The organism is Streptacidiphilus anmyonensis (genome assembly GCF_000787855.1).
In the GTDB taxonomy this organism is placed as follows: Bacteria; Actinomycetota; Actinomycetes; order Streptomycetales; family Streptomycetaceae; genus Streptacidiphilus; species Streptacidiphilus anmyonensis.
Window position 1 is genome coordinate 474996 of the sequence record NZ_BBPQ01000001.1, and the last position, 111602, is coordinate 586597.

Genomic DNA, 111602 nt, shown 5'->3' on the forward strand with positions numbered 1-111602 from the left:
ACCCCGCGCCGCGAGGTGTCGGGCAGGAACAGGCGGTCCGGCGCGCCCGGGGCGCCCGGGGCGCCCGGGGCGACCGGGGCGACCGGGGCGACCGGGGCGACCGCCGGATCCGAGCCGCGCAGCGTGACGTGACGGCACCACCGCACCGACACGGGGACGACGTCGAGGAGCGACGCGAGGGACGTCGAGGGCGCGGCGCAGGCTCGCGGCCGAAGGCATGGCAGAGCCGTGGCCGGTCAGCGCCGCCGGCGCACGGGCCGACGGCCCCGCGCGGGGTGGAGCCGCGGAGCCGCGGGGCGCCTACGCCTCCAGCGCCGCCAGGAGATGCGGCCAGGCGATGGAGCCCGGGTCGATGACGCCGAAGTGCTCGACGCCCTCCAGCTCCACCAGGTGGGCCCGGTCGCCGGCCGTGCGTGCGGCGTGGGCGTAGGTGCGGGACATCGTCGGCGGGACGTCCTCGTCGTCCGCGCCGTGGATCAGGGTGACCGGGACGCCCAGCGGCAGCAGCGCCGCCGGATCGCAGTCCGCGTAGCGGGACGGGAGGGCGTCGACGTCGCCGCCCATCATCGCGCGGGCCGCGCCGCTGCCCAGGTTCCACTCGTCGGCGAGGCGCAGCGACGCGCAGCCGGCGAGGGAGACGACGGCGTCGGGGCGGCCCTCGGAGTGCCACGGCGACCCCGCCGGAAGGCGGCGCCGCGCCGCCGCCCACAGGGCCAGGTGCCCGCCGGCCGAGTGGCCCACGTAGACCGTCCGCGACGGACGCACGCCCTCGGCGGCGGCCATCGTCGCGAGGGCCTCGGTGCAGACCGCCACGTCGTCGAAGATCTCCGGCCAGCCGGGCGTGCGGCGGTACTCGGGGACGGCGACCAGGAAGCCCTCCGCGGCCAGCGCCTTCGCGAGCGGCGCGGTGTGGTGGCGGTCCCACCGGGGACGCCAGAAGCCGCCGTGGAAGAGGACCACCAGCGTCTTGCCCTCACCGCCCGGGCCGCCGCCCTGCGGCAGCAGGAAGTCGACCACCTGCTCGGGGTGGCCCCCGTAGGCGTGGGTCCGGTCGGCCTCCAGCCGCAGCGCCCGCAGTGCGTCCTCGTCCGGCATCCTGCTCACTCCCCCTCGGTCGGCTCCGAGGCCGACTCCGACTCCGACATCCTCACACCGGCTCGACCGGCCGCCAGCGCAGCGGGGTCGACAGGATCATCGTGCTCGACGGCTGGCCGTACTCGGCGAGCCGGTCGATCAGCTCCTCGAACTCCGCCATGGTGGCGACCGCCACCATCAGCACGCAACAGGCGCCGCCGGTGACCCGGTGCAGTTGCAGCACCTCCGGCCACTTCGCGACCGACGGGTCCCGCAGGACGCAGCGCGGCCCGTAGCACTGGACCTGCACCAGCGCGGAGACCACCCGGCCGGCCCGGGTGAGGTCGACCTCGGCGTGGTAACCCGTCAGCACGCCGGACGCCTCCAGGCGGCGGACACGCTCGGCCACCGCCGGGGCGGAGAGGTTCACCCGCCGGGACAGCTCGTTGAAGGACAGCCGGGCGTCCTCCTGCAGCTCCGCCAGCAGGCGCCGGTCGACCGCATCCAGCACGCCTCTCACCTCACACTTTCCGAACACTAAGCCAATCGGCTCATCACCTTGTCCAGGCTAAGCCGTTCGCCGCCGGGGCAGCCCGTCGCCCATTCAACGAGGCGGCGAACCGCAGCAGAATGAAAGCGACCACCGCGCCTGGAGGACCACCCATGCCTGCGACGCCCGCATCCACGCTCGCCGAGCCGACCACACCCAAGGTCGACTTCGCCGCCGCGACCACGCCCTACGCCGCCTACGCGGGGATCGACACCCTGCACTCGCTGCTGCACCCGCTCAGCGAGGAGCCGGCCGAGACCAGCTTCATCGTCGCCACGCAGGTGATGGAGCTGCTCTTCGGCCTGATCCGGCACGAGTGGACCCGCGCGCAGCAGGCCCTGCGCGTCGACGACCTGCCGACCGCGATGTCCGCGCTGCGCCGCGGCCTGGACGCGCAGGACGTGCTGGTGACCTCCTGGGACCTGCTGGCGTCGATGACCCCGGTGGAGTTCAACTCCTTCCGGCCGGTCCTCGGAGAGGCCAGCGGCTTCCAGTCGTACACCTACCTGCACCTGGAGTTCCTGCTCGGCAACAAGCACGAGCGGCTGCTGCGCCTGTACGCCGGGCACCCGGAGGTCCACGCGGACCTGCGCCGCACGCTGGAGGCGCCGAGCCTCTACGACGACGCCCTCGCCTACGTGGAGCGGCGCGGCCTGGACGTCTCCTCCCCCGTCGGCGCCTGGCTGGCCGCCAACGCCGACCCCAAGCAGGGCGAGGTGTGCGCCCTCGCCGAGCTGCTGATGGACGTCGCCGAGCGGGTCACCCGATGGCGGCAGCGCCACCTGGCCTCGGTCAAGCGCTGCATGGGCGCCAAGCCCGGCACCGGCGGGTCCAGCGGCCTGAGCTGGCTGCGGCACGCCGCCGAGCAGGACGTCTTCCCCGACCTCTGGGCTGTGAGGGACGCGCTGTGACCACTGCTGAAGACGTGACCACGCGTGAGGACGCCCTCGCGCTGGACGCCGCCGACCCGCTGCGCGGGTTCCGGGACCGCTTCACGCTGCCCAAGGACGTCCTCTACCTCGACGGCAACTCCCTCGGCGCGCTCCCGTCGCACACGCCGGAGCGGCTGCGGCGCATGGTCGAGGAGGAGTGGGGCCGGGGTCTGATCCGCAGCTGGAACGAGGCCGGCTGGTACGACCTGCCGCGCGGCCTCGGCAACCGCCTCGCCCCGCTGGTCGGCGCCGCGCCGGACCAGGTGGTCGTCTGCGACTCGACGTCGGTGAACCTGTTCAAGGTCCTCAGCGCGGCGCTTCGGCTGCGCCCCGGCCGGTCGACCCTCGTCAGCGAGGTCGGCAGCTTCCCGACGGACCTCTACATGACGGAGGGCCTCGCCCCCGCCCGCCGACGGCTGATCGGACGCGACGGGCCGACGCTCGCCGAGCTGCTCGACGAGGACACCGCCGTGGTGCTCCTCTCCCACGTCGACTACCGCACCGGCCGGCTCCAGGACATGGCCGCGGTCACCGAGCAGGTGCACGCCGCGGGCGCGCTGATGGTCTGGGACCTGTGCCACTCCGTCGGCGCGCTCCCGGTCGAGCTGGACGCCTGCGGCGCGGACTTCGCCGTCGGCTGCGGCTACAAGTACCTCAACGGCGGCCCCGGCGCGCCCGCGTTCCTGTACGCGGCGCAGCGTCACCACGCCGCCGCGCGGCAGCCGCTCAGCGGCTGGTTCGGGCACGCGGAGCCGTTCGCGATGTCCCCCGACTACCGTCCGGCGGACGGCATCGGCCGGTTCCTGACCGGCACGCCGCCGCTGCTGAGCCTCGCCGGCCTGGACGCGGCCCTCGACGTCTGGGCGGACGTGGACCTCGCGCAGGTCCGCGCGAAGAGCCTGAGCCTCACCTCCTTCTTCCTGACGCTGACGGACGCGCTCGGGCTGGAGTCCGTCACGCCGCGCACACCCGAGGAACGCGGCAGCCAGATCTCGCTGCGCCACCCGTCCGCGTACGCGGTGGTCCAGGCCCTGATCGCGCGGGGCGTCATCGGCGACTTCCGCGAGCCGGACATCATGCGCTTCGGCTTCACCCCGCTGTACGTCTCCCACGCGGACGTCTGGGACGCGGCGGACGCGCTCCGCGACGTGCTCGCCACGCGCGAGTGGGCGCAGCCGCGCTTCGCGGAGCGCGGCGCGGTCACGTAGTCGCGCCGGGGCGCGCACACAGGGGCGCGCCCGCAGGGGCGTGGGGAACCGCGCGAGAGACCACGTGGGGCGGTCGATCCCACGGGGACGGGACCGGCAGCCACCAGGGTCTCTCGCGCGGTTCCCCACGCCCCTGCGGGTCGTCAGCACCATCAACATGAGACGCCACTGTCGAAACACCGGGCCCCCTGCCACAATGCGGGCATGCACACCTGCTCCGCCCGCTCCAGCCTCGGGCTGCCCCTCGCACTGGTCAGCGCCTTCGCCTTCGGCGGCTCCGGAGTCGCCGCGAAACCGCTGATCGAGGCCGGGCTCAGCCCGCTTCAGGTGGTGTGGGTCCGGATGGCGGGCTCCGCCCTCGTGCTGCTGCCCGTCACCGTCCGGCACCGGGGCCTGCTGCGCCGACAGCCGTGGCTGCTGCTGGGGTTCGGGCTGCTCGGGGTGACGCTCGTCCAGGTGTCGTACTTCTTCGCCATCTCCCGCGTGCCCGTGGCGATCGCCATGCTGCTGGAGTACCTCGGCCCGTCCCTGCTGCTCGCGTACGTGCGCTTCGTGCAGCGCCGGCCGATCACCCGGGCGGCGGCCCTGGGCGCGCTGACCGCGACCCTCGGGCTGGCCCTCGTGGTCGAGGTGTGGACCGGTCTCGGCGGACTGGACCCGGTCGGAGTCCTCTTCGGGCTCGGCGCGGCCTGTGCCCAGGTCGGGTACTTCGTGATCTCGGAGAAGGCCGGGCGCTCGGCCGTGGCGAACCCCGCCGAACGGATCGACCCGGTCGCGCTCAGCGGGTTCGGGCTGCTGATCGGCGCGCTGGTGGTGACGCCGCTGGCGCAGCCGTGGACGCTGCCGTGGCACGTGCTGGGCGGCGAGGCCGCCATGGGTTCACGGCACGTCCCGGCGCTCGCGCTCGCGCTGTGGATGGTGCTGGTCTCGACCGTCGTCGCCTATCTCTGCGGTGTCGCCTCCGTCAGCAGGCTCTCCGCGCCGGTCGCGTCGGTGATCGCCTTCCTGGAGGCGGTCGTGGCGACGCTGCTCTCCTGGTTCCTGCTCGGCGAGCACCTGTCGACGCCCCAGTTGCTGGGCGGCGGGCTGGTGCTGGTCGGCGCGTTCGTCGCGCAGACCAGCCGCAAGGTGGAGACCACCACGGTGGTCGCCTCCGGTGCGGAGCCCGTGCCGGGCCCGGCCCCGGCCGACGAGGCCAGGGGCGAGACCACGGACGAGACCACGGACGAGACCGCCGGGGAGACCGCCGGGGAGGCGGCGTCCCACTGACGCCGCACCCGACATGCGGGACGGGACGGGTGCGCGCATCGTTGTCCCATGAGCACGATGCAGATGTCGAACAGCAGCAGCAACCCGGGCTTCCGCCCCAACACCCAGTTGCTCGCGGCCGGAGCCGCCATGACCGGCTTCGGTGCGCTGGTCGTCGCGGCCGGAGCCGCGATGGTCGGCTTCTCGCTGGCCATGGCCGGACGCCGCTGGGTCCAGAGCTGGGAGACCGCGCCGACGGAGATGGCCCAGCGGACCTTCAACCAGGCCCGAGTCGCCTCCCAGGCCGGTCTGGACGCCTGGCGCGGCGCCAGCCCGTCGCTGAACTGAACCGGACTGGACTGATCCGAGCCTGAACCGCTTGCGCGGGCTCCTGTTGCGGCGTAATCATGATTACAACAGGAGCCACGCAAGAGGAGCACCCTCGTGAGCGAGCACCCCCCGTCGATCCTCGAATGGGCCGGCGGCCTGGAGGCGTTGCAGCGTCTGACCGCCACGTTCTACGGCAAGCACGTCCTGAACGACCCGCTGCTCGCGCCCCTCTTCGCCGGGATGGACGCCGAGCACCCGCAGCACGTCGCACTCTGGCTCGCCGAGGTCTTCGGCGGCGAGGACGGCCCGCAGGGCTACTCCGAGGAGCGCGGCGGCCACGCCCACATGGCCGGCCGCCATCTGGGCCGCCACATCACCGAGGCGCAGCGGCGGCGCTGGGTCGCGCTGCTGATGGACTCCGCGGACGAGGTCGGCCTGCCGACGGACCCCGAGTTCCGCGCCGTGTTCACCTACTACATCGAGTGGGGCAGCCGGATGGCGCTGATCTACTCCGGCGAGAACCCGCCCCCGATCGACGCCGCCCCGATGCCGCGGTGGTCCTGGAACCAGACGCCGCCCTGGCAGCCGTCCGCCTGAGCCGGAAATACCCGCGGCCGTCCCCCTGTTGTCGCCAGGGGGTGCAACAGGATCGCGGGCAGCCGCGCGGCTGGGCGGGAGGGCGGACAGGATGCGGATCCTCGTCGTCGGGGCGGGAGCGACCGGGGGCTTCTTCGGCGGGCGGCTGGCGCTGGCCGGACGGGACGTCACCTTCCTGGTGCGCCCCGGGCGCGCCGCCGCGCTGCGCGAACGCGGCCTGCGGATCGTCGGGGCAGGCCTCGGCGGGCCGGAGCAGGAGCTCCGGCCGCGGCTGGTGCTGCCGGGCGAGGTCGACGGCCCCTACGACGTGGTGCTGCTGTCGGTGAAGGCGGGCGCGCTGGCCCAGTCCCTGGAGGACGTGGCACCGGCGGTCGGTCCGGGCACGGTGATCGTCCCCTTCCTCAACGGCATGGCCCATCTCGCGGCGATCGAGCGCCGGTTCGGCCCGGACGTCGCGCTCGGCGGCATGGTCCGCGTCGCCGGCACGCTCGACGACGACGGCGACGTCCGGGTCCTCTCCCGCGTCAGCGAGTCCGTCATCGCGGACATGACCCTCGGCGAGCTCGCCGGCGGGACGAGCGCGCGGATCGAGCGCATCGGCAAGGAGCTGTCCGATGCCGGATTCGGTGTCGTCGTCTCCCCCGACATCCTCGGCGTGATGTGGGGCAAGTGGGCCTTCATCAGCGCGCTCGGCGCGCTGACGACGCTGATGCGCGGTTCGGTCGGCGAGGTCGTGCGGGCGGGCGGCGGCTGGCTGGGCCCCGCGCTCCTCACCGAGGCCGCGGCGGTGGCCGCGGCGGCGGGCCATCCCCTGACGGACACCCTGCGGGAGCGCATCGCGGCGAGCCTCACCCGCGCGGACTCGCCGGACACCGCGTCCCTCTACCGCGACACGGCAGCGGGGCGGCCGACGGAGGGCGAGCACATCCTCGGCGACCTCACCGCACGCGCGCGCGAACTGGGCGTCGACACCCCGCTGTTGGACCTGGCGGCCCTCCAGCTCCGGGTGCACGGGCTGCGCCTGGCGGCAGGCTAGGGGCGCTGGGCTCCACCGGCCTGCGGATCCACCGGTCTGCGGCTCCGCCGCGCGCGGCCCGGGCGACCAACCACGGGCCCCGGCCGGAGGCAGAGCCCCGCGCCCCTGAACGGCGCTACCGCGCCACGGAGACCAGGTACCGCGCGTACTCGTCCAGCGCCGCGGCCGCGGCGGCGTCGTCGCGGTCGATGAGCCAGTTGAGCGTCAGCCCGTCCAGGACCGCGAGGCCGTAGCGGGCGAGGACGGGCAGCGGGACGGACCACTCGAAGCCCGCCAGGCGGGCCATCGTCCCGAGGGACTCGCGGTTGACCTCCAGGTAGCGGCCGTACTGGTGGCGGGCCAGCTCCGCGAGGCCCTGCTGGCGCAGGGCGTACTGGGTCAGCTCGTACGTCAGCAGGTGCTCCTCGGGCGTCGCGCGGATGCGGTCCCAGTAGGCGTGGAGCGTGTCCCGGACGACCTCGGCGACGGGCGCGCCCTCGACGCCCGCCGCGACGGCGGGCGCGAGCGCGCCCTGCATGATGCGTTCGACGACGCTCTGCAGCAGCTCCTCCTTGGAGCGGAAGCAGTAGTGGAACGCACCCAGCGGCAGTCCCGCCTCGGCGACGATCGCGCGGGTCGTCGCCTTCGCGACGCCGTCGCGGATCATCACCTTGATCGCCGCCTCGATCAGCTCCTCGCGGCGCTCGTCGGCCGACCGGCGGACCATGGTGACTCCAGGTGCAGAAGGGACAAGTGAGACGGGCACGTTCCCGGCACGCTACCTCAGCACGCGTCCGGCACAGGCCGCGTGGCCGGTCCGCAGGGCCGCCGGCCTGCGGACCGCCGGTCCACGGGCCGCCGGGCTACAGGAAGGCGTGGCCCTCACCCCGGTACGTCGGGGCCTCGCCCACGACGCGGTCGCCCTCGACGAGGTGGAGCCGGTCCACGCGCTCGCACAGCTCCCCCGCCTTGGCGTGCCGGAACCAGACCCGGTCGCCCAGGCGCAGCCCGTCCGCGGCGTCGCCGACGAGCGGGGTCTGCACCTCGCCCGCGCCCTCCGTGCCGACCAGGCGCAGACCGGGCGGGAAGACGGGGGTCGGCAGCCGGTCCGGGCCCGCCGGGCCGGAGGCGATCCAGCCGCCGCCGAGGACGGTGACGTGCCGGGGCGCGGGGCGGCGGGTGACGGTCAGGGCGAAGTACGCGGCAGGGTACGGGGTGAAGGCCCGGTAGTGGTCGAACAGGCGCGGCGCGTACAGGCCGGAGCCTGCGCCGAGCTCGGTGACCGCGGCCTCGGACGAGGTGGCTTCGAGACTGCCGGTGCCGCCGCCGTTGACGAACTCCAGCGGCGCGACGTCCTGGACGGCGCGCACCGCGGCGGCGCGGCGGATGCGCAGATCCTGCGTCGACAGGCGCTGCATCAGCCGCACCCCGGCGCGCATCAGCGGCGAGCCGGGCTGGTTGTCGGCGAGGCCGGCGATCTGGCCCTCGTAGGACATGACGCCGACCAGCCGCAGCCGCGGCCTGGCCACGACCGCGCGGGCCAGGGCGCCGGCGGCGGCCGGGTCGTGCAGGGGCGAGCGCCGCATGCCGAGGTGGATCCGGCCACCGAGCAGCCGCAGCGACGCGTCGAGGTCCAGGCAGACGCGCACCTGCGGGCCGTTCGCGCCTGCCGTCTCGGCAGCGGCGGTGATCAGGTCCAGGTGTTCCACGGAGTCGGCCATGACCGCGATCCGCGCGGCGGCGCGCTCGTCGGCGGCGAGTTCGCGCAGCGTGGCGGCGTCGGCGCAGGGGTAGGCGACGAGGATGTCGCCGAGCGAGTCGTCCGTGGTGCGGGCCAGCCACAGGGCCTCGGGCAGGGTGAACGCCAGGATCCCCTGGTAGCCGGGGGTGCGCAGCACGTCCTCGATCAGCGGCCGGCAGCGCAGCGACTTGCTGGCGAGCCGGATCGGCTTGCCTCCGGCGCGGGCGACCATCCGCTCCGAGTTGGCGCGCAGCGCGCCGAGGTCGACGACGGCGAAGGGCGGCCGCAGCCCGGCGGTGGCCCGCTCCAGCTGGTCGAAGGTGGCGGGCGACGTGGTCTTCCTGGGCGTTTCGGTCGTCATCGAAGGGCCTCTCGCTGGACCTGCCGGGGGCTGGTACGAGCCCGCGCTTGTCCGGCAGCGTGACTTGTTCAGTTGTCCAAGTCAAGGCTGCTGGACTCTTGACTTGGACAACTGAACAAGTTCACTCTTCCGTCTCATGACGAACGCGTGGCGCAACTGGGCAGGGAACGAGCAGGCGCACCCGGTGCGGGTCGCGCGGCCGGCCGACGCGGGCGAGGTGGCCGCCGAGGTCGCGGCCGCGATCCGCGACGGGCACCTGGTCAAGGCGGTCGGCTCCGGGCACTCGTTCAGCCCCGCCGCCGTCGCGCCCGGCGTCCAGCTCCAGCTGGACCGGATGAACCAGCTGCACTCCGTCGACGCGGCCTCCGGGCTGGTCACCGTCGGCGCGGGCATGCCGCTGTGGCAGCTCAACCCGCTGCTGGCCGAGCACGGCCTGGCCATGGAGATCCTCGGCGACATCGACCGGCAGACGATCTCCGGCGCGATCTCCACCGGCACGCACGGCTCCAGCACCCGCTTCGGCGGCATCGCCACGCAGGTGCGCGCGCTCGAACTCGTCCTCGCCGACGGCTCGGTGACGCGCTGTTCGGCCACCGAGCAGCCCGAGCTGTTCGCCGCCGCCCGCGTCGGCCTCGGCGCGCTCGGCGTCCTCACCAGGGTCACACTGCAGTGCGTCCCGCTGTTCGCGATGCGCGCGCAGGACACCCAGCAGCCCGTCGCCGAGGTGCTGGAGCACATGCAGGAACTCGCCGACGCCCACGACCACTTCGAGTTCTTCTGGTTCCCGCACAGCGAGGTCTCGTTGACCCGCCGCTTCACCCGGCTCCCGGCCACCACCGCGCTCACCCCCGTCGGCGCGCTGAGCGCACGGCTGGACGAGATCCTCAACGGGCCCGGCTTCGAGACCCTGTGTCGGGTCGGCACGCGCTTCCCCGCCACGATCCGACCGATCGCCCGCTTCGCGGCGAAGGCGATGTCGGCGCGGGAGTGGACCGACCTCTCCTACAAGATCTTCGCCTCGTCCCGCCCGGTCCGCTTCCTGGAGGGCGAGTTCGCGATCCCCCGCGAGCACGCGGCGGACGCGCTGCGGGAGATCAAGCAGTGGATCGACCGCAACGACGAGCGGGTGTCCTTCCCGCTGGAGATCCGTTTCGTGGCCGCGGACGACATCTGGCTCTCCACCGCCCAGGGGCGGGAGAACTGCTACATCGCCTTCCACCAGTACCACCGCATGCCGCACGAGCGGTACTTCCGGGCCTGCCAGGACATCCTCTCCTCCTACGGCGGCCGTCCCCACTGGGGCAAGATGCACGACCTCGACGCCGCCGCCCTGCGCCCGCGCTACGCGCACTTCGACGACTTCGTCGCCCTGCGCGACAAGCTCGACCCGACGGGCCTGTTCGCCAACCCGTACCTGGACCGGGTCCTCGGCAAGGCACCGCAGGCGCGCTGAGGGGACCGGCCCCGACCCCGGGCCCGGCGGGCTAGCGTGGTGCCACTGCCCCCGGTCCCAGGAGGAACGCACGTGAGCAACGGTCCGCTCTTTCCCGCCGTCGCGGCCGGCGGTTCCGCGCCCGCGGTGAGCTTCGGCGCGCGCGGGCTCGACTACGCACGGCTGCGCGCTGCCGTGCTGGCCACGGCGGCTCGCCTCGGCGGGGCGCGCCGGGTCGCGCTGTGGGCGACGCCGACGCTGGAGACCGCCGTCGGCGTGGTCGCCGCGCTCGCCGCCGGGGTGACCGTGGTGCCGCTGAACCCGAAGAGCGGGGAGCGCGAGCTCGCCCACGTCGTCGGCGACAGCGCGCCCGAGCTGGTCCTCGCCGCCGCGGACGACGAACTGCCCGGCGTGCTCGCGGGTCTGCGGGTGGTCACGCCGCAGCTCTCGGCCGACGGTCCGGACTCGGAGGCCCCGTGGCCGGCCGAGCCGGACGACGAGTCGCCCGCGTTGATCATCTACACCTCCGGGACCACCGGCCCGCCGAAGGGCGCGATCGTCCCGCGCCGCGCGGTCCGCACGACCCTGGACGCCCTGGCCGAGGCGTGGGCGTGGACCGGCGGCGACGTGCTCGTGCACGCGCTGCCCCTGTTCCACGTGCACGGGCTGGTGCTCGGGATCCTCGGGCCGCTGCGGCGCGGCGGCAGCGTGCGGCACCTCGGGCGGTTCTCCCCCGAGGGCGTGCGGGACGAGCTCGCCAACGGGGCGACCATGCTGTTCGGCGTGCCGACGATGTACCACCGGATCGCGCAGGACCTGGACGCGGGCGACGCGGGGCTGGCGAAGGCGCTGGCCGGCGCCCGCCTGCTGGTCTCCGGTTCGGCCGCGCTGGCGACGCGCGACCAGCGCGCGATCGAGGCGGCCACCGGCCGCCGCGTCGTCGAGCGGTACGGCATGACGGAGACGCTGATGAACACCAGCGTCCGTCCGGGCGCGGACCACCGGCCGGGCACCGTCGGGACGCCGCTCGACGGCGTGGAACTGCGGCTGGTCGACGAGGCCGGCATGCCGTTCGACGCGGCGGACGTCCGGGCCGGGGGCATCCGCGACGGGGAGACCGTCGGCGAGATCCAGGTGCGCGGCGCGAACCTGTTCAGCGGCTACCTGAACCGCCCGGACGCGACGGCGGACGCCTTCGCCGAGGACGGCTGGTTCCGCACCGGCGACATGGCCGTGCTCGACCCGGACGGCGCGGTGCGCATCGTGGGACGCAAGTCCACCGACCTGATCAAGAGCGGCGGATACAAGATCGGCGCGGGCGAGATCGAGAACGTGCTCCAGGAGCACCCGGCCGTGGCCGAGGCCGCGGTGACCGGCGAGCCCGACCCGGACCTCGGCGAACGCGTCGTCGCCTGGATCGTCCCGGCCGATCCGGCCGCGCCGCCGTCCGCCGACGAGCTGGCAGTGCACGTCGCGGCCCACCTCGCACCGCACAAGCGCCCGCGCGAGGTCCGCCACGTCCCGGCGCTGCCGCGCAACGACATGGGCAAGGTGATGAAGCGCGCCCTCGGCGCGTGACGTCCGCGGGCGCTGCCGATGTCAAGAACCGGGCGGCGGCTCCGACCACCTGTCGACAGGCCCCGCGAGGGGCCGGTGGACGACAAGGAGGACGAGATGAAGTTCCTGATCAGCCTGCACATCAACCCGGCGGTGCTGGACGCGCTGACCGACGAGGAGAAGGCCGCGATCGGCGAGGGCCACGGGCGGTTCATCGCGGCGCTGAAGGAGTCCGGTGAGCTGATCACCACGCAGGCGCTGGTCGACCCGTCGCAGGCCGCCGTGGTGTCCGTCCGCAACGGACAGCCGGTGGTGACCGACGGGCCGTTCCTGGAGTCCAAGGAGTTCCTCGGCGGCTTCTACCTGATCGACTGCGAGAACAAGGAACGGGCGGTCGAGCTGGCCGCCCGGATCCCGGACAGCGCGATCGAGGGCCTGGGCGTCGAGGTGCGTCAGGTGATGTTCTCCGACGGACACTTGGAGGCGTGACGGCCCCGCCCGCCCTGGAGGACCTGCTGCGTGAGCTCACGCCGCAGGTCCTCGGCGCGCTGGTGCGCCGCTACGGGCGGTTCGAGGGCTGCGAAGACGCCGTCCAGGAGGCCGTGCTCGCCGCCGCCGTGCAGTGGCCGTCCGAGGGCCTGCCGGACAACCCGCGCGGCTGGCTGACCACGGTCGCCTCCCGGCGCCTCGTCGACCAGCTGCGCAGCGACCACGCCCGCCGCGAACGCGAGACCGCACTGGCAGCCGGCTTCGACGCGGAGGCGGCGCCGCAGGACGTCCCGGACACCGACGACACCCTGGTGCTGCTGTTCCTGTGCTGCCACCCGACGTTGACACCCGCCTCGCAGACGGCCCTGACGCTGCGCGCGGTCGGCGGCCTCACCACGGCCGAGATCGCCCGCGCGTTCCTGGTGCCGGAGGCCACGATGGCCGCCCGGATCAGCCGGGCCAAGCAGCGCATCAAGGCCGCCGGCAGCACGTTCGCCCTGCCGCAGGGCCCGGAGCGCGAGGAGCGGCTGCGCGTCGTCCTGCACGTGCTCTACCTCATCTTCAACGAGGGCTACACCGCCTCCTCCGGCGACACACTGCACCGCGCCGACCTGGCCCGCGAGGCCATCCGGCTGACCCGCACAGTGCACGCGCAGCTGCCCGAGGACACCGAGGTCACCGGCCTGCTCGCGCTGATGCTGCTCACCCACGCCCGGCGCGACGCCCGCACCACGGCCTCGGGCGACCTGGTGCCGCTGGCCGAACAGGACCGGACCCGGTGGGACCGCGCCCTGATCGACGAGGGCACCGCCCTCGCCCGGACCTCCCTGGCCGGCCCGTCGCTGGGCCCCTACCAGCTCCAGGCCGCCATCGCCGCCACCCACGACGACGCGGCCACGGCCGAGGAGACCGACTGGGCGCAGGTGCACGCCCTCTACCTGATCCTGGAACGCATCGCGCCCAACCCCATGGTCACCCTCAACCGGGCCATCGCCCTCGCCGAGGCGCACCGCCCCGAGGCCGGTCTGGAGCTGCTGGCGACACTGGACGGCGACGAGCGGATGGCGCGTCACCACCGGCTGCTGTCGGTCCGCGCCCACCTGCTGGAGCGGACCGGCGATCCGGCCGCCGCCTACGACCTCTACCGCCGCGCCGCGAAGGCCACCGCGAGCCTCGCCGAACGCCGCTACCTGGAGTCCCGCGCCGCCCGGGTCCGGCCCAAGGGCCCGTTCTAGACGCTTCCAGCCCGTTCCAGACCGTTCCCAGACCGGTTCGAGGTCGTCCCGGTCGTGCGTCCACAGTGCAGCGGGTACGCTGACCCGTCGCTGTCGCTGTGTGTACGGGGGAGGAAGCGGGAGTTGGCCACCGTCAGAGCTGGGTCGCAGGAGTCCGCGCCGTACGGGGACGACACGTGGACGCGGACGATGGAGGAGGTGTCCCACAGCGGCCGGCGGCTGCGGCGCGAGGAGCTGGACGCGCTGCGCGCCTACGGCGACCACGCCGCCGAGGAGGGACGCGGACTCGCGGAGCTGATCGACGAACGACTGGCCGCGACCGGCCGGGTGTGGGAGGACCGCCCGGTGGACGCCGCCTCGATGGCGGCCCTGCGCGCCGCCGTCGCGGCGCTCGCCGCCGGGCACGGCCTGGCCTACCGCGAGCGGCTGCGCCGCGAGGAGGCGGGACGCCGGCAGTTCGTGGCGGACCTGCTGAGCAGCCGCAGCGACCTCGGGCGGCTGGCCGAGCACGCCGAGCGGTTCGGCCTCAACCTGGCCTGCGCGCACGTGGTCGCGGTCGCCGAGGGCGACGGCTACGGCCTGGACGACCCGCTCGTCCGCGGCCTGGAGCGGCAACTGCTGGGCCGCTTCGGCGACCAGGAGGTGCTGCTCGCGGTCAAGCACGGACGGCTGGTGTGCATCGTGCCGTCCGGGCCGGGCGAGGAAGCGGTGATCAAGGCGTTCGCCGAGCTGACGAAGGGCCGCCGGGTGGTCGTCGGCCGCCCGCACGGCGGGCCCGGCGGCGTGGTGCACTCCTACGAGGAGGCGCGCTCGGCCCTGGAGCAGGCCGACCAGCTGGATCTGCCGGGGCAGTTGCTGCGCGCGGCCGACCTGCTGGTGCTGCCGGTCCTGCTGCGGGACCGCGACGCGCTGGAGGAGCTCGTGCGCAGCGTGCTCGGGCCGCTCCACAAGGCCCGCGGCGGGCCGCGGCCCCTGCTGGAGACGCTGACCGCGTACGCCGACTCCCGCTACGTCACGGCGGAGGCGGCCCGCCGTCTGGGCCTGAGCGTCCGCGCGCTGGCCTACCGGATCGCGCACATCGTGCGCCTCACGGGCCTGGACCCGGACGACGCCCTCCAGCGCTACACCCTGGAGACGGCCGTCTTCGGCGCGAGACTTCTCGGCTGGCCGGACCAGCCCTCCGAGGCGTGACGCCCCGAGGCGTGGCCTTCCGGACGTGACCGGCTGAGGGCTGATCGTCGTGTGCCCTGGTCGCTCGACGCTCGCGGGTCGCCGAGGCCTCGGCCCTTGGGGAGCTGCCCGTCGTCCGGAACGGCCCGTTCGTGCCGGCCCCCGGGAGCCTGGCTGCACGGCAGCCGGGCGTCCGGTGTTCGACTCCCCGCGAGGCGCCCCCGCCCAGGCAGGCCCGCTGCGCCGCGCCCAGCCGGCTCGTGCCCCACTGCCGTGTGCCCGGCTGCCGCGTGGCGGTTCAGCGTAGGGGTTCCGCTTGCGGGACGGCGGAGTCGTAGGCCGCGCACAGGGCTTGCCAGCGGGCGGTCTGTGCCGGGGTCGCCCGGCCGCGCAGGCGGGCGAGGGCCAGCAGGTTGGCCTCGGCGGCGTTGCCGAGAGTGCGGGCCTCGGCGAGGTAGTGGTCGTCGAGGAGCGCCTCGACCTCGGCGTCGCTCTGGACCGGATCGATCCGGGCGGCGAGCTGCGCCATGGTGCGGTAGGAGCCCTGGAGCAGGAACGGCGGCTCGGTCCGCGAGCTCTCCTCCTGGGCGGCGGAGGCGATGTACGCGCTGTTCACGGCGAGGACGGTGCGCTGCACCCGCCGCAGCCGGGTGAGCGTCGCGACGGCCCGGTCCAGGTCCGGCACGGCTCGGCCGAGCTGGTCCGCCTGAGCCGCCGGGTCGCCGTCGGCGAGGGCGACCAGCAGGCGCAGATCGGCCGGGTCCGCGCCGACCAGCGGGGTCAGCACCGGGTTCGCGCCGAGGGCGTTCTCCAGGAAGGACAACGCGAACAGGTTCTGGTGTCCCGTCAGCACCTCGCCGAGGTTCCACACGTCGGCGCGGTTGGCGAGCATGTCGGGGATCTCGAAGCGCTGCCCGCTCGCGGTGTAGGGGTTCCCCGCGAGGCAGACCGCGAACCTGCGACCGCGCAGGTCGAAGCTGCGGGCGACGCCGTCGCTGACGGCCTCCACGCGGCGCTGGGTGTCGCAGAGCGGGATGAACTTCTGCAGCAGCTCGGCGGAGACGTGCTGGATGTCGTCGACGTGCAGCAGCACGTTGCTGCCCGCCTCCAGGGCGAACACGATCTTCTCGACCTCGCGGCGCGCCGCGGCGTCGGGCGCGCGCTCGGGGTCGAGCGAGGTCGTACCGGAGCCGAGCGCGGGCCCGTCGACGCGGACCATGAGCAGGCCGAGTCGGTCCGCGACGTACTCCAGCAGCGTGGTCTTGCCGTATCCGGGCGGGGAGAGGAGCAGCAGCAGGCCGCTGCGGTCGGTGGTGCCGGTGGTGCCGGTGGCGTCGAGCGTGCCGAGCTGCTTGGCGAGGTTGTCGCCGACCAGCGGCAGGTAGACCTGGTCGATGAGCTGGTTGCGGACGAAACCCGCCAGCGGGCGCGGCCGGTAGTCGTCCAGGCGCAACCGGGCCCGCTCGGCGGAGAGGACCTCCGCGCGCTGTCGCTGGAAGGCGCGGAAGGCCGGTGCCCGCTCCTCGCGGAACACCCGGGCCCGGTACGGCAGTTCGTCGATGCGGACGGTCAACCGGCCGTCCTTGATCCGGGGGTGGGCGCCGAGCAGCCCGGTGACGGTCTCGCTGACGGCCGCGCCGATCTCGTAGCGCGGCAGTTCGGGCGCACACAGGTGGGCGACGGCCTCCGCCAGCCCCGCGCGGTCCCCGCCGTCCGCGGCGTCCGAATCACTCGCGTCGTCCGTGGCTCCTTCGCGCCCGCCGGCGCCTGCGGTCGTTCCTGCCGCCTCGCCCGCACGGGCAGCCGCGTACGCGCCGAGCCAGGCGGCGGCGAGCTGGTGGCGGGCGGCCAGGTCCCGGTCGAGGGCTTTGAGGTCCGCGTCGAGAGCGGGTGCGGCGTCGGTGTGCCGGAAGCCGTCGAGGAGCGTGCGGGCGGCGAGACCGGTGGCGAAGCCGTCACGCGGGTCGGCGAGTTCGGCGACCAGGTATTCGCCCGCCCGCCGCGACGACGACGGCAGGCCGAGCGAGCCCGTGAAACCTGCGGCCGCTTCGGAGAGTTCGGCCGCGAGGTCGGACAGCGCGGTCGCGGTGCCCGCCGCGCCGAAGTGGGTCCGGGCGAGCACGAGGGAGCGGGCGCGGCGCTGCCATGCGGCGCGCTGCGCGTCGTTCGCGCCGTACGCCCAGAACAGCTGCGCGGCCGCGCGGACTTCGGCGGGATGCTCCAGCAGTCCGGCCCCGGCGCGCAGCCGCAGCAGCGCGTCGAGGATGAGCGAGGCGTCGTGGTCGTGGACGCCGCGCTCGTAGCCCTCGTCGTAGGCGCGCTCGGCGGCCCGGCGGACCCGGGCGAGCAGGCCCTCCCGACCGCCGGCGTCGAAGGCCGCCACGGGACCGACTCCCCCACCGATCGCCGGCCTGACCCCCGCACCGGTCGTCGAACCGGTCACCGAACCGATCGACAGGCCGACGTCCGGGCCGATGTCCGCACCGCCCGTCGAACCGGTCCCCGTCACGGCGGCGGCCCCCGGACCGAACCCGGCGCCCGCGCCCGCGTCCACCTCCGCGCCCGGCAGCAGCGCGGCGGCGAGGTACTCGGCCCGGTACAGCACCGGCGACTCGCTGACCAGCGGCTGGGTCCAGAACTCGCGGCCCTCCAGCAGCTGCGGCACCCGGGCGGGGCGCCGATAGCCGGTGCCGGTGACGAGGAAGGCGAGGCCCTCGCCGTCGGGCTGAAGGGTCAGCTCGACCGGCTCACGGCGGACCGCGAAGCGGTGGCGGCCCAGGCGGACGCTCGCGCCGCCGTCCCCGGAGAGGTCGGCGCGGTCGCGCAGCTCGCGCAGGGCGGTGCGGACGGCGCCGCTCAGGCCGTCCTCCAACTCCTGGGAGCGCACCTGGTCGTCGAGTGCCCGCAGTTCCAGAGCGGCCGCGCGCACGCGCACCGCCATCGGGTCGGCGGCCTGCGCGCCGTGGATGTCGGCCGCTGAGCCCAGCCCGGCGAGGCGGCGGCGCAGCGCCTCCAGGGCGCGCTGCGCGGAGGCGGCGACCCGGTCGGCGCGCGCGGCGGCCTCGTCGAGCAGCGTCTGCCGCCGCGCGGCGAAGGCCTGCCGGATCTCCTCGCGGCGCAGGGCGAGGTCCGCGGCGAGGTCCTCGGCCTCCGCGAACCGGGCCTCCAACCCGTCCACCCGCAGCAGCAGCCGGGCCAGTTGGTCGTCGCAGGCGGCCGGGGTGTCGGCGGCGGCGAGCGCGGCGGTGGTCGCCTGGGCCAGCAGCGCGGACTCGGCCGCGTGGGCGGCGCGGTGTTCGGCGTCGAGCAGGGCGCGGCGCCGGTTCGACAGCACTGCGCGGGCCCGGTTGACGGCCGCGAGCACCTCGCCGATGGCCAGCAGGACGGCGGTCCCGGCCGCCGGGTCGGCGGCGACCGCACCGGTCACCAGGTCGGTGACGGTCACCAGGGCGTCGGCCTGCTCCGTCAGGCGGTCGGCGAGCTGCGCGGCCTCGGCCGCGGTGGTCACCGACTCGGCCTCCTCGGCGGCGTGCCGGGCGGCGGCGAGGACGGCGTCGAACGCGTCCGGGCCGGCGAAGAAGGCGAAGGCGCGCTCGGTCGCGCCCGTCAACTCGGCCGCCAGATCCGCCTCGACGCGGTCGAGCGCGGCCAGGTCGAGCTGCGGCAGCTCCCGCAGCAGCCGGGTGCGCCCATGAGCCTGACGCAGCTCGGCGAGCAGACGGGTCCAGGCGTCGGCGTCGGTCGGGGGCTCGCCGTGCGAGCGGCGGATCAGCGAGGCGGCCTCCTCCCCGGCCTCCTCCAGCGCCTTCGCGGCGCGCGCGGCGAGCCCCCTGACGCGCGCCTGTTCGGCCGCCAACTGCTCGGCAGCGTCGCGCAGTTCGCTGAGCGGTTCGAGCAGGCCGGTGTCGGCGAGCCAGTAGTGGCGGTCCGCCGCCTTGGCGCAGACGTCCAGGATCAGCTCCGCGGAGACCGCGGGGACCGCGGATGCTGCGGCCTGGTTGCCCTCCTGGGCGGCGACCGTCGCCGTCCGGACCACGTCGAGGCAGTCGGCGATGCCGCGCACCAGGTCGGCGTTGCCGATCCGGGCGAGTGGGCCGTCGCCGACCTCCTGGGCGGCGGCGTGGTCGGCGGACTGGAACGGGGTCTGCCACAGCTGGAGTTCGTGCGTGCGCACCGGCTCGCGGTCCGGCTTGAGCAGCACCAGGGTGCCGTCCGGCAGCAGGGCGTGCGCCGCGCCGTGCAGCGCCGCGCCGGCCTCACGGCGGACGGTGTTCCACGGCAGCAGCAGCACCTGGGCCCGGCCCGGCCGGCGCAGCACGTAGAGCAGGTCCTCGCCGTTGGGTGCGGGGAGCACGGCGTCGAAACGCAGCCCGTCCGCGCCGTCCGCACCGGCGGGGCCGCCCTCCCCGCCGTCGATGCCGTCGATCCGGAAGGCGCGGTGGGTTCCGTCGGCCAGCTCGTAGCCGCCCGGGAAGAGCAGGCCCTGCTCGGCCGGGAGCAGCCGGGCGCCGAGGCCGAGCGAGTCCTGCCGGCGCACCGACCCGGTGCGGATGTTGACGACGAGGTAGCGGTCGGCGGGCTCGTTGTAGGGGCGGATCCGCAGGAGCAGCAGCGGTCCCGTCTCCGCGTAGGCGACGGCGGCGTCCGCCAGGCTCTGCAACGGCTCGTCGACGGGCTCCTCGAAGAGGGTCCGGTCACCGGGCACCGTCCGCACGGTGAGGCTGCCGGCGGTGGTGGCGACGGAGACCGCGCCACCACCGCCGTCGATCCGGATCCGGCCGCGGTCGTGGTGCTCCCGGCCGGTCGTCGTCCAGGGCAGTTCGTAGACGGGCGGCTGCGGCAGGTCCCGCTCGCCGTGGTTGCCCAGGTACTCGACCCGGTCCTCGCCCAGCTGCCAGCAAAGGACGCGCTGGTCGCCGTCGTACCCGCCGGTGCGGAAGACGGCCAGCAGCCGCCCCGACGCCGTCCGCAGCAGGTCGGCGAGGCGGGCGTCGCGGTAGTAGCGCAGCAGCTCGGCCAGGTCGCGGTGGAACCGCTCGTCGTCCAGCAGGCCGGGGACGGCGCCCGGGTCCAACGCCGTCCCGTCCAGGGCGTGCAGGGAGAGCAGCCCGGCGTCGAGGGTCGGCGCCGTCGTGCCCAGCAGCAGGACGTCGGGCCGGACGGCGACGACGCCGCATGCCGTGCCGTCACCGGCGGTGCGCGGCCGCGCGGAGGCCGCGAGCTCCAGAGCGCGGGAGCCGAACGCCTCCTGCCGCCGGGAGTTCAGCTCGGCCGCCCGCCGCCCCAACTCCTCCGCGCGCTCGGCGAGCCGTGCCCGCAGGATCTGGTAGGTGCCGTCCTCGACGCCCATGACTGCTTCCCGTGTCCCTTTGCCCTGTTCCGTACCCGACGATTCCGCACGCCGCTCGGCGCGTGCTGGAGTCACTTACCCGTGCCGCCCGTGGTGGCCGCGCCGTTGACGCCGCTCGTCGCGCCCACCGCGCTGACGAGCCGCGCCGGATCCACGGGGATCGAGCCGTCGGCCGCGCCGCCGCTCAGCAGATTCATCAGCAGGGCCAGGTTCCACGGACCGCCGGCCGCGAGCGAGCGCAGCACCTCGGTCGCGTCGTCGCCGAAGCTCCGCTCGCCGTTCAGCCAGTCGGCGCCGAGGGCCTTGACGACCTCGGAGCCCTGCACCGCGCCGTCGATGGACTTGCCGAAGGACACCGCGCCCACCAGCCGCTCCAGGAAGACGCTGTCCCCGCCGACGATGTCGATGTCCGCGCTCTCCAGGCCGGCGGCCAGCACCGACGCCTGCGCCTCGGCGACCTTGGCCTGGACCTCCAGCGCGGCGAGCCGCACGTCCTTGTCGGCGGCCAGACGCAGCCGGAACTCCTCGTGCGCCCGGGACACCTCGTCCAGCGCGGCCATCGCCGCGGCCTTCTTCTCCAGGCCTGCCGCCTCGCCGAGCAGCTTCTCCCGGATGGCGGCGGCCTCGGCTTCGGCCTTGCGCTCCGCGACGGCGGCCTCGGCCAGGCCGACCTTCTCGATCGCCGCGGCCTTCTCCTTCATACCGGCCGCCTCGCCCTCCAGCCGGGCGCGGACACCGGCCGCCTCGGCCAGGGCCTGACGCTCCGCCACCTCGGCCTCGGCCAGACCGGCGGCTCCGGCGAGCGCCCGCTCGCCCTCGGCCCGGCGCACGTTGGCGGCGGCCTCCAGCTCGGCGCTCTTCTGCCCGGCCTCGGCGAGCACCAACTGCTCCTTGGCCTTCAGGTGCGCGGCCTGCTCGGCGGCCTCGGCCGCCTTGATGTCCTTGACCAGCTGCTCCTGCGCCTCCGCCTCGGCGGCGATGATCACGCTCTGCCGGGTGCGCTCGGCCTCCTGCACCACGCGGACGCGCTTGATCTCCTCCTCCTGCTCGGCGACCGTGCGCTCCACCGCGATCCGCTCGCGCACCACCTCGGCCACACCGCGCCGCTCCGCCTCGACCTCCTTGTCCATCTCGGCCTTGGCGAGCTGCACCTCCTTGTCGCGGTTGACGACCTCCAGCAGCCGGTCCTTCTCGATCCGCTCGGACTCCACCGCGAGGACGCGCTCACGGTTCTTCTCCGCGACGGCGATCTCCCGCTGCTGGTTCTCCCGCTGGACGCCGAGCAGCTCCTCGGTGCGCAGCAGCGCGCTGTGCGCCTTGAGCCGCTCCTCCTCCTGGACCATCGCCGTGGCGGCCTCCTCCTGCGCCTTCAGGGTCTCGATGCCCTTGCGCTGCCGGATCTCCGCCTCGGCCCGACGCCGCTCCAGCTCCAGCACGGCCTCGCGGGCGTCCACGTCCTGCCGGGTGATCTCCATCTGCTCGTTGCGCTGGAAGTCGTTGGTGCGGATGTGCTCCAGCGCGGTCAGCTCGGTGATCTTCCGGATGCCCTGCGCGTCCAGGATGTTGGTCGGGTCGAGCTGCGCCATCGGCGTCTGCTCGAGGTGGTCGATCGCCGCGTCCTCGAGGTGGTAACCGTTCAGGTCGGTGCCGATGGCCGCGATGATCCGGTCCCGGAACTCCTCGCGGTGGGTGTAGAGGTCAGCGAAGTCGAGCTGCTTGCCGACGGTGCGCAGCGCCTCGGCGAACTTGGCGCTGAACAGGTTCTGCAGCGTCTCCTGGTGGCTCGCCCGGTCGGTGCCGATGGCCTGGGCCACCTTGACCACGTCCTCGACCGTCTTGTTGACCCGGACGAAGAACGTGATCTGGATGTCGGCGCGGATGTTGTCCTTGCAGATCATCCCCTCGCGGCCCTTGCGGGCGATCTCGATGGTCTTCACCGAGATGTCCATGACCTCCGCGCGGTGCACCATGGGCAGCACCAGCGCGCCGGTGAAGGTGACCCCGACGCCCTTGGGCCGGGAGATGATCAGGGCCTCGCCCTGCACGACCTTGCGGAACAGCCGGCCGAAGAGCAGCAGCGTGCCCAGACCGATGAGCAGAAGGACGGCGACGAGCACGCCGATACCGATGGTGACAACAGACATGGCTGTTCCCTTGGACTGACCTTGCCGCGAATGAAAGAAAGAGAGTTGGGAGACCCGACGTGACGCCGCGTCAGCCGGTGGGCGACGGCGCGGGCATGACCCAGAAGAACTCGCCGTCGGCGTCGTAGTCGTAGATGAGCGCGGACGCCCCCGCCCGCAGCGTCTCCCCCGGCCCGGCCGCGTCGTCGAGGCTCTGCCGGACCTGCACCACGGCGGAGGAGCCGTCCGCCGACCGGACCTCGGCCTGCCCGAAGTCGGGCCCCACCCGGCCGGTCCGGATCACACAGCCGAGCCCCACGAAGTCCCGCCGCGAGGGCGGCGGAGGCGGCTGCGGCATCATCCGCCGCACCGGCGCCACCAGCAGGCGGGCCCCGGCCCACCCGCCGAGCAGCGCCAACGGCAGCAGAAACCACCGGCCGCCGCCTCCACCGACCCACTCCCGGCCCACCAACGCGGAGAACCAGGCGAACGCGACCACCAGCGACACCGCCACCGTGATCGGTACCCCGCCCAGCCCCAACACCCGCGTCAGGCCGGCATGCCCGTGGCGTCCCCCACCGTGACCATGGCCGTGTCCCCCGTCATGCCCGCCATGTCCACCGTGGCCCCCGTGCCCGCCACGGGCCCCGTGCAGATGCGCTCCCCCGACGAGCACCAGCAGCCAGTAGCCCACCACCACGACCAGCGCGAACGTGAAGACCACGGTCGGATACCCCGTGACCGCCCCCAGAAAGCCCCGCACTGCGCTCGCCCGCCTCTGCACATCCCCCGGCGGCCACACTCCGTGAACCGCCCGAGCGTCAGAGTGGCAGCGCCACCACCCCGCGCACACTGCACGATCCCGGCAGTCTTAGCGCCCTCTTAGCGTCCTGGATCAGCTCACAACGAAGGGCCGGTTCGAGAGGCACACACCTCCCGAACCGGCCCTTCGCGGGGCGAATCCGCCCGTCACCACCGCGCGGGCCAACCACCGTCCGCGCCGGACGGGACGGTTGGCGTGAGCGTGGGCGCGGGCGCGGGCGTGGGCGCGAGCGTGGGGGTCGGCTGGGGCGTGAACGTCGGCGTGGGCGGACGGACGGGTGAGGTCGGCAGCGCACAACACGGCGACGGAGCCCCGAGGCCGTGCGGTCGGCCGTGGACCGGCCGGTCGGTCCACGGCGCGCTCGGCAGGCCGGTCCGTGGCGGCGCGGTCGGCGCCGGGGCCGAGCCGCTTCCGCCGGCGGGAGCCGAGGAGCCGAGGAGGTTGCCCGTCGCCTCGGCCGTGGCGCCGCAGCCGAGCAGCGCGACCGCCAGCACGGTCAGCCCCACGGAGGCGCGCAGGGTCCGGGAAGCCGCGAACCGCGGGTCGACGTCCGCCATCAGTCCACGTACTCCTGGGCCACCTGCACGTACTCGAAGCCCTTGACGTCGGTGGCAATCTGCATCTGTCCGGTCTTCGACGAGGCGATCAAAGTGTTGAGCAGGCCGGAGATCGCCGCGCTCAGCGCCGACTCGGTGTCCGACCCGTCGGCGATGAACAGCGCCTTGGTCGCCACCTTCTCCAGCACGTCGCGCTGCGCGCCACCGAACCCGTAGGCGATGACGTGCGGGTGACGCGGCCAACTCCGGTCCACCAGCGCGCGGAAGGATTTCTGCCAGTGCGCGTCGGTCGGACCGCCGTCGGTGAGGAAGAAGACCGTCGGGCGCAGCACGCTGAAGTTCTGCGCCCGCAGGTTGTCGACGTCCTGCTCGATGCACTGCCGGACCTGATCGAAGGTCTTGCCGTACTCCGTGCGCCCGCCGCAGATCACCTCGGGCATGGTCGGCACCTGTTCCATGTCGGACATCGGGATCACCACGTGCACGTCGGTGGAGAAGGCGACCACGCAGACCCGGGCGAACTCCGAGACGCGCGGGTTCGTCGCCAGGTTGTAGTGCAGGCGGGCGAGGGTCGCGTTGAGAACCGCCTCGTGCGGCTTCATCGACGAGGACGCGTCGATCACCACGTAGGTGGGCAGGCAGAGTGACACGGTGCACCTCTGAGCTAGTGGTTGGCGGCGATGAGGACGAGCAGGAGCGCGGCGACGACGAGCACGAGGATCCATCCGCCGTTCGGGGTGATCGCCGGCTTCTGCCTCGTCACGGTGGGCTTTGCGGACTCCCGGAGGGCCCTGGCGAACGCCGACTCGGGTTCCTCCTTGCCCGCGGGGGTGACGCCCTGAGGCTGCGGGAGCGGGCGCGGCGACGGAGGCAGCGCGGGCAGTGCACTGCGCGTGGGACGTGGCACGGCCCGGAGGTACGGCCCGCCGTTCAGCGCCTGGACCAACTGGGCGGCCGACGGCCGCCGCTCGCGGTCCGTGGCGAGCAGCATGTCCAGCAGCACGTCGCAGACCGCGGGCTGGTTCTGCCACGGGGACGCGGCGACGGTGTGGAAGGCGTGCGCGTCCCGCTGCCCCGTCAGGCACTTGGCGACGAGCAGTCCGATCCGGTAGCGGTCGGTGTACTCGTCGGCGTCGGTGCCCGGCGGCGTGAGCGGGTCGGCCCAGTTCGGCTGGTGGATGTCGGGCATCTTGTCGGGCTGGCAGCCGTCCACGTCGATGAGGTAGACGGAACGCCGGTCCGGGCTCCAGAACGCGTTGGAGAACGACCAGTCCGAATAGACCAGCCCCAGGCGCTCCAGGATGGCGGCGAGCTCGCCCAGTCGGCGGCAGGCGGCCAGTCGGCCGGCGAATCCGGGGCGCGGCAGGCCGACGCCGTGGATCGACTCGTCGGATTTCGCCAGCCAGTCGATCTCCACGAAGCGGCGCTCGCTGAACGTGCCGCGCCGCAGCTCGGACCGGTACTGGTCGGGCGCGACCGGGATCACGCAGCCGACGGCCGGGTTGCCGGGCCCGGTGATCCGGGCCGCGGGCCAGCACGTCCCGGCGTACAGGGCCGTACGGTCCGCCTCCGGCAGGGTGTCCGGCGCCGAGATCAGGAGGTCGAGACGGCGGGCGTCCTCCCGAGGCAGATCGGGCCGGTAGAGCTTGGCCAGCCAGCCCGGATGGTTCGTCAGCGGCCGCACGGCGACGGCCTGGCCGTTGTGTTCCGAGATCGGCTCGGCGAACGGTCCGAGATCGCCGAGGCTCACCGTGCGCGGCAGCGTCCAGCCTCTCGGATCGACCGCCGGGCGGCCGCCTCCGGTGCCGGGGCGGCTGCCTGCGTCGGCGTCCGCGTCCGCGTCCGCGGTGACCGTGCCCGTGCGCGTGCCCGTGCTCGCGCCTGCGCCTGCGCCTGCGTCCGGACCCGTGCCCTTGTCCGGACCTGCGCCTGCGTCCTTGTCTGCTGTGTCCGCCTCTGAGTCCGCGGTGTCGATGGCAGGGCGCTCCGTCATGCCCGGCCGCCGTTCCACACCACGACGGCGGTGCGGTCGTCGAGGCACTGCGGCGCGTCGAAGCCGACGTCGGCGGTGAACCGGGTGGCCGGGACCGGTGAGCGCCAGGCGTTCGCGAAGTACACATTGACCTGGCCCGCCGAGTCCGCCCACGCGTCGCCGATCCCGTCCGTGACCAGGGCGAGGGCAGCGCCGGGGGCCAGCGTGACGTAGTGGTCCCGGGCCAGCTGCGGCGTGTCCGGCAGCCGCCCGGCGACCTCGTTCGACACCACGGCGGCCGCACGGTCCTTGGCGTCGCCGGCGGACAGCATCCACAACGGGCTGCGCGGGTCGAGCCTCCAGGCCGAACTGTCGCCGAGCCACGCGACCCAGGCCTCCGCCACTCCGTCGGCGTCCGGTTCCGCCAGTACCGCGGTGATCAGCACGGTGGCCACGTGCGAGGTGCTGACGCCGCGTCCGGCCGCGTGTGCGGCGACCGACTCGGCGATCCGCCCGTACAGCTCCTTGACGTCCAGCCCGCCGAAGCCCACGGACTCGATCTGCTCCCGCAGCAGGGTGACGGCCTGGCTCGAGGCCGTGGTGGCTCCGGCGTCGGACCAGGCCGCGCTGGACAGGCCGTCGGCCACCGCCACGATCGCGTACCGGCTGTCGCGGCTTCGCCCGATCCGGTAGGAGTCCTGCCGCGGCTCGGCAGGCTGGCCGCAACGGTGACCGGGCCCGATGACCGAGGCAGCGCGGATGGTGAAGGCGCCGACCGCGGCCTCGTCCGCGGCGATGCCGTTCTGCACCGTGCGTTCCGGCAGCAGCCACGGGTAGCCCTGAGCCCGGGCGCCGTCGCCGAAGCGGGGCACGCTCAGGTCGGTCGGCCGCTCGCGCAGGAACGGCTGGGGCCTCGCGGCCTGGGCCTGGGCCTGCACTTGGGCCTGGGACAGGGCCTGGGCCCGGGACAGGGACGCCGAGGCGGCGGAGGCGGTCGTCGGAACCGCGGCGGTGACGTAGCGGCAGATCGGAGCCGTACCGTCGGGGCGCGGCTCCTGTGCGAGTCGCTCCCGCTGCCGGGCGAGCGTCCCGGCGGCCTCGGACCCCAGTACGGCGGCCGCGCCGGCGACGCCCACGGCCGCGAGCGCGAACACGTCCACCAGCAGGCCGTAGCGCCGATGTTCCGTACCCACCTCGACGAGGGCCCCGACGACGACGGCCGCCAGCAGCACCGCTCGCACCCACCCCTCCATGAGGCCGCCTCCCCGGCCCTCGTCCCGGCTCACGGCCGCTCCTCCGCATCGCGGGAGTCACGGCCGCGGGAGTCGCGGTCGTGGGAGTCGCGGTCGCGGGATTTCGGCCCGGAAGCGAAGTGCTGACTGCCGTGCAGCACAGCGAACACTTCTCCTGAATGCGTGGCGGAGTTGACCTGGATCGCCACACCCGGCTGTTCCGTGGCGCGCAGGGACGCCAGCGCCATGACGTCCTGGGCGAGAGCCGGATTCCGTTCGAGCAGCTGGGCCAGGGCCTCGGTCCAGTAGTGCAGGACCGAGGCGTCGACCGCTCCCCTCGTGGCGGTCGACGAACGGTCCAGCGCGACGGACAGCTCCTTGCGTCGGCTGCCGCGAGCCTGCGCGATCACGCCGCTCATCAGCCTCCTGGCCTCCTGCCAGAGATCGGTGCCCATCGCGGAGACCAGCGCGGTGGCGCCGCTGGCGGCCAGCTCGGCGAGTTCCTCGTTCATCGGCGCGTATCAACCCCGGTCGTTGTGGCGGATGTACTGGTCGCCCCGGTGGACGGCGAAGACCGTGCCGTTGCCCGTGGCCTGGACGAACTGCTCCGCACTCCGCGGCCCGGGTTCCGCACCCGTCCCGCCGGAGCCGGAGCCACTCCCGGACTCCCGCCCGGACCCCCGGACGGGGTCGACGCGCGGTCCGACGGGGCTGCCCGGGTACCAGAGCCAAGCCCGCGCCGCATACTCCTTGACCCGGACATCGGCCTCGGTGAAGGCGTCGGCCTCGAGCCCGTCGTAGCCGTGCCCGACCGTCTCCTCGTAGAGGTGCTGCGAAAGGATCGCGGCCACCGGGGTGCCGTTCGGCCCGGCCATCGCCGCCTGCCGCAGCGGTGCCGAGTCGAGCAGCCGGGCCAGCGCCTCGAAGGGCGCGCCGGAGACGGCTCCCCCGGGGTCGAGCCTGATCTCCCCCGCGTGCACCGCGACCCGCACCCGGAGCCGGGTGTCCGGGCCAGCGTGCCGGTTGTGCTCGCGGATCCGCGAACTCAGCTCCGGCAGCAGCGGGACCAGCAGTCCGGCCTTGGGCAACGACGCCGGCGCGACGAGCTGGCAGCCGTCGCCGGTGTCGACGTACGCGAAGTCCCGTGCGTCCAGACGCGCGGTGTCCAGGGCACCCGTCAGCGCGGCCCGCAGAACCCTGCGGATCTCCTGGAGTCGCTGCTCGCCGCGGCCCGCGGAACCCGCGATGTCGCACGCCAGCAGGGCTCGGTATTCGTACCTCGGATTCACAATCCCTCCTGCGATCACGACGGGGACCGGCTGTTCGAAGATCCGTGCCGCCTGCCCTGACATCCGTTGCCGTCACGATGATTGACGGGATCGTAGGGGAGGGGTCCTCGGGTAGAACGGCTACTAATACGGCTTGTGCGGCTTCGGCCGAACGGGAAGAGAGGTGTGGCCGATGAGCAGGACACGGGTGCGCGGGGCCTCGGCCTACTGGCCGCCGGCCGGACTGCTCGGGCGGGTCGACGAGGCCGACCGCGCGATCCTGCTGGGGCTCGGCCACGGCGTGGTCTACCCGGCCGGTCAGATCACCATCCGCGAGGCCGACACCTCGGACTTCGCGCTGCTCCTGGTCGGCGGCACGGTCAAGGTGACCGCGCACGCGCAGGACGGCCGCGAGGCGCTGCTGGCCGTGCGGATGGCCGGCGACCTGGTCGGGGAGCTCGCCGGGATCGACGGCCAGCCGCGCATCGGCACCGTGACCGCCTGCGGCCGGGTGCTGGCCCGGTACATCCTCCGGTCCGAACTGCTGGAGTGCACCAAGCAGCACCCGGCGATAGGGCTCGCGCTCAACGCCAGCGTGGTGGCCAAGCTGCGCACGGCCACCGGCCGGATCGTCGACTTCACCGGCTGCGACGTACTCGGGCGGCTGGCCAGGATCCTGCACCACCTGGCCGTCACCTACGGGCGGCCCGGCCGCAACGAGGCCCAACTGCCGCTGTCACAGCCTGAGATGGCGACCCTGGTCGGCGCGGCGGAGTCCTCGGTCCACAAGGCGCTCCGGGCGCTGCGCGCGTCGGGCGCGGTCGTGACCGGCTACCGCAGGATCACGATCCTCGACCTGGACCACCTCGCCCGGATCGCGGCCGCGGCCGGGCCGGCGGAGGGCACGGCGTCCGAGCCGCCGGTGCACGCGGTGGCCCGGCCGCACGCTGGCATCGGGGCCGGGCCCGCCCGATCACCGGCGATCTCGCCGAACACGTAAAAGAGCCGGGTTCGCACGACGGGTCGGCGTCAGCATGACCGAGTGCAGGGACCCGAGCGCTGGAGAGAACGGGGGAAGCACATGCCTGAGGAGAACGGCGCACCGGACGCTTCCGGGCGGATCCGGGTCGGCAACGTCTCCGGGACGATGGTCGTCGGCAGCCACAACACCGTGAACAACCTGAGGATCACCGCCGAGTACGGTTCGACCGTCACCGTGCACGGCGGGCCGTTACCGGATCCGGTCAGGCGTCAGCCGATCTCGCAGCTGCCGCGGCCCAGCGCCGACCGCCTGATCGGCCGGGAGCAGGACGTCCGGGTCGTGCGGGAGGCCATCGGGGCACGCCAGTTGGTGCAGGTCTGGGGCGCGTCCGGGGTCGGCAAGAGCGCCCTGCTGCGGCACCTCGCGTGCAGCCTGCCACGCGGGCCCGAGGGTGCGGCCTATGTCGAGGCCGGCGGGCGTACGGCCGACGACATCGCCCAGGCGATCTTCGACATCAGCTTCGACGCGCCGAACTACAAGCCGTCACTGGAGGTGCTGAGAGAGCACCTGAAGACCCTGCGTCTGCGGATCTACCTGGACGACGCGGGACTCGACGAGAAGGACCTGCGCCGACTCTTCGACATGGCCGGGCAGTCCACGTTCGTCTTCACCTCGCAGCAGCGGTCCGCGGTCGACGGCGTGCACGCGATCCGACTCGAAGGCCTGACGGCCCCGGCGGGAACACAGCTGGTGGAAGCCGTGCTGGCCCGCGCGCTGCGGCCCGACGAGGCGCGGACCGTGCGGGCGCTGTGCCACGCGGTGGACGGCAATCCGCTGAGGTTGCGCCGCATCGCCCTGTCGGCCGCGAACGGCAAGGGCCTGCCGGGTGTCGCCGATCTCCCCGAGCTGCTGCCCGCGCTGCTGAGGACGCTCCAGCCGCAGGAGCGCGACCTGCTGCACCTGCTCGGCTCGCTGTCCGGCGCCGAGTTGGCCGCCCGGCATCTGAACGATCTGCTCGGCCGACCGGACACCGACGTGCTCGCCGACGGCCTGGTACGACACGGCCTGCTGCTCGCCTCGGAGACCGGCTACAGCTGTCCGCCCGACGTCACCGCGTGCGTGCTGACGAGCCGGGCGACGGAGTTCCCCGCCGATCAGCTCTGCCGGACGCTCACCGCATGGGTCGAGGAGAAGAACACCACCCCCGACGACGTCGCCGCGCACTTCCAGGCCCTGGACCTCGCGGTGCTCCGAGCGGAGCGCAGCGGACAACCGCAGCTCGGCGTCACGCTGGCCCGTGCCGCCTCGCCGAAGCTGGCACTCTCCCGTCAGTTCGACGCGTGGGGCAGCCTGCTCGGGGCCGGTTGGGCGGTGGCGAAGAGCGCGGGGGACAAGCAGGGTGAGGAGTTCTTCCTGCGTGAGGCGCGCACCCGCAGGAAGGCGATCGGCCGGGCGGCGCAGACGACGGCCCTGGTCCTCGAGGCGGAGGTGCTGTGGCGGGAGCTCAACGCCCTTCGGCCGCACCCGGCGACCCAGCCGGTCGCCAACGCGGGGCCGGCCGGCACGCCCCCCGGCCAGACGCTCCCCCCGGGCCATGGCACGGTCCATCCGCCGACCGTCCCCCACACTCCCGTGGCCCACCCGCCCGTCACACAGCCGCCCGTCGTGCACCCGGCCGTCGTGCACCCGCCCATCACACAACCGCCCGCCGCACTGTCGCCCACGCATCCGCCCGTGCCCACGCACTCCCCCCTGCCCGTGCACGTGGCGAGGCCGGTGGTCGACTTGTCGCAGCACGCCCGACCGTCCGTGCAGCCCGCCACCCACCTGGCCGGCGCACACTCCACCGCGCCGCTCCCGCGGCCGCGGGTCGACCTGTCAGGGACGCACACCTCCACCGCCCAGTCGGCACACGCCCTGCACGCGCCCACCACCACGGGTGCGGCGAGCACCGGCCACACCGCGGTCACCGCCGTCGGCGCGGCGGGCGCGAAGGGTGGAATCTCGGCACTGGCCGTCGCCTGCACCCTCGGCTTCGTCGCCGTGGTCGGCGTCGGCGCCACTGTCTACGCGAACGAGCAGGCAAGCCCTGCACCGGTCGTCGCGTCAGCAGCTGTCGCCACGACGGACCCGGGCAACGACACGCCCTCCCCCGACCCGACGCCGACCCCGACGCCGACGCCGACGCCGACTGTCGATCCCGTGTGCGCGAGCGTGCTCCCGGAACTGTCGTCGGAGACCCAGCAGTTCAACACCGACCAGTCCACCCTGAACAGCGCGCTCGACGCGTACAACAACGCCATGGATGCCTACAACTCCGGTGCGACGTCCACCGCTCCCGACGACAGCATCTGGCACTCCGACGTCGACACCGTCCTCGGCGACCTGGACGCCGTCGAGTCCACCTTGCAGGGGGCCAGCTCACAGGCCCAGGACAGTTCCGTGGAAACCGACCTCACCGGCATGCTGACCGCCGCTCAGCAGGTGGGGGGCCTCTACCGGTCTTTCGAGGACGGTCCGGGCGGTTCCGAGGTGGACACGTCGAGTCAGGTCTCGGCCATGAACTCGGCCGGGAACAGCCTCCAGAGCGACTGCGGCGGTTGACCCTCCCTGTGAACGACGGAACGACGGAACGACCGAACGACCGAGAAAGGTCCGCCATGCCCACCGAACCCACATCCGGGGACATCCACGCCGGGGACGTCTCCGGCACCCTCGTCGTCGGCGACAACAACCACGTGACGAACACGACGCACGGTCCTGAACGGGGGCAGCCGCTGCCGGGTCAACGGAACACCGCGCAGGACCAGGCAGCCGTCTTCGCCGTCGAGCACGGCACCATGCACGTCACCTACAACGCCGCCGGACCCGAGCCCGAGCCCGCGCCCGAGCCCGCGCCCGAGCCCCAGCCCCAGCCCCGGCCGGACCGCTGAGAAACGCCGCGTGCCCCGGCCGACGATCGACCGGGGCACGCGCTCTGCCGGACGCTCAGTCCTTCTCCGAGAGCAGTTCCAGGTCCTGGGCGCTCAGCGTCGCCGTCTTCAGCAGTTCCCGGATCAGATTGACGCTGAGCGTCGATCCGACCGGCTCACCGACCTCGTCCCGCAGCAGCCCGCGCACGCCGCGCCGGTGCAGCCGTTCACGCACGTCCTCGACCGTGTTGGCCACCGACTTGTAGGTCCAGGACTTGGTCGCGTACGGCGAGGTGTTGACCAGTCGAGCCGTGTCCTCCCAGGGCAGCGGGAGCGGGAAGGCGTCGTGGCCCTCCAGGTAGCGCCGGGCGAGTGCGGTGAGCACCAGCCGCTCCTGCGGGGAGAGCTCGTAGATCGTCTCAGGGTCCACGGTCTCCGCACTGCTGGTGGAGCGGGGATGCCGGTCGTCCTCGTCCACGACGCGGACCTCCACCAGGTGGGAACGCTGCTTGGACGAGTTGATCACCAACGGGGTGTACCCGGACTCGATGATCCGCTTGTGGCCCGTCAGCATCAGCACCCCGTCCGGCAGTTCGATTGGCAGGTTGCCGGTGTTGACCAGCCACCAGTCGCCGTCCGTGCCGGTGCAGGTGAACACGCCGTGCCGGCGGCTGACAGTCGGGTCGTCGACGCCGACGGGTACGTGCACGTCCTCCCGGTCACGCCCGAACAGCAGCGTGTAGCGGCGCGGCGGGACCGCGTACCCGCCTTCGGGGCCCAATACGAAGATCGTCCCCGGCGGCGCCGGGGGCACCCGGCCGGACGGACTGCCCGGCGGCAGCACCTGGGGTGGGAAGTTTCCGTACGCCATTTCGCTTACCTCCGGCTCGGCTCGCGCCAGTGTAGGAGCGCGGCCCGAGGACCGGTCCTCCCCGCGGCAGGCGGCGCGCCGACCGCCGCAGACGTGCGGGACGGACGCCCCGGCACGTGTCCGCCCACGGCCAACTCGTATTGATCAGGCTGGATTTGCTCGATAGCCTGCCCGCCGTGAGCGCGAGCAGGCGGGGAACTGCCGATGATCGATAGCACGATCGCCGAACCACTCGGCCCGGACGATCCGCAGGAGATCGGCAGCTTCACCGTCATCGGCCTGCTCGGCACCGGCGGTATGGGCGAGGTCTACCTGGGGGCGTCGGACAAGGGCTACGCCGCCGTCAAACGCGTCCGGCCCCGGCTGGTCTCCAGCGAGCGCTTCGAACGCGAGGTCGGCATCCTCTACCGGGTGCCGGTCGGGGTCGCGCCGCGGGTGCTCGCGAGCGACAGCACCACCGAACGCCCTTGGTTCGCCGCCGAGTACGTCCCCGGACTCACCGTGGACGAGGCGATCAGGTTGCGCGGCCCCCTGCCCGCCGAGGCCCTGTGGCTGCTCCTGGCCGAGACGGCCGGACAGCTGCGGGCCGTGCACGCGTCCGGGATCGTGCACCGCGACATCAAGCCCGGCAACGTCATGCTGGTGCGCGACGGCGTGAAGCTGATCGACTTCGGCATCGCGCGCGCCGCGGACCAGGCCAGGCTCACCCGGAGCGGCGGCAGCTACGGAACGCAGGGATTCTCCGCGCCGGAACAGCAGGCCGGGGCCGACGACGTGGCCGCGCCCGCGGACGTCTACGCGCTCGGGGCGCTTCTGCTCTACGCGGCCTCGGGCCGCACGCCGGGCGTCGTCCCCGATGTCGAGCCGCTGCGCGCCGTGGACGCCGACCTCGCCACGGTCGTCGCGTCCTGCCTCGCGACCGGCCCACGATCCCGCCCCGACGTCGGCGCGGTGGAGGAGACGGCCCGCGCCCACCTGCCCGTCCCGTCGCCGTCCGATCCGCCCCGCCCATCCGGTCCGCCCCGTCCAGTCGACCTGTCCTGGCCGCCCGAGGTGATGTCACGCATCACCTCCCGACGCGCCTTCGCCGCGACGCCTGTCGGCAAGCTGGAGACCGTCCCTCCGCCGAGCCTCGATGCTGACCCGAAGCCCGCTGCCGCGTCGACGCCCGCGTCTCCCGCGTCTCCCCCGTCTCCCGCATCACCTCACCGCCCGCGCAGGCGCACCCTCCTGCTCGTGCTCCCGACGGCCACGGTGATCGCCCTCGGCGCCGTGGCGGCGTTCACCCTCATACCGCCCGCGTCCCCGCAGCACGGCACCGGGCAGTCGTCCGGCACCGCTTCGGTCACCGTCGCCCCGGTGGCCGGGACGACGCCGACCTCCTCCACGCGCCCGAGCTCTTCGGCCTCGTCCAGCGCCAAGTCCCCCACCGCGACGTCCGTACCAGGCCAGGGCCTCCCGGCCGGCACCCCGCCGCCCGGTGCGTCCCGCACAAGTCCGGCCGCTTCCACCACTGCCACCACGCCCTCGGCGCCCGCTCCCTCCGTCACCGCGTCCTCGATCGGCGGCATCAGCGGCAACAACGACTCGACGCAGGTCAAGGGCTCCGAGGCGGACACCAGTTGGCTCGGCAACGACGCCGCCTGCTCCGCCTGGCTGGACGACAACGGCTCCGGCCGGCTCGCGGGCGTCCTCAACACCTCCCTGAACCAGGTCTGCGACGCCGAGCTCTACCGCAGCGACGGCATCGCCTTCACCTTCCAGGCCTCCTGGGGTGCGGCGAAGACGAACTTCATCCCGGTCGCCGGCGACACCATGTGGATCTGCGTCTGGAACACGAGCAACCGTTCCGGCGAGCAGTGCTCCGCCCGCTTCACCATGAACGGCACCACCCCGGTCGAACGCTGACACCACGCGGGAGCGCCGGGCCCACCCGGCGTCCCCGCCGTCCACGGCTCCAGGAGCCGCCAGTTCTCGATCCTGCCGCGGACGCCGCCCTCGAGGTGGCCCGCGGACCTTCCGCTTCGCCCGCCGACCGATCAGCGCCGGGCAACTCCCGGCAACTGCCGGGCGGCCGCGCCACGTCAAGGACTAGGACGAGGACGAACGGGATACGGGGGAACGGGGAACGATGCGGACAGCGGACCGGCGCAGGCACACCGAGTTGCTCTTGCTTCTGGCAGCCGTGACGGTCTCGGCGGGGGCCTACGCCGCCGCCGAGCTCGCGTTGCACGGAGCTCTTCCGAGTTCTTTCGCGACGGTCTGCGGAGGGCTCGGCGGCCTGGCGCTGGGCGCCCACCTGGCGGTCCGCCGCTGGGCACGGCACGCCGACCCCCTGATCCTGCCCATCGTGGTGCTGCTGACCGGGCTCGGGCTGGCGATGATCCACCGACTGGACGTCACCTACGCGCTCGTCTCGGCCGACCCGGCCCAACGGGTCCCGGAGGCACCGCCACAAGTGCAGTGGACGGTCATGGCGGTGGTGCTCTTCGCCGTCGCGCTCGTGGTCGTGAAGCACCACCGCGTGCTCCAGCGCTACACCTACCTCACGATGGCCGGTTCGCTGGTGCTGCTCATGGCACCGGCCTTCTTCCCCGCCGTGAACGGCGCGAAGCGGTGGATCTCACTCGGGCCGGCCCACGTCGAGCCCGACGAATTCGCGAAGATCGGCATGATCGTGTTCTTCGCCGGCTACCTGATGGCCAACCGGGACGCCCTGGTGCTCGTCGGCCGCCGCGTGTGGGGCGTCAGCCTGCCCCGGATGCGCGACCTCGGACCGTTGCTGGCGGTGTGGGTGGTCTGCCTGCTGGTCCTCGTCGTCGAAGTCGACCTGGGCACCTCGCTCATCGTCTTCGGCATCTTCATCGTGATGCTCTACGTCGCCACCGAACGCGCGGGCTGGGTGATCGTCGGGCTCCTCCTCGCCGTCGTCGGCGGGGGCGCCGTCGGCGCGACCTCGTCGCACGTCGGCCAACGGGTCGCCGCCTGGCTGCACCCCATGGACGCCTTCCTGCCGAACCCGACCGTGACCGAGCAACCGGCTCAGGCGCTGTTCGCACTGGGCCACGGCGGCATCCTCGGCACCGGCCTCGGCCAGGGACAGCCCTGGCTGATCGGCTCGGCCGGACGCAGCGACTGGATCCTCGGGGCCTTCGCCGAGGAACTGGGCACGGCCGGCGTCATGGCCCTGCTCGCGCTGTACCTGCTCCTGGCCCACCGCGGCTGGCGCGCGGCGGTGGTGTTGACCGACCCGTTCGGCAAGCTGCTCGCTGCCGGGCTCGGGTGCGTCGTCATTCTGCAGGTCTTCGTCGTCGCGGGTGGCGTGGTCGGCCTCCTGCCGGAAACCGGCAAGGCCCTGCCGTACCTCTCCCAGGGCGGCTCCTCAGCCGTGGCCAACTGGCTTCTCGCCGCCCTGCTGATCAAACTCAGCGACGCCGCCGGCCGCACCGAGACCCAGCCCGCCCCGAACCCCGCGGAGACCCTGACGATCAGCGCCACCGAAATCCACGCCGCAGCCAGCCGCCCGCAACCCGCACGCCAAGCCTGGAAGGCGACTTCGGGGACGCCTGCCGCCAGCTCCACACGAACCGGCCCCTGAACCACCGCCAACCGGCCCGCCGAGAAGCGGTCGCTGTCACCCCTAGCGGTCAATGGCCCCGGACGCGGATGGCGGTTTCCGAGTGCCGCCACGGCTCTGAACTGCGCGTACGGTGACCGGAACAGGGGCCCGCCAGCGTCGCCGCTGAGGCCCGTGGCTCCCCGCTGGATACCGACCTGTCTGGCACGGCTGTGGCACGACCAACTCCAGGCCCACCCCGTTCGATCCGACGGGACTCCGATATCGGTTGCCTAGTGAATGGGAAAGTCGAGCGCCTTACCGGCGCGGTCGTAAGCCACTTCATCCGCTTGGCAGTCGAACAGGTCGGGCATGTCCCTGAAGCAACGAACGTCTGAGTGCTCCAGCCAGATGATCGGGCCCGGCGCGACGCGGCCTGTCGGGTTCGCCAAGAAGATCGCATTAGTCCCAGCCCCGCCAGCGATGGGGAACAGGTCTTCCGGCGCGTTGGCTATGGCCAGCTCGTCGAGCAGGTCCTCGTAGGCTTCCCGAACTCCGAGTGCTTCGCGGATCTTTGGGCCATCGGGCCAGTCCTGTGTGCTCAGGAGATGCATCGAGAAGTAAAAATCGTCGATGCCGTCGGACAGCAGCAGGAGTTCCCGGTAGTCGGCCGGCAGGGCGAACCCTGCGCGAGTCTCCAGGGCATCCACGTCTGCAACGGAAGCTCCCGGTCGGAGGCGAGGGACCCGAACACTGGAGCGCCTCGAGTGGTCAGTCTCCCGAGCGTTGATCAGCTTGGAGATCCAGTGGTCAAGCGGGGCATCGGGTCGACTGTCCACCATGGCGGACAGTATGCAGCCCCGGTCGCCTCTCGATACGAACTACCGGCAGTTCGGTCGCTGAGGTCTCCCGTCCAGGTCAACCACGTTACTGCGGTCGGGTCCGGTCGGCTGCGGTCGACACGGTTGCTGTACTTCCGTGCTGTACAGCAACCCAGACGTACTCATCGCTTCCGGAAGAGCTGCGGGTAGGGGCAGACCTCGATAGCCTCGGCCGGCCGGTCGGCCCACCGCCACCAGAAGTGATCCTCTGGGCACCTCCAGGCCTGGCGACACACCCGCCGGTTGTCGTCGTCGCGAAGTGAGAGGACAAGCCCGAGGTTCCTCAGCTCTCGCCCGCAGTCGGGGCAGCTCTGGGGCTCGGCGTCGTGGTCCATGACGGACAGGGTAGCGAGCGACTGATGCTCGACGGATTTACAGACCGCTTGACGATCGCTCTGCAGACAGGCGCTGAGCTGCACGTTCATCGGATGCCGGGGCGGGAACTGCCCGACTGGTCCGTCACTGGTCCGGATCTCCGGGCCATGCCACCCCGCTCAGGATTGCGTTGCCTGCCTCGCCCACCAGGAACATCGTGCTGGCCTCGTCAATCGACGCGGCAAGTTGCTCAAGCTCAGTCGCGAGAGCGGGGTTCAGCTCGCGCCGCGCTCGGCTGGCACCCTTGATGATCTCGGTGACGTAGCCAATCGCGTTAAGGGCATCCCGGTGCCGGCTGATCCCCTGCTGTCCGGACGGCCAGTCCGACTCCTGCCCCTGCTCCCGCTTGCGGTCCGCCCCGCCGGGCGGCGCGGGGCGGAGACAGGAGCGCGCCCGAGCGGGGGCGGACCGCGCCTCGCAAGCCGCGTGGTCCCTTGATTCAGTAGAGAAGGTCATCACCACACCCCACTCCACCCCCCAGTCCGGTCTCGGGTGATGCTTGACAGCTTGGCTTCAGCTGATGCTTGACGGTTGATTCCCTGACTCGGCTAGGGTCCCGTGCGCGGCATCGCTGCACCCGGGACAGGCGATCAGGAGAACGACGTGGACAACAAGCCGAAGAGCAAGTCATCCACGATTGAGATCGTCCGTGGGCTTCGGGCTCTGATCGCGCCGCCGACCAGTGGTGGCAACGTCATTGACTGGTCGCAGGTGGCCGTCGAGTACGACCACGGCTTCCCCGAGGACTACCGGGCCTTCATGGAGGTGTACGGCGAGGGGACATTCGACAACTTCCTGCATGTGGTCCCTCCGGTCTCCGAGGTCTATTCCAACCCGTCCGCCCTGGTGAGCGGTAGCACCGATACCGCACGCTTCACGGCCGAGATGGAGGACTTCGAGGAGCCCGATCTGCTAATCGCATGGGGCGGCTCGGCGGACGCCGACCTGCTGTGCTGGTACGCCTCGGATCCCGACCCCAACCAATGGACGACGGTCATCTGGCGCCGCCACTGGGCAGAACCGGAGTGCTGGATGCGCTTCGACTGCGGGATGGTCGAGCTGCTTCGCCGCTACCTGCAACACGAGATCCCGCAGTTTTGGATCAGTGACCTGAGGTACGAGGCTGCACGGTTCGTCCACGGGAGGGACGAACGCCGCTGGCGCCTCATGGGCCTCGACCCGTGGGGAGCGGAACCTCTCGGCGTGTAGTGGCACATCGCTGGCCACGTCCTCAATCGGCGTCGCTCTTCTGCTCAGCCCTCGTCATCGGCGGAACGAATCCAGGCCAACTGGGCCTCGCTCAGCGGCGGGTCGAAGCCCTCGGGGAACGTCATGAAGCGCTGCCCTAGCCACCTATTCAGGGGTCCGTGCCCTTCGCAGTGCCAGGCGAGGAGGTGCGGACCTTCCCCGCATTGCTCGTGCATGTAGCCACGTTCGTGGGCCTGACAGAAGTACCAATACGTCGAGCACTCGTGGTCGTCGACGTCAGGCGGCTAGTGCCAGACAGGAAGAAGAACCCAAACGGTACCGGCAGCATCTGGCGCCGCAAGGACGGACGCTACGAAGCCCGCGTCTACGTTCCCCAGCCCGACGGCACCCGCGCACGCAAGATCGTCTATGGCGCCACATGGGAGGAGTGCGACAGCAAGCGGATTGACCTGGTCACCCGCGACCGGCAGGCCAGCCACCCCGACTCGCTCGGCGAAGCTGTCGGAGTGGCTGCCCTACTGGCTGGAGCACCACGTGAAGCCGAAACCGGAAGCGCAGCACACACGACAAGTACGAGATGCGCGTCAGGCTGCACCTGGCGCCCATCCTCGGGACCAAGAGCTTGGAGAAGCTGGCCCCAGCGGATGTCCGCCGCCTCATCGCCGTGGTGACGAAGCAGGTGTCCGTCGCGACTGCGCGCGAATCGCATCTGGTGCTGCGGTCGGCGCTGTCCGCCGCGATGCGGGATGAACTGGTGGCCCGCAACGTCGCCAAACTGGTCCAGGCCCCGCGGGTCCAGTACCGCGAGACGAAGCCCTGGACGCTGGACGAGACGCTCATCTTCCTGGAAGGCGCGCGCCGCGATCCGCTGTATGCCGGGTTCGCGGTGGCGATTGCGCTCGGCCTGCGGCGCGGCGAGATCGCCGGACTGCACTGGGGCGACATCGACCTGGACAACCGCACGCTGACGGTTCGCCACCAGCTCCAGCGCCGCGATGGCGAGTTGTACGGGGACTCCCCCAAGTCTCGTCGGTTGCGAGTGATCCCGCTGCCCGCGATGTGTGTGCCGCCGCTGCGCTGGCAGCGGATGCGGCGGGCGGAGCAGCACCGCACGGCCGGCGACAAGTGGGAGGTGAGCGGCTACGTCTTTACCACCCGGACGGGTCGCCCGGTCGAGCCACGCAACCTGCTCCGTTCCTTCGAGCGGATCACGGCTGACGATTCGCTGCCGAAGATCCGGCTGCACGACACCCGGCACGGCTGCGCCACGCTGCTCTCTGCGGCTGGCGTCGCCCCGCGCGACCTGATGGCCATCCTCGGGCACAGCCAGATCGCCATGACGATGGAGATCTACGCGCACGTGGTGCAGGAGCACCAGCGGGAGGCCATGAACCACATGGACCGACTGTTGAAGCGGCGCCGCAAGACCGGCTGATGTCATCTGGTGATGTCAGAAGCGCCCCGGACCTGTCGGTCCGGGGCGCTTCTGCCGCTTGCCCATCCGTTGACGTGCAGCGGACCTGAGAGCCCCCTGTCGGGTTCGAACCGACGACCCCCGCTTTACAAGAGCGGTGCTCTGGCCAGCTGAGCTAAGGAGGCGCGGTTGGCAGTGTACCGGGCGGGCGGAGTGCGTCGCTGCTGGTTTCTGTGGGCGGGAGGGCTGACAAGCGCACCATCGGACAGGTAACGTCACCCGGAGTTCACTCCGCTTGTGGACTAGACCTCATCCCTTTACAACGGATCGTCCGGCACGTTCCTGCCGGTGAAGGAGAGCAGAAGCACCATGCCTACGGTGACTTTCGACAAGGCCACCCGCCTGTACCCCGGCGCTGAGAAGCCCGCGGTCGACGCGCTGGAGCTGGAGATCGCGGACGGGGAGTTCCTCGTCCTGGTCGGCCCCTCCGGTTGTGGCAAGTCCACCAGCCTGCGCATGCTGGCCGGCCTGGAGGACGTGAACGGCGGCGCCATCCGGATCGGTGACCGCGACGTCACGCACCTGCCGCCCAAGGATCGGAACATCGCCATGGTGTTCCAGAACTACGCGCTCTACCCGCACATGACCGTCGCCGAGAACATGGGCTTCGCCCTGAAGATCGCCGGGGTCAACAAGGCCGAGATCCGCACCAAGGTGGAGGAGGCCGCGAAGATCCTCGACCTGACGCAGTACCTGGACCGGAAGCCGAAGGCGCTCTCCGGCGGTCAGCGTCAGCGTGTCGCGATGGGTCGCGCGATCGTGCGTGAGCCGCAGGTCTTCCTCATGGACGAGCCGCTGTCCAACCTGGACGCCAAGCTCCGCGTGCAGACCCGCACCCAGATCGCCTCGCTCCAGCGTCGCCTCGGCATCACCACCGTCTACGTCACCCACGACCAGGTCGAGGCCATGACGATGGGCGACCGCGTGGCGGTGCTCAAGGACGGTCTGCTCCAGCAGGTCGACAGCCCGCGCAACATGTACGACAAGCCCGCCAACCTCTTCGTAGCCGGCTTCATCGGCTCCCCCGCGATGAACCTCATCGAGGTGCCGCTGGTCGACGGCGGCGTGCAGTTCGGCGGCACCGTGGTGCCGATCTCGCGTGACGCCGTCGCCGAGGCGTCCGCGAACGGCGACACCACGGTGACCGTGGGCGTGCGCCCCGAGCACCTGGACCTGGCGTCCGAGGGTGACGGCGACGCCGGCCTGGCCGTGACCGTGAACGTCGTCGAGGAGCTCGGCGCCGACGGTTACGTCTACGGCACCGCCAAGGTCGACGGTGAGGACAAGGACCTGGTGGTCCGCGTCGGCGGCCGCTCCGTGCCGGCGCGCGGCGAGGTGCTGCACGTCGTGCCGCGCGCGGGCGAGCTGCACCTGTTCTCGACCAAGACCGGCGCCCGTCTGACCGACTGATCGGCTGACCGACCGACCGGCTGACCGACCAAGCCGGCGCTCACCAAAGGCTGAGGAAGCCGTCCGGTTCATCCGGGCGGCTTCCGGCATTTCGGGAGAATTCCGACACCAGGCTCACTCGTTGGAGTGACGCAATGTCGCCAAATCATCACCCCTCGCTAGCATCGCCGCTGTGAAGCAGCTAGTTCGCCGCATCGGCCGATCTCTCGCCTTCGTACTGCCGCTCGTCCTCGTGACGACCGGCACCCTCGCCGTCGCCAAGGTGTCGTGGGCGCCTCCGGCGACCGCCGACGTCCAGTCGCTGACGGCCGCCTCCGACGCGCAGGCGCCGGGGAAGCCCGCCGCCAACGCTCCGCAGGACGTCCTCCGGACGCGCCTGCTGCGGGAGTTGGGGGACAGGAGCCCCGCCGTCGCGCTGAGCGATCTGGAACGCACGATGGACCGTCAGCCGTCGCTGCGGCAGTACTGCTCCTCGCTGGCCCACGAGCTCGGTCAGGCGGCCGTCCGCAAGTACCACGGGGACGTGCACAAGGCCCTGTCCTACGCGCGTCCGGTCTGCGACGCCTCGTTCGCCGCAGGTACCCTCAGCCCGGCGAATTGATGCACTGATTCAGGTGAGCATCAGGTGACAAGCGGCCTCACCCTCACTTTTGCCTACTAGGGTGAGGCCATGACCGCTGAGCACCTCATCCCCTCCGCCGGGGGGTCGCCGCTGGCCAAGCCGACGGTGACGCAGGCCGTGATCCTGGCCGGCGGCCAGGGATCCCGTCTCCGCCCGTACACCGACGACCGCCCCAAGCCGATGATCGAGATTCCCGGCACGGGTACCCCGATCATCGGCCACCAGCTCCAGTGGCTGGCCGAGGAGGGCGTCACCGACGTCGTCATTTCCTGCGGTTACCTCGCGGACGTCCTGCAGGACTGGCTGAAGACCGCCGACCTGCCGCTGAACGTCACCACCGTCGTCGAGACCGAGCCGCTGGGTCGCGGCGGCGGCCTGAAGTTCGCGGCCTCCTCGCTGCCGCGCCACGACGAGCCCTGGTACGCCACCAACGGCGACATCTGGACCCGCTTCTCCCTGCGCGACATGGCCGGCTTCCACGCCGCCCGCGACGCCCATGCGACGCTGGCTCTGGCCCGTCCCCGCCTCCCCTGGGGCACCGTGGACGTCGACCAGTTCGGCAACATCCTCGACTTCATCGAGTCGCCGCCGTCGCCGTACCTCATCAACGCGGGCGTGTACGTCTTCTCCGCCGAGTTCGCCTCCATGCTGCCGGACCTGGGCGACCACGAGCGCTCCACGTTCCCGCGCCTGGCCCGCGAGCGCCGCCTCTCCGGCTACGAGCTGCCGCAGGGCGTCTACTGGCGTGCGATCGACACCGCCAAGGACCTCAGCGAGGCCGCCAAGGAGCTCGCCTCCGCCCGTGCGGCCGCCGAGGCCGACTCCGCGGACGCGTAACACCCGTCTCTCGCCGTCTCACTGCCTCTCCGCTCGATCGTCCCGCCCTCTCCAGCTGTCCCGCTCCAAGGGCCACGACAGCGGTCGAAAAGGGACATACGGTGCGCATGGCAGGTGAAGCAAGGCAAGAGCCAGGAAAGCATCAGGCAAAAAAGTGACCCCCGGCCTTCGGGCCGGGGGTCACTTCTCTGTCGCCCAGGGGTTGCCCCAGGGTTGCCCGAGGGTCGCCCAGGGGGTGCCCCAGGGTCGCCCAGGGGGTGCCCGAGCGTCACCCCAAGGGGCGCTGCCCAGGGCTGCTCAGCCGCCGCCGAGCAGGCCGCCGATCACGCCGTTGCCGCCCGTCGCAGTGGGCTTGGGCGCCGGGTTGTGGGCGTGCGTCGGCGTGGTGCCTCCGCCCGTGCCGCCGGCGCCGGTGCCCGCTCCCGTGCCGGTCCCGGTGCCGGTCGTCCCGGTGCGGCCGGTGGTCGTGCCGCCGACGCCGCCCTTGTGGTGCTTCGAGGCGGACGGGGACGGGGACGAGGGCTTCGCACCCGCGCCCGCGGCGGACGCGCCCGTACCCGCCTTCGGAGCGGTCGCCACCGGCACGGGGACCTCCCCCGTCGGCCACGCGCCCATCGGCAGAACCTCGGTGGGAGCCGACGACGGCGACGGCGCCAGGCTCGGCGCCTCAGTCGTCGTGGTGGTGGTCTGCGTCATGTGCGACGCGCGCACCGCCGCGCCCAGCGCCGAGCCGAGCACCAGCGTCGCGCCGACCACGACCGTGGTCAGCACCACACCGCGGCGCATCACGCGGCGCCGCAGCTGCGCGACGCGCGCCTGCTCGCCGAGCCGACGCCACGCCTCCAGGTGCAGCCAGCCGTCCAGCGAGAACATCGGCGCGCCCGCCAGCAGCAGCGGGCTCCATGCGGCCAGATAGATGATCTCCGGCGTGTCGTAGACCGGGACGGTCCGCCAGCTCACCGTCACCAGCAGGGCGAAGGACAGCGTCATCGCCACGCCCGCGGTGAACCGCTGCCACAGCCCGAGCACCGCCAGCACGCCGACGTTGATCTGGACGAACGCCACGGCCAGCCCGGCGCCCACCGGGTGGGCCAGCGCCAGCGCCATCAGCGGCTGCGCGACGCTCCACGGATGCAGCGCCTCCAGCCAGTGGACCATCGAGCCGCGCGCGCCGCCGTTGAAGTAGACCGGGTCACACAGCTTGCTGAAGCCCGCGTAGATGGAGAACAGACCGAGGAGGACGCGCAGCGGCAGCAGGACCAGGCCCAGGTCGACGCGCCGGTTCGACTGCCAGGTCTGGTGCTGGGAGGCGCCGCCTCCCTCGCCCGCCCGCGGCAGCGGGGGCCGCCGCGCGGCCGGCTCGAAGATCCGGACGTCGTCCAACTCGGCGTCGTACGCATCGAGTTCAGCCAGGCTGAGCGGCTGGGTCGCCTCCAGCTCCTCGGCCCGGCGAGCCGCGGTCTGGGCCGGTACAGCCGGTACAGCCGGTACGGCGGGCGCGGCGGACCGGACGAGCACGCCGGGCTGCACGCCCGGGGTGACGCCGGGGACGACGAGATCCAGCTGGCCGGTCCAGGTGATCGGCGTGACCCGCCCGCGCCGACGCGGCGTCGCCGCGCCCAGGCCGACGGCTCCGGCGCCCACCAGCATGGACTCCCGTCTGCCCAGGTCGATTCCGAGCAGGTTCACGTCGATCAACGACGCCTCGGGTGCGGTGAAACGGACCCGGAAGCTCGCGGTGGTGGTGTTCAACCGCGAGGGGTCCGACGGCACCTTGACCATGTTGAGCGTCGGCTCGCCGCCGTCTATCCCACCGGCGTTCGCCGCCGTGGGACGAGGACGGGTACGTGTTCTGGTGTCCACATCCCACTAACCGCCCGAAGGGCCGGAAGGACACTCCCGGTTGACAGCCGACCGGCTTACCCGTATGACGAACCGGCCGGTCGCACCATCAGATGCCGTACCAGTCGCACGACTTCCGCACTACGTCCGCGCACTGCGGCACTGCGGCACTGCTCCCGGACGACTTGCGGAACATGCCGCGGGGCGCGCGGCCGGGCGCACGCCCGGCACTCGCGCGCCCCGCCTCACTTCAGCCCTTGCCTCGCTTCAGCCCCCGCGCCGCGCCTTACCGCGCAGCCGCACGCAGCCGGGCCGCCTCGTAGAGGACGATGCCCGCCGCCACACCGGCGTTGAGCGACTCCGCCTGACCCGGCATCGGGATACGGACCGTCAGATCGCAGGTCTCGGCGACGAGTCGGGACAGGCCCTTGCCCTCCGAGCCCATCACCACGACGACCGGACCGGTGAGCGCGTCCAGGTCGACGAGGTTGTGCTCTCCGTCCGCCGCCAGGCCGACGACGAAGAGGCCGGCCTTCTTGTACGCCTCCAGCGCACGCGTCAGGTTGCTGGCGCGGGCGACCGGAACGCGCGCCGCCGCGCCCGAGGACGTCTTCCACGCGCCGGCGGTCATGCCCGCGGAGCGGCGCTCCGGGACCACGACGCCGTGGCCGTCGAAGGCCGCCACGGACCGCACCACGGCGCCCAGGTTGCGCGAGTCGGTGATCCCGTCCAGGGCGACGATCAGCGGCGCGTCCTTGTTGACGTCCGCGGCCGACAGCAGGTCGTCCGGGTGGGCGTACTCGTACGGCGGGACCTGGAGGATCAGGCCCTGGTGGTTGTGGCCCTCGGCGAGGTTGTCCAGCTGCGGGCGCGGGGCCTCCATCAGCGGGACGCCACGCTCGGTGGCGAGCGAGAGCGCGTCGCGGACGCGGTCGTCGTTGTCGATGAACTGCTGGACGTAGAGGGCGGACGCGGGGACGTCACCCTGCAGCGCCTCCAGCACGGAGTTGCGGCCGTAGACCAGCTCCGCACCGGACTTGCCGGTGCGGCCCTGGACGCCGCCGCGGCGCATGCCGCCCCGCGCCTTGGCGTCGGCGGCGCGCTTGGCGGCGGCGTTCGCGGCGCGCTGCTTCGGGTGGCCCTTACGCGCCGTGGCGGGCGGCGTCGGGCCCTTGCCCTCGAGCGCCCGACGGCTGTGGCCGCCCGTGCCGACCGACGCGCCCTTCTTCGATCCGGGGTTGCGGCGGTTCCTGCGCTGGCTGTTGCCGGCCATGGGTGCTGTCCTGCTTCCTGTTTCCTACTGGTCCTGCGACGTGGTCACGTGGGATGTGATCACGTGGACGTGGTCACTTGTTGAGGGTCCAGCGCGAGCCGTCCGCGCGGTCCTCGATGTTGAGCCCGGCCTGCACGAGGCGGTCCCTGATGGCGTCGGAGGTCGCCCAGTCCTTGCGCTCGCGGGCGGCCTGGCGCTGCTCCAGGACGATCCGGACCAGCGAGTCGACCACGCCGTGGAGGTCCTCGCCGGAGCCCGGGCCGGCCCAGAACGGGTCGAGCGGGTCCATGCCCAGCACACCGAGCATCGCACGGACCTCGGACATACGCGCGACCGCGCTCTCCTTGTCGTCCGCGGCGAGCGCCGCGTTGCCCTGCCGGACGGCGGTGTGCACGATCGCCATCGCTCCGGGCACGCCGAAGTCCTCGTCCATCGCCTCGGCGAAGGCAGGGGGCACGTCGGCGGCGGGCTCGACCGCGCCGTGCAGCTCGACGACGCGCTGCAGGAAGGACTCGATCCGGTTGAAACCGGTCTCCGCCTCGCGCAGCGCCTCCTCGCTGTACTCGATCGTGGAACGGTAGTGCGGCGTGCCGAGGTAGTAGCGCAGCACGATCGGCCGCCACTTGGCCGTCATCTCGGAGACCAGCACCGAGTTGCCGAGCGACTTGCTCATCTTCTCGCCACTGAGGGTCACCCAGGCGTTGTGCAGCCAGTAGGTGGCGAACTCGTCGCCGTACGCCTTGGACTGCGCGATCTCGTTCTCGTGGTGCGGGAAGATCAAATCCCGCCCGCCGCCGTGGATGTCGAACGCGGGGCCGAGGTACTTGTGCACCATGGCGGAGCACTCCAGGTGCCAGCCGGGACGGCCGTCGCCCCACGGGGTCGGCCAGCTGGGCTCGCCCGGCTTCGCGGCCTTCCACATGGCGAAGTCGCGCGGGTCGCGCTTGCCGGTCTCGCCTTCGCTCTCGGGCTGGCGCAGGTTCTCCAACTCCTGGTGCGAGAGCGCCAGGTAGTCGGGGAAGGAGGTGACGGAGAAGTAGACGTTGCCCTCGGGCGTGGCGTAGGCGTTGCCGCGCTCGATGAGCACCTGCATCATCTCGACCATCTCGGTGACGTGCCCGGTCGCGCGGGGCTCGGCGGTCGGCGGGAGGCAGCCGAGCGCGTCGTAGCCCTCGTTGAAGGCGCGTTCGTTGGCGTGGCCGATCTGCCACCAGGGCAGGCCGAATTCACGCGACTTGGCGATGATCTTGTCATCGATGTCGGTGACGTTCCGGATGAAGGTGACCTCGTAGCCGCGGTGGGTGAACCACCGGCGCATGATGTCGAAGTTCAGCCCGGAGCGGATGTGGCCGATGTGCGGCGCGGCCTGGACGGTCGCTCCGCACAGGTAGATCGACACGCAGCCCGGCGTGTTCGGGACGAAGTCGAGAACCTGGCCGGAGGCGGTGTCGTGCAGGCGAATGCTCACCCCACCAGGGTAGTGGGCAGCGGGCACTGCCCTACGCCCTTCGGGGGACAGGCACACGGCGTTGACGAACTTGTCGCACAACCACTCTCCCTGGCCCCCTCCTCGGACCGTCCGCTCTCGCGGACTTCGCCCTGCCCGGCCCTGCCCGGCCCTGTCTCGCCCCGGCCGGACCCCAGCCGGGGCCCGGCCCGGCCCTGTCCGGACCGGGTTCAGTACACCAGCGCGGTCGCGACGGCGGTCAGGCCCTCCTCGCGGCCCGGGAAGCCGAGGCCGTCCGTGGTCGCGCCGGAGACGGAGACGGGAGCGCCGACTGTGGCCGTGAGCAGGTCCTGCGCCTCCGCCCGCCGCTTGCCGATCTTCGGGTACGGGCCGACGACCTGCACCGCGACGTTGCCGATCTCGAAGCCCGCCGCGCGCACGATCCGCGCCGCCTCGGCGAGCAGCTTCACTCCGGCCGCGCCGGCCCACTCGGGACGGTCGGTGCCGAAGTGCGCGCCGAGGTCGCCGAGGCCGGCGGCGGAGAAGAGCGCGTTGCACGCCGCGTGGGCGACGACGTCGGCGTCCGAGTGTCCCTCGAGGCCCACCTCGTAGCCCTCCCAGCGCAGCCCGGCGACCCAGAGCTCACGGCCCGGGGCGAACGCGTGGGTGTCGACGCCGATGCCGGTACGCGGCAGCCGGAACGCCGGTGTGGCGGACGTCTCAGAACTCATCGCGGGACCTCCGGCGGCTCAGGACCGCCTCCGCGAGGACGAGGTCCAGCGGCCTGGTGACCTTGAACGCCTCCTCGTGACCGGGCACGACGACGACCCGGCCGCCGAAGCGCTCGACGAGCCCGGCGTCGTCGGTCGCGTCGACGCCCTCCTCCAGTGCCTTGGCGTGGACGCGGTCGAGCACGTCGCGGCGGAAGCCCTGCGGCGTCTGCACGGCGCGCAGCGTCGAACGGTCCGGGGTGGCGACGACCGGCTCGGGCAGACCAGCGGCCTGGGCCGGGGTCACCTGCTTGACGGTGTCGGCGAGCGGGACGGCCGGCACGACGGCCTCGGCGCCGTCGGCGACCGCGCGGGCGACGGAGTCGACCACGTCGACGGGGACGAGCGGACGGGCGGCGTCGTGCACGAGCACGACGTCGACGTCGGGCGGGAGCACGGCCAGGCCGGCCCGGACGGACTCCTGGCGGGTGTCTCCGCCGGGCACGACGATGAGAGCGGCGCTCTCGCGTTCACTGATCGCGTCGGCGAGCAGTGCTCGCACCTCCGCGACGCCGTCCTTCGGCGCGACCACCACGACGGTCCCGACCGCGCGCGAACGCGCCAGCACCCGGACCGCGTGGACGAGGATCGGCACCCCGCCGAGTTCGCGCAGCGCCTTCGGGGCGCCCGGCCCCAGTCGCTCGCCTCGGCCCGCTGCGGGCACCACTGCTGCGGCGTTCAGGTTTGGTCCCTTCGGGGATGTGGGTACGGTCAAGGCGTGCCGGGCTCAGCGCCCTTCCGTGAAGCGCACCTTGACGCTGGCGTCCGGCACTGAACAAAGAGCGGTACGGCACCGGACAGCACGGGACCGGCAACCCGGACCCGGTACCTCTACGGACCGTGATCCGTCGCTCCATGGTTCCACGCGGAAGTCCGCGCACGCCTCAGCGCCCGGCGATGCGACCGCCAGGCGCTGAGACGAACGAACGACAGGAACGACAGGGCCCCGTTACGAGGCGAGGACCTCGTCGAGCAGCGTCTCCGCCTTGTCCTCGTTGGTGTTCTCCGCGAGCGCGAGCTCGCTCACCAGGATCTGGCGCGCCTTGGCGAGCATGCGCTTCTCGCCGGCCGACAGCCCGCGTTCGCGCTCGCGACGCCAAAGGTCGCGCACAACCTCGGCGACCTTGATAACGTCACCCGAGGCGAGCTTCTCCAGGTTCGCCTTGTAGCGGCGGGACCAGTTGGTGGGCTCTTCGGTGTACGGTGCTCGCAGCACCTCGAAGACCTTGTCCAGGCCGTCCTGGCCGACCACATCGCGCACGCCGACGAACTCAGCGTTCTCTGCGGGCACGCGCAGCGTCAGGTCACCCTGCTGCACCTTGAGCACCAGATAGGTCTTGTCCACACCCTTGATCTGGCGAATTTCGATGGCCTCGATCAGCGCGGCCCCGTGATGGGGGTAGACCACGGTGTCGCCAACCTTGAACGTCATGTGACAGGTACCCCTTCCGTGGCTTTCCAGAGTAACACGCTTGCGGCCGTACCAGAAGGGCGTTTCCGCAGGTCAGAGCTGGTTCGCAGGCTTGACAACCGGCCCGGTTCCATGCTGCGACCCCTGTTCGAGGAGCCCTTCTCGCAGGTCGGAGCGGTTGTCCACGAACCTGCGCGGATGCCGCCGAGGTGCAATGATCTTGCACTCGGGGCGTTATGCAACCGTGATCTGATCTTCGTCCGGGTGGGTCCACCGGGCAGTGATGCTGCGACACGGCCGACCCCGTGTGGAGCGGATAAAGGCCGTCGGTAATCTGAACGCGGACCAGAACCCTCAAAACGTTCAAGGAGAACTCTCCGCCGTGAGCCGCAGTCTTCGTCGCGGCGCGGTCGCCGCCGTCATCGCCGTCGCGATCGCCCCCGTCCTCGCCGCCTGCTCTGCGGGGTCCAGTGCGGCGACCCTCCAGGTAAAGCCGAACTCCGCCGCCACCTCGCTGAGCGGTGGCCAGCTGAAGCTGAACGGCGTCGCCGTCGTCACCGACGCCCAGGGCAACGCCCCCGCCAGCGTCATCGCGAGCATCGCCAACAACGAGCAGCAGGCCGAGAACCTCGTCTCGGTCACCGTCGGCACCACCGCCGCCACGCTGACCGGCACGACGGCCATCGCCACCGGCTCCGCGCTGAACCTCGGCAACCCGGGCCCGAACGCCACCAAGGCGGTCGTCCCCACGCTGGACCAGCCGGCCGGCGCCGTCGTCCCGATCACCTTCGTCTTCGCGAACGCCGGCTCGGTCACGCTGGACGCGCAGGTCCAGACCGGCACCGGCCAGTACGCGCTGTACGCGCCGTCCCTGCCGACGCTGGCCCCGTCCCCGACGGTGACGCCGGGCGGCCTGCCGAGCGGCCTGCCGACCGGCTCGGCCGCGCCGACCATCTCCGCCTCGGCGGCCGCGCACACCACCAAGAAGCCGGGCGAGACCCACAAGGCCTCGCCCTCGGCGACCGCCACGCACTGACGCACCGACCGCCGGGGGCCTGACCGCTACGGTCTGCCCCCGGCGGACGCGGCAGAGAAGAGGCCGGGGCGGCACCGCTTGTGCGGTGCCGCCCCGGCCTCTTCTGCTTTTCGGCCTCTTTCGAGTGAATCCTCGCCGCGATCCGCCGCGATCCGCGGCAGTCCGCCGCAGTCCGCGCGCTCAGCCGATCACGGCTCGAACTTGTAGCCCAGACCGCGCACGGTCACCAGGTAGCGCGGCGCGCCCGGGTCCGGCTCGATCTTCGCCCGCAGGCGCTTGACGTGCACGTCAAGGGTCTTGGTGTCGCCGACGTAGTCGGCGCCCCAGACCCGGTCGATCAGCTGCATGCGCGTGAGCACGCGGCCCGCGTTGCGCAGCAGCATCTCCAGCAGGTCGAACTCCTTGAGCGGCAGGTCGACCTTGGCGCCGTCGACGGTGACCACGTGGCGGTCGACGTCCATGCGGACCGGCCCGGCCTCCAGCGCGCCGGGACCGCCGCTGGCCTCCTCGGTCTCGCCGCGGCGACGCAGCACGGCGCGGATGCGGGCGACCAGCTCACGGGTGGAGTAGGGCTTGGTGACGTAGTCGTCCGCCCCTATCTCCAGGCCGACGACCTTGTCGATCTCGCTGTCCTTGGCCGTCACCATGATCACCGGCACGGAGGACTTGGCCCGCAGCTGGCGGCAGACCTCGGTGCCGGGGAGGCCGGGCAGCATCAGATCGAGCAGCACCAGGTCGGCGCCGTTGCGCTCGAATTGGTCCAGGGCGTCGGGGCCGGTGGCAGCGATGGCCACCTCGAAACCCTCCTTACGCAGCATGTAGGAGAGGGCGTCGCTGAACGACTCCTCGTCCTCGACGACAAGCACACGGGTCACGGCATGGCCTCCGGGGCGGCAGGGGTGGTGGTGGGAGCAGTGGGGTGAGTGGGATCGGCAGTCAGGTCGTCGTCGGCGATCTCGTCGACATCGGCGTCAGCGTCGACGACGATGCCGTCGACGTCGCCGTCGACGCCCTCGTCGTCGCTGTCGGTGTCGGCGAACCGGGCGGCGAGCCCGTTGGCCGCCTCGTCGTTCCTACCCGCGGGAAGGCGCAGGGTGAACGTCGAGCCCTGACCCTCGACGCTCCACACCGCCACGCTGCCGCCGTGGGACGCGGCGACGTGCTTGACGATGGAGAGGCCGAGGCCGGTGCCGCCGGTGGCGCGGGACCGGGCGGGGTCGACCCGGTAGAAGCGCTCGAAGATCCGGTCGCGGTCCTTCTCGGAGATGCCGACCCCTTGGTCGGTGACGGATATCTCGACCAGGTCCTGCTTGCCGCCGGGCACCCTGCGGGCGGCGATGGCCACCCGGGTGCGGGCGGGGCTGTAGTTGACGGCGTTCTCGACGAGGTTGCCGAGGGCCGCGGCGAGCTGGCCGCGGTTGCCGTAGAGCTGGAGTCCGGCGATGCCGCCGGCCGCCATGGTGATCTGCTTGGCGGCGGCCTGGTGGCGGCAGCGGTCCATCGCCTCGGCGACCAGCTCGTCGATCGGCACCATCTCGGCGTCGACCAAGCGCACGTCGTCCTGGACCCGGGAGAGCTCGATGATCTCCTGGACCAGGTTGGTGAGCCGCGCGGACTCGATCAGCATCCGGCCGGCGAAGCGGCGCACCGCCTCCGGGTCGTCGCTGGCGTCCTGGACGGCCTCGGAGAGCAGCGAGAGCGCGCCCACCGGCGTCTTCAGCTCGTGGGAGACGTTGGCGACGAAGTCGCGGCGCACCGCTTCTATCCGTCTGGCCTCGGTGAGGTCCTCGACCAGCACCAGGACCAGCCGGGAGCCCAGTGGGGCCACCCGGACCGAGACCGCGAGCACCTCGCCTCCGCCGCTGGCGCGTCTGGGAATGTCCAGATCGGCTTGGCGTATCTCGCCGTCACGGCGGGTGAGCCGAGCCATGGCGAGGATCGCGTCGACGGCGATCGCCCCGCCCCGCACCAGCCCGAGGGCATAGGCGGCGGAGCTCGCCTTGATCACCTGATCGCTCTCGTCCAGCACGACGGCGCAGGAGCGCAGCACCGACAGCACGGTGTCCACGCCGGGCGGCAGAGCCGGCTCCTCCTGCTGGTCGCTGCGCTTGGCGGGCCGGTGATCCTTCTCGCTCCAGCGGAAGGCGAGCGCGGCGGTGAGGCCGACTCCGAGCCCGACGAGCGCGCTCACGGAGGCGGCGGCCACGTTCACATCCATGCCAATCAGCGTAAGCGCACGTCGGTGACCAGCCGTAACCCCAGGACAATGCGCTCAGCCGGAGGTCGCCGAGAATTCACCTTCACGTCTCTGCTGATTCACTCCGGTTGCGGGCCTGGGTCGTCCGGGCAGCCCACAGTGGTAGGCGAACACCCGTCCAGGAGGGATGACTGCAGCATGCGCGACTCGTACCACGAGGAACTCGACTCGATCAGCGACGGCCTGGTGGAGCTGGCCCGCCTGGCCGGCTCCGCGATGGGCCGGGCGACCACGGCGCTGCTCGACGCCGACCTGGAGCTGGCGGAGAGCGTGATCGCCGCCGACGAGAAGCTGGACCAGCTCCACCACGACCTGGAGAACCGCTCCATCGCGCTGCTGGCCCGCCAGCAGCCGGTCGCCACCGACCTGCGCATCGTGGTGACCTCGCTGCGCATGAGCGCGGACCTGGAGCGCAGCGGCGACCTGGCCCGCCACGTCGCCAAGCTGGCCCGCCTGCGCTACCCGGACTCGGCGGTCCCGTCCGACCTGCACCCCATCATCCTGGAGATGGGCCAGCTGGCCCAGCGCCTGATCGCCAAGGCCGGTCAGGTCATCGCCACCAAGGACGTCGACGCCGCGCTCGAGCTCGAGCGGGACGACGACCGCATGGACGAGCTGCACCGCCAGCTCTTCGCCCACCTGCTGGACGACCGCTGGCACCACGGCGTCGAGACCGCCGTCGACGTCACGCTCTGCGGCCGCTACTACGAGCGCTTCGCCGACCACGCGGTCTCGGTCGCCAAGCGCGTCGTGTTCCTGGTCACCGGCGAGCACGCGGACGACTTCGTCCCGGAGCCCGGCGACTCCTGACCGTCGGCCCCGCTCGGGGCGGGGGCGCGCGAACGGGCGTACGGGTGATGCCGTACGCCCGTTGACGCTCCGTACACGGGCCTCTTCACTGGGAGACAGACAGGCCTGTCGACCACGCGGGCCTGGCCAGGCACGAGGAGGACCTGTCTCGATGACCCAGACTCTCTCGAAGGCCCAGTCTCGCTCGAAGGCCCAGACTCTCTCGAGGGCCCAGACTCCCCCGACCGCGGCCGCGACGCCGATCGCTTCAGCGTCGGCCGAAGTCACCCGGCTGCCGCTGCTCGGCGCCTGCGGCTGCGGCTCGGGCTGCGGCTGCGGATGCCAGTCCGGCGGCACCTGCCAGTGCGGCGGAGGCTGCTGCGCACACTGACGGTCCGGCCGTTCCCGGCCCTCACCCACACCCACCTCTCGGCGCGTCATCCCGTCCCTGACGCACCCTCACGACGCCGTGCGGCCCCGTCGCCCACGGCGTCGTTCGGGTCATGACGTGCGGCCCGGACCGATGGTGCAGCCATCGACGGCTTCCACTGCTGTCGCCGTCGCCCCTCGGACGGCCCAAAGCCGGACGGCTTTCTTCGCGGCCCGGCCTTTTCGAGAAACGCCGGTCCACCCAACAGGCGTGCGTCGTCGCGGCGGCGCCGGAATCTGTCCGAACCGGTGAACCAACCCGGCACCGTGGCCTAATCTTGCTTCGGGCGACAGACGGAACCAGGGGGTGGCCGGTGGCAATCTGGTCGCGGAGGGAAGTGCGCTTCACCGAGGGGCAAGTCGCCAAGATCCTGGCACTGGCGATCGAAGCGACACAACGCAACGCCGACGGCAGCTCCACCCGGGATCCGGAGGAGACTCTCAAACTCTCGATCGACAAAGTCAAGCCGATTACCAAGGTCTGGTTCTGGCTGGGCGGAGTCGTGACGTTCTCGCTGCTGCCGATGTTTTGGGGATACCTGTCCGGCAGCGGTGACACGGGATTTTATTCGATCTTCGGAAAAGGCGACCTCTTCCTGCTGTCCACCGTGCTCCTGGCCGCCGGACTCACGGAGATCGCCTTGATCGTCAAGGCGATCGACAACAAGGGACTCCTGGGCACGCTGATCCTCGGGGCCCTCCTGCTCGTGGTGGTGGACGTCGCCCGCTACAGCACGGTTGCCCAGGAGGCCTCCAACCCGGCACACATGGAAGCCCTGCCGCACAGCATTGCCTGGGCGTCGCTGATCATGTACCTGCTGGCCGCTCTGCACAGCACCACGTGCGTCTACCTGGGGGCGAAGACCGAATGATGATCGCTGGCGCGGCGGATCTTCTGGAAATCCTCGCCGGGGCGGGTGGCGCGGTCGCCACCATGGCCGGGTCGATCGTGGCATGGGTCCAAGGTGGACGCGCAAAGCGCAATCCGAGCATCTCCCTGCATGTCGGAGACCAGACGATCAGGGTCGAAAAGGACACGCCCGAGAGAAACGACGCCTTCCGCGAAGCCGTTCTGGAGGCGGTTCGAAACCTTCAGGCAGCCCCCGGAGAAGAGAAGCGTCTACGGGACCTTCTCCACAGGATCGAAAAAGATGGTCCGAAGTCACCACATGAGACTGGGGATGAAAAGTAGAGCTCGCGGGACACCGGGGGCTTCGCACGAACTCCGAGAAACTCCCACAAAGAGAATGCCCCCGCTGCGCCGCCGGCGCAGTGGGGGCATTTCCATGCAGAGGTTACTTCTTGCCCTGGTTCTTCACGGCCTCGATGGCCGCGGCCGCGGCCACCGGGTCGAGGTAGCGACCGCCCTTGGTGAGGGGCTGGAAGTCGGCGTCGAGCTCGTAGAGGAGCGGGATGCCGGTGGGGATGTTGAGGCCGGCGATGTCCTCGTCGGAGATGCCGTCGAGGTGCTTGACCAGCGCGCGCAGCGAGTTGCCGTGGGCGGTGACCAGGACCGTGCGGCCGGCGGCCAGGTCCGGGACGATCGCGTCGTACCAGTACGGCAGCATGCGGTGGACGACGTCCTTGAGGCACTCGGTGCGGGGACGGATGTCCGCGGGCAGCTCGGCGTAGCGGACGTCGTGGGCCTGGGAGTACTCGGCGTCGTCGGCGAGCGGGGGCGGCGGGGTGTCGTAGGAGCGACGCCACAGCATGAACTGCTCCTCGCCGAACTCGGCGAGGGTCTGCGCCTTGTCCTTGCCCTGGAGCGCGCCGTAGTGGCGCTCGTTCAGGCGCCAGCTGCGGTGGACCGGGACCCAGTGGCGGTCCGCGCGGTCCAGCGCGATCTGCGCGGTGCGGATCGCGCGGCGCAGCAGGGAGGTGTGCAGCACATCGGGCAGCAGGCCCTCGGCGGCGAGCAGTTCGCCGCCGCGTACGGCCTCCTTCTCGCCCTTCTCGTTCAGGTCGACGTCGACCCAGCCGGTGAAGAGGTTCTTCTCGTTCCACTGGCTCTCGCCGTGACGGAGCAGCACAAGACGGTAGGGAGCATCAGCCATGGCCACGAGCCTAGTCCAGGTCGTAATCCACTGGCGCCGCCGTCTCATCGGCGAGTAATGTCCCCCTCGCTCGTCTGACACTTACCTGCCGAGGTCGGAGCAGCTATGCCCACCACCGCCCCCACCCGCCTCCCCCGACTTCGCACCGTCCTTCGGGAATCCGTCGGCGGTCTGCCCCGCACCTTCTGGTGGCTGTGGACCAGCACCCTGGTCAACCGCCTGGGCAGCTTCGTCGTCACCTTCCTCACGCTCTACCTGACCACCGACCGCGGCTACTCCCCCGCGGTGGCCGGTCTCGTCGTCTCCGCCTTCGGGCTCGGCGGCGTCTTCGGGGCGATCGGCGGCGGCGTGCTCGCGGACCGGCTCGGCCGCAGGCCGACGCTGCTCGCGGCGCAGTCGCTCGCGGCGCTGACCACCGTGCTGCTCGGCTACACCACCGAGCCGGCGATGATCGCGCTGGTGGCCGGGCTCCTCGGGCTGACCAGCAACGCGGCCCGGCCCGCCATCTCCGCGATCATGGCCGACCTGGTGCCGGCCGCCGACCGGGTGCGCGCGTTCTCCCTCAACTACTGGGCCATCAACATCGGCTTCGCCGTCTCCGCGTCCGTGGCGGGCGTGCTCTCCTCGCACGGCTATCTGCTCCTCTTCTACGGCGACGCGGTCACCACGCTGCTGTGCGCACTCGTGGTCTTCCTCCGTATCCCGGAGACACGCCCCGAGCACCCGGCCGGCACTGTCCCTCGGGGCACGACAACGCCGGAGGAGCCGGAGCAGAAGGTCGGTCTCTCCGCCGTCTTCCGTGACGGCCCGTTCATGTCGCTGGTCGGCCTCACCTTCCTCATCGCGATGACGATCGGGCTGGGCCAGGTCGCCGTGCCGGTGGTGATGGGCCGCCAGGGCTTCTCGGCAAGCGACTACGGCCTGACCGTGGCGATCAACGGCGTGCTGATCGTCGTCGCCCAGATCCCCGCCACCCGGATGATCCGCGGCCGCGGGCGCACCGGCATCCAGGTCGCCGCCTCGCTGCTGTTCGGCTTCGGCACGGCGCTGTGCGCCTTCGCGACCGGAGCCACCTCGGGCGGCATGGCCGTCTACGCGTTCAGCGTGGTGGTGTGGACCGTCGGCGAGATCATCTGGACCCCCGTCAACCAGGCGCTGGTCGCGGAACTCTCGCCGGTCCACGGCCGCGGCCGCTACCAGGGCGCGTACTCGCTGGCCTGGCAGGCGTCCTCGTTCCTGGCCCCGCTGGCCGCCGGAGGCATGATCGCCGCCTGGGGCGCGGACTCGGTCTGGCTCACCTGCGCGATCGTCGGCGTGGTCGCGGCCGCGGGCTACGTCCGGCTGATGCGCGGCAGTTCCGGCCGCCGCATCGAGGCCGCCCGCCTCACCGCCGGACCCGGTACCGATGCCAGGGCCGATGCCGGGACCGACGTCCTGACCGATGCCGGGACCGATGTCGGGACGGGCGCTGAGAATTCGGATGCCGCTGTGGGCGCGGCCTCCTAGAGTGCGGAACATGGGACAGAGCACCAGCGCGAGCGGGGTGGCGAAGACCCCGGCAGAGATCGAGATCCGCGTCGTCGGCGACGACGACCTGGCCGCCTGGGGGCAGGCGCTCAACGTCGGCTTCATGCGTTCCATGGGCGACGGCTGGGCCGACTACCACCGCGAGCGCTTCGAGCTCGGCCGCGCCCTCGGTGCGTTCGACGGCGAGCGGTGCGTCGGCACCTTCCGCAGCTTCGCCATGGAGCTGACCCTCCCCGGCGGGGCGACGATGATCGCCGACGCGGTCACCAACGTGACCGTCTCCGCCACCCACCGCCGCCGCGGCCTGCTCAACCGGATGATGCGTCAGGACCTCGACGCCGCCGTCGACCGCGGCGAGGCGTTCGCCATCCTGATCGCCGCCGAGTTCGGCATCTACGGCCGCTACGGCTTCGGCCCGGCCAGCGCCCAGCAGGGCAAGCGGATCGACAAGCGGACGGCCGGCGGCATCCGCGTCCCCGCCGCCTCCGACGAGGGCACGATCGAGCTGATCAGCATGGCTGAGTACCGCGCGGTCGGTCCCGAGCTGCACCGGCGCTTCCGCCGCACCCGCCCCGGAGCCGTCTCCCGCGACACGTTCAAGTGGCGGCTCCAGACCGGCGACATCACCCAGCCCGGCGGCGGCTTCAGGGAACCCCTGGTCGCCCTCTACCGGGACGCGGCGGGCGTGCCTGCCGGCCTGCTCGCGTACGAGGTCAACGACGACTGGCGCAACTGGCTGCCGGACGACGTCACCCTCAAGGTGACGGACTACTTCGCCGTCGACTGGGCGGCGGAGGCCGCGCTGTGGCGCTACGCGCTCGAGGTCGACTGGGTCCAGCGCGTCGAGGTCTGGGATCTCGCCCCCGACTCCCCGCTGCCGCTCGCCCTGCACGACCAGCGTGCCTGCGTCGACAACAACAACAGCGCCGGGGACTTCCTCTGGGTCCGCATCCTCGACGTCGCCCGGGCCTTCTCGGCGCGCACGTACGACACGCCGGGCCGCGTCGTCTTCGAGGTCGCGGACAGCATGGGGTACACGCCCGGCCGATTCGTCCTGGAGGCCGCCGAGGACGGCACCGGCCGCTGCGCGCCGGCGGGGCCGGACGACGCGGACGTCGACTTCGCCGTGGACGTCAGCCAGTTGGCGGCGGTCTACTTCGGGCACAGGCCGCTGGGGCCGCTGGCGCAGGCAGGGCTTCTGGAGGAGCGCCGCGACGGCGGTCTGCGCCGAGCCCAGCGCGTGCTGCGCACGGACCGCGCGCCGTGGTGCCCGGACGTCTTCTGACATGGACGGCTTCTGACTCGGACGTCCTCTGACCTGCGGAAGGCCCGGCCGATCGTGCGAGCATGCACTCGGTCACCCGCGTGCCCTCGCACACGCCCCTACGCGCTCTCCCGGAGCCGCCTCAGCGTCAGCACGTCCTCCGCGTGCCCGAAGCCCGGGGCCGCGCTGCGGTCCGGGGTCTCCAGAATGAGCGGGACGCCGGCCGTCGCCGGATGACGGAAGAGGTCGGCGAAGGGCTCCGCGCCGATCCGGCCGTCACCGATGTTGGCGTGGCGGTCCTTGCGGGCGCCGACGACGTCCTTGCTGTCGTTGGCATGGATCAGCTTCAACCGGTCCGGCCCGAAGGTCTTCTCCAGCAGGTCCAGCGCCGCGAGGACGCCGCCCGGTGCGGCCAGGTCGTGCCCGGCGGCGAAGACGTGGCAGGTGTCGAGGCAGACGCCGAGCCTCGGGTGGAAGTCCAACGCGGCGGCGTACTCCCCGAGATCCTCGATCCGCGAGCAGAGCGACTCGCCCTGACCGGCCGTGGGTTCCAACAGCAGCAACGGCAGGTCGTCCGCCTCCGCCTGGTCCAGCAGCGGCAGCACGTCGGCCCGGAGCTGCGCCATCGCCTCCGCCCGCCGTCCCGAGCCGACGGCCGAGCCGGTGTGGACGACGACGCCGCGCGCCCCGATCGCGCGGCCGCGCACCAGGGAGTGGCGCAGCGACTCCGCGGAGCGTTCGCGCGTCGCGGCAGTGTCGGAGCCGAAGTTGATCAGGTAGGGCGCGTGCACGTAGACGGGGAGGTCCCGCTGCTCGCACTGCTCGCGGAAGGCGTGGTCCTGCGCCGGGTTCCCGGCGGGCGTGGCCCAGCCGCGCGGGTTGGCGACGAAGACCTGGACCGCCTCGGCCCCGATCCGGTCCGCGTAGGCGAGGCCGGTGCCCACGAGTCCGCGTGCGGCGACGGGCACGTGGGCGCCGATCGGGTTGCGCCTGCGGCGCGGGTCAGCCTGGTCGTTCACCCGTGCAGCATGCCACGGCACGGTCCAGGTCCCCGCGCCCGGTCATGCGCGGCCGTTCCCACGCACGCAGTCCTGCGCGGCCGGTCCCGCGCCGCTCAGTCCTGCCCGCCCGAATCCTGGCCGCCAGGTCGCGCACGCCGGGGTCGCGCACTGCCCGGGTCCTGGGCGCTCACTCCTCCGGCTCGACGGCGACCCACAGCTCCGCGAGCGCACCCCCGCCGTCGGGGTCGGCGCCGACCTTCAGCAGCGTCGGCCCCGGGCGGTGCCGGTAGGGGTTGGACGGGAACCACTCGCTGTAGACGTCGCCCCACATCCGCTGCAGCGCGGCGGGGAAGTCGCCGATGGCGGTGAACACCGCCCACAGACCCGCCTCCTGTGTCAGCACGTCGAGGCCGGCCGCGGCCTCGCTCCCCGCACTCTCGGGACTGGCGACGACCGCGTGGTAGTAGTCGAGCGGGCTGCCCTCCTCGTGGTTCTCCGCGTCGTGCGGCAGCGTGACGGAGATGACGCCGCTCGGCTCCTGATCCGACAGCCCGGCGATCCTGGCCATGGTGTCCGGCTCGATCGCCTTGATCATCTCCATGATGTGCGGGTTCACGCCCTGGTGGATCTGCGGAACGGTGGCCATCCGGCCCACCACCGTGAACCGGTCCTTCGTCACGATCCGGTACTGCATGGGGCTCCTTCCCTCGACGACGAGCCGGAAGGACATCCGCGGCTGCGACCGCAGCGCGAGGCCGCCTTTTCGCGCCTCGCTCGGCCCCACCCCGTGCATCGCGCGGAACGCCCGTGCGAACGCCTCACCGGAGCCGTAGCCGTAGCGCACCGCGATGTCGAGCAAGGTCCGCTCCCCGGCCACCACCTCGGCCCCGGCCATCGTCAGCCGCCGGCGCCGGATGTACTCCGACAGCGGCATCCCGGCCAACGCGGAGAACATCCGCCGCAGGTGGTACTCCGAGGTCAGCGCCATCCGCGCCAACTCGCCGACGTCGACCGGCTCCCGAAGGTGATCCTCGATGTACTCCAGGGTGCCGTTCAGCGACTCGAGCACGGGCGTCCTTCCTCGCTCTTTCCTTGTCGTCGACCCTAGGAATGCTCCGGTGCTCGGCACCCGACTTCCTGTGCCCGCTGCGATCGGGTCGACTCCGCATCCGGCGACGGGAGCCGGGCGAGGCGTAAGGGGTCTACCACGGCCCCGCTCAGTCCTTGGCGCGTCGCCTCCGCCTGGTGCCGTCCTCGGCCGCGGCGGGCTCCGGCGACTTCGAGACCGCGGTGCGGCCGATGGTCGGCAGGACGAACTCCTTGACCATGTCCACCGCGTCGCGGACCAGCGGGCGGAAGACCCGGTAGCGCGACAGGGTGACGAGCTTGGCGACGAACGGCGAGCAGCGCCGCACGAAGGCGCGGGTGCGCTCGGTGTCGTCGGTGCGGTCGAAGACCCAGTACAGGACGACGACCATGAGGTGCAGCCAGAGCAGGTCGGGGAGCAGCTCGTCCAGCTCGGGGTCGATCTTCGGGGCGAGGTCCGAACCGTCCAGCACCTCGCGGAAGAGCTGGACGGCCGTCGCGCGGGCCGGGTGGGATTCGTTGGAGAAGGGGCTCAGCGCGCTGTTCGGGTCGGCCGCCGTGCGGAAGAACTGCGCCGCGAACTCGTGGTACGGCTCCGCGCAGTCGATCCACGACTCCAGCGCGATGGCCAGCCGCTCCGTGAAGTCGGTCCTCCCCGCCATCCGGGCGCGGGCCTCGACCAGGTGCTCGTGCGTCATCCGGTCGTAGAACCCCTGGATCAGGAATTCCTTGCCCTCGTAGTAGTAGTACGCGTTACCGACCGAGACCCCTGCCTCCGCAGCGATCGCCCGCATCGTGGTCTTCTCGTAGCCCCGTTCCTTGAAGAGCCGCATCGCGGTCTCCAGGATCAGCGCACGGGTGCGCTCGCTCTTCGCCGTCTTCGCATTCTCGGCGGCCGGGGCGCTCTCGGCGGGCCGGGCGCCCTCGGCGGCGGGCTGGGCAGGCAGGTCGTCGGTCACGGATCGAGGCTATCCGGACCACGCACGGCACTCCGCGCCGCAGGACGGATCACCGTCCACGTCCACGTCCGGGCCGACGTCCGCCGACGCCGACGCCGTTCCAGTCATCCGCTCTCCTTGCACCTGCCCCCCTTTCCCCTGCCTCCGCCGCCGGCGGGTCAGGAACTTCCGTCCCCTGGCCGCCGCCAACACCGCCGCCCGGGCCAACGGCGCGCCGGCCGGTGTGTTGAGCCGGTGCGCGGTGGCGCGGTAGTCGTCCAGCGCCCACAGGCACGCGATCCACGCGGCCGGACCTTCGTAGACCTGGCCGGCGTCGCCGACCACGGTGATCTCCCCGGCGGCCCGCCGCTGGTCCAGCTGCGGAAACGCGGCCCGCGCCGCCGCTGAACCCACGTCGACGAACTCCAGCGGGACCAGCTGCCGTTGGCGCTCCAGCCAACCGCGCAGGGAGCGGCAGAGCGGGCAGTCGGGGTCCGACAGGACCGTCAGCCGGCGGACCGGGGCGTCGCCGGAGCCCCGGTCCGCGGCGGGCTCGGCTGTCGGTGTCACGGCGTCGCTCATCGCTCAGACCTGCGGGGCGACCGGCGGGGCGACCGGCGGGGCGGGCACGGTCCAGCCGGTCGGCGGGGTCGGCGGCCGCTGCTCGCCGCGCAGCCGCGCACCGGTCCGGAAGCGGTTCAGCACGTAGACGTTGACCAGGTGCATCACGCCGAGCACGAGCAGGACCGTGCCGACCTTGTAGGACAGGGCCCGGAAGATCCCCGCCACGTCCCGGACGTCGTTGTCCCCGACGCGCAGCCACAGCGCGACGAAGCCCAGGTTGACCAGGTAGAAGCCGACCACGAGCAGGTGGTTGACGGCCTCGGCGAGCTTGTCGTTCCCGTGGAAGACGTCGGCCAGGAAGACCCTCCCCGCCCGGCTCAGGGTCCGGCCCACCCAGACGGTGAGCGAGAGGCTCAAGGCCAGGTAGACGACGTAAGTGACGACAGTGGTGTTCATTGCGGCACAGCCCTCCGACCATAGTTGAACACGTTCAATTCACTGTTCGAGAAGGACTGTAGCAGCTTTTTGAACACGTTCAAGAGAGTCTGCGGCGGCGAAGCTCATATCTCGATCAACTGTGTTGTCGGGCGCTCGCGGGCGGGGCACAGTGCCCTCACGACCCGATGTCGCGAGGGGGAGCAAGAGATGCTGACGTTGTGTTTCGTGTTCGTGGCGGTGTGCCTGGTGCTGGTGGTGGGCGGCCTGCTCCGGAGCCTTCTGGGCCTGAGGGGCAGGACCGGTGGAGCCGGTCGGCCGGGCGGACCGGGTGCCGTGCGACGCGACGGGCTCGCGTACCTGCCGGACCCGGACGCGGGCCTGCCGACCGACGGCCACCACGGCCATCACAGCCACCAGGGCCACCGTCACAACCACCACGGCGGCCACCACGGATGGGACGGCGGCGGCCATCATGACGGCGGCCACCACCACGGCGGGCATCACGACAGCGGCTCGTCCTGGTCCGGCTCGACCGGCTCCTCCGACTTCGGCGGCGGTGGCGGACACCACCACGGGTGACGGCCGGTCGCGTGCCGGGAAGACGACGGGCCGGGTGGCACCCGCCACCCGGCCCGTCGCCGCGTTCAGCTCATCTCATTTCCGAGCTCACCGTGGATCAGATCGCCCCGATCCTGCTCGTCTCCCACAGCACCAGCGCGACCAGCACCGCGCAGACCAGCACGACCGCGCCCGCCTGCACCCACGGCCGCGCCTTGCCGCGCGGCGCGAAGGCGAAGCCGGTGCCGACCGCCAGGCCGGCGAGCAGGCCGCCGAGGTGCCCCTGCCAGGAGTCGAACCCGGCCGAGAGCACCATCCAGAGCACGAACATGACCAGCAGTCCGTTGCCGCCCAGCGGGTCGTTGCGCAGCCGACGGCTCATCACCCAGTAGCCGCCGACCAGTCCGAAGATCGCCCCGGAGGCTCCGATGGCCAGCGACTCCGGCGCCAGCACGTAGACGGCGGTGGAGCCGCCGACCGCGGCGACCAGGTAGAGCGTGACGTACCGGACACGGCCCAGCTGCGCCTCCATCACCGGACCGAGCCGCCACAGCCACATCATGTTGAACAGGATGTGCGTGATCCCGAGCACGCCCTGGGTGGGCAGCAGGTGCAGGAACGCGGAGGTCAGCAACCGGTACCACTCGCCGTGCGCGACGCCCGCGGCGTGGAAGCCGTCCGGCACGCCGCCCGTCCACGTGTACACCCGGCCGTCCGAGTCCGTGAAGCCGCGCCCCACCTCGGCGAACCGGTCGATGAGCGCGTTGTCCCGCAGCTCCCCGGCGAAGGCCAGCACGTTGAGCAGGATCAGCGTGATCGTCGCCACCGGCGTCACGCCGGCGATCCGCCCGCCGAACACCGTCCGCGCCTGCCGCTGCGACTTCACGCCCTGCCTGACGCAGTCCGGGCAGTGGAAGCCGACGGAGGCCGCGCGCATGCAGTCCGGGCAGATGAAGCGGTCGCAACGGGTGCAGCGGACGTAGCACTCGCGGTCCGGGTGGCGGTAACACGTCGTCACGGCGGGGGCGGGGGCCGCGGCCTGCTGCGCGTCCGACGGCGAGGCCTGGGCAGGGATGGGGGCGGCCTGCCCCTCCCCGACGGTGGAGGGCGCGTTCTCCTGGTGCTCCATGGGGCGGGCTGCTCCACTCCGTGCGATCGGCGGTCGAACGCTGTGGAGGGTAGCGAAGCCGCCACCGCCACGGAAGCCGCCACCCGCTCTCCGGTGCGCCGGTGCCGGTGCCGGTCCCGGTCTCGGTCCCCGTCCCCGTCCCCGTCCCGGTCTCGTCTAGCGGAGCCGGTACTCGTACGGGGTCGTCGTGGCGAGTTGCGCGAAGCCGAGGCGGGCCAGGATCGGGCGGCTCTGGTCGGAGGCGTCGACGAAGAGGTAGCGGTAGCCGCGTTCCACCGCCACCCGCGCCCGGTGGGCGATCAGCGCGCGGTAGATCCCGCGACCGCGCCACTCGGCGACCGTGCCGCCGCCCCAGAGGCCGGCGAAGGCCGTGCCCTCGTTGAAGTCCATCCGCGCAGCACAGACCGGCTGCTCCCCGGCCATGACGACCAGCGCCAGCACGCTCTCGGGCGCGGCCTCCAACTGGGCCAGCAGACGCGTCGTGACGCGGGCCCCGGTGCCGACGGAGAACGCCTGGTCGTGCACGGCCCCCACGAGCTCCGCCCCGTCGGCGTCGGTGACCTGCACCAGCTCCACCCCCTCGGGCAGCGGCGCCTCGATCGCGGCGATCGCCTCGGCCTCGGCGACCATCAGCGCCTCCGCCTCACCGGCCTCGAACCCGGCCGCCGCCAGCCGCGCCCCGAGGTCGAGGGGGCGGTCGTGGCTGTACAGCTTCCACTCGAAGCTCTCCACGTCGGGCCGCGCCCCGTACTCCGCCACCTGCCGCGCGATGGCCGCGTCCGCGCCGACCTCATCCAGCGCGGACCAGAGCACCCCGTTCCACATCTCCCCCGGCCCGACCTGCCGCACCACGTCCCCGACCCGCTCCACGCGGCTCAGCGCGTGATCAGGCCGCGCCTCGCGCCGCATCTGCCGGTCGAAGAGCGCGAGTGTGAGGTCGTCGTCCATGTGGCCAAGACCACCATATGGCCGCTGAACTGGGCAAACGTTTTTGCCGACGCCGATTCACCCGAAGTGCTGAAGCCTCGGATCCGCCACGATCGACCTGCGCTGACCTGCCCTGCCCAGCAGCGGCCCCGCGACACGCGCATGCGCGAGTTAGCAGGCTGCTTGCAATTGCAAGCAGGGCGAGGCAGCATGGGGGCATGGCCTCACTGAACGTCGGGTCACTCGGCGAGTACATCCGGGAGCAGCGGCGGCATGCGCAGTATTCGCTGCGTCAGCTCGCGGATGCCGCAGGGGTGTCGAATCCTTATCTGAGTCAGATCGAGCGCGGGCTGCGCAAGCCCAGCGCGGAGATTCTGCAGCAGATCGCGAAGGCACTGAGGATCTCTGCGGAGACCCTCTACGTACAGGCGGGGATTCTCGAGGAGCGTGAGGAGCACGGGCTCGGGCTGAGGACGGCGATCCTCGCCGACCCGCTGATCAACGAGCGGCAGAAGCAGGCGCTGCTCGCCGTGTACGACACGTTCCTCAAGGAGAACGACGTCCAGCAACAGGCCGGGGACGCGAACACCGACCCAGACGAGCCGCAGACCCTAGAAGAGAACGCACAGAAGGGGAGGATTTCCGATGGCGATCGCTGAGGACCTCCGTAAGACCCTGTCCGACCCGACTCCTCTCTACGCGCTCGCCGGCGCCGGCGACCTGGCGGTGGAGAAGCTCAAGACCGTGCCCGAACTCGCCGCCGCGCTCGCCGCGGACCGCAAGGCCGCGCAGGAGAAGGCCGCCGCGCGGCTCGGCGAGGCGCAGACGCGACTGAACGGCGCGCAGGCCAAGGTCACCGAGGCCGTGCAGACGCTGCCGACCGACCTGAAGTCGCTGCAGGAGAAGGCCCAGGGCCTGGCACTGCAGGGTGTGGGCCGGGCGGCGGAGTTCGCCGTCAAGGCGCGCGAGGCGTACGACGAGCTCGCGACGCGCGGCAAGATCGTCGTTGACCGCCAGTTCAACGGCGCCGAGGCCGGGGCCGACGCGGAGCCCGCCATCGAGGCGTCGAACGGGCACGCCGCGCCGGTGGCGAAGGCGGACGTGTTCGCCGCCGAGACCGAGGAGGAGCCCGAGGCGCCGAAGACTGAGGCGCCCGCCGCCGACGCCGAGGCGTCCGCGCCGAAGCCGGCGCGCAAGTCCGCCGCGCGCAAGCCGCGCGCGAACGGCTGAGCGTCAGCCGAAGGTCGGCAGAGTGTGAAACGGCTGGGGCACGTACCGCGTGCCCCAGCCGTTCTCGTGACACGATGAGCCAGTCACCAGGATGCTCACGCAACAAGGAGTGGCGATGAACCAGCTGGCCGCCTACGGGACGCTCACGGACGCGTTCGGCACGCTCCTGGGCTGGGTGATGCTCGCGCTCGTGGCGTTCAAGGTGTTCACCCTGATCGACGCGGCCTTCCGCCGCGAGGACGCCTACCGCGCCGCCGACAAGCAGACCAAGCCGTTCTGGCTGATCATCCTGGCCGTCGGCACGGCCGTCAGCTTCGTCCCCGGTCTGGGGCTCTTCCTCGGGCTGATCGGGCTGGTGGCCTCGATCGTCTACATGGTGGACGTGCGGCCCGCGATCAAGCGGGTCACGCCGCCCCGGGGCGGCCGGAAGGGCCAGAAGAAGCACGATCACATGGGGCCGTACGGGCCTTGGTGAGCAGTAGCACCGCGACGTCGTCGGCGAGCGCGCCGCCGTTGAGGTCCTCGACCTCGGACATGGCGGTGTCGATCAGCCGCGCGTCACGCAGACCGCCCTGCTGGTGGTGGTCGCTGATCATGTCGATCAGCCCCTCCTGACCCAGGCGGCGGGTGCCGGCGCCTATCCGGCCCTCGATCAGGCCGTCGGTGTAGAGCATCAGTGCCCAGTTCTCGCCCAGCTCGACCTTGGCGGGCGGCCAGTGGCCGTGACCGTCGGCGAGCAGGCCGAGCGCGGGGCCGGCCTCCTCGAAGGGCAGCAGCACGGGCGCGACCTGCTCGCGCAGCAGCAGCGGCGCCGGGTGGCCGGCCAGGTGCAGCTCGGCCACGTCGGCGTCCGGGCGGATGGCGAGCATGCACAGCGTCGCGAAGATCTCCTCGCTGCGACGCTCGTGCTCCAGCACCCGCTGGAGGTTGGAGAGCAGAGCGTCGCCGGTCAGACCGGCGAAGACCAGGGTGCGCCAGGCGATCCGCAGCGCGACGCCGAGCGCGGCCTCGTCCGGACCGTGGCCGCAGACGTCGCCTATGACGACGTGCACCGTGCCGTCGGGGGTGCGGACGGCGTCGTAGAAATCCCCGCCGAGCAGGGCGCGGCGGCGACCCGGCCGGTAACGGGCCTGGAAGGTGAGGCCCGAGCCGTCGAGGAGCGGGGTGGGCAGCAGGTGGCGCTGGAGGCGCGCGTTCTCCTGTCCGCGCAGCTCCGCCTCGACCAGGCGGCGCTGCGACTCGTCGGCGCGCTTGCGTTCCACGGCGTAGCGCACGGCCCGGGTCAGCAGCCGGCCGTCCATCTCCTGCTTGACCAGGAAATCCTGGGCTCCGGCGGCGACAGCGGCCGCACCGAGCTGGACGTCGACCGTGCCGGTCACGGCGAGGACGGCCGTATGGGGGGCGCGGCGGAGCAGCGCGCGGATGTCCTCCAGGCCGCTGGAATCCGGCAGTTCCAGATCCAGCAGGACGCAGGCGGTGTCGTGGCCGAGCAGCGGCAGGGCCTCGCCGAGGCTGCGCGCCCAACGGAAGGCCACCTCGGAGCCGAGCTCGGCGAGCAGGTTGCGGACCGACTCGGCGCCCGCGTCGTCGGCCTCGATCAGCAGCACCGAGAGCGGCGGGGCGGCTCCGGCCGGACGCGGGTGCGCGGCGAGGTTGGCCGGGTGCGCGGACGCGGCACCGGCGCGGGCCGCACCCGCACGAGCGGCCTCGGCCCGAGCCTCGGCGGCACGAGCTTCAGCCAGACGGGCTTCGACGGCACGGGCTTCGAGCGCACGGGCGTCAGCGGCGCGCGTGCCGTTCGTGCGAGGCTCGTCCGTGGGCGCCGCCTCGGTGGCCGCGCCGGACTTGGCGGAGGCAGCACCGGAGAGACGCGGGCGCGGTATCGGCGCGCCTGCGGAACGCTGTTGACCGGCTGCACTGGAAGCAGCTCCGGTTTGGGCGGACATCGGCTATCTCCCTCCCTCCGAGTCGCTAACGGCTGGGCGGCGTACGCAGTGCCCACCCAACACCATGTTCCGGCGGCATCCTCTCGACCCGTACGTGAGCTCCACGAAGCCTCCCCATCCCCGTGGCACCCGAGTGACGGCCCCGACAGCGGTCTGACGGGCCAGATCCCGTACCCCGCTTGGGCGGTACCGCGGATGCGGAGGCGCCTCGCGCCTCGGTACGGTGCGAACGACTGAAGGGAGCCCGTGATGGAGATCACGCTGATCGAGGGTGACATCACCCGGCAGCAGGTGGACGCGATCGTCAATGCGGCGAACTCCTCGTTGCTGGGCGGCGGTGGGGTGGACGGGGCGATCCACCGGGCCGGCGGCCCGGAGATCCTCGAGGAGTGCCGCGCGCTGCGTGCGGGGCACTACGGCAAGGGCCTGCCGACCGGTCAGGCGGTGGCCACGACCGGGGGACTGCTGGCGGCCCGTTGGGTGATCCACACGGTGGGGCCGGTCTACCCGCAGCCGCATGACGCGGCGGCGGAGCTCACCCGACGGACGGAGTTGCTCGCCTCCTGCTATCGCGAGTCGCTGCGGATCGCGACGGAGCTCGGTGCGCGCAGTGTGGCCCTGCCGGCGGTCTCGACCGGGGTCTACGGCTGGCCGATGGAGAGCGCGGCGCGGATCGCACTCAGCGAGACGCTGGAACTGGGGAGGACGGGGGGCCTCGGGGAGGCGATCGACGAAGCCAGGTTCGTGCTGTTCGGGGCGGACGCCTACGGCGTCTTCGAGCGGGTGTTGCAGGAGTTGTCGCACGGACCCATGGTGGACTGATGGTGCGTCAATCCACCATGGGTATTCGATAGCTCGTTCGAGTGAACTTACTCTTTGCGATCTCGTCAGTCGGGTCTCAGCACACCGAGAATGGGCATCGAGCCGGCGGCGGCCAGCTCCACCACCCCACCGGGGTGCGGAGCCTGGATGATCGCCCCGTCGCCGACGTAGAGCGCGACGTGCGTCGCGCCGTGGAAGTAGACGATGAGATCGCCGGGCCGCAGGTCGGCGACGGGAACGTGGCGCAGCTGCGCCCACTGGTCCTGCGAGGTCCGGGGGATGTCGACGCCGGCGGCCTGCCAGGCCCGCATGGTCAGCCCCGAGCAGTCGAAGCTCCTCGGCCCGGTGGCACCCCACAGGTACGGCTTGCCGATCTGCGCCACCGCATAGGCGATGGCCGCCTGTGCGGCGCCGGTCGCCCGCCGCGAGAGCTCGGCAGCCGTGAGCGAGCCGCGCCACGCCATCTGGGCGGCGTACGCGGTCTGCGCCTGGAGCTGCTGGAACGCGACGAGTTCGGGGCCGGAGAGGGAGGCGAGCAGCGCCTGGGCGCGGGCGAGGCGCGCCTTGATCGCGGCGACAGCCCCCGCCGCCGCGCCCTGGTCCTTGGCCAGGATCTCCCAGGCCGCGGTGGCCTGCCCGCCGTAGCCGGTGAGCGTGGCCTTCGCCTGCCGCAACTGCTGAAGGGTGGTCGCGGCGGACGTCATCGCCTGTGAGGCGAGGGGCAGTTGGGCGAGGTACTGCTGCGGGTCCCGGGCAAGCAGGAGTTGCAGCGTCTGGTTCCCGCCGAGGGCGTCGCCGTTGTACTGGCCGGCGGCGATCTGCCCGACGAGGGAGGTGAGCTGGTCCACCTGGGCCTGCTCGGCGACGATCGCACGCGCCAGAGCGAGGATCTGCGCCTGCTCCCGTGTGATGGCCTGGGTGGCGGCGTCGTAGGCGGCGGTGGCGCTTTCGGCCTGCTGGTAGAGGGATGCGATCTCCGACTGGAGCGCGGCGAGCCTCGAGCCGTGGACTTCGGGAGCGGCAGCGGGAGCGAGGGCGGGGACAGGAGCGGCCTGCGCGGACGGGGCGGCGACAGGCGTCAGCGCCAGCGAGGCGCAGGCGAGGAGGGCGAGGTTCCAACGACGAGTGCGCGGCACGGCATCCTCCGAGCCCGGAGCAATTCTGACGCTGCGTCAGATAGATTGCTGGGATCGTGCCACGGGACGGGGCAGTTCACCAGGGGCGGGAGAGGCCGTGTTGCGAGGCTGCCCCGACGGCCTGGCGGCGGACGGCAGGCGCCGGGCGGCGGGCGGCGGGCGGCAGGAACGCGGACGGCAGGCGGCCGAGCGGCGGGCGGCAGGAACGCGGACGGCAAGGCGACAGGCGGCAGGCGGCAGGCGGCCGGAACGCGGGCGGTAGGGCGACAGGTCGCGCCCGCGACGGCGCGGCGACCCGACAGCTTCCTGGCCCGGCGCGCCCCGGTGACCCCGTCATCCGGCAGCCAGGCGACCCGGCGCTGCGTGATCCGGCAGCCAGGCGACCCGGCAGGTCAGTCGCCCAGTCGCCCAGTCGACCAGCCGGCGATGGGGCGTGGCGTGCAACACGGCGCTCGGGCACGGCCGTGGCGGCGCCCGGCCCGGCAGGTCGCCCCCGGCGCCCGCGCGGCTACGCGCGCCGCAACGACGGCACAGCGAGCGGGTGGAGGGCCGGTGGTGGGCTCAACTCGGGGCGACGGCGTCCCAACGGAGGGTCAGTTCGCCGAGGCGGTGGCGCGCCTGGGTGTCGGTGAGCGGCCAGGAGCCCGCGACCGCACGGGTCGTGGCCAGCCAGCGCTGGCGCACGCCGAAGTCCGCGTAGGGCGCCGCCGCCGCCCAGGCGCGGTCGAGGTCGCGGAGCAGGGAGTGGACCGGCTCGCCCGGCACGTTCCGGTGGATGAGCGCCTTCGGCAGGCGCTCGGCCAGGTCCGAGGGGCGTTCGAGCGACGCGAGGTGCGCGGAGAGGGTCAGCGTGCGTGGCCCCTCGGGGCCGAGCGCGACCCAGGCCTGCTTGCGCCCGATCTCGTCGCACGTGCCCTCGACCAGCAGCCCGTCGGGGGCGAGTCGCGCGCACAGCCGCTGCCACGCCGCAGTGACCTCGTCCTCGTCGTACTGGCGGAGCACGTTCGCCGCCCGGATCAGCAGCGGGCGCTCGCCGCCGTCCAGCGGGACCTCGAAACCGCCCCGGCGGAAGGTGAGCGCCGGCGGACTGGCCACCCGCTGCGCCGCGGCGACGCGGTCCGGCTCGATCTCGATGCCGACCATCCGGACGTCCGCGCGCACCGCCCGCAGGCGGTCGAACAACTCGACGGCCGTCCACGGGGCCGCGCCGTACCCGAGGTCCACCACGACCGGTGCGCTGCCGGCGTGCCGCAGGGCGGGCCCGAGCGCGTGGGCGATCCAGCGGTCCTGGCGGCGGAGCCGGTTCGGGTTGGTCGTGCCCCGGGTGATCGCGCCGACGGGTTTTCCGCCCTTCGCCGCCCTCGCCCCCGCCCCGGCTCGCGTTCCCGCTCCCGTTCCAGCCGCCGCACTCATGTCACGCAGCGTATCCGGGCGACCGCCGGCCCGACACCCCGGGTGAGCGCCCGGTACCGTGGAACGCGGGCGGGAATCGCTGGGCCGACAGTCCGGTTGCACCAGTGTCAAAGGACGTGCAGGACGGCCCAGGACCGGAAAGAGGACGAGCGGTGACCCATCAGCCCGCCCGAGTCGCCATGCTGAGCGTGCACACCTCCCCCCTCCACCAGCCGGGGACCGGCGACGCGGGGGGCATGAACGTCTACATCGTGGAGCTGTCCAAGCGCCTGGCGGAGCTGGGCACCGAGGTGGAGATCTTCACCCGCGCGACGGCGTCCGAGCTGCCCCCGCTGGTCGAGCTCGCGCCCGGCGTGCTGGTGAGACACGTCACAGCCGGGCCGTACGAGGGCCTGCTGAAGGAGGACCTGCCGGCTCAGCTGTGCGCCTTCACCCACGGTGTGCTGCGCACCGAGGCCGGGCACCGTCCCGGCCACTACGACGTCGTGCACTCGCACTACTGGCTCTCCGGCCAGGTCGGCTGGCTGGCCGCGGACCGCTGGGGCGTGCCGCTGGTGCACACCATGCACACCATGGCCAAGGTCAAGAACGCCTCCCTGGCCGTCGGCGACACGCCGGAGCCCGCGGCGCGCGTCATCGGCGAGTCGCAGGTCGTCGCCGCGGCGGACCGGCTGATCGCCAACACCGACGAGGAGGCCGAGCAGCTCGCCGAGCACTACGGCGCTCTCCGTGGGCAGCTCTCCGTCGTCCACCCCGGCGTGAACCTGGAGGTCTTCCGTCCCGCGACGGCCACACCGACCGGGCCCGTCGGGGACGCCGTGAGCGACCTCGCCGCGGATCCGGCCGCGGAGGCGGCCCGGGTGCGGGAGATCCGGGCACGGCTCGGTCTGCCGCAGGACGCCGTGGTGCTGCTGTTCGCCGGACGAATACAGCCCCTCAAGGCTCCCGACGTGCTCGTCCGCGCGGTCGCGCAGCTGCTGGACGAATCCCCCGAACTGCGCGAACGCATCGTCGTCCCGATCGTGGGCGGCCCCAGCGGCAGCGGCCTCGCCAAGCCCGAGGCGCTGCAGAAGCTCGCGGCGCAGCTCGGCGTCTGCGACGTCATCCGCTTCCAGCCGCCGGTCGGCCAGGCCGCGCTCGCCGACTGGTACCGCGCGGCGACGGCGCTGGTGATGCCCTCCTACAGCGAGTCCTTCGGCCTGGTGGCCCTGGAGGCGCAGGCCTGCGGCACGCCGGTCGTCGCGGCGGCGGTCGGCGGCCTGCCGGTCGCGGTCCGCGACGGCGAGACCGGGTTCCTCGTCCACGGGCACGACCCTCGGGCCTGGGCGCGGACGCTGCGCCGTTTCGTCGACCAGCCCGAGCTGGGCGCACGGATGGGCGCGGCCGCCGCACGCCACGCCCGCGCCTTCGGCTGGGACACGGCCGCGCGCGCCACCGCCGAGCTGTACGCCGACTCGATCGCGCGGACGCGCGCCGCGCAGGCGCGCGGGATGGCGGCGGCGACGGTGCGGTGACCGCGCGGTAACGTGCCCGGCATGGGTGAAGAGATCAGCCGCGAGAGTCGCGAGGGCGTCGCCGAGGTGCTGCGCGCGGCGCTGGACGAGTCCGGCGTCGCCTGGGAGCAGCCCTCCGGCGACGCCTGGACCTTCGTGGTCCAGCTGCCGGGCACGCGCAAGCTCTCGACGACGTGCTCGCTGCGCGTCGGCGAGCAGACGCTGTCGCTGAACGCGTTCGTGGTGCGCCGGCCGGACGAGAACTTCGAGGAGTTCTACCGCTGGCTGCTGGAGCGGAATACCCGCATCTACGGGCTGAGCTATGCGCTGGACCGCCTCGGGGATGTCTACCTGGTCGGCCGGCTGCCGCTGGCCGCGGTGACGGCGGACGAGATCGACCGCCTGCTGGGGACGGTCCTGGAGAACGCGGACGAGCCGTTCAACCAGCTCCTGGAACTGGGCTTCGCGGCGGCGATCCGCCGCGAATGGGAGTGGCGCGTCAAGCGCGGCGAGTCCACCCGCAACCTCGAAGCCTTCGGCCGCATCACCGGCGCGGAGGGCTGACCCCCATGCCGTTCACGGACGGGCACATCGCCCGCCAGCCTCCGCGCACCGCCCAGCGCCCGCCCCTGCGGGGACCGCACCGGCCTCGTCCGCGGAGACCGGCGCGCGGGGGCACGCCTCGGGCGGAGGACTCCCCCGCGCACAGGTGCTGAACCGCCCCACGCGGGCCGGTCCCCGGGAGGCGAGCTGCCCCCGGGGGTACGCGGGGGCGAGCACGGGCAGTGGCCCGCGCGAAGGCCGGGCGGCGAGGCGCGCCTTGGGGCGAGCCACCGTCGGCAAGCGGCGCGACAGGCAACTACACCGGGGGCCCTGCGCGGGAGGCGGGCCTTACGCGCGGAGCCCGGCCCTGGCGATCACCCGCGCGGGACAGGCCGTGCGCGGGAGCGGCCCGTGGGCGATCACCCGCGCGGGGCGGGCCTCACGCGCGGGGCTGGCCGTGCGCGGAGGCCGGGCCGTGCGTGGTACCCCGCGCGGGGCGGGCGTTGCGGGTAAGGGCTCGGCGTTCGGCGCGGGGCTAGAAGGCCGCGCGGACCTCGCCGACGGGGAGGCCGCCGCCGAGGAGCGGGGAAGCGGCGACGCGGGCGAGGGTGTCGTCCTGGGCGGTGACGCCCATGCGGCGGAGGGCCGCGGCGAGGACGGGGCCGAGGGCCCGCTTCGCGCCGTCGTCGATCTTGAAAGCGAGGGCGCGCCCGTCCGGGAGGGCGACGGCCTGGACGGACTCGGCGCCCATCTTGGCCATCGCCCCGGGGACCGCGCGCATCAGCCAGGTGTCGATGCGGCGGGTGCCGGCGACGTACTCGGGGTGGGCGCGCATCGCGTCCGCGACGCGGCGCTGGGGGGTGCCGGGGTCCGCCAGGACGTGCGCGCGGAAGGCGCGCGCGAGGCCGATCAGGCTGATCGCCATCAGCGGCGCGCCGCAGCCGTCGACGCCGACGGCGGCGACGGACTCGCCGCTCAGCTCCTCCAGCGCGGCCCGGGCCTCCACCTGGACGGGGTGGTCCTCGGCGAGATAGCTCGCGGTGTCCCAGCCGTTGCGGACGCAGGCGGCGAGCATCGCCGCGTGCTTGCCGGAGCAGTCCATCAGGATGCGCTCACGCTCGCCGCCGGCGCGTATCCACGCCTCGGCCTCTTCCTCGTCCAGGGAGAGCGAGGGAGGTGTCTGGAGTGCGGACTCGTCGAGGTCGGCCGAGGCGAGGATCTTCCGCACCGCGTCGAGGTGAAACGTTTCCGCAGAGTGGCTCGCCGCCGCGAGGGCGAGGTACGCGCCCTCCAGCTCCAGGCCGGTGCGGAGCACCGCCGTCGCCTGCATGGGCTTGTTGCTGGACCGCGGGAAGACGGGGCGGTCGGGGGCGCCGAGGGCGAAGTCGACGCTGCCGTCGGCGGCGAGGATCACCAGCGAACCGCGGTGGTGGCCCTCGACGAAGCCGGACCGGACCACCTCGGCCAGAACCGGCAGGTCAGCGGCGTAGGCGGCGGATGCGGAGGCGGATGCAGTGGGAGCAGACATGTGGGTGTGCCTTGGAGCCTTCCAGGGAGCCGGCCCCCGGGCGGGGATCACCCACCGGAGAGCAGGTCGTCGACGCGTGCTTCCCCCTCACGGTACCTGCGGGCGATCTCGGCGCTGCACTCGTCCACCGTCCGCTGCAACCGGTGACGCCGCCGGGAGATGCCCCGCTCGTGCGCGGTGAACCGGCGGCAGGCGGCGACGAGCTGCTCGTCGCTCTGCTCGGTGAGGTCCGCCAGCCGGGCGTCGCCCATGAGTTCGTCCGCGAGCGCGCGGTACTGACGGCTGCTCGGCGTCGAGACGGTCAGATGCCGGGCCGAGTGGCGGACCTGGGACGGGATGTCGGCGAGGATCTCCGGCAGATGCTCCAGCAGGGTGTCCGCGGGCTCCTCGGCCAGCGCGCTGCGTCGACGGAGTTCGGCGCGCAGGATGTCGACGCGGCCCTGGAGCAGGCGGCGCAGGTACGAGAGGTCTGCCTCCTCCTGCTGGGCCTCGCGCCGCAGCGTCCGCAGCTCGTCCATCTTCAGCCCGCCGAGGCCGGCCCCTCCGGGACCGGCCTCGGCCCGGGAAGCAACGGCCTCGGAAGCAACGGCCTGGGCGGCCACGGCCCAGGGTGCCCCGCCGGACCCGACCGTGACGGGGCCGGACGCGGAGGGTCCCGGCCCGGGAGGCGCAGCGAGCTCGTCTTGGTGTCCCACGGGTGCATCGTGCCACCGTCGGTCGAAGGTTCGTCGACGCCTGCACCCGATCGGGCCCGTGGCGAATCGCGGTGATAAATACGACCGCCGCATATCCCCAGCGCACGGCCCCGATGTCACCAAGGCAGGGGCGCACGGACACATCACGCACGCCCCCCGAACCGGCGCTCTGCGGGCGTGCCGGAGAATGGGGGCATGCGTGCAGTGGCTCAGCGGGTGACCGAGGCAAGCGTGACCGTCGACGGCGAGGTCGTCGGCTCCATCCTGGGACCGGGCCTGTGCGTCCTGGTCGGCGTGACCCACGAGGACAGCCCGGAACAGGCCGCGCTGATGGCGCGCAAGCTGTGGTCCCTGCGCATCCTCGAGGGCGAGAAGTCCTGCTCCGACCTGAACGCGCCGCTGCTGGTCGTCAGCCAGTTCACCCTCTACGGCGACGCCCGCAAGGGCCGCCGCCCCACCTGGAACGCGGCGGCCCCCGGGCCCGTGGCCGAACCCCTGGTCGACGAGGTCGTCGCCCAGCTCCGCGCGCTGGGCGCGACGGTCGCCACCGGCCGGTTCGGCGCGGACATGAAGGTGTCGCTCACCAACGACGGCCCGTTCACGGTGCTGCTGGAGTTCTGACGGAGTTCTGACGGAGTTCTGACGGCGAGGCTCACGCCTCCACGATGAGCTCCTGCGACGCCGCCACCCGGCCCGCCAGCAGCGCGGCGTCCGGAGACGTGTTGCGCTTGATCAGGCCGAGGGCGATCGGGCCCAGCTCGTGGTGGCGGACCGCGGTCGTGACGAAGCCGACCGGGCGGCCGTCCGGGCCGTCGGAGGCGAGGCGGACGGGGTCACCGTGGGAGGGCAGCGACTCCTCGCTGCCGTCGAGGTGGAGGAAGACGAGGCGGCGCGGGGGGCGGCCGAGGTTGTGCACGCGGGCGACCGTCTCCTGGCCGCGGTAGCAGCCCTTCTGCAGGTGGACGGCGGTCTCCAGCCAGCCCAGCTCGTGCGGGATGGTGCGGTGATCGGTCTCGAAGCCCAGGCGGGGCCGGTGCGCCTCGACGCGCAGCGCCTCGTACGCCCACAGGCCGGCCGCCGGACCCAGGCCGACGACGGCGTCGGCGAGGGCCGCGCGCGGCACGAACAGGTCGCGTCCGTCAGCGAGCCGGCGCACGGCCGCGGCCTCCGGAACGGCCGGGCCCTCGGCTCCGGCCGCGAAGACGACGGCGTACTCCCCGGTCGCGTCGGCGATCTCGACCTGCGCGAAGAACTTCATCTTCTGCAGGTAGGCCACCAGCTCCCCCGTCGTCCCCGGCTCGACGTGGATCCACACCGTGGCGCCGTCGTCGACGAGGTACAGGGCGTGCTCGATATGGCCGTGCGGCGAGAGGATCAGCGCCTCGGTCGCGCGGCCCGGCGGGAGCTCGCTGACGTGTTGCGTCAGCAGCAGGTGCAGCCAGCTGAGGCGCTCCGGGCCGGAGACCGTCACGACGCCGCGGTGCGACAGGTCGACGAAGCCCCGGCCGGAGGCCAGCGTGCGCTGCTCGCGGAAGAGGTCGCCGTAGTGCGCGGCCACGCCCGCGTCCACGCCGTCGGCCGCGACCGCACCCGGCAGGCGGTCGAGCAGCGGGCTGCGGTAGGCGGAATCGGTCGTCGTCCCGGGGGTGGTCACGCGTCGTTCTCCTGAACCTGGTCGGCGGTGCCGGTCGCCTTCTCGGTGCAGGCGGCGCAGCGGCCGAAGATGGCGAAGTGCTTCATGTCAGTGTCGAAACCATGGGCGCGCCGCAGGGATTCCACGAACGGCCCGGCCAGGGCGACGTCCGTCTCGATGACCGTGTCGCAGTCCCGGCAGACCAGGTGCATGTGCTGGTCGCGGCTGGCCAGGTGGTAGGTGGGCGCGCCGTGGCCGAGGTGGGCGTGGCTGACCAGGCCCAGCTCCTCCAGCAGGTCGAGGGTGCGGTACACGGTGGAGATGTTCACGCCCGCGGCGGTGCGGCGCACCGCCGTGAGGACCTCCTCCGGGGTGGCGTGCTCCAGGTCGTCGACGGCCTGCAGCACCAGTTGCCGCTGCGGCGTGAGCCGGTACCCGCGCCGGCGCAGGTCCGTCTGCCAGTCGATGCCACTGCCGCTGCTCACAAGAAACAAACCCCTGTCTGGTCCGTCCGGTCCGCGAACGCGAAAGTCCCGCACCCCCGAGTCTAGGGGGGTACGGGACTTCACCCATGGGGTGCCAGTGACCCGGTGGGACGCCTCAGCGGAAGAACGCGATGCCGTCGTCCGGAAGGTCCGCGATGTCCTCGATCAGCTTGGCGGGACTGAGTACCTTCTTCAGCTGTGCGGACATGTAGGGCCGCAGCGGGACCTCGGGGGCGGCCTTCTCGCCGACCCACATCAGGTCCTCGTTGACGTAGCCGTACAGGCGCTTGCCGCCGGTGTACGCGGGCGCGCCCTCGATGCGGGCCACCGCGTCCGTCGCGATGTCGATCTGCGGCTTGCCGTCGGCCAGCTCGCCGTACCAGATCTCGACGGTGCCGTCGTCGCGCACCGAGGAGAACTCGATCTCGCGCACGCCGGAGGTGCCGTGGGCGTTGCCGGTCACCCGCCAGAATCCGGACTCGTTCTCCAGCGGACGGACCTTCTCGCCCTGCTCGTCCAGCACCCAGGTGCGGGAGCGGAACTCCAGGAAGGGGCGGCCGTCGTGCCGGAAGATGATCTCTTGGCCGAAGTTGCACTTCTCCTCACCGGCGCCGGCCTGGTTCGGGAGAGGCTCGAAGACTCCCGCGCCCTCCCAGGTGCCGAGGAGGAAGGCCAGGGAGACGAGGTCCTTGTGGAGGCCGGAGGGGATCTCGATCATGATCAGCGCTGGCCCTGGTAGAGCTTCGTGACGGAGTAGTACGCGAACCACACGATGGCGACCGCGATGACGCCGAGCAGGGTGTCGAAGAAGATCTCAAGGCCAGACATTGCGTGTCCTCACCAGTGGGGAAAGCATTCCTGCGCGGCATTCTAGTGGGCCGGTCGCGTCCGCTCACGGTGAGGCCCGCCATCCGAGAGGCGGAGGATCAGTCAGTGGGACCGGGGCTGACGTGGCCGCCTCGGGCCCGGGACACGCCGACTCACCGACGGGTCGTCCCACCACACGTCGTCGGGGCCGCGCCGGTTGGCGACGATGGCGGCGACGGGCGGGATGACCATGGCCACCAGGCTCATCACCACGGCCGCCGGCACCGACCACAGGCGCACCACGTTCCACGCCAGCACGATCAGGAGCAGGCAGATCCCCATCAGGGCGTAGTACCAGTGCCGCCGTCGTGACTGCATGCCTTCAGTCTTCCCGCGCAGGCCCGATCCGGAACGCCACGAACGCCGAGAACGCCGAGAACGCCGCCAACGCACGAGCCCCCTTCCGGCAGCGCTGGAAGCAGCGCCGGAAGGGGGCTCGGTCACGGCGTCGCTCAGACGGTGATGGCGACCTCGGTGAACTGGCCCTGCTGGGCCACGACCGCACGGTCGACCGTGGCGCCCGGGACGAGCGCGCGCAGCGTCCAGGTGCCCGGGGCCGCGAAGAAGCGGAACTGGCCCGTCGCCGAGGTCGGGACCTCGGCGGTGAACTCGCCGCTCGCGTCCAGCAGACGCACGTAGCCGTTGACCGGCTCGCCGTCGCGGGTCACCGAACCCTGGATGATCGTCTCGTTGGCCACGTCAACTCCTGCCAGCTCGGGCCCTCCGGCCTTGGCTCCACACATGTTCTTGCTCTCCTTGCTTCGCTTGGCGCGGCCTGCTCAGTTGGAGCCGAGCTCGATCGGCACGCCGACGAGGCTGCCGTACTCGGTCCACGAGCCGTCGTAGTTCTTGACGTTGGTCTGGCCGAGCAGCTGGTGCAGCACGAACCAGGTGAGCGCGGAGCGCTCGCCGATGCGGCAGTAGGCGATGGTGTCCTTGCCCAGGTCGACGTTCTCGGCCTCGTAGAGGGCGCGCAGCTCGTCGTCCGACTTGAAGGTGCCGTCGTCGTTGGCGTTCTTGGACCACGGGATGTTCTTCGCGGTCGGGACGTGGCCCGGACGCTGCGACTGCTCCTGCGGCAGGTGCGCGGGGGCGAGCAGGCGGCCGGAGAACTCGTCGGGCGAACGGACGTCGACGAGGTTCTTGTTGCCGATCGCGGCGACGACGTCGTCGCGGAAGGCGCGGATGGAGGTGTCCTGGGCCTGGGCCTTGTACTGGGTGGCGGCGCGGTCCGGGACCTTGGCGCCGTCGACCAGCTCGCGGGAGTCGAGCTCCCACTTCTTGCGGCCGCCGTCGAGGAGCTTGACGTCGCCGTGGCCGTAGAGCTTGAAGTACCAGAAGGCGTAGGACGCGAACCAGTTGTTGTTGCCGCCGTACAGGACGACGGTGTCGTCGTTGGCGATGCCCTTGGCGGAGAGGAGAGCCTCGAAGCCGGCCTGGTCCACGAAGTCGCGGCGGACCGGGTCCTGAAGGTCCTTCTTCCAGTCGATCCGCACGGCGTTGCGGATGTGGTTCTTGTCGTAGGCGCTGGTGTCCTCGTCGACCTCGACGACGACGACCTTCGGGTCGTCCAGGTGGTCCTGAACCCAGTCGGCGCTGACCAGGACGTCACTACGGCTCATGGGAAAACTCCTCCGGGGCAGTTGCGGAAGGTTGGGGCGCCGCGCGCGCCGATCGGTCCGGAGGGGAGTCCGGATCGTGGGACGTGCGGCAGGAGTCTTTCAGGCACGCCGCTCGGCGGTGCGGAGCAGCGCGGGATATGCGCGAAGGTGGGCGAAAAGAAGGCCCGGTCAGCGCATTCGACAGAGGCAGGCAGCGACGCGACACAGGTCTACTGCCCGCCGCTTCGTGAGGTCCGCCTGTCGCTTCATGGCAACGATGCTAGGGAACGGGTCGGGCACTGTCACCAAAGTATTGAATAGTGAGACAGATTGGTCCGTAATGAGAGACAGATGACCCTTCACGGGCGTCGCGCGACCGCAACGGGCGCACACGGAGAAGCCACTCCCGCGCCCCGGAGCACGGGAGTGGACAGTCTGTCTCGGTATGTGGATGGTCAGCCGTTGAGGCTGACGTTCGTGCCGGAGGCCGCGACAGAGACGCCGTCGGCCTCCGCCTGGATCGAGTCCAGCTTCAGGCCGCTCGGCAGGCCCGCCACCGGCACCGACGGGGCGAAGATGTTCGCCCCCAGGTCGAGGAGGGGGTTGCCGGTGTCCAGGTGGTTCAGGCCGATGTTGTCGCCGCCCACGACGGAGATGTCCGCGGTGCCGTGGATCGACTGGCCTTCGATGCTGGTGCTGACCTTCACCTTGCCGGGCTGGCCGCCGTAGGTCACGCTCGTGCCGGCGGGCAGCGCGGCGTTCAGGGAGTCGTAGGTGATCACCACCGTGCCGGTGGCGTGGTCCGCGATCGCGCTGGAGTAGTCGCTGGAGATCTTCACCCCGGTCAGGTCCGCGTCCAGCGAGGCGAGCTCCACCTTGCTCTGCGGATCCTTCACGTCGTTGGCGTGGACCTTGATCTCGTCCAGCTTGGAGCCGATCAGCTGGGTCAGGAACGGGAAGCCCTCGATGGTGACGTTCGGCTTCTGCGCGAGGCCGCGCGCGGACTGGATCTTGGAGGCGGCCTGGTCCTCCGCGAAGCGCACGGCGACGCGGTCGACCGTGACGAAGATGCCGAAGAGCAGCACCAGGACTATGAGCAGGCGACGCAGATTTCGCATCGGGTGTCGGATCCCCTCGGTTGCTCTGTCGATGGTCGGATGATCCCTGAATGGGACGCGGGGCCGGGCGGTGTGGTTGCCCGGCCCCGCGTGCGCATCGGAATCAGCGCGCGATGAGGTACACCATCGGCGCGGCGAGGGCGAGCGGCAGGGCCACGCCCGCGGTCATGTGGACGAACCGCGACGGGAAGTCGTACGCGGCGACACGGCGACCGATCAGGGCGCAGACGCCCGCGCCCAGGCCCAGCAGCAGCCCCTGCGTCAGCCCCAGCCCCGTCGCGGCGGCCAGGCCGCCGCCCACGAGCAGCCCCAGGAACCCGCCCGCGGCGAAGCCCACCAGAGGCGGCTTGCGCAGCGCGGCGGACACCGCGGCGCTCACGCCCGCGGCGAGCGCGCCCGCGAGCACGGCCTTGCCCGAGCCTACGGCGAGGAAGCCGCCCGCGAGGACGGTGACCACCGTGGCCGAGGCGCAGACGGTGAGCGCGTAGAAGCGCTCGTCCGGGTTGCTGGGCCGGAAGATCTGCAGGATCAGGACCAGCATGAAGAACGCGCCCAGTGTCCCGGCGATGATCGCCGGCCCGCTGGAGTGCGCGGAAGCGGCCAGGATCGCCGCGTCCGCGACGAAGCCGCCGAGCGCGGCCAGGGCGATGCCCTGACGTGCGGGCCACATCCCGTTCAACCGGAACCATCCGGCGGCGGTGACGGCCTGCAGCAGCGCGACCGGTACGACCAGGCCGAACTTGCCCGCGAGGGCGGCGACCCCGATCAGCGCGCCGAGGCCCAGCGTGATCGCCGCCGGCTGGATCCCCGGGTCGATGATCGGCGAACCGGTCCGCGCCTGCGGCGCGGGGGCGGCGGCCGTCCCGGCCGCGGCGGGCGCGACGCCCGGCCCGGTCGGGTGCGCCCCGGCGAACGCCTCACGCAGCGAGCCGCCACCGAACTCCAGCGGCGACTGCCCCGGCGCGAGAACGGCCCCGACGTGCACGCCCTCCGGCGCTCCGCGCCCCGGCCCCGTCGGCGCGGCCGACGCGAACGCCTCCCGCAGCGACCCGCCGTCCGCCCCGAGCCGCTCCTCGACGAGCCCCGGCCCACCGCCCGGCCGCGCCCCGGCGAACCCGCCCAGGGGTCCTGCGCCCTGCGCGGCCGCAGGACCACCGACAGCGTGACCCCCGAACGGGGCCGCACCCGCACCGCCGAAACCGGGCCGGCCCTCCGGGCCGCCGAACGCCGCGTGCGCGCCTGGAGCTCCGAACGCCGGCTGGTTGGGGGCATAACCCTCGGGCGGCACCGAACCAGCACCACCGAAACCGGCCTGGCCGCCAGGACCCGCAGGCTGCTGCGAGCCCGCAGCGCCCGCGACCGGCTCGCCGAACGCGGGTTGGTTGGGGGCATAGCCCTCAGGCGGGAGGAGACCTGCACCACCGAAGCCGGGCTGGCCGCCGGGACCCCCGGGCTGCTGCGAGCCCGCAGCGCCCGCGACCGGCTCGCCGAACGGCGGCTGGTTGGGGGCATAGCCCTCGGGCGGGAGGGGACCTGCACCACCGAAACCGGGCTGGACGCCGGGACCCCCGGGCTGCTGCGGACCGCCGAACCCGGCCTGCGGGCCCGCAGGGCCTGCGGCGGGGGCACCGTACGGCGGCTGGTCGGGGGCGTAGCCCGAAGACGGCACCGAACCAGCCCCGCCGAAACCAGCCTGGCCACCAGGACCCGCAGCCGGTCGCGAGCCCGCAGCGCCCGGGGCCCGGCCGCCGGAGGCGACCGGAGCGCCGGGAGCCTGCGGGCCGGGGTACGGAGACTGCTGCGGCTGTGCCGCCGGGGCCGGGGCCCAGGTGGACGGGGGTGCGGCAGGGCGCTCCCAGCCCTCGGGCCAGGCGGAGGGCTGCCCCTCCGGGGCCTGGAACCCTGCGGTTTGGAACTCCGCAGCCTGGTACTCCGGGGCCTGGAAGTGGGGAGCCTGGGCCGCGGTCGGGTCGGGGAGCTGCGGCAGCTCGGTGGTGCCGTACTTCGCCTCGATGTGGCCGAAGCGCGACTGGCCCGCCGAGGACGGGTCGGCCGCCTGGGCCGGTGCGCCCGGCACGGGCGGCAGCAAGGCGGTCTCCGCGGCGGAGACAGGCGAACCTGCGGAGCCGGTGGGGTACAGCGGCGCTCCCTGCCCAGGAAGCTGCCCGGCAACCTGCCCGGGGTGCTGCCCGGGGGCCTGGCCCGGGGGCACGGACGGCGGCATCGGAGGCAGGTAGGCGGTGCGTTCCTGGTCGCCCTCGGCCGGGTCGATCGGGAAGCCCGAGAAGTTCTGCTGGTAGTCGCTCATGGCGTCGCTCATCCTCCCGCGAACGGGGGAAGGACCTCGACCGTGCCGCCCTCCGTGAGGGTGACCGCGGCGTGGTCGCGGCTGCCGACCTGGGCGCCGTCGACGAGGAACGAGCAGTGCGCGAGCACCTGCGCGAAGCGCGGGTGCTCGGCGTGGCGGGCACGCGCGGCGTCCAGCGCCTCCGCGAGCGTCACCGCCGCGTACGGCTCCTCGGCCGTGCCCGCTTCGGCCTTCGCGGCCGCCCAGTAGCGGATCACGCCGTTCTTGACTGTCTCCGTCGCACCTTGCATGCGGGCCATCATCGCTAATCACCCGCGCAACCGTCACGCGAGCCAGGTCAGCGCGCCGCCGGCGGCTCCCCGGGCGACTCCTCCGACGACTCCTCGTGCACCGCCGTGACCCACGCCGCGACGCGCTCCAGCAGCGGCTCCGGCGCGGCGTTCTCCGCGTGGCCGAAGCCCGGCTCGATCCACAGCTCCGGTTTCGGCGAGGACGCCGACGCCGCCTGCGCCAGCGAGCGCGGATGGTCGAGCGGGAAGTACGGGTCGGCGTCGCCGTGGACGACGAGCAGCGGCACGGTGATCTGCGCGGCCGCCGCGACCGGCGGCAGCGGGATCTCGGTCCACTCGTTCGGGTCGATCCGCGTCTTCAGTCCGAGGCGGCCGACCACCCTGCCGAGCGGCCGCATCACGACCCAGTGCAGCCGCCGCATCGGCACCGTGCCCTGGTAGTACCAGCGAGCCGGCGCGCTCACCGCCGCGGTCGCGGCGACCCCGCCGCACAGCGCCGCGTGCCGGACGGCGACCGCGCCGCCCATCGAGAATCCCACGGTGACGACGCGCGCGAAGCCCAGCGAGCGGGCCCAGGCGACGGCCGCGTCCAGGTCGAGGACCTCCCGGTCGCCGACCGTCGAGAGGCCGCCGGAGCGCCCGTGGCCGCGGAAGGAGAAGGTGACGACGCCGCCGTACCGCGCGAAGACCCGCGCCGCGCGCCGTAGCGCGGGCCTTTCCACCGCCCCCGTGAATCCGTGCGCCAGGACGACCACCACATCGCCCGACGCGCCGTCACCCGGCGGGAGATACTCGGCGTGGAGGGTGACGCCGTCCGACGTGATCAGCCGCGCCCGCGCCGGATAGCGCCAGGAACGGGAGGTGTCCATGAGACGGACAGCACTCTTCGCTGGGGCGTCCATGTGGGCTATTCTCCTAGTCAAGAGGGATCCGGGCAGTGTCGCCCCCGGGTCCTTTTGTGCTTTGTGAACGCGAGATACGGACGTTCGTGCGAGAGCCGGACGTTACCGGCTGCGCCCGACGACGTGCGCCGTCGGGGTACCGATGTGCCGTACGGAAGTGCCACCGGCCCACCCGGAAAGGGGACTAACCGGGTATGAGTTCGCTGCTGCTGCTGACCAACGCCCTCCAGCCGTCGGCTGAGGTGCTGCCCGCCCTCGGACTGCTGCTGCACAACGTCCGCGTCGCGCCCGCCGAGGGCTCCGCCCTCGTCGACACCCCGAGCGCCGATGTCATCCTCGTCGACGGCCGCCGTGATCTGCCGCACATCCGCGGCCTGTGCCAGCTGCTGCGATCGACCGGACCCGGCGCGCCCGTGCTGCTGGTGGTCACCGAGGGCGGCCTCGCCGCCGTGACCGCCGACTGGGGCGTCGACGACGTCCTGCTCGACACCGCCGGCCCGGCCGAGGTCGAGGCGCGGCTGCGCCTCGCCATCGGACGCCAGTCCGTCGTCGCCGACGAGAGCCCGATGGAGATCCGCAACGGGGACCTCTCCGTCGACGAGGCCACCTACAGCGCCAGGCTCAAGGGCCGGGTGCTGGATCTGACCTTCAAGGAGTTCGAGCTCATCAAGTACCTCGCGCAGCATCCGGGCCGCGTCTTCACCCGGGCCCAGCTGCTCCAGGAGGTCTGGGGCTACGACTACTTCGGCGGGACCCGGACGGTCGACGTCCACGTCCGGCGGCTGCGCGCCAAGCTCGGGCCCGAGCACGAGCAGCTGATCGGCACCGTCCGCAACGTCGGCTACCGCTTCGTCGTCCCGGACAAGTCCGAGAAGGGGTCGGGCCGCTCCGGGCAGTCCGGAGCGGACGTGGCCGCGGAGGCCGACGTCGAGGTCGAGGTCTGACGTCCTGTCCACGTCACCCGCACACAGACGCGTCACAGAAGGTTCGTGGGCCGAGGGCGCCGACCGCCCTCTGGTCCGGACATGCCGTCCTGCCAGTAGAATCCGCCCATGCCCAAGGTGACCCGCGACGATGTGGCCCGACTGGCGGGGACCTCGACCGCGGTCGTCAGCTACGTCATCAACAACGGACCGCGTCCCGTCGCTCCCGCCACGCGTGAGCGCGTCCTCGCCGCCATAGCCGAGCTCGGCTACCGCCCCAACAGCGTCGCCCAGGCGATGGCCAGCCGGCGGACCAACCTGATCGGCATGGTGGTGCCCGACGCGCGCCAGCCGTTCTTCGCCGAGCTCGCCCATGCGGTCGAACGCGCCGCGTCGGAACGCGGCAAGATCGTCCTCATCGGCAACTCCGACTACACCGGGGACCGGGAGATCCACTACGTGCGGGCCTTCCTGGGCATGCGCGTCTCCGGCCTGATCCTGATCTCCGAGGGCCCCTCGCAGCGCGCCGAGGAGGAGTTCGCCGCGCACAGCGACGCCCGCGTGGTGCTGCTGCACCGCCGTCCGGACAACTCCGACGACATCGCGGTGGTCACCGACGACATCGGCGGTTCGAAGCTGGCCGTCGAACACCTGCTGCACCACCACGGCCACGCGTACGTGGCCTGCTTCGGCGGCCCGGTCAACGCGCCCGCGCCCGGCGACCCGGTCGTCGACCACATCGAGGGCTGGCGCCAGGCCATGGCGGCCGCCGGCGTCTCCTCCGAGGGCCGCCTCATCGACGCGCCCTTCGACCGCTACGGCGCCTACCAGGTCGCCGTCGAGCTGCTCGGCGCCCCGGAGGGGGAGCGCCCGACGGCGCTGTTCTGCTCCACGGACGACCAGGCGATAGGCGTGCTGCGCGCCGCCCGCGAGGTCGGGCTCACCGTCGGGCAGGACCTCGCGGTGATCGGCTTCGACGACATCCAGGAGGCGGCGTTCTGCGACCCGCCGCTGACCACGGTCGCCTCGGACCGGGACTCGATGGCCAAGGCGGCGGTCGACCTGGTGCTGGACGACTCGCTGGCGGTCCCGGGTTCGGAGACCCCGCGGATCCGGAAGTTCCCGAGCCGCCTGGTGATCCGGCGCAGCTGCGGCTGCTAGGCCCTGCGCGGCGCTGGCCCGTCCGGGTGCCGCACAAGGCTCTCGCCGGGTTCTACCCCGGTTCTGACAGTGCTCTCAGGGACCTCTCATGTGCGGGGCCGACGGTATTGCCATGACCGAGACGCCCCGGAACCACGCAGACGACCCGTACTCCTCGTCCGTGCCGCCGCTGCCCGGCTACCAGCCGTCGGCGCACGAGACCCAGCCCCTCGAGGGCACGGTCCACCCCTCCGCCGCGCAGCAGGGGCCCCAGGCGCCGCAGCAGCCCCAGGGTTACTACTTCAGCGCCGAGCAGCCGCCGGCCGGGTCCTCCGGGCAGCCGCCCTACGGTCAGCCGCCGTTCGGCCCGCCGGCCGAGCCGCCGGTCGACCCCGCGGGCGCCGCGTGGCCGCCGCCGGAGCAGCCGCAGCCGAAGCGCCGCTTGAAGCGGCCGGTCGCGCTGATCGCCGCCGTCGCCGTGCTCTCCGCCCTGGCGGGCGGTGTCGCGGGCGGCCTCATCGGCGAGAAGACCGGCGACCACGCCGCCTACGCCACCAACGCGGTGGTGACCGGCGACAAGTCCAGCACCAGCGACGTGGCGGCGATCGCCAAGGCCGCCTCCCCGGCCGTCGTGCAGATCACCGTCGACAGCGGCAACAGCGAGGACCTCGGCACCGGCATGGTGCTGACCTCGACCGGCCAGATCCTCACCAACTACCACGTGATCTCCGACGCCGCGAACGGCAACGGCGGCACGATCAAGATCTCCTTCAGCAACGGCAAGACCGCGACCGGCACCATCGTCGGCACCGACGCGTCCCTGGACGTGGCCGTGATCAAGGCGCAGGGCGTCAGCGGCCTGCCCACCGTCTCCCTCGGCGACTCCGGCCAGGTGGCGGTCGGCGACCAGGTCGTGGCGATCGGCAACCCGGACGGCCTGACCGGCACGGTCACCTCCGGCATCGTCAGCGCGCTGAACCGCCCCGTCAAGGTCGACGTCAGCCCCTCCACCGTTCAGGGGAACGGCGGCTTCGGCCTCCCGTTCTGGCAGGGCGACTCCAGCCGCTCGTACCAGGGCAGCTCCTCGCAGACCGCGTCCTACAACGCGATCCAGACCGACGCCTCGCTCAACCCCGGCAACAGCGGCGGCCCGCTGCTGAACACCCAGGGCCAGGTCATCGGCATCAACGCGTCGATGTACAACTCGAGCAGCAACTCCGGCGGCGGCTCCGGCTCCTCGGAGGCGGGCAGCGTCGGCCTCGGCTTCTCGATCCCGATCAACGCGGCCAAGGCGGTCCTGCCGCAGCTGCAGTCCGGCCAGAGCATCAACAGCTGACGCCGTTCATGGCAGACAATTGCCTCACGGTATGACGTAGCAACCACAGAGAGCTTCGAGGAGCAACGGGGATGACAGCCACCGAGTCCGACGCGCCGGCCCGGGTCCTGGTCGTGGACGACGAGCCCGCGCTGCGGGACGCGCTGGAGAGCAGTCTGGCCTTCGAGGGCTACGAGGTGCTGACCGCCTCGGACGGCCTCGAAGCGCTGGACGCGGTGGCGGAGGAGCAGCCCGACCTGGTCCTGCTCGACATCATGATGCCGCGCATGGACGGCCTCACGGCCGTCCGCCGGCTCCGCGGCCGCGGGGACACCGTCCCCGTCCTGATGCTCACCGCACGCGACGCCGTCGGCGACCGCGTCACCGGACTCGACGTCGGCGCCGACGACTACCTGGCCAAGCCCTTCGAACTCGACGAACTCCTCGCCCGCGTCCGCGCCCTGCTGCGCCGCTCCGCGATCGCCTCCGCGTCCGGCCCCTCGCCGGACGCGGACGAGGTGATGACGTTCGAGGACCTCGCCATGAACACCACGACCCGCGAGGTGACGCGCGCCGGCAAGCACGTGGAGCTGACGCGCACGGAGTACATGCTCCTGGAGATGTTCATGGCCCACCCGCGCCAGGTCCTGACGCGCGAACAGATCCTCAAGGCGGTCTGGGGCTTCGACTTCGAGCCCTCCAGCAACTCCCTCGACGTCTACGTCATGTACCTCCGCCGCAAGACCGAAGCCGGCGGCCTCCCCCGCCTCGTCCACACCGTCCGCGGTGTGGGTTACGCGCTGCGTGCGTCATGAGAGCACGCTGGCGCCGGCTGACCCTCCGCGGCCGGCTGGCGACGATGACGGCTGCCGTCGTCACGATCGCCGTGGTGCTGTGCTGCGCATTGAGCTGGTACGCGGCCAAGCAGCAGATGCTCGGCCAGGTGAAGGACACTCTGCAGCAGTCGTACGCGCACCCTGGGGGCGGCGAGCGCCTGACATTTTTGTGCAGCACGAGTAGCGGCCCCACCGGCCACGGCTTCGAACCGACCGACACCACGCCGACCCTGATCTTCGCGAGCGGACTTAGCTGCCCTTCCTCCGATCCCCGCGCCGTCAAGATCACCGCCAGCGATGTCGCCCTCGCAAACAGCGGCACCGGAGGCCCCAACGCTCCGCACACCTTCCGGGAAGGCCGGACGGTGGGGGGTACGCGCGTGATGATCTACACGGTCAGCTACGGCCCGCAGGTCGTCGTCAGCGCGAACGGCACAGAGGTCACAGCCGATGTGGCCGTCGCCTTCGCACAACCGCTTGCCCCCGTGGACCACGCGCTCGCGGAACTCGGCCTGCTTCTGCTCCTCATCGGACTCGTCGTCATCGCCGGAGCGTTGATAGCGGCCTGGTACGTCGCTCGCACCGGGCTAAGGCCGGTAGACAAGCTCACCGCCGCCGTCGAACACATCGCCCGGACCGAAGAAGTCGGTACGACCATCGAAGTCAACGGCGAAGACGAGATCGCGCGGCTGTCGACCTCCTTCAACTCCATGTCGACCGCGCTCGCGTCCTCGCGGGAGCGGCAGTCGCAGCTGATCGCGGACGCCGGGCACGAGCTGCGAACGCCGCTGACCTCGCTGCGCACGAACGTGGACCTGCTGGTCCGCAGTGACGACACCGGGCGGCCGCTGCCGGAGGAGACCAGGACGAGGCTGCTGCGGAACATGAAGGCGCAGATGGGCGAGTTGTCGACGCTCATCGGCGACCTGCTGGAGCTCTCCCGGCCGACGCGGCCGCAAGGCGCCAAGCCGTTGGAGGTCGTCGCGCTGCACGACATCGCCGCCCGCGCGCTGGACCGGGCGCGGCTGCGCGGGCCCGGGCTGGAGTTCACCGTCGCCATAGACCCCTGGTACGTCCGCGCGGACGCGCACGCCCTCGAACGGGCCGTCATCAACCTGCTCGACAACGCGGTGAAGTTCTCGCCGCCCGGGGGCACGATCGACCTCGGCCTGCACTTCGGCACCCTCACCGTCCGCGACCAGGGGCCGGGGATCCCGGAGGAGGACCTCTCCCGGGTCTTCGAGCGGTTCTGGCGCTCGCCCGCCGCGCGGCAGATGCCGGGCTCCGGGCTCGGCCTCGCGATCGTCTCGCAGACGGTGCAGGACTGCGGCGGCGAGGTCGCCCTCTCCAACGCCCACCCGGGCACCCTCGCGACCATGAAGCTCCCCGGCGCGCCGACCCCTCCCCCGGAGCTTCCGTCCACTATCTGAAATGATCTGTCCCACCATGTGAATACTGGGCCATCATGCTGACATGTCCTCAAGTCAGCGTGAGGCCCACGCGTCCCCAGCCGAAGCGACCGCCCCGCAGACCTCCCGGCGCTGGGTGATGCTCGCGCTCGGGACCGCCGCGCAGACGGCGGCGTGCGCGTTCCTGTACGGGATGCCGTACCTGATCCCGTCGCTGCGCAGCGTGGAGGGGCTGACCCTGGCGCAGGCCGGGGTGCTGGTCGCGTGTCCGACGGTGGGGCTGCTGCTGGCGCTGTACGCGTGGGGCGCGGCGACCGACCGGTACGGGGAGCGGTGGGTGCTGGCGGCCGGGCTCGGGATGGCGACGGTCGCGCTCGGCGCCGCGCTGCTGGTGCACGGGCTGGTGTGGCTCGGGGTGGTGTTCACCGTCGCGGGCGCGGCGGGGGCGAGTGTGTCGGCCGCCAGCGGGCGGGTCGTGCTGGGGTGGTTCCCACCCGAGCAGCGCGGGCTGGCGATGGGCGTGCGGCAGACGTCGACGCCGCTGGGGATGCTGGTCGCGGCGGTGGCGATGCCGCCGATCGCCGCCGCGCACGGCCTGCACGGCGCCGTGCTGTTCGTCGCCGTGCTGTCCGGAGTGATGGCGCTGCTGACCGCGCTGTTCGTCGTCGACCCGCCGAGGCCGGCGGCCCAGGCCGCCGAGAGCGCGCGGACGCCGAGCCCGTACCGGACGCCGACCCTGTGGCGGATCCACGGCGCGAGCGCGCTGATGGTGTGGCCGCAGTTCACCGTCGGCGCGTTCGGGCTGGTGTACCTGACCGACGTACGGCACTGGCCCGCGGTCGCGGCCGGGCAGCTGATGGCCTGCGGCCAGGCGCTGGCGGCGGCGTGCCGGATCGGCGCGGGGCGCTGGTCGGACGCGGTCGGCAGCCGTCTGAAGCCGATGCGGTCGCTGGCGGCGGCCGTCGGCGTCCTGGGCGCGGGCCTGGTCGTGGCGGGCGACAGCGCGGCGGGAGTGGTGCTGCTGGTCGTCCTGTGCGGGCTCTCCGCGAGCACGAACGGGCTGTCCTTCACCTCCGTCGCGGAGCTGGCCGGCCCGCGCTGGGCGGGGCGCGCGCTGGCCGTGCAGAACACGGGCCAGAACCTGACGGCGTCGCTGTGCCCGCCGGTCGTCGGCGCCCTGATCACCGCCGCCGGCTTCGGCCCGGCCTTCGCCGTCGCGGCGGCCTGCGCCTTCGCCTCGATCGCCGCCCTGCCCCGCGGCTGACGGGACGCACGAGCCCCGGGGACGGTTCGGCTCCCCTATGGTCGAACGTATGGACACTGAGGAGCGTGAGGAGATCGCCGCGCTGCTGGAGCGCGCGGCGGACGCGGACGGGCGGCAGGCCGTCTCGGAGCAGGGGAGGCTGGCCCTGCGCGGCGGGCGGACGGACGTGAACCACCTGACCAGCAGGGACGAGCACGGAGTACTCCTCGGGTACGCGCAGATCGACGCCGACTGGACCGCCGAGCTGGTGATCGACCCGGCGCGGCGGCGCGAGGGCTACGGACGGGGGCTGCTGCGCCGCACGCTGAACAGCGGGGCCCGCAGGGTCTGGGCGCACGGCGGCCACCCGGGCGCCAAGCGCCTGGCGCAGGAGTTCGACCTCGACCTGGTCCGCGAGCTGCGGCAGCTGCGCCGGACCGGGCCCGCGCCCGCGGTCCCGCCCCTGCCGGAGGGCGTCACCGTGCGGACCTTCGAGCCGGGGCGGGACGAGGAGGCGTGGCTGAAGGTGAACGCCGCCGCCTTCGCGCACCACCCCGAACAGGGCGCGTGGACCCGTCGCGACGTCGAGGACCGCGAGGCCGAGCCGTGGTTCGACCCGGACGGGTTCTTCCTCGCCGAGCGCGGCGGCGAGCTCGTCGGCTTCCACTGGACGAAGACCGAGGGCGGGCTCGGCGAGGTCTACGTGGTCGGGGTCAGCCCGACGGAGCAGGGCAGCGGGCTCGGCAAGGCGCTGACCGCGATCGGACTGCGCCATCTGGGTGAGGTCCGCGGGCTGCCGACCGTGATGCTCTACGTCGACGCCGATAACCCGGCCGCGCTGCGGGTATACCAACAGGCGGGGTTCACGGTGCACGAGGTGGACCTGATGTTCGGCGTGCGCGGCTGAGCCCTCGAGGGGCCGCGCGTCGGTCCCTGCGGTGCCGAAAGGCCTGCAGACGAAGCACAGGCGACCGCCTCAGCTTTCCTGCAGGCCACGCTGTATTTACCTTGAGTTCAAATGCCGTTGCAAAGATCACGAAATGCGATCCGTCCCGTCACCGCGGCGGCGGGCGGATGACGCCGCGCAGGAGGAGCCACAGACCATGACAGCCCAGCCTGCCCCGTCACCCTTCCCCGCCAAGTCGGGCCTGTCCGCTCCGGCGGCCGGCCCCGGTTCCGGTACCGTCCTCGTGCCCGAGGACACCACCCTGCCCGACGGCTTCGACGCCGAGACGCTGCCCGAGAACCGCTTCCTGGACCGCGAGCGCAGCTGGCTCGCGTTCAACGAGCGCGTACTCGAGCTCGCCGAGGACCCGGAGACCCCGCTGCTGGAGCGGGCCAAGTTCCTGGCGATCTTCGCCAGCAACCTGGACGAGTTCTTCATGGTCCGCGTCGCCGGCCTCAAGCGCCGTATCGCGACCGGCGTCGCCCAGCGCAGCGCCAGCGGTCTGCAGCCGCGTGAGGTGCTCGACCTCATATGGACACGCTCCCGCGAGCTGATGGCCCGGCACGCCGCCTGCTTCCACCAGGACGTGCTGCCCGAGCTGTCGGCCGAGGGCATCGAGCTGGTGCGCTGGGGCGAACTGAGCGACAAGGAGCAGGCGCGTCTGCTCGCGCTGTTCCGGCAGCAGATCTTCCCCGTGCTGACGCCGCTGGCCGTCGACCCGGCGCACCCGTTCCCGTACATCTCCGGGCTCTCGCTGAACCTGGCCGTCGTCGTGCGCAACCCCGTCAGCGGGCACAAGCACTTCGCCCGGGTGAAGGTGCCGCAGTCGCTGTCGCGGTTCCTGGAGGCCTCGCCCAACCGGTACGTCCCGCTCGAGGACGTCATGGGCGCGCACCTGGAGTACCTGTTCCCGGGCATGGAGGTGCTCGCCCACCATGCCTTCCGGGTCACCCGCAACGAGGACCTGGAGGTCGAGGAGGACGACGCCGAGAACATCCTCAAGGCGCTCGAGAAGGAGCTGATGCGGCGCCGCTTCGGCCCGCCGGTGCGCCTGGAGGTCGAGGAGTCGATCGACCCATACGTGCTGGACCTGCTGGTCCGCGAGCTGAACATCTCCGCGGCCGAGGTGTACCCGCTGCCCGGCCCGCTCGACCTGACCGGCCTGTTCGCCATCGCGGGCGCCGACCGGCCGGAGCTGAAGTACCGGCCGTTCGTGGCCGGGACCGCGCGGGGCCTCACGGATGTGGAGTCGGCCTCGCAGCCGGACATCTTCGCCGCCGTCCGCGAGCGGGACGTGCTGCTGCACCACCCGTACGACTCGTTCTCCACCTCGGTGCAGGCCTTCCTGGAGCAGGCCGCCGCCGACCCGCAGGTGCTGGCGATCAAGCAGACGCTCTACCGCACCTCCGGCGACTCGCCGATCGTGGACGCGCTGATCGACGCCGCCGAGTCGGGCAAGCAGGTGCTGGTCCTGGTCGAGATCAAGGCGCGCTTCGACGAGCAGGCCAACATCAAGTGGGCCCGCAAGCTGGAGGAGGCGGGCTGCCACGTCGTCTACGGCCTGATCGGCCTGAAGACGCACAGCAAGCTCTCCCTCGTGGTCCGCCAGGAGGGCGACACGCTGCGCCGCTACGCGCACGTCGGCACCGGCAATTACCACCCGAAGACCGCGCGCCTCTACGAGGACCTCGGCGTGCTGACCGCCGACCCGCAGGTCGGCGCGGACCTGTCCGACCTGTTCAACCGGCTCTCCGGGTACTCGCGCCGCGAGTCCTACCGCCGCCTGCTGGTCGCGCCGCGCTCGCTGCGCAACGGCCTGGTCAAGCGGATCCACGACGAGATCGCGCACCACCGGGCCGGCCGGCCGGCGCGGATCCAGTTCAAGGTCAACTCGATCGTGGACGAGGCGATCATCGACGCCCTCTATCGGGCCTCGATCGCGGGCGTGCCGGTGGACGTGTGGGTGCGCGGCATCTGCGCGATCCGGGCGGGCGTGCCGGGGCTGAGCGAGAACATCCGGGTCCGTTCGATCCTCGGGCGCTTCCTGGAGCACTCGCGGATCTTCCTGTTCGAGAACGGCGGGGACCCGGAGGTCTGGATCGGCAGCGCGGACATGATGCACCGCAACCTCGACCGCCGGATCGAGGCGCTGCTGCGGGTCACCGACCCGGGCCACCGGGCCGAACTGCAGGGGCTGCTCGCACTCGGCATGGCCGACGACACCTCGTCGTGGCACCTGGGCCCGGACGGGGTCTGGACGCGGCACGCGCACGACGCCGACGGGCGGCCGCTGCGCAACGTCCAGGAACTGCTCATCGACTCTCGCCGCCGCTCCCGGCGCGGCGAGGACAGCTGGGGCACACATGCGGGCGCCAGCTGACTCCACTCCCACCTCCTTACCCACGCCCAGGCAAGAGACCGGGCCGAGCAAGCAACGGGGACTGACCGAATGACGACCGAGAACGAGACGCCCCTCGCCGGGGCCTCCTCGGCCGAGAGCCTGCTGGCCGCGAACCTGGCCGAGCAGGCCGGGCGCTTCCTGCGGGCCTTGCCCGACGTCGACCTGGGGACGCTGCGCCGGGTCGACGGGGCGCTGCACGGGTTCGGCGCCCTGCTGGATCCCATATGGGCCGAGACCATGCGCGGCGACCTGGCCGCGCTCGTGGTCACACTGGGCCAGGAGGGCGGCTACACCCGGCGTCTGGCCCGGCTGCTGGCCGCCGTCGACTCGCTGACCTGCACCGACGCAGCCGTGCCGACGCCGCGTACCGCCGCCGATCCGGTCCGCCCCCCGGACGCGACCGTCGGCGGCCTGCTGGCCCACCACCCCGGCGCACCAAAGGCGCGGGCGATGCTGGAGCGTCAGCTGACCCTGGCCCGGTCCCGCAGCCACACCGCGGCCCTCCAGGAGCTGGGCTCGTCCCGGTTCCACTCGCTCGCGGACCGGATGACGCTGCTCGTCTCCGACCTGCCGCTGCGCGACCCGAGCGCCGCCAACCCGCCCGAGCAGCTGCTGGGGCACCTCGCCCGGATGGGCGAAGCACTGGAGCTGGCCGTCTCCCGGCTGCCCCTGTCGCGCGCCGGGCTGCCGTACAACGGCGACGCGCTGCACCGCGTGCCCGTCCCCGCCGCGGAGTCCCCGGCGATGGCCGCGCACGAGGACGCGGCCTGGACCCGGGCCGGCGCGGCCGTGCGCTACGTCCGGTACGCGCTGGAGGTGTGCCGTCCGCTGCTCGGCGAGCGCACCGAGCAGCCGCTCGCGGGGCTCGCGGAGCTGGCCGGACATCTGGAACACCAGCAGGAGGCCGCCGACGCGGCCGAGGCGGCGGCGCTCGCGGCGCGCACGCCGAGAATCACTCCGGCGACGGCATACGTGCTCGGAGTGGTGCATGCTGATCAACGTCTGGAGGTGGAGGCCGCGCGTCACGCCTTCAGCGTGTCCTGGCCCGCATTCCACAGCTCCGGATGGCTCACCGACCCATGGCTCGCCCGATCGACCTGACCGGCCACCCCCAGAAGAAATCGAAGACGACCCACGAGGATCGGGCACCGCGCAGCATGGAGTTGATCAAGGCCGCGGGCGTCGTCCTGTGGCGCGAGAAGGCCCGTGGCCTCGAACTGGCCCTGGTGCACCGGCCCAAGTACGACGACTGGAGCTTCCCCAAGGGCAAGCTGGAGCCGGGCGAGAAGCACCGCGAGGCGGCCCTGCGCGAGGCCCGTGAGGAGACCGGGATGACGGTGCTGCTGGGCCGTCGTCTGCCGACCCAGCACTACCTCTTCCGAGACCGGATCAAGCGGGTGCGCTACTGGTCGGCCACCGTGCTGACGGGCGGCTTCGTCGCCAACCGCGAGGTCGACGCGCTGCGCTGGCTGCCGGTCGCGCAGGCGCGGGCCCAGCTGAGCTACGCGCACGACCGGGACCTGGTCGACGCGCTGCTGGAGCAGCTCGGGCGATGAGCCTGCACACTGGTGTGACGGGTGCTACGCGCGTCCCGGTTGTGCCCTGACCGTGCTCTGGCCGTGCCGAAACCGTTACTACCGGTCTGCGTATCCCGGTGTCCGACACAGGTTCACTTTCCGTTCATTTGCGCAGGCCGAACGCTTCACTTCGCGTGCCTAACTTCAAAGTCATCCGGAGGCCGACCGGCCCTCCTGCTGTCAGTGATGTACCGCTGCCCACGCTCCTCCCCGCGGCAGTGGACCCATGAAAGGGACACCAAGTGAAGCTCCAGCGCAACGGCCGCACCAAGGCCCTCGCCATCGGCGCCCTTGCGGTCGTCAGCTCGCTGACGCTCGCTGCGTGCGGCTCCGACAACAACAGCAACTCCTCCGCCAGCAGCAGCCCGGCCGCCGGCGGTTCCTCCGCTGCGGCGAGCAGCATCGCGTGCTCCGGCGCCTCCGGCCAGCTGCTCGGCGCCGGTTCGACCGCGCAGGCCAACGCCGTGACCCAGTGGGTCAAGGACTTCCAGGCCGCCTGCTCCGGCGTGACGGTCAACTACCAGGCCACCGGCTCGGGCGCGGGCATCACCTCCTTCCAGTCCGGCAAGGTCGCCTTCGCGGGCTCCGACGCCGCCATGAAGCCGGCCGACGTCGCCAAGACCGAGGGCACCGCCTGCAAGAGCGGCGGCAAGGGCATCAACATCCCGATGATCGGTGGCCCCATCGCCATCGGTTACAACCTGCCCGGTGTCTCCAACCTGGTGCTCGACGCCCCCACCCTGGCCCAGATCTTCACCGGCAAGATCGCCAAGTGGGACGACGCGGCCATCAAGAAGCTGAACCCGACCGCGACCCTGCCGAGCCTGCCGATCCAGACGTTCCACCGTTCGGACGGCTCCGGCACCACCGCCAACTTCACCGCCTACCTGGCGGCCGCCGCCCCGACCGACTACACCCTGCAGCCGAACAAGCTGTGGGCGGCCAAGGGTGGCCAGGCGGCCAACGGCTCCGCCGGTCTCGCGGCCCAGGTCAAGCAGGTCCAGGGCTCGATCTCCTACTTCGAGCTCTCCTACGCGACCCAGCAGAACATCACCACCGCGCAGATCGCCACCGGCGCCTCCGCCCCGGTCGCCGTCTCCACCGACGCCGCCTCCAAGGCCATCGCGGACGCCAAGGTCACCGGCACCGCCCCCGACCTGACGCTGGACCTGACCTCGGCGTACACCACCAAGGCCGACGGCGCGTACCCGATCGACCTGGTGACCTACGAGATCGCCTGCGACAAGGGCAACGCCCCGGCCACCCTGCCGACGCTGAAGGCCTTCCTGAACTACATCTCCAGCACCCAGGGCCAGACCTCGGTCGCCAGCCTCGGCTACTTCCCGCTGCCGGCGAGCCTGCAGGCCCAGGTCAAGACCACGATCAACGGCCTGTCCTAAGGTCCCGCGGCTCGTCCGCGAGCCTTCTTGAGACCTGAGGTTGCGGGGGCCGGCGTCCGACGCCGGCCCCCGCGCCACTGGGACAGATCCTTCGCAATGAACCGTCATCGAGCCTCGAACGCTCCCTCACGTCCGGTGCACCGCCGCCAGGCGCGAACCCAGCAGGGTCCGCGCCACCAGACCGGAGATCTCATGGAAACCCCACGCGACACAAGCGCTCCCCCGAGCGACCCGCAGCCCTCGAAGGGCTCCCAGTCCGCAGCCCCCAACCTCGCCGGCTCCTCGCCGCAGCGGGGCGGTTCGTCGTTGTCCGACAGCGGCAGGACGGGCCGCCGCGGTGACGCGATCTTCAAGTTCGCGTCCAGCGGCAGCGGCGTCGCGCTGCTGGTGATCATGGCCGCCATCGCGGCCTTCCTCACCGTCCGCGCCGTCAGCGCGATCAGCGCCGACCACGGCAACTTCCTCACCACGTCCGACTGGCAGACCCAGGCCGACCCGATCACCTTCGGCATCGCGGCCATCGCGCTCGGCACGCTCATCAGCGCCGTCGTCGCCATGGTGATCGCCGTGCCGGTCGCGCTCGGCATCGCGCTGTTCATCTCGCACTACGCGCCGCGCCGCATCGCCCAGGCCCTCGGCTACGTCGTCGACCTGCTGGCCGCGGTCCCCTCGATCGTCTTCGGTCTGTGGGGCGCGCTCTTCCTCGTGCCGCACATGATCGGCGTCAACGCCTGGCTGAACCAGTACTTCGGCTGGACGTACATCTTCCACCAGAACGAGCCCGGCACTCAGCCGCGCAGCCTGTTCACCGTCGGCATCGTGCTGGCGATCATGATCCTGCCGATCATCACCGCGGTCTCCCGCGAGATCTTCCTCCAGGTGCCCCGCGCCCACGAGGAGGCCGCGCTCGCGCTCGGCGCGACCCGCTGGGAGATGATCCGCACCGCCGTGATCCCCTTCGGCCGCTCCGGCATCATCTCCGCGTCGATGCTCGGCCTCGGCCGCGCGCTCGGCGAGACGATGGCCGTGGCGACGGTGCTCTCGCCGTCCTACGTGATCAACCTGCACATCCTGGACCCGGCAGGCTCGACCATCGCCCAGACCATCGCCAACCAGTTCGGCGAGTCCCAGGGCACCGGTCGTGACGCGCTCATCGCCGCCGGTCTGGTGCTGTTCGTGATCACCCTGCTCGTCAACGGCGCCGCCCGCCTGATCATCGCCCGTCGCAAGGAATACTCGGGAGCTGACGCCTGATGAGCAGCCTCGCCACCACGTCCCAGCTGAGCTCCTCCCTGACGGAGCGCCGCCTGCCGCGCTGGATGCCGGCCGTCAACCTGGCCCTGGCCGTGCTGTTGGCCGTCGCCATCGGCGCCGGGTTCAACCTCAGCAGCAAGCCCCAGTGGCTGCTGATCGCCGCGATCCTCTACGTGGTCATCCAGTACGTCACCTCGGCCGTCGTCGAGGGGCGCCGCCACGCCAAGAACTACGTCGCCACCAGCCTCGTCTGGGTCGCCTTCCTGCTGGCCCTGCTGCCGCTGATCTCCGTGCTGTGGATGACCATCAGCAAGGGCATCGGCGTCATCAACGCCAACTTCCTGACGCACTCCATGAACGGGGTCGCGATCAACCAGGAGGGCGGCGGCCTCTACCACGCCCTGATCGGCACCCTGGAGCAGGTCGCCATCGCGTCCCTGCTCGCCGCGCCGATCGGCATCCTGACCGCCGTCTACCTGGTCGAGTACGGCCGGGGCAACAAGCTCTCCAAGGCGGTCAGCTTCTTCGTCGATGTCATGACCGGTGTCCCGTCCATCGTGGCGGGCCTGTTCATCCTGTCCTTCTGGATCATCATCCTCAACATGCCGTTCACCGGCTTCGCAGGCGCGCTGGCGCTGGCGATCCTGATGCTGCCGGTGGTCGTGCGCTCCACCGAGGAGATGCTCAAGCTCGTCCCGAACGAGCTGCGTGAGGCCTCCCTGGCCCTCGGCGTGCCGAAGTGGCTCACCATCACCCGCGTCGTGCTGCCGACCGCCCTCGGCGGAATCGTCACCGGCGTGATGCTGGCCGTCGCCCGCATCGTCGGTGAGACCGCACCGATCCTGATGCTGGTCTTCGGCGCCGACACGATCAACATGGACCCCTTCAACAACCCGCAGTCCTCGCTCCCGCTCTTCGTGTGGACCGAGTACTCGAGGGGCACCGACCAGTCCCAGGCCCGTGCCTGGGGTGGTGCCCTGGTCCTGATCGCGGTGGTCATGATCCTCAACCTGGTCGCCCGCGGCATCGCCCGCTGGAAGGCCCCCAAGGGCGCCACGCGCTGACGTGCGCTTCCCGGCAACCCGGCATCCAGAAGACTTGTAGAAAGCGATAGACACATCATGGCCAAGCGCATCGACGTCAGCGGACTGAACGCGTACTACAGCAATTTCCGGGCCGTGGAGGACATCTCCATGACCATCGAGCCGCGCACGGTGACGGCCTTCATCGGCCCGTCCGGCTGCGGCAAGTCCACCTTCCTGCGGACCCTGAACCGCATGCACGAGGTGATCCCCGGCGCCCGCGTCGAGGGCAAGGTCATGCTCGACGACGAGAACCTCTACGGCGCGAACATCGACCCGGTGGCCGTGCGCCGCACCGTCGGCATGGTCTTCCAGCGGCCCAACCCGTTCCCGACGATGTCCATCAAGGAGAACGTCGCCGCCGGCCTCAAGCTGAACGGCGTCCGCAACAAGAAGGTCGTCGACGAGGCCGTCGAGCGCTCGCTGCGCGGCGCGAACCTGTGGAACGAGGTCAAGGACCGCCTGGACAAGCCCGGTGCGGGCCTCTCCGGCGGTCAGCAGCAGCGCCTGTGCATCGCCCGCGCCATCGCGGTCGAGCCGCGGGTCCTGCTGATGGACGAGCCCTGCTCGGCGCTGGACCCGATCTCCACCCTCGCCATCGAGGACCTGATCGGCCAGCTCAAGGAGCAGTTCACGATCGTCATCGTGACGCACAACATGCAGCAGGCCGCGCGCGTCAGCGACCGGACGGCGTTCTTCAACCTGGCGGGCGTCGGCCAGCCGGGCCGCCTGATCGAGATCGACTCGACGGAGAAGATCTTCTCCAACCCGTCGGTCCAGGCCACCGAGGACTACATCTCCGGCCGCTTCGGCTGACGGTTCGCCGCCCGAGAACTCCTCCGCGGCGCTACTAGGCGGTGCCGCCGCGGAGGTCAACCACGAAGGGCCCGACTCCCCCAGGGGAGTCGGGCCCTTCGCGTTGCACTGCGGCCTGCGGTTGCACCCTCAGGGGCGCGAGGAACTGCGCGAGAAGCCACCCACCCGCGTGGAGCCCCGAGCGAGCACGGCCATCCGCACGCGGTGGTTGCTCGCGCCCCGCGGCGGAGCCTCTGTTCAGCAGAGCCCGGTGCCCCCTGAGGGGCCCTAGCCGACGATCGCCCAGCTGATCCAGTAGACGAGCGCGGCGACCACGCCCGCCGCGGGGAGCGTGATGAACCAGCCGAGGACGATGTCCTTGGCGACGCCCCACCGCACCGCGCGGACCCGCTTCGTCGCGCCCACGCCCATGATCGCGGAGGTCATGACGTGGGTCGTGGAGACCGGCACCTTGTAGGCGTAGGACGTCACGTACAGGACCAGCGCCGAGACGGACTCGGCCGCGAAGCCCTGCGGCGGGTCCAGCTCGATGATCCTGCGGCCCAGCGTCCGCATGATGCGCCAGCCGCCGGCCCAGGTGCCCAGCGCCATGACGAGGGCGGTGGAGATCTTGACCCAGGTCGGGATGTTCGACCCGGAGTAGTGGCCGGAGATGGTCAGCGCCATCACCACGACACCCATGGTCTTCTGCGTGTCCTGCAGGCCGTGGCCGAGCGCCATGGCCGCCGCGGAGACGGTCTGCGCCATCCGGAAGCCGCGCTTGGCGCGGTGCGGGTTGGCGTGGCGGAAGATCCACAGGACGCCGAGCATCACCAGGAAGCCCAGGGCCAGGCCGGCGACCGGCGAGGTCAGCATCGGGATGATGACCTTGTCCAGCAGGCCCGACCAGAAGACGGTCGTCCCGCTCGCCAACGCCGCGCCCACCATGCCGCCGAACAGCGCGTGCGTGGAGGAGGAGGGAAGGCCGAAGTACCAGGTGATCAGGTTCCACACGATCGCGCCGAGCAGCGCGGACCACAGGACGACCAGGCCGTTGCTGCCGGTCGGGGTGGCGATGATGCCCTTGCTCACGGTCTGCGCGACGCCCTCGCCGAGGAACGCGCCGAGCAGGTTCATCACGGCCGCCATCATCAGGGCGGCCTTGGGGGTCAGCGCCCGCGTCGAGACCGAGGTCGCGATGGCGTTGGCCGAGTCGTGGAAGCCGTTGGTGTAGGCGAAGCCGAAGGCGACAGCGATGACCAGGACCAGTCCGAAGATGTCCACGTGAGGCTCAGGACTCCTTGACGGCGATGGTCTCCACCGTGTTCGCCACATGTTCGAACGCGTCGGCGGCCTCTTCGAGGACGTCGACGATCTGCTTGAGCTTCAGCACCTCGATGGCCTCGTACTGGCCGCTGAACAGGTGCGCGAGCAGCTTGCGGTGGATCTGGTCGGCCTGGTTCTCCAGCCGGTTGATCTCGATCCAGTACTCGGTGAGGTTGTCCATCGTCCGCAGGTTCGGCATCGCCGCCGCGGTCAGGTCCGCGGCCCGGGCCAGCACCTCGATCTGCTGCTCGACGCCCTTCGGCAGGGTCTCCACCTCGTAGAGGACCGTCAGGTCGACGGCCTCCTCCATGAAGTCCATGATGTCGTCGAGCGAGGAGGCCAGTGCGTAGATGTCCTCCCGGTCGAACGGGGTGATGAAGGACGAGTTCAACTGGTGGAAGATCGCGTGGGTCGACTCGTCGCCCGCGTGCTCGGCAGCGCGCATCCGGTCCGCGATCTCCGCCCGCCCCGCGACGTCCGCGCCGAGCAGTTCCAGCAGGAGCTTGGAGCCAGTGACGAGGTTGTTCGCCGAGGCGGCGAACAAGTCATAGAAGCTCGTCTCCCGAGGGGTCAGACGAATGCGCACAAAAGTCTCCGAAGTACAGGGGCGGACGTAGCGATGCTAGGCGCTGCGTCCGCGCTTTGCGCACACCGGGGTGTTACCGCTGACACGGAGCAACGGAAATCATCCTTGCGTACGCACTGGCACAGCGGTCACCCTGAAGTGCCCACCGCACCGATATTCGATATCCACCCGTGACCGGATCGAGCCCGTGCCACCTACCATGGGGGCATGGACGCCGTGGAAGCCCTGGCCGCCGAAGAGACGCAGCACGTCGAGACGACGCACTCGGCCCACAGCGGACCTCACGGCTACAGCGCACGCAAGGACGACCACGTCAAGCGGCTGCGCCGGATCGAGGGCCAGGTCCGCGGCCTGCAGCGGATGGTCGAGAACGACACCTACTGCATCGACATCCTCACCCAGGTGTCCGCCAGCACCAAGGCACTCCAGTCCTTCGCGCTCAGCCTGCTGGAGGAGCACCTGCGGCACTGCGTCGCCGACGCCATGGAGAAGGGCGGGGCGGAGGCGGAGGAGAAAGTCGCCGAGGCCACCGCCGCGATTTCCCGACTGCTGCGCTCCTGATCACATTCCCGTGGTCTTTCCCGCTCCGCGTTCACGCGGGGGCACGTGATCACTGACCCGGGCGCGGATCCTCGCCGCTGACCCGCTGCTGCGGGACCCGGGGCATCTTCGGGTCCCGCTCCACGCGGAGGATGGTGTCGATCCGCTCCTCGGTGAGCCGCTCGCCGGGGGTCGCGGCGGCCGCGATGATGAGATCGCTGTACATCTCGATCTCGGCCAGGGCGACCAGGTCGTCCGCAGCCACGCGTGCCACCTCCTCACCGCCGACGGGCAGTCAACTCCTTACAGAGTAGGCACCCCGTGCCGGGCGTGCATGGCACGTCTGGGCCATTTTGCACGCGACGGCCTCGCCCTTTCCGCGGGCGGGACGGCACTGCGCTACTTGCTGCTGGCCGCTGCGCTCGGCCCGACCACGTCCGCGTCGGAGGGCAGCGCGACCTGCACCGGCGTACCGAAGCCGGAGAACTCGCTGGTGGAGGTCACCACGACCTGGTCCTTGGCCGCCGTCGAACCGGGGACGTTGGAGAAGGTGAAAACCTCGACGATCTTGTTGATACGGCCGTGCTCGTCGAGCCAGACGTCGTAGGGCACCTTCTTGACCGTGAAGGTGTGCGAGGCGAGCGCCAGCCCGGCACTGGAGGGGCCGCCGGTGGCCGTGGCCGCCCGGGCGAGGTCCAGCGTGCCCTTGTAGTGCTTGAGGACCACCCCGTTCACCGTGGCCGAATCCACCAGCACGGCCGTCTGCGCGCCGCGCAGCGCGTCGGCGGCGCTGGCCGGATCGGTGGCGCCGCTGCTGACCAGGTTGCCGTCGCCCAGCTGCTGCACCTGGAGCTTGACCCACTTGCCCGCGGGCACCTTGGCGCCGGGGTTCTGCAGGTAGACCACCCCCGGGCCGACGATCTCCGTCAGCTTGCCCGCCGGGGTGGCGCTGCCGGCCGGGACGTTGATCTCCAGCCGGCCGAGGTGGCTGGTGTAGTCGTAGACGCCGGTGCCGTGCAGCGTCATCTGCTTCCTGGCCGCGACGGTGTGCAGGATGGTGGCGTCCTGGATCGAGCCGTTGTGCCCGGTGATGTCGGCCGCGGCACGGACCGCCGAGAGCGGGTCGGCCGCCAGGTGGTCGTCCGCCGGGTTCACCTTGACGGTCTGGGCGTCGTTGCTCGCGCCCGTCTGCCCGGACGAGGAGCAGGCGGCCAGGCCGAGCAGAGCGGCGACCGAGGTCGCGGCGGCTGCGGCGTGGAAGGCGCGGCGGTACGGGCGAGACATACAAGTCCTCCTGGGCACGGCGTGCGCGGCGTGGCGTGCGCGCAGTGCCCAACGAGCCTCCCCCCAGGGGGTTACGGCCGTCCGGCCCAACGAATGTCTGAGCTGTCCGGGTTACCGTTGAATCGTGACCCACGACGCGGCTCAGGCGATCCCCCACCAGCGGGGCGAGGGGATGACGGAGCACATCACGTCCGTGACGGAGAGGGGCGCGTTCGCCGTGGCAAGCTGCAGTTGCGGCTGGCACGCCCCGGCCCGCCGCTCCCGGGAACGCGCCCGCCGCGACGCGGACGACCACCACGCCGAGAGCGCGCCGTAGCCCGTCCCGGGCCCGGCCGGAGCTTCTCCGGCCTCTTTCCGTGCTCGGCCGAAGCTTCTCCGGCCTCCTTCCGGGCTCGCCCTCACCCTGCTCCGGCCGGTCGTCTTGTCGGAAGATCTGCAACCCTCCCGGGGGAATGCACGTCTACTCCCGCGTAACCATCACTCGGGGCGGTAGAAGGATCAGCATGGGCGACCAGGGAACCACGCGTCGGAACCTGCTGCGCGCGGGCGGCGCCCTCGCCGCGGGCGTAGGCATGGCCGCCTGCGGCGCGAAGACCGGACCGGCCGCGGCCGCCACCGCCTCCGGCCAGGTCAGCGACGGCGTCACCACGACCGCGCGGGCCGTCGCCAGCGGCGCGCCCGACTGGACGGGGCTCGCCCACCAACTGTCGGGTCGACTGATCCGCCCCGGCCAGGCCGACTTCGGCGAGGCCGTCGAGCTCTTCCAGCCGCGCTTCGACAGCGTGCGCCCGGCCGCCGTCGCCTACGTCAAGAGCGCGAAGGACGTCGCCGCCTGCCTCGCCTTCGCGCGCAGCTCCGGCGTGCCGATCGTGCCCCGCAACGGCGGACACAGCTACGCCGGCTGGTCCACCGTCAGCAACGGCCTGGTCGTCGACGTGGGCGCGCTCGACACCGTCGGCGCGAGCGGCGGCACCGCGAGCATCGGCGCGGGCGCGCGGCTGATCGACGTCTACACCCGCCTCGCCGCGTCCGGGCGGACGATCCCCGCGGGCTCGTGCCCGAGCGTCGGCGTCAGCGGCCTGACGCTCGGCGGCGGCGTCGGCGTCACCGGCCGAGCCAACGGCCTGACCTGCGACAACCTCATCGGCGCGGAGATCGTCACCCCGGACGGCCAGATCCGCGAGGTCAGCGCCCAGAAGGACGCCGACCTGTTCTGGGCCCTGCGCGGCGCGGGCGGCGGCAACTTCGGCGTCGTCACCCGCCTCGACTTCCGCACCCACCCGGCCGACGACTGCGCCTACGGCTTCCTGTCCTGGCCGTGGTCACGCGCACGGCAGGCCATCGAGGCCTGGCAGCAGTGGGCGCCGAGCGCGCCGGACAACCTGTGGGCCAACCTGCACCTAACCACCTCCTGGGACGGCAACCTGCGCGTCCAGTCGACGGTCAACCTGCTCGGCGGCTCGCGCACCGAGCTCGCCAACCTGATCGACCGCCTCACCGAGCGACCGACGGGCGTCTCCCTGCACAGCGCCTCGTACCTGGCGACCATGCAGGTCATGGGCGGCGTCACGGGCGAGTCCGCGGCCCAGGCCCACGTGCCCGGCGTGCTGCCCGGCCACAGCCCCGCGGGCCGTGTGGTCCGCTCCTCCTACGGCGCGCGCTCGGACTTCTTCACCCAACCCCTCACGGGTGCGGGCGCGGCCGCGGTCGTCGCCGCGGTGGCCCGCTACCGCAGCTACGCCCCCAAGGGCGGCGACGCGGCCGTCGCCTTCGACGCCCTGGGCGGCGCGATCAACCGCGTCGGCGCGCGGGACACCGCGTTCGTCCACCGCAACGCGCTCTTCCTCGCCCAGTACACCGCGGACTACCCCGCGGGCGTCACGGGCGGCACGGCGGCCTCCCACAGCTGGTCCTGGATCAACAACGCCTGGAACACGATGCGGCCGTACGCGAGCGGCGAGGCGTACCAGAACTACATCGACCCGCAGCTGCACGGCTGGGAGCAGGCCTACTACGGCGCGAACGCCACCCGCCTGCGCCAGGTCAAGCGCACCTACGACCCCCACGGCCTCTTCCGCTTCCCGCAGGGCATCCCCCTGAGCTGAGACCCACCGCCACCGGACGCACCGGCAGCGCCGCTGCGCGACGGACGGCGGGCCGCCCCCGCCGGAAACCGCCTCGCGGCAGCCCGGAGGCGCCAGCCCCGGTCGGCGGTTGCGGCCGACCACGGCCCCGGCCGTCAGCCCCGGTCCGGCCACCCGGCCGGTAGGACCCCGGCCTGCGTTCGGGCGGAGCCGAGGAGCTCCGTGCGCCGACCGGCGGTCAGCGGCGGCCCCACCGTGGGGAACCGCCTCGCGGCAGCCGGAAAGCGCCGACCCCGGTCGGCAGCCGACTCACGGCCACGGCCCCGGCCCCGGCGGTCGACCCGGGGGAGCCGCTGCGAAGCCGCGAGCCAGGGACGCGGCGTGCCCGCGCCGGGGCGGGGGGCCTACGCCGCCAGGTGGTGGGGCGGCTCCTCCGTCGTGCCCGACGGCTGGGGCTCCGACGTCGCGGCGCGCCCGCGTGAGGTCGTGGACGCCAGGACGAGCGGCCGGAGGCCGGTGCGGGTCAGGGCGTGGGTGAACGGCGTCAGGACGGCCATCGCCACCGGCGCGAGCAGCAGCACCGTCGCCGTGCCCAGCGCGTAGCCGCCGAGGACGTCGGAGGGGTAGTGAACGCCCATGAAGACCCGCAGGAAGCCCTCGACGAACGCCAGGCCGATGCCGATCCGGCCGAGCCGCCGGTCGACCAGCATCACTCCGACCGCCAGCGCCATGGTGAACGTCGCGTGGTCGCTGACGAAGGACCCGTTGGCCTGATGGCTCATCAGCAGGTCCAGCCGACCCGGGTGGGAGACGAACGGCCTGGGGCGCTGGACCATCGCCCGGACCGGCACGTTCAGCAGCAGGGCCAGGCCGGACGCGAGACCGGCCCACAGCAGGCCCGCGACGGCGACCGGCGCGGCCGTGCCGCGGCGGGCCCTCGCCCAGGCGAAGAGCAGCAACAGGACCGAGGCGAGCGGGACCCCGTACTCCCCCATGAAGGCCAGTGCGGTGTCCACGGCGTGCGGGAGGCTCTTCGCCAGGCCGTTGACCACCGACACCAACGACCAGTCGAGGCTTCCACCGCCGTCCGCCAGCAGCGCGACCACCCCGCACACCTCCGCACATTCCTCAGCCAAGAGCCGTAGAGCAACCCCCGTTGCGTCGTTGCACCAAGGTCAAGTGTGCTCGCCTGACAGCGGGCACAACGGAACGAATGCCCCAAAGCGTTCCGATCACCCAGGAAGTTATCGGAATGTTGCCCTTCGCTCACGGGTTCAGCACAACCGACACACCGCGTCCGCCAACACGGCGTCAACACGGCGTCAACGCGGCGTCATGGTCCGTTCGCGATAGTGCCGTTGGCCTGAACCGGCGGCAGCGCCGCGGCGCCGTCGGTGGTGACCCGGGTGGCGCCGAAGTAGTCACCCTCGGAGTCGATCGAGTCGTAGCGGATCACCGCACCCGTGTGCGGGGCGTTGATCATGTAGCCGCCGCCGACGTAGATGCCGACGTGGTGGATCTGCGACGGGTCGTGCGGGTCGTGCGAGAAGAAGACGAGGTCGCCGGGCTGGAGTTGGTCCCGGCTCGGGTGCGGACCGGCGTACCACTGGTCGGCGGCGACGCGTGGCAGCTTGATCCCCACGCTGGCGTACGCGGCCTGGGTCAGGCCGCTGCAGTCGAAGCGGTAGCCCTGCGAGGCCAGCCCCTCACCGCCCCACAGGTAGGGCGTGCCGAGCTTGCTCTGCGCGAAGTAGATCGCGCCCGCCGCCTGGGAGGAGAACGCGACGGTCGTCGCGGCCGTGAAGGACAGTGCCAGCTTCTTGATGTTCTGGACGTAGTGCTGCGTCTCCGCTATGGCCGGAACGCCGCCCGCGCTGATCACCGCGTAGGGGCCGGCGTTGTACGCGGCCAGCATGTTCGAGGTGCGGTCGCCCGGCACGCTCGCGGTGTCCTTGGCCAGCTGGCAGTCGTAGGAGGCGGCGGAGGGGATCGCGTCGGCCGGGTCCCACACGCTGGGCGTGTGGGTGTGGGTGGGGTCGATCCCGTAGATCCTCCAGGTGGCCGGCATGAACTGCGCTATCCCCTGCGCGCCGACCGGGCTGACCGCGCCGGGGGAGAAGCCGCTCTCCTGGTAGAGCTGGGCCGCGAGCAGAGGCGGCGTCAGTTCCGGGCACAGGTTGCCCCACTGCTGGATCAGGCTCGTGTAGGCGGTCGGAACCGTCCCGGGCGCGAGCGTGGTCGCCCCTTGGGCCGCCGCCTGGTTGATGTTCCCGGCCGTGATCATCACGGCCATCACGAACGACCCGAAGAGCCCGACCAGCCCGACCGCGACCCCGCCGCCGAGCAGCGCGGCACTGCGCCGAACCGCCATCGGGGCCTCCTCCCGGCCGTGCGGGGCCCGTGCCGGGCCCGTGCGGGGCCCACGCGGGGCCACGGGTCACGTGGTGTCATCCGCCAGTGTCCGCGCCAGCGTTGCCGCTGACAATCACCGGTGATACAGACAGTAAGCGGTAGGGTCGATCGAGCGACGTCAGGACGTGATCGGACCCCTGCACGAGTCGATCAGCGCGAGTCGAACGGCCCCATCGTGGCAGTTGTGACGAGAGCCTCGTCAGGGAACCTTCAAGAAGTGGCCAAGTCGACATCGGATCTGGCCAAGAATAGGGCTGGGCCCTTCGCCACGGCCGGGTGCTGGGCTTTGAATGATGATCAGGTGGGTGGTTGTTGTGTATCTCAGTGCTGGCAAGGGTGACATCAACACCATCATCGGTGGCATCGCGCCCAACTGGGGCCCGTTCGCCAATCTGGGCAACCAGGCCCGGACGATGGTGGAGGTCGTGATGGCGGTGGCCATCCTCGGCTGTCTGGCGATCGCGATCTGGGGCGCGGCCAAGCAGCGGATCGGTGCGACGGCGCTGCGGGACACGTTCAGCGCGGAACAGGGCAAAGGGCTGATCATCGCGGGACTGACCGGCGTGTTCATCATCGGTTCGCTGGGAACGCTCTTCACCATTGTCTATGGGATGGCGATCTGATTAACGATCTGATCCGCCGTTCCGCATCCGGTTCCCACTGCCTACGCGTCCACTTCGCGTGGACTAGCCCGAAATGACTAGTCCGGTTCGGTGAATCCCCGCCCACGGGCCACCGTCCGGGTGACAGAGTTGACGCACGCCCCTCCGGGGGCGCGCGCCCGCTTGCCCGCCTGCCCGCCCACCCTCGTCCCAAGGGGGCTGCCGTGTCCGTCTCCGACGACCAGCCGCACACGCGGACCCGCCTCCCGGCGGGCGAGCAGCCGCACTGGGGCCGCAAACCCCC

107 protein-coding genes, 1 tRNA gene and 1 pseudogene are annotated in these 111602 nt (G+C 72.1%); 53 read left to right on the forward strand and 56 right to left on the reverse strand.

Going from position 1 to position 111602, the window contains the following annotated elements:
- Nucleotides 1-300: 300 nt before the first annotated feature.
- A complete protein-coding gene (locus tag TR50_RS02100; RefSeq protein ID WP_042412958.1) occupies nt 301-1095 on the reverse strand; it encodes an alpha/beta hydrolase in 795 nt (264 codons plus the stop codon).
- A 52-nt stretch (nt 1096-1147) separates the two neighbouring features.
- Nucleotides 1148-1585: an Lrp/AsnC family transcriptional regulator gene (locus TR50_RS02105; RefSeq protein ID WP_042412960.1), complete on the reverse strand. Its 438-nt coding sequence runs from the start codon at nt 1583-1585 to the stop codon at nt 1148-1150.
- Nucleotides 1586-1737: 152 nt separating this feature from the next.
- Between TR50_RS02105 and TR50_RS02110 the strand changes: the two genes are divergently transcribed.
- The 6 genes from TR50_RS02110 (at nt 1738) to TR50_RS02135 (ending at nt 6975) form a co-directional block, all read left to right on the forward strand.
- Entirely contained in the window at nt 1738-2535 is a 798-nt protein-coding gene (locus TR50_RS02110) for a tryptophan 2,3-dioxygenase (RefSeq protein WP_042412963.1), read from the forward strand.
- Complete coding sequence (kynU, locus tag TR50_RS02115; RefSeq protein WP_201776778.1) at nt 2532-3764, forward strand: kynureninase; 1233 nt, start codon at nt 2532-2534, stop codon at nt 3762-3764. Before TR50_RS02110 ends, kynU begins: the two co-directional genes overlap by 4 nt.
- Nucleotides 3765-3968: 204 nt before the next feature.
- Complete coding sequence (locus TR50_RS02120) at nt 3969-5033, forward strand: EamA family transporter (protein ID WP_063774973.1); 1065 nt, start codon at nt 3969-3971, stop codon at nt 5031-5033.
- Nucleotides 5034-5081: 48 nt separating this feature from the next.
- Nucleotides 5082-5360, forward strand: coding sequence for a hypothetical protein (locus TR50_RS02125; protein ID WP_152648203.1), 279 nt, complete (start codon nt 5082-5084; stop codon nt 5358-5360).
- A gap of 96 nt (nt 5361-5456) precedes the next feature.
- Entirely contained in the window at nt 5457-5939 is a 483-nt protein-coding gene (locus TR50_RS02130; RefSeq protein WP_042412968.1) for a group II truncated hemoglobin, read from the forward strand.
- Between the two features lie 91 nt (nt 5940-6030).
- A complete protein-coding gene (locus TR50_RS02135; RefSeq protein WP_042412970.1) occupies nt 6031-6975 on the forward strand; it encodes a ketopantoate reductase family protein in 945 nt (314 codons plus the stop codon).
- Between the two features lie 115 nt (nt 6976-7090).
- Here the strand turns inward: TR50_RS02135 and TR50_RS02140 are convergent, their stop codons facing one another.
- Both TR50_RS02140 and TR50_RS02145 read right to left on the reverse strand, forming a co-directional pair.
- Nucleotides 7091-7681: a TetR/AcrR family transcriptional regulator gene (locus tag TR50_RS02140; protein ID WP_042412973.1), complete on the reverse strand. Its 591-nt coding sequence runs from the start codon at nt 7679-7681 to the stop codon at nt 7091-7093.
- A 136-nt stretch (nt 7682-7817) separates the two neighbouring features.
- Nucleotides 7818-9056: an amino acid deaminase/aldolase gene (locus TR50_RS02145; RefSeq protein WP_042412975.1), complete on the reverse strand. Its 1239-nt coding sequence runs from the start codon at nt 9054-9056 to the stop codon at nt 7818-7820.
- A 136-nt stretch (nt 9057-9192) separates the two neighbouring features.
- Here TR50_RS02145 and TR50_RS02150 point away from each other — a divergent pair, with 136 nt between their 5' ends.
- The 5 genes from TR50_RS02150 (at nt 9193) to TR50_RS02170 (ending at nt 14960) form a co-directional block, all read left to right on the forward strand.
- Nucleotides 9193-10509, forward strand: coding sequence for a D-arabinono-1,4-lactone oxidase (locus tag TR50_RS02150; RefSeq protein ID WP_042412977.1), 1317 nt, complete (start codon nt 9193-9195; stop codon nt 10507-10509).
- Nucleotides 10510-10581: 72 nt separating this feature from the next.
- A complete protein-coding gene (locus TR50_RS02155; protein WP_042412979.1) occupies nt 10582-12066 on the forward strand; it encodes an acyl-CoA synthetase in 1485 nt (494 codons plus the stop codon).
- Between the two features lie 96 nt (nt 12067-12162).
- Nucleotides 12163-12534, forward strand: coding sequence for a YciI family protein (locus tag TR50_RS02160; RefSeq protein WP_042413306.1), 372 nt, complete (start codon nt 12163-12165; stop codon nt 12532-12534).
- Entirely contained in the window at nt 12531-13769 is a 1239-nt protein-coding gene (locus TR50_RS02165; RefSeq protein WP_042412981.1) for an RNA polymerase sigma factor, read from the forward strand. Before TR50_RS02160 ends, TR50_RS02165 begins: the two co-directional genes overlap by 4 nt.
- A gap of 123 nt (nt 13770-13892) precedes the next feature.
- A complete protein-coding gene (locus tag TR50_RS02170) occupies nt 13893-14960 on the forward strand; it encodes a PucR family transcriptional regulator (protein WP_369405687.1) in 1068 nt (355 codons plus the stop codon).
- 277 nt (nt 14961-15237) lie between these two features.
- On the opposite strand, the gene TR50_RS02175 is transcribed toward TR50_RS02170, so the two are convergent.
- The 9 genes from TR50_RS02175 to TR50_RS02215 all read right to left on the reverse strand — a co-directional run bounded on the left by TR50_RS02175 (nt 15238) and on the right by TR50_RS02215 (nt 28285).
- On the reverse strand, nt 15238-20289 hold the full coding sequence (locus TR50_RS02175) for a DNA repair ATPase (RefSeq protein WP_052440580.1): 5052 nt from the start codon (nt 20287-20289) through the stop codon (nt 15238-15240).
- 71 nt (nt 20290-20360) lie between these two features.
- Nucleotides 20361-22433, reverse strand: a complete 2073-nt coding sequence (locus tag TR50_RS02180) for an SPFH domain-containing protein (RefSeq protein ID WP_042412983.1) — start codon at nt 22431-22433, stop codon at nt 20361-20363.
- Nucleotides 22434-22503: 70 nt separating this feature from the next.
- On the reverse strand, nt 22504-23175 hold the full coding sequence (locus TR50_RS45205; RefSeq protein WP_042413315.1) for a hypothetical protein: 672 nt from the start codon (nt 23173-23175) through the stop codon (nt 22504-22506).
- 206 nt (nt 23176-23381) lie between these two features.
- Nucleotides 23382-23792, reverse strand: coding sequence for a hypothetical protein (locus TR50_RS02190; RefSeq protein WP_052440582.1), 411 nt, complete (start codon nt 23790-23792; stop codon nt 23382-23384).
- A complete protein-coding gene (locus TR50_RS02195) occupies nt 23792-24442 on the reverse strand; it encodes a vWA domain-containing protein (protein WP_042412986.1) in 651 nt (216 codons plus the stop codon). The genes TR50_RS02190 and TR50_RS02195 overlap by 1 nt, the downstream gene beginning before the upstream one ends.
- 14 nt (nt 24443-24456) lie before the next feature.
- Nucleotides 24457-25785, reverse strand: a complete 1329-nt coding sequence (locus TR50_RS02200; RefSeq protein ID WP_042412988.1) for a hypothetical protein — start codon at nt 25783-25785, stop codon at nt 24457-24459.
- Nucleotides 25782-27050, reverse strand: a complete 1269-nt coding sequence (locus tag TR50_RS02205; protein WP_042412990.1) for a protein phosphatase 2C domain-containing protein — start codon at nt 27048-27050, stop codon at nt 25782-25784. The genes TR50_RS02200 and TR50_RS02205 overlap by 4 nt, the downstream gene beginning before the upstream one ends.
- Nucleotides 27047-27508 (reverse strand): hypothetical protein, encoded by a 462-nt coding sequence (locus tag TR50_RS02210; RefSeq protein WP_042412992.1) that lies wholly within the window; start codon nt 27506-27508, stop codon nt 27047-27049. The genes TR50_RS02205 and TR50_RS02210 overlap by 4 nt, the downstream gene beginning before the upstream one ends.
- Nucleotides 27509-27517: 9 nt before the next feature.
- Nucleotides 27518-28285, reverse strand: a complete 768-nt coding sequence (locus TR50_RS02215) for a hypothetical protein (protein WP_042412994.1) — start codon at nt 28283-28285, stop codon at nt 27518-27520.
- 172 nt (nt 28286-28457) lie between these two features.
- Between TR50_RS02215 and TR50_RS02220 the strand changes: the two genes are divergently transcribed.
- The 3 genes from TR50_RS02220 to TR50_RS02230 all read left to right on the forward strand — a co-directional run bounded on the left by TR50_RS02220 (nt 28458) and on the right by TR50_RS02230 (nt 32179).
- On the forward strand, nt 28458-29264 hold the full coding sequence (locus TR50_RS02220) for a Crp/Fnr family transcriptional regulator (RefSeq protein WP_236654194.1): 807 nt from the start codon (nt 28458-28460) through the stop codon (nt 29262-29264).
- A gap of 81 nt (nt 29265-29345) precedes the next feature.
- A complete protein-coding gene (locus TR50_RS49630) occupies nt 29346-31850 on the forward strand; it encodes a hypothetical protein (RefSeq protein WP_042412996.1) in 2505 nt (834 codons plus the stop codon).
- A gap of 56 nt (nt 31851-31906) precedes the next feature.
- Nucleotides 31907-32179, forward strand: a complete 273-nt coding sequence (locus tag TR50_RS02230; RefSeq protein ID WP_042412999.1) for a hypothetical protein — start codon at nt 31907-31909, stop codon at nt 32177-32179.
- Between the two features lie 55 nt (nt 32180-32234).
- On the opposite strand, the gene TR50_RS02235 is transcribed toward TR50_RS02230, so the two are convergent.
- A complete protein-coding gene (locus TR50_RS02235; RefSeq protein ID WP_042413001.1) occupies nt 32235-33029 on the reverse strand; it encodes an FHA domain-containing protein in 795 nt (264 codons plus the stop codon).
- A gap of 204 nt (nt 33030-33233) precedes the next feature.
- On the opposite strand from TR50_RS02235, the gene TR50_RS02240 reads away from it, so the two are divergent.
- Together TR50_RS02240 and TR50_RS02245 are read left to right on the forward strand one after the other, a co-directional pair.
- Nucleotides 33234-34937, forward strand: coding sequence for a serine/threonine-protein kinase (locus TR50_RS02240; protein WP_042413003.1), 1704 nt, complete (start codon nt 33234-33236; stop codon nt 34935-34937).
- 262 nt (nt 34938-35199) lie between these two features.
- The gene (locus TR50_RS02245; RefSeq protein WP_369405688.1) at nt 35200-36627 is read left to right on the forward strand and encodes an FtsW/RodA/SpoVE family cell cycle protein; all 1428 of its coding nucleotides are present in this window, start codon (nt 35200-35202) and stop codon (nt 36625-36627) included.
- Nucleotides 36628-36878: 251 nt separating this feature from the next.
- Here the strand turns inward: TR50_RS02245 and TR50_RS02250 are convergent, their stop codons facing one another.
- From TR50_RS02250 to TR50_RS02260, 3 genes are all read right to left on the reverse strand, one after another.
- Nucleotides 36879-37427 carry an SMI1/KNR4 family protein gene (locus TR50_RS02250; protein ID WP_084699643.1) on the reverse strand — a complete coding sequence of 183 codons (549 nt, stop codon included), beginning with the start codon at nt 37425-37427 and terminating at the stop codon, nt 36879-36881.
- Nucleotides 37428-37588: 161 nt separating this feature from the next.
- Nucleotides 37589-37801, reverse strand: coding sequence for a hypothetical protein (locus tag TR50_RS02255; RefSeq protein ID WP_042413324.1), 213 nt, complete (start codon nt 37799-37801; stop codon nt 37589-37591).
- A 124-nt stretch (nt 37802-37925) separates the two neighbouring features.
- Nucleotides 37926-38303, reverse strand: coding sequence for a hypothetical protein (locus TR50_RS02260; protein WP_042413007.1), 378 nt, complete (start codon nt 38301-38303; stop codon nt 37926-37928).
- A 141-nt stretch (nt 38304-38444) separates the two neighbouring features.
- Here TR50_RS02260 and TR50_RS02265 point away from each other — a divergent pair, with 141 nt between their 5' ends.
- Together TR50_RS02265 and TR50_RS02275 are read left to right on the forward strand one after the other, a co-directional pair.
- Nucleotides 38445-39050 carry a hypothetical protein gene (locus TR50_RS02265; protein ID WP_052440584.1) on the forward strand — a complete coding sequence of 202 codons (606 nt, stop codon included), beginning with the start codon at nt 38445-38447 and terminating at the stop codon, nt 39048-39050.
- A 287-nt stretch (nt 39051-39337) separates the two neighbouring features.
- Nucleotides 39338-40485, forward strand: a pseudogene (locus tag TR50_RS02275) (tyrosine-type recombinase/integrase).
- Between the two features lie 90 nt (nt 40486-40575).
- Here TR50_RS02275 and TR50_RS02280 read toward each other — a convergent pair.
- Nucleotides 40576-40649: transfer RNA gene (locus TR50_RS02280), tRNA-Thr, on the reverse strand.
- Between the two features lie 184 nt (nt 40650-40833).
- Between TR50_RS02280 and TR50_RS02285 the strand changes: the two genes are divergently transcribed.
- The 3 genes from TR50_RS02285 to TR50_RS02295 all read left to right on the forward strand — a co-directional run bounded on the left by TR50_RS02285 (nt 40834) and on the right by TR50_RS02295 (nt 43393).
- Entirely contained in the window at nt 40834-41934 is a 1101-nt protein-coding gene (locus TR50_RS02285) for an ABC transporter ATP-binding protein (protein ID WP_042413009.1), read from the forward strand.
- A gap of 172 nt (nt 41935-42106) precedes the next feature.
- Nucleotides 42107-42535 (forward strand): hypothetical protein, encoded by a 429-nt coding sequence (locus TR50_RS02290; protein WP_042413011.1) that lies wholly within the window; start codon nt 42107-42109, stop codon nt 42533-42535.
- A gap of 69 nt (nt 42536-42604) precedes the next feature.
- The gene (locus TR50_RS02295; protein WP_042413012.1) at nt 42605-43393 is read left to right on the forward strand and encodes a nucleotidyltransferase family protein; all 789 of its coding nucleotides are present in this window, start codon (nt 42605-42607) and stop codon (nt 43391-43393) included.
- 297 nt (nt 43394-43690) lie between these two features.
- Here TR50_RS02295 and TR50_RS02300 read toward each other — a convergent pair whose 3' ends face one another.
- The 6 genes from TR50_RS02300 to TR50_RS02325 form a co-directional block, all read right to left on the reverse strand.
- Nucleotides 43691-45145 carry a TQO small subunit DoxD gene (locus TR50_RS02300; protein WP_236654198.1) on the reverse strand — a complete coding sequence of 485 codons (1455 nt, stop codon included), beginning with the start codon at nt 45143-45145 and terminating at the stop codon, nt 43691-43693.
- A gap of 376 nt (nt 45146-45521) precedes the next feature.
- The gene (gene rlmB / locus TR50_RS02305) at nt 45522-46508 is read right to left on the reverse strand and encodes a 23S rRNA (guanosine(2251)-2'-O)-methyltransferase RlmB (protein ID WP_042413014.1); all 987 of its coding nucleotides are present in this window, start codon (nt 46506-46508) and stop codon (nt 45522-45524) included.
- A gap of 73 nt (nt 46509-46581) precedes the next feature.
- Nucleotides 46582-47976 carry a cysteine--tRNA ligase gene (cysS, locus tag TR50_RS02310; RefSeq protein ID WP_042413016.1) on the reverse strand — a complete coding sequence of 465 codons (1395 nt, stop codon included), beginning with the start codon at nt 47974-47976 and terminating at the stop codon, nt 46582-46584.
- A gap of 209 nt (nt 47977-48185) precedes the next feature.
- Nucleotides 48186-48686 (reverse strand): 2-C-methyl-D-erythritol 2,4-cyclodiphosphate synthase, encoded by a 501-nt coding sequence (gene ispF, locus TR50_RS02315; RefSeq protein WP_042413017.1) that lies wholly within the window; start codon nt 48684-48686, stop codon nt 48186-48188.
- Nucleotides 48676-49440 carry a 2-C-methyl-D-erythritol 4-phosphate cytidylyltransferase gene (gene ispD, locus TR50_RS02320; protein WP_042413019.1) on the reverse strand — a complete coding sequence of 255 codons (765 nt, stop codon included), beginning with the start codon at nt 49438-49440 and terminating at the stop codon, nt 48676-48678. Before ispD ends, ispF begins: the two co-directional genes overlap by 11 nt.
- Before the next feature lie 234 nt (nt 49441-49674).
- Nucleotides 49675-50157 (reverse strand): CarD family transcriptional regulator, encoded by a 483-nt coding sequence (locus TR50_RS02325; RefSeq protein ID WP_042413021.1) that lies wholly within the window; start codon nt 50155-50157, stop codon nt 49675-49677.
- A gap of 361 nt (nt 50158-50518) precedes the next feature.
- On the opposite strand from TR50_RS02325, the gene TR50_RS02330 reads away from it, so the two are divergent.
- Nucleotides 50519-51172, forward strand: coding sequence for a hypothetical protein (locus TR50_RS02330; protein WP_042413024.1), 654 nt, complete (start codon nt 50519-50521; stop codon nt 51170-51172).
- A 188-nt stretch (nt 51173-51360) separates the two neighbouring features.
- Here the strand turns inward: TR50_RS02330 and phoP are convergent, their stop codons facing one another.
- A complete protein-coding gene (gene phoP / locus TR50_RS02335; protein ID WP_500799095.1) occupies nt 51361-52038 on the reverse strand; it encodes a two-component system response regulator PhoP in 678 nt (225 codons plus the stop codon).
- 5 nt (nt 52039-52043) lie between these two features.
- On the reverse strand, nt 52044-53390 hold the full coding sequence (locus tag TR50_RS02340) for a sensor histidine kinase (protein WP_042413027.1): 1347 nt from the start codon (nt 53388-53390) through the stop codon (nt 52044-52046).
- A 177-nt stretch (nt 53391-53567) separates the two neighbouring features.
- Here TR50_RS02340 and phoU point away from each other — a divergent pair, with 177 nt between their 5' ends.
- The 3 genes from phoU (at nt 53568) to TR50_RS45215 (ending at nt 55839) form a co-directional block, all read left to right on the forward strand.
- Nucleotides 53568-54239, forward strand: a complete 672-nt coding sequence (gene phoU / locus TR50_RS02345; protein WP_042413029.1) for a phosphate signaling complex protein PhoU — start codon at nt 53568-53570, stop codon at nt 54237-54239.
- 746 nt (nt 54240-54985) lie between these two features.
- Complete coding sequence (locus TR50_RS02350) at nt 54986-55519, forward strand: hypothetical protein (protein ID WP_042413031.1); 534 nt, start codon at nt 54986-54988, stop codon at nt 55517-55519.
- Complete coding sequence (locus tag TR50_RS45215; protein ID WP_152648207.1) at nt 55516-55839, forward strand: effector-associated constant component EACC1; 324 nt, start codon at nt 55516-55518, stop codon at nt 55837-55839. The genes TR50_RS02350 and TR50_RS45215 overlap by 4 nt, the downstream gene beginning before the upstream one ends.
- 103 nt (nt 55840-55942) lie before the next feature.
- Here the strand turns inward: TR50_RS45215 and TR50_RS02355 are convergent, their stop codons facing one another.
- Entirely contained in the window at nt 55943-56701 is a 759-nt protein-coding gene (locus TR50_RS02355) for a phosphoglyceromutase (RefSeq protein WP_042413332.1), read from the reverse strand.
- A gap of 105 nt (nt 56702-56806) precedes the next feature.
- Here TR50_RS02355 and TR50_RS02360 point away from each other — a divergent pair, with 105 nt between their 5' ends.
- Together TR50_RS02360 and TR50_RS02365 are read left to right on the forward strand one after the other, a co-directional pair.
- On the forward strand, nt 56807-58207 hold the full coding sequence (locus TR50_RS02360; protein WP_063774976.1) for an MDR family MFS transporter: 1401 nt from the start codon (nt 56807-56809) through the stop codon (nt 58205-58207).
- Between the two features lie 10 nt (nt 58208-58217).
- Nucleotides 58218-59513: a GNAT family N-acetyltransferase gene (locus TR50_RS02365; protein ID WP_042413033.1), complete on the forward strand. Its 1296-nt coding sequence runs from the start codon at nt 58218-58220 to the stop codon at nt 59511-59513.
- A 98-nt stretch (nt 59514-59611) separates the two neighbouring features.
- Here TR50_RS02365 and TR50_RS02370 read toward each other — a convergent pair whose 3' ends face one another.
- From TR50_RS02370 to TR50_RS02390, 5 genes are all read right to left on the reverse strand, one after another.
- Entirely contained in the window at nt 59612-60511 is a 900-nt protein-coding gene (locus TR50_RS02370) for a deoxyribonuclease IV (protein WP_042413035.1), read from the reverse strand.
- Between the two features lie 169 nt (nt 60512-60680).
- On the reverse strand, nt 60681-61562 hold the full coding sequence (locus TR50_RS02375; RefSeq protein ID WP_042413038.1) for an AraC family transcriptional regulator: 882 nt from the start codon (nt 61560-61562) through the stop codon (nt 60681-60683).
- A 148-nt stretch (nt 61563-61710) separates the two neighbouring features.
- Nucleotides 61711-62538, reverse strand: coding sequence for a TetR/AcrR family transcriptional regulator (locus tag TR50_RS02380; protein ID WP_236654199.1), 828 nt, complete (start codon nt 62536-62538; stop codon nt 61711-61713).
- Nucleotides 62539-62547: 9 nt separating this feature from the next.
- On the reverse strand, nt 62548-63099 hold the full coding sequence (locus TR50_RS02385) for a thiol-disulfide oxidoreductase DCC family protein (RefSeq protein ID WP_052440588.1): 552 nt from the start codon (nt 63097-63099) through the stop codon (nt 62548-62550).
- A gap of 3 nt (nt 63100-63102) precedes the next feature.
- On the reverse strand, nt 63103-63537 hold the full coding sequence (locus TR50_RS02390; protein ID WP_042413040.1) for a hypothetical protein: 435 nt from the start codon (nt 63535-63537) through the stop codon (nt 63103-63105).
- Between the two features lie 189 nt (nt 63538-63726).
- Here TR50_RS02390 and TR50_RS46440 point away from each other — a divergent pair, with 189 nt between their 5' ends.
- Nucleotides 63727-64098 carry a hypothetical protein gene (locus TR50_RS46440; protein WP_052440591.1) on the forward strand — a complete coding sequence of 124 codons (372 nt, stop codon included), beginning with the start codon at nt 63727-63729 and terminating at the stop codon, nt 64096-64098.
- A gap of 97 nt (nt 64099-64195) precedes the next feature.
- On the opposite strand, the gene TR50_RS02400 is transcribed toward TR50_RS46440, so the two are convergent.
- Together TR50_RS02400 and TR50_RS02405 are read right to left on the reverse strand one after the other, a co-directional pair.
- Nucleotides 64196-65206: a rhomboid family intramembrane serine protease gene (locus TR50_RS02400; protein WP_084699646.1), complete on the reverse strand. Its 1011-nt coding sequence runs from the start codon at nt 65204-65206 to the stop codon at nt 64196-64198.
- A gap of 156 nt (nt 65207-65362) precedes the next feature.
- Complete coding sequence (locus TR50_RS02405; RefSeq protein WP_042413042.1) at nt 65363-66154, reverse strand: GNAT family N-acetyltransferase; 792 nt, start codon at nt 66152-66154, stop codon at nt 65363-65365.
- A gap of 197 nt (nt 66155-66351) precedes the next feature.
- Between TR50_RS02405 and TR50_RS02410 the strand changes: the two genes are divergently transcribed.
- The 3 genes from TR50_RS02410 to TR50_RS02420 all read left to right on the forward strand — a co-directional run bounded on the left by TR50_RS02410 (nt 66352) and on the right by TR50_RS02420 (nt 67838).
- A complete protein-coding gene (locus TR50_RS02410) occupies nt 66352-66792 on the forward strand; it encodes a helix-turn-helix domain-containing protein (protein WP_042413044.1) in 441 nt (146 codons plus the stop codon).
- Nucleotides 66779-67363, forward strand: a complete 585-nt coding sequence (locus TR50_RS02415) for a hypothetical protein (RefSeq protein WP_042413047.1) — start codon at nt 66779-66781, stop codon at nt 67361-67363. The genes TR50_RS02410 and TR50_RS02415 overlap by 14 nt, the downstream gene beginning before the upstream one ends.
- Nucleotides 67364-67478: 115 nt before the next feature.
- Complete coding sequence (locus TR50_RS02420) at nt 67479-67838, forward strand: DUF2516 family protein (protein WP_042413049.1); 360 nt, start codon at nt 67479-67481, stop codon at nt 67836-67838.
- Here TR50_RS02420 and TR50_RS02425 read toward each other — a convergent pair.
- A complete protein-coding gene (locus TR50_RS02425) occupies nt 67768-69309 on the reverse strand; it encodes a PP2C family protein-serine/threonine phosphatase (protein WP_084699647.1) in 1542 nt (513 codons plus the stop codon). The two genes, TR50_RS02420 and TR50_RS02425, sit on opposite strands and share 71 nt — an antisense overlap.
- Nucleotides 69310-69555: 246 nt before the next feature.
- On the opposite strand from TR50_RS02425, the gene TR50_RS02430 reads away from it, so the two are divergent.
- A complete protein-coding gene (locus tag TR50_RS02430; protein ID WP_042413056.1) occupies nt 69556-70131 on the forward strand; it encodes an O-acetyl-ADP-ribose deacetylase in 576 nt (191 codons plus the stop codon).
- A gap of 65 nt (nt 70132-70196) precedes the next feature.
- Here the strand turns inward: TR50_RS02430 and TR50_RS02435 are convergent, their stop codons facing one another.
- Together TR50_RS02435 and TR50_RS02440 are read right to left on the reverse strand one after the other, a co-directional pair.
- The gene (locus tag TR50_RS02435; RefSeq protein ID WP_042413058.1) at nt 70197-71267 is read right to left on the reverse strand and encodes a C40 family peptidase; all 1071 of its coding nucleotides are present in this window, start codon (nt 71265-71267) and stop codon (nt 70197-70199) included.
- 561 nt (nt 71268-71828) lie between these two features.
- Nucleotides 71829-72680, reverse strand: a complete 852-nt coding sequence (locus TR50_RS02440; protein WP_236654200.1) for a class I SAM-dependent methyltransferase — start codon at nt 72678-72680, stop codon at nt 71829-71831.
- Nucleotides 72681-72859: 179 nt separating this feature from the next.
- Here TR50_RS02440 and TR50_RS02445 point away from each other — a divergent pair, with 179 nt between their 5' ends.
- Together TR50_RS02445 and TR50_RS02450 are read left to right on the forward strand one after the other, a co-directional pair.
- Nucleotides 72860-74194: a glycosyltransferase gene (locus TR50_RS02445; protein WP_084699648.1), complete on the forward strand. Its 1335-nt coding sequence runs from the start codon at nt 72860-72862 to the stop codon at nt 74192-74194.
- A 21-nt stretch (nt 74195-74215) separates the two neighbouring features.
- Entirely contained in the window at nt 74216-74737 is a 522-nt protein-coding gene (locus tag TR50_RS02450; RefSeq protein WP_084699649.1) for a type III secretion system chaperone family protein, read from the forward strand.
- A 514-nt stretch (nt 74738-75251) separates the two neighbouring features.
- Here TR50_RS02450 and TR50_RS02455 read toward each other — a convergent pair.
- Both TR50_RS02455 and TR50_RS02460 read right to left on the reverse strand, forming a co-directional pair.
- Nucleotides 75252-76244, reverse strand: coding sequence for an asparaginase (locus tag TR50_RS02455; RefSeq protein ID WP_042413062.1), 993 nt, complete (start codon nt 76242-76244; stop codon nt 75252-75254).
- Between the two features lie 47 nt (nt 76245-76291).
- Complete coding sequence (locus tag TR50_RS02460) at nt 76292-76939, reverse strand: RsiG family protein (protein ID WP_042413064.1); 648 nt, start codon at nt 76937-76939, stop codon at nt 76292-76294.
- 195 nt (nt 76940-77134) lie between these two features.
- Between TR50_RS02460 and dtd the strand changes: the two genes are divergently transcribed.
- Nucleotides 77135-77560, forward strand: a complete 426-nt coding sequence (gene dtd / locus TR50_RS02465; protein WP_042413065.1) for a D-aminoacyl-tRNA deacylase — start codon at nt 77135-77137, stop codon at nt 77558-77560.
- A 31-nt stretch (nt 77561-77591) separates the two neighbouring features.
- Here the strand turns inward: dtd and ygfZ are convergent, their stop codons facing one another.
- The 11 genes from ygfZ to TR50_RS02515 form a co-directional block, all read right to left on the reverse strand.
- On the reverse strand, nt 77592-78593 hold the full coding sequence (ygfZ, locus tag TR50_RS02470) for a CAF17-like 4Fe-4S cluster assembly/insertion protein YgfZ (RefSeq protein WP_042413067.1): 1002 nt from the start codon (nt 78591-78593) through the stop codon (nt 77592-77594).
- Nucleotides 78590-79057 carry a Fur family transcriptional regulator gene (locus tag TR50_RS02475; RefSeq protein ID WP_084699651.1) on the reverse strand — a complete coding sequence of 156 codons (468 nt, stop codon included), beginning with the start codon at nt 79055-79057 and terminating at the stop codon, nt 78590-78592. The genes ygfZ and TR50_RS02475 overlap by 4 nt, the downstream gene beginning before the upstream one ends.
- 115 nt (nt 79058-79172) lie before the next feature.
- Nucleotides 79173-79775, reverse strand: a complete 603-nt coding sequence (locus TR50_RS02480; protein WP_042413071.1) for a heme-binding beta-barrel domain-containing protein — start codon at nt 79773-79775, stop codon at nt 79173-79175.
- Between the two features lie 212 nt (nt 79776-79987).
- Nucleotides 79988-80242 (reverse strand): DUF3099 domain-containing protein, encoded by a 255-nt coding sequence (locus TR50_RS02485; protein ID WP_042413073.1) that lies wholly within the window; start codon nt 80240-80242, stop codon nt 79988-79990.
- Nucleotides 80243-80376: 134 nt separating this feature from the next.
- On the reverse strand, nt 80377-80667 hold the full coding sequence (locus TR50_RS02490; RefSeq protein ID WP_042413075.1) for a DUF1416 domain-containing protein: 291 nt from the start codon (nt 80665-80667) through the stop codon (nt 80377-80379).
- Between the two features lie 36 nt (nt 80668-80703).
- Nucleotides 80704-81546, reverse strand: a complete 843-nt coding sequence (locus TR50_RS02495) for a sulfurtransferase (RefSeq protein ID WP_042413077.1) — start codon at nt 81544-81546, stop codon at nt 80704-80706.
- A 168-nt stretch (nt 81547-81714) separates the two neighbouring features.
- On the reverse strand, nt 81715-81795 hold the full coding sequence (locus TR50_RS50045; protein WP_369405619.1) for an Ms5788A family Cys-rich leader peptide: 81 nt from the start codon (nt 81793-81795) through the stop codon (nt 81715-81717).
- A 185-nt stretch (nt 81796-81980) separates the two neighbouring features.
- Nucleotides 81981-82643 (reverse strand): LmeA family phospholipid-binding protein, encoded by a 663-nt coding sequence (locus TR50_RS02500; RefSeq protein ID WP_042413079.1) that lies wholly within the window; start codon nt 82641-82643, stop codon nt 81981-81983.
- A gap of 103 nt (nt 82644-82746) precedes the next feature.
- Nucleotides 82747-84951 carry a hypothetical protein gene (locus TR50_RS42230; RefSeq protein WP_052440593.1) on the reverse strand — a complete coding sequence of 735 codons (2205 nt, stop codon included), beginning with the start codon at nt 84949-84951 and terminating at the stop codon, nt 82747-82749.
- Nucleotides 84952-84959: 8 nt separating this feature from the next.
- Complete coding sequence (locus tag TR50_RS02510) at nt 84960-85241, reverse strand: MoaD/ThiS family protein (protein ID WP_174514788.1); 282 nt, start codon at nt 85239-85241, stop codon at nt 84960-84962.
- 47 nt (nt 85242-85288) lie between these two features.
- On the reverse strand, nt 85289-86110 hold the full coding sequence (locus tag TR50_RS02515; RefSeq protein ID WP_236654202.1) for an alpha/beta hydrolase: 822 nt from the start codon (nt 86108-86110) through the stop codon (nt 85289-85291).
- A gap of 227 nt (nt 86111-86337) precedes the next feature.
- Here TR50_RS02515 and TR50_RS02520 point away from each other — a divergent pair, with 227 nt between their 5' ends.
- From TR50_RS02520 to pstB, 14 genes are all read left to right on the forward strand, one after another.
- Nucleotides 86338-87087 (forward strand): response regulator transcription factor, encoded by a 750-nt coding sequence (locus tag TR50_RS02520; protein ID WP_042413083.1) that lies wholly within the window; start codon nt 86338-86340, stop codon nt 87085-87087.
- A gap of 108 nt (nt 87088-87195) precedes the next feature.
- Nucleotides 87196-88227: a LacI family DNA-binding transcriptional regulator gene (locus TR50_RS02525; RefSeq protein WP_042413085.1), complete on the forward strand. Its 1032-nt coding sequence runs from the start codon at nt 87196-87198 to the stop codon at nt 88225-88227.
- 112 nt (nt 88228-88339) lie between these two features.
- Nucleotides 88340-89542: a S1C family serine protease gene (locus tag TR50_RS49635; protein ID WP_084699652.1), complete on the forward strand. Its 1203-nt coding sequence runs from the start codon at nt 88340-88342 to the stop codon at nt 89540-89542.
- Between the two features lie 71 nt (nt 89543-89613).
- The gene (locus tag TR50_RS02535) at nt 89614-90336 is read left to right on the forward strand and encodes a response regulator transcription factor (protein ID WP_042413087.1); all 723 of its coding nucleotides are present in this window, start codon (nt 89614-89616) and stop codon (nt 90334-90336) included.
- 44 nt (nt 90337-90380) lie between these two features.
- Entirely contained in the window at nt 90381-91787 is a 1407-nt protein-coding gene (locus TR50_RS02540; protein ID WP_236654203.1) for a sensor histidine kinase, read from the forward strand.
- A gap of 43 nt (nt 91788-91830) precedes the next feature.
- Entirely contained in the window at nt 91831-93030 is a 1200-nt protein-coding gene (locus tag TR50_RS02545) for an MFS transporter (protein WP_042413091.1), read from the forward strand.
- A 49-nt stretch (nt 93031-93079) separates the two neighbouring features.
- A complete protein-coding gene (mshD, locus tag TR50_RS02550) occupies nt 93080-93916 on the forward strand; it encodes a mycothiol synthase (protein ID WP_236654204.1) in 837 nt (278 codons plus the stop codon).
- 196 nt (nt 93917-94112) lie between these two features.
- Nucleotides 94113-96335, forward strand: a complete 2223-nt coding sequence (locus tag TR50_RS02555; RefSeq protein ID WP_042413094.1) for an RNA degradosome polyphosphate kinase — start codon at nt 94113-94115, stop codon at nt 96333-96335.
- 69 nt (nt 96336-96404) lie between these two features.
- On the forward strand, nt 96405-97457 hold the full coding sequence (locus TR50_RS02560) for a CHAD domain-containing protein (RefSeq protein WP_042413096.1): 1053 nt from the start codon (nt 96405-96407) through the stop codon (nt 97455-97457).
- Nucleotides 97458-97513: 56 nt separating this feature from the next.
- Nucleotides 97514-97912, forward strand: a complete 399-nt coding sequence (locus tag TR50_RS02565) for an NUDIX hydrolase (RefSeq protein ID WP_042413380.1) — start codon at nt 97514-97516, stop codon at nt 97910-97912.
- A 263-nt stretch (nt 97913-98175) separates the two neighbouring features.
- A complete protein-coding gene (gene pstS, locus TR50_RS02570; RefSeq protein ID WP_042413098.1) occupies nt 98176-99333 on the forward strand; it encodes a phosphate ABC transporter substrate-binding protein PstS in 1158 nt (385 codons plus the stop codon).
- 192 nt (nt 99334-99525) lie between these two features.
- A complete protein-coding gene (gene pstC, locus TR50_RS02575) occupies nt 99526-100587 on the forward strand; it encodes a phosphate ABC transporter permease subunit PstC (protein WP_084699653.1) in 1062 nt (353 codons plus the stop codon).
- On the forward strand, nt 100587-101651 hold the full coding sequence (pstA, locus tag TR50_RS02580; RefSeq protein ID WP_042413100.1) for a phosphate ABC transporter permease PstA: 1065 nt from the start codon (nt 100587-100589) through the stop codon (nt 101649-101651). Before pstC ends, pstA begins: the two co-directional genes overlap by 1 nt.
- A 57-nt stretch (nt 101652-101708) precedes the next feature.
- Nucleotides 101709-102485, forward strand: coding sequence for a phosphate ABC transporter ATP-binding protein PstB (gene pstB / locus TR50_RS02585; protein ID WP_042413102.1), 777 nt, complete (start codon nt 101709-101711; stop codon nt 102483-102485).
- Nucleotides 102486-102752: 267 nt separating this feature from the next.
- Here the strand turns inward: pstB and TR50_RS02590 are convergent, their stop codons facing one another.
- Together TR50_RS02590 and TR50_RS02595 are read right to left on the reverse strand one after the other, a co-directional pair.
- The gene (locus TR50_RS02590) at nt 102753-103748 is read right to left on the reverse strand and encodes an inorganic phosphate transporter (protein ID WP_042413103.1); all 996 of its coding nucleotides are present in this window, start codon (nt 103746-103748) and stop codon (nt 102753-102755) included.
- A 7-nt stretch (nt 103749-103755) separates the two neighbouring features.
- Complete coding sequence (locus TR50_RS02595) at nt 103756-104376, reverse strand: DUF47 domain-containing protein (RefSeq protein ID WP_042413104.1); 621 nt, start codon at nt 104374-104376, stop codon at nt 103756-103758.
- Nucleotides 104377-104583: 207 nt separating this feature from the next.
- On the opposite strand from TR50_RS02595, the gene TR50_RS02600 reads away from it, so the two are divergent.
- Nucleotides 104584-104937, forward strand: coding sequence for a metal-sensitive transcriptional regulator (locus tag TR50_RS02600; RefSeq protein ID WP_042413105.1), 354 nt, complete (start codon nt 104584-104586; stop codon nt 104935-104937).
- Nucleotides 104938-104986: 49 nt separating this feature from the next.
- Here the strand turns inward: TR50_RS02600 and TR50_RS02605 are convergent, their stop codons facing one another.
- Together TR50_RS02605 and TR50_RS02610 are read right to left on the reverse strand one after the other, a co-directional pair.
- Nucleotides 104987-105181: a hypothetical protein gene (locus TR50_RS02605; RefSeq protein ID WP_042413106.1), complete on the reverse strand. Its 195-nt coding sequence runs from the start codon at nt 105179-105181 to the stop codon at nt 104987-104989.
- Nucleotides 105182-105315: 134 nt separating this feature from the next.
- Nucleotides 105316-106200, reverse strand: a complete 885-nt coding sequence (locus tag TR50_RS02610) for an SCO4651 family lipoprotein (RefSeq protein ID WP_052440595.1) — start codon at nt 106198-106200, stop codon at nt 105316-105318.
- Between the two features lie 124 nt (nt 106201-106324).
- Here TR50_RS02610 and TR50_RS02615 point away from each other — a divergent pair, with 124 nt between their 5' ends.
- Together TR50_RS02615 and TR50_RS02620 are read left to right on the forward strand one after the other, a co-directional pair.
- Nucleotides 106325-106516 (forward strand): hypothetical protein, encoded by a 192-nt coding sequence (locus TR50_RS02615; RefSeq protein WP_152648208.1) that lies wholly within the window; start codon nt 106325-106327, stop codon nt 106514-106516.
- 187 nt (nt 106517-106703) lie between these two features.
- On the forward strand, nt 106704-108305 hold the full coding sequence (locus tag TR50_RS02620; protein ID WP_042413108.1) for an FAD-binding oxidoreductase: 1602 nt from the start codon (nt 106704-106706) through the stop codon (nt 108303-108305).
- A gap of 383 nt (nt 108306-108688) precedes the next feature.
- On the opposite strand, the gene TR50_RS02625 is transcribed toward TR50_RS02620, so the two are convergent.
- Together TR50_RS02625 and TR50_RS02630 are read right to left on the reverse strand one after the other, a co-directional pair.
- A complete protein-coding gene (locus tag TR50_RS02625; protein ID WP_236654206.1) occupies nt 108689-109420 on the reverse strand; it encodes a phosphatase PAP2 family protein in 732 nt (243 codons plus the stop codon).
- 197 nt (nt 109421-109617) lie between these two features.
- Complete coding sequence (locus TR50_RS02630; RefSeq protein ID WP_042413111.1) at nt 109618-110655, reverse strand: C40 family peptidase; 1038 nt, start codon at nt 110653-110655, stop codon at nt 109618-109620.
- A gap of 355 nt (nt 110656-111010) precedes the next feature.
- On the opposite strand from TR50_RS02630, the gene TR50_RS02635 reads away from it, so the two are divergent.
- Complete coding sequence (locus TR50_RS02635; protein WP_042373303.1) at nt 111011-111319, forward strand: DUF8827 family protein; 309 nt, start codon at nt 111011-111013, stop codon at nt 111317-111319.
- Nucleotides 111320-111602 lie beyond the last annotated feature (283 nt).

Bases quoted from the DNA above. Each gene is read 5' to 3' on its own strand.
- TR50_RS02100 (WP_042412958.1), bottom strand. From the start codon at position 1,095: ATGCCGGACGAGGACGCACTGCGGGCGCTGCGGCTGGAGGCCGACCGG.
- TR50_RS02110 (WP_042412963.1), top strand. From the start codon at position 1,738: ATGCCTGCGACGCCCGCATCCACGCTCGCCGAGCCGACCACACCCAAG.
- TR50_RS02120 (WP_063774973.1), top strand. From the start codon at position 3,969: ATGCACACCTGCTCCGCCCGCTCCAGCCTCGGGCTGCCCCTCGCACTG.
- TR50_RS02125 (WP_152648203.1), top strand. From the start codon at position 5,082: ATGAGCACGATGCAGATGTCGAACAGCAGCAGCAACCCGGGCTTCCGC.
- TR50_RS02135 (WP_042412970.1), top strand. From the start codon at position 6,031: ATGCGGATCCTCGTCGTCGGGGCGGGAGCGACCGGGGGCTTCTTCGGC.
- TR50_RS02140 (WP_042412973.1), bottom strand. From the start codon at position 7,681: ATGGTCCGCCGGTCGGCCGACGAGCGCCGCGAGGAGCTGATCGAGGCG.
- TR50_RS02145 (WP_042412975.1), bottom strand. From the start codon at position 9,056: ATGACGACCGAAACGCCCAGGAAGACCACGTCGCCCGCCACCTTCGAC.
- TR50_RS02150 (WP_042412977.1), top strand. From the start codon at position 9,193: ATGACGAACGCGTGGCGCAACTGGGCAGGGAACGAGCAGGCGCACCCG.
- TR50_RS02160 (WP_042413306.1), top strand. From the start codon at position 12,163: ATGAAGTTCCTGATCAGCCTGCACATCAACCCGGCGGTGCTGGACGCG.
- TR50_RS02175 (WP_052440580.1), bottom strand. From the start codon at position 20,289: ATGGGCGTCGAGGACGGCACCTACCAGATCCTGCGGGCACGGCTCGCC.
- TR50_RS02180 (WP_042412983.1), bottom strand. From the start codon at position 22,433: ATGTCTGTTGTCACCATCGGTATCGGCGTGCTCGTCGCCGTCCTTCTG.
- TR50_RS02190 (WP_052440582.1), bottom strand. From the start codon at position 23,792: ATGGCGGACGTCGACCCGCGGTTCGCGGCTTCCCGGACCCTGCGCGCC.
- TR50_RS02200 (WP_042412988.1), bottom strand. From the start codon at position 25,785: ATGACGGAGCGCCCTGCCATCGACACCGCGGACTCAGAGGCGGACACA.
- TR50_RS02210 (WP_042412992.1), bottom strand. From the start codon at position 27,508: ATGAACGAGGAACTCGCCGAGCTGGCCGCCAGCGGCGCCACCGCGCTG.
- TR50_RS02220 (WP_236654194.1), top strand. From the start codon at position 28,458: ATGAGCAGGACACGGGTGCGCGGGGCCTCGGCCTACTGGCCGCCGGCC.
- TR50_RS49630 (WP_042412996.1), top strand. From the start codon at position 29,346: ATGCCTGAGGAGAACGGCGCACCGGACGCTTCCGGGCGGATCCGGGTC.
- TR50_RS02230 (WP_042412999.1), top strand. From the start codon at position 31,907: ATGCCCACCGAACCCACATCCGGGGACATCCACGCCGGGGACGTCTCC.
- TR50_RS02235 (WP_042413001.1), bottom strand. From the start codon at position 33,029: ATGGCGTACGGAAACTTCCCACCCCAGGTGCTGCCGCCGGGCAGTCCG.
- TR50_RS02240 (WP_042413003.1), top strand. From the start codon at position 33,234: ATGATCGATAGCACGATCGCCGAACCACTCGGCCCGGACGATCCGCAG.
- TR50_RS02250 (WP_084699643.1), bottom strand. From the start codon at position 37,427: ATGGTGGACAGTCGACCCGATGCCCCGCTTGACCACTGGATCTCCAAG.
- TR50_RS02255 (WP_042413324.1), bottom strand. From the start codon at position 37,801: ATGGACCACGACGCCGAGCCCCAGAGCTGCCCCGACTGCGGGCGAGAG.
- TR50_RS02285 (WP_042413009.1), top strand. From the start codon at position 40,834: ATGCCTACGGTGACTTTCGACAAGGCCACCCGCCTGTACCCCGGCGCT.
- TR50_RS02295 (WP_042413012.1), top strand. From the start codon at position 42,605: ATGACCGCTGAGCACCTCATCCCCTCCGCCGGGGGGTCGCCGCTGGCC.
- rlmB (WP_042413014.1), bottom strand. From the start codon at position 46,508: ATGGCCGGCAACAGCCAGCGCAGGAACCGCCGCAACCCCGGATCGAAG.
- ispF (WP_042413017.1), bottom strand. From the start codon at position 48,686: ATGAGTTCTGAGACGTCCGCCACACCGGCGTTCCGGCTGCCGCGTACC.
- TR50_RS02325 (WP_042413021.1), bottom strand. From the start codon at position 50,157: ATGACGTTCAAGGTTGGCGACACCGTGGTCTACCCCCATCACGGGGCC.
- TR50_RS02340 (WP_042413027.1), bottom strand. From the start codon at position 53,390: ATGGATGTGAACGTGGCCGCCGCCTCCGTGAGCGCGCTCGTCGGGCTC.
- phoU (WP_042413029.1), top strand. From the start codon at position 53,568: ATGCGCGACTCGTACCACGAGGAACTCGACTCGATCAGCGACGGCCTG.
- TR50_RS45215 (WP_152648207.1), top strand. From the start codon at position 55,516: ATGATGATCGCTGGCGCGGCGGATCTTCTGGAAATCCTCGCCGGGGCG.
- TR50_RS02355 (WP_042413332.1), bottom strand. From the start codon at position 56,701: ATGGCTGATGCTCCCTACCGTCTTGTGCTGCTCCGTCACGGCGAGAGC.
- TR50_RS02360 (WP_063774976.1), top strand. From the start codon at position 56,807: ATGCCCACCACCGCCCCCACCCGCCTCCCCCGACTTCGCACCGTCCTT.
- TR50_RS02365 (WP_042413033.1), top strand. From the start codon at position 58,218: ATGGGACAGAGCACCAGCGCGAGCGGGGTGGCGAAGACCCCGGCAGAG.
- TR50_RS02385 (WP_052440588.1), bottom strand. From the start codon at position 63,099: ATGAGCGACGCCGTGACACCGACAGCCGAGCCCGCCGCGGACCGGGGC.
- TR50_RS02390 (WP_042413040.1), bottom strand. From the start codon at position 63,537: ATGAACACCACTGTCGTCACTTACGTCGTCTACCTGGCCTTGAGCCTC.
- TR50_RS46440 (WP_052440591.1), top strand. From the start codon at position 63,727: ATGCTGACGTTGTGTTTCGTGTTCGTGGCGGTGTGCCTGGTGCTGGTG.
- TR50_RS02400 (WP_084699646.1), bottom strand. From the start codon at position 65,206: ATGGAGCACCAGGAGAACGCGCCCTCCACCGTCGGGGAGGGGCAGGCC.
- TR50_RS02405 (WP_042413042.1), bottom strand. From the start codon at position 66,154: ATGGACGACGACCTCACACTCGCGCTCTTCGACCGGCAGATGCGGCGC.
- TR50_RS02410 (WP_042413044.1), top strand. From the start codon at position 66,352: ATGGCCTCACTGAACGTCGGGTCACTCGGCGAGTACATCCGGGAGCAG.
- TR50_RS02415 (WP_042413047.1), top strand. From the start codon at position 66,779: ATGGCGATCGCTGAGGACCTCCGTAAGACCCTGTCCGACCCGACTCCT.
- TR50_RS02420 (WP_042413049.1), top strand. From the start codon at position 67,479: ATGAACCAGCTGGCCGCCTACGGGACGCTCACGGACGCGTTCGGCACG.
- TR50_RS02425 (WP_084699647.1), bottom strand. From the start codon at position 69,309: ATGTCCGCCCAAACCGGAGCTGCTTCCAGTGCAGCCGGTCAACAGCGT.
- TR50_RS02440 (WP_236654200.1), bottom strand. From the start codon at position 72,680: ATGAGTGCGGCGGCTGGAACGGGAGCGGGAACGCGAGCCGGGGCGGGG.
- TR50_RS02445 (WP_084699648.1), top strand. From the start codon at position 72,860: ATGCTGAGCGTGCACACCTCCCCCCTCCACCAGCCGGGGACCGGCGAC.
- TR50_RS02450 (WP_084699649.1), top strand. From the start codon at position 74,216: ATGGGTGAAGAGATCAGCCGCGAGAGTCGCGAGGGCGTCGCCGAGGTG.
- TR50_RS02455 (WP_042413062.1), bottom strand. From the start codon at position 76,244: ATGTCTGCTCCCACTGCATCCGCCTCCGCATCCGCCGCCTACGCCGCT.
- dtd (WP_042413065.1), top strand. From the start codon at position 77,135: ATGCGTGCAGTGGCTCAGCGGGTGACCGAGGCAAGCGTGACCGTCGAC.
- TR50_RS02480 (WP_042413071.1), bottom strand. From the start codon at position 79,775: ATGATCGAGATCCCCTCCGGCCTCCACAAGGACCTCGTCTCCCTGGCC.
- TR50_RS02485 (WP_042413073.1), bottom strand. From the start codon at position 80,242: ATGCAGTCACGACGGCGGCACTGGTACTACGCCCTGATGGGGATCTGC.
- TR50_RS02490 (WP_042413075.1), bottom strand. From the start codon at position 80,667: ATGTGTGGAGCCAAGGCCGGAGGGCCCGAGCTGGCAGGAGTTGACGTG.
- TR50_RS02495 (WP_042413077.1), bottom strand. From the start codon at position 81,546: ATGAGCCGTAGTGACGTCCTGGTCAGCGCCGACTGGGTTCAGGACCAC.
- TR50_RS50045 (WP_369405619.1), bottom strand. From the start codon at position 81,795: ATGAAGCGACAGGCGGACCTCACGAAGCGGCGGGCAGTAGACCTGTGT.
- TR50_RS02500 (WP_042413079.1), bottom strand. From the start codon at position 82,643: ATGCGAAATCTGCGTCGCCTGCTCATAGTCCTGGTGCTGCTCTTCGGC.
- TR50_RS42230 (WP_052440593.1), bottom strand. From the start codon at position 84,951: ATGAGCGACTACCAGCAGAACTTCTCGGGCTTCCCGATCGACCCGGCC.
- TR50_RS02510 (WP_174514788.1), bottom strand. From the start codon at position 85,241: ATGCAAGGTGCGACGGAGACAGTCAAGAACGGCGTGATCCGCTACTGG.
- TR50_RS02515 (WP_236654202.1), bottom strand. From the start codon at position 86,110: ATGGACACCTCCCGTTCCTGGCGCTATCCGGCGCGGGCGCGGCTGATC.
- TR50_RS02520 (WP_042413083.1), top strand. From the start codon at position 86,338: ATGAGTTCGCTGCTGCTGCTGACCAACGCCCTCCAGCCGTCGGCTGAG.
- TR50_RS02525 (WP_042413085.1), top strand. From the start codon at position 87,196: ATGCCCAAGGTGACCCGCGACGATGTGGCCCGACTGGCGGGGACCTCG.
- TR50_RS49635 (WP_084699652.1), top strand. From the start codon at position 88,340: ATGACCGAGACGCCCCGGAACCACGCAGACGACCCGTACTCCTCGTCC.
- TR50_RS02535 (WP_042413087.1), top strand. From the start codon at position 89,614: ATGACAGCCACCGAGTCCGACGCGCCGGCCCGGGTCCTGGTCGTGGAC.
- TR50_RS02540 (WP_236654203.1), top strand. From the start codon at position 90,381: ATGACGGCTGCCGTCGTCACGATCGCCGTGGTGCTGTGCTGCGCATTG.
- TR50_RS02545 (WP_042413091.1), top strand. From the start codon at position 91,831: ATGTCCTCAAGTCAGCGTGAGGCCCACGCGTCCCCAGCCGAAGCGACC.
- mshD (WP_236654204.1), top strand. From the start codon at position 93,080: ATGGACACTGAGGAGCGTGAGGAGATCGCCGCGCTGCTGGAGCGCGCG.
- TR50_RS02555 (WP_042413094.1), top strand. From the start codon at position 94,113: ATGACAGCCCAGCCTGCCCCGTCACCCTTCCCCGCCAAGTCGGGCCTG.
- TR50_RS02560 (WP_042413096.1), top strand. From the start codon at position 96,405: ATGACGACCGAGAACGAGACGCCCCTCGCCGGGGCCTCCTCGGCCGAG.
- TR50_RS02565 (WP_042413380.1), top strand. From the start codon at position 97,514: ATGGAGTTGATCAAGGCCGCGGGCGTCGTCCTGTGGCGCGAGAAGGCC.
- pstC (WP_084699653.1), top strand. From the start codon at position 99,526: ATGGAAACCCCACGCGACACAAGCGCTCCCCCGAGCGACCCGCAGCCC.
- pstA (WP_042413100.1), top strand. From the start codon at position 100,587: ATGAGCAGCCTCGCCACCACGTCCCAGCTGAGCTCCTCCCTGACGGAG.
- pstB (WP_042413102.1), top strand. From the start codon at position 101,709: ATGGCCAAGCGCATCGACGTCAGCGGACTGAACGCGTACTACAGCAAT.
- TR50_RS02600 (WP_042413105.1), top strand. From the start codon at position 104,584: ATGGACGCCGTGGAAGCCCTGGCCGCCGAAGAGACGCAGCACGTCGAG.
- TR50_RS02610 (WP_052440595.1), bottom strand. From the start codon at position 106,200: ATGTCTCGCCCGTACCGCCGCGCCTTCCACGCCGCAGCCGCCGCGACC.
- TR50_RS02620 (WP_042413108.1), top strand. From the start codon at position 106,704: ATGGGCGACCAGGGAACCACGCGTCGGAACCTGCTGCGCGCGGGCGGC.
- TR50_RS02630 (WP_042413111.1), bottom strand. From the start codon at position 110,655: ATGGCGGTTCGGCGCAGTGCCGCGCTGCTCGGCGGCGGGGTCGCGGTC.